Below are 112,251 nucleotides of genomic sequence, written 5' to 3'. Positions count from 1 at the left end.
CGTCGGCGGGTTCGTGGCCGGGCGGATGGCACGGTTCTCCGGGGTCAAGCAGGGTCTCGCCGTCTGGCTGTGGGGCGTCTTCATGACGGTCATCGCCGCGGTCGTGCTGATCGTCGTCGCCAGCCAGAGCACCACGGTCTCGACGCTGCAAGACCAGATGGATCCCGTCACCCTGCAGACCTTCACCTCGGTCGAGGCCCTCATCGCCGAAGGGCTGATCGTCGTCCTGTCGATCGGCGGTGCCCTGCTCGGTGGTCTCGCGGGCATGAGATTCCACAAGAAGGTCGATCGCTTCGCCGTCGAAGAGGCCTAGCTAGACCTGACGCTGCCGCCCCCGCCCGCGCCGAGAGTGCACAAATCGCCCTCTGCGTGGTCGGTAGGCGGCAGTTTCTGCACTCTCGGCGCGAGCGTCAGCTGAAGTAGACCACGTCGGCCGGCGCCTCGAGCCCGGCCAGCAGGTGCACGCACACCTGCCACACGTCGTCGAACAGCACCTCACGCACGATGTGCTCGTCGTACCAGTCAGCGAGGTCGTCTCTCGTGACGCCGTCGGCCAGCGGCTCGAATGCCGACTCGGCATCGTCGTGGGCGGTGAGGCGGCGCCCCAGCTCGGTGCCGGTTGCCCGGTCGACGAACCGGAGTTCACGAACCGAAGGATCCGACGGCGCACCGACAGGGCCCGTCACGTCGACGATCGGGTACCGCGCGCCTGGCGTCGGGCCCGCTGCCCTGGTGCCGACATGCGCCGACACCACGTGCCCAGTCGCGTCGCCGGCTCCGACCGTGCTCGGTTCGCTCCGGTCGAGGCCGCTCGACGCATCGCGGACGGCTCGCTCGGCCGTCGCGCGAACCCGATCGCGGTGAGCGTGGCAGACCGAGGCGACGTCGCGCATCCACGTCTCGAGGCGTGCGATCTCGGCGGTGGTGAACGTATCGGCTGGCCACGACGTCGCCGAGAAGATGCCGATCTCAGGCAGGGTCTCCCATTCGAGCACCAGGCGCGAGAACGTGCCGAGTCTCGGCATCAGCACGAGTCGGCTGGTGGGGGCGCCGGTGGCGAAGTGCAGGTCGGGTTCACTCAGCAGGTCGTCGACGTCGACGGCGGCCCCGAATGCGGCTGCGGGCAGCTCGACCGCGACGGTGAGGTCGCGCCACCGGGACGCTGAGCCCCCCGGAGACGCTGGGCCCCCCGGAGGCACTGGACTCTCGGGCGACGCACTCACTTCTTGAGCACGAGGGGCAGCACGAACACGGCGAACAGGAAGAAGGCGGCAGCGAGGCCGAAGACGATCCAGGTGCTGCGCGGCAGGGTGGTCTGGCCCGCTTCTTCGCGCCGAACGAGACGGCGGTGGCGGGAGACTCCCTGCACGACGAGCAGCAGTACGAGGGCTGCCCCGAGCACGGACACGATCAGGATGGTCACGCTCTCCACTATCGCAGGTGAGACCGGGTGGTCGCTCTCGACGTCGAGCGAGTTCGCCGGTCTGGCTATACGTGTTGCGCAACGGGCTCCCTCTTGCCGGAGGGATTCGCTACTGTATACGAGCGAGCCGGCTGGTTACCGGTCGCCCGTGTCGATGACGACAAGTTCCCGTTCTTCTCCTGATCCGAGTTGCGGGTGGCTTGGCGTTCCTCTCGACACCCGCATGCCCTCGGCTTCGGCCGGGGGCATGTCGCGTGTCGGCCTGTTTGCACTGTGTGCAATTTCGGCAGGAGGATCGTCCTGCTAACACGGATACTGCTAACGTGAGAGTGTCTCGCGTAGTCGGATCAGGTATGCGAGCCAGACGAGCGGGTCACTTGCTGGGGGTGAGCCGCTTTGTCATGTCGGCCTCCTCGTGCCGGGCCGCCGTGATCGCTGCCAGGCGGTGTCGATCGTCAATGCCACGAGAGCACCCACCGCGTAGCCCAGCAGGTCGGTCGCGACGAACGTGCTGCCGAGCACCCACCGAGACAGGGGCGCCACTCGCGCTACGGCGTCGGGCATGTCGGTGAGCTGCAGTACCTCGACGACTGCCGATACGACGAACGCGAAAACTGCGAGGCCGACGCCGGGTGATCGCGGCAGCACGAGTGCCGCCAACACGAAGAGGAGGGCGGTGTAACAGGCCGACCCGAGCAGATCCCCGGGCAGCCCCGGCACGATCAGCTTCGCGAAAACCCCGACAATCACGACGAGGATCCCTGCCGCCACCACCCCCAGCCGCGATCGAGATGTCATACCCCTATCGTCCCGTCCCGCCGCGCCGGTTCGCGTCGTGCGCCGGGTTGATAGATGACCGCCGTCAGTATCGATCGGCAATCGCTGCGATCGGCACCACGGCAGGTTTGCCCGCGGGATTGAAGACGATACCGGCCTGACCGTCCTCCCGCGCAGACCGGGCGATGTTTGCAAAACCGGTCGGTTGAGCGTCGAGGTCGGGCGCCCAAGCCCAGACCTCCGCGGGGGATGTGAACGCTGGGTGGTACATGCTGCCGTCAGGCCCCTTCAGGGCCGGGACCATGATGCTCTCGACCTCTCCCTTGTCATCTCTGCGTGCGGAGAGACCGACGAAGACCACCGGGGCGGCTTCAGCGCGGTCGATGATCTCTTCGACCGGGCTACCCGCCACAATGGCGGTCTTCAAGATCCCGTTGACGCCGGCCTCATCGGTGAGTCCGCGGCGGATCTCGTCGGCATACGCGATGAAGACCGTATCGGGCGAGCCTGGATCGATTGCGATCCCGTCGTACGTGGTCGCAGCCATCTGGAGTGTGGCCGATGCGGGCTGACCGAGCGAGAGCGGAGGGGTGGTTGCTCCTCCGTTCTGCCGGTACACCGCCAAGCGGTCGTTATCCGTGAACGCCACGAGGAGCCGCTTGCCCGCGTTGTCGACCTGCGTTCCGATGGCGAGGGTGTCGCCTTTCGCGAACGGGGCTGCCTTATCGGCGATCTCCGACCCCGAGGCGTCGAGGAGTAGATCGCCAGTGGCGCACTGACGCAACACGGCGTACATGGTCTGTGCATTTTGGCTGGAACTCCATGGCCGGAGCGCGTCTTGCACCAAGCGGTTGACGACCAAGGTGCTTCCCCCGGAAGTCACGCTCGGCTGCGTGCTGTCCGCCGCCCCCGCGTCGTTCAGTGTTACGTCGTCCTTCTTGCTTTTCCTCGAAAAGATCCCCATATTTTGACGCTACCAGCGGGTGTTCACTCTGACGCTCGACGTGCGTCTGTTTCGTGTGCCTGACCTGTGGCCCTTGACTGGGCGAACGCAGCGGCGTGGCTAAGTGCTCATTCCACGGCTGGTCGTCCGTGCCGAAACGCCGGTCACTGACGTTGCTGGGTAGGAGGGCTCCAGGCGGCGATCAGAGCAATCGCGGACGCGAAGGCGTCGAGGTGCGGTCGATTGAGAAACGCGTGGTGCGTGCCCGGAAGTACGTGGTGCTCGACGTCGACTCCGGTGCTGCTGAGTTCGCGAGCAAAGAGGTCGCCTGATGCGCGCATGTTGTCGTGTTCCGCGTTGATCGCGAGGGTTGGCGGAAAGCCGGTCAGGTCATGGCCACCCGCGAAAGCCAGTCGGTTCGCCAGCGCATCCCTCGAGCCGGCGTAGTTGCGGTTCATGAGGTCCAACGCCCACGGCGCATGTGTGATCCGGCGGTGCCCCTGAGATCGCGCCCGGTCATCTTGTGGGCGCTGATGGGTGGCGTGGAAGAAACCGTAGGCGAAGACGGCGCCTGCCGGACGAAACCCCTCATCGAGGGCCTGGAGGGTTGCAGCCGCCGCGAGGCAGGCGCCCGCACTAGCTCCACCGAGGATCACCCCCGACGGCGACGCAGAAGCCACTGCGCGGTAGGCGGTGACGACATCGTTGAGAGCGTCGGGGAATCGGCCGCGTGCCCGCCCAGCACCCGAACTCGCCCACGTCATCCCGGGAGGCGGCGAGAGGCGGTACCCCGTGGTGGCGACGGTCAGCCCGTGATTCGCGAGCGAGTTCGCGACGTCGTGGGCCTCCGGTTGCGCGGGGCTTCCTCGAAAGAATCCGCCGCCGTGCAGCCAGAGCAGGGTGGGTCCAGCTGAAGTGTCGCCGTCCGACGGCGTGTACCAGCGGAGCGAGGTGGCGTCAGGTCGCTTGGTCACACTAGACCGTGATGCATGGGGGCAGCGCCGCGCGTCCATCTAGAGGGTGAACCGTAAGGCGGTTCACGTAGGCATCCGGGCGGGGCTCTTGCTCGCGCCGACCCCGTCTAGAAGTTCAGACCCGTGTTCGCTCCGCGACCGCGCGCGACATCTGCGGACTCCTCCGTCTTGGCCGATTCATCCCCGGCGCGGCGCCCACGCCCGGGGTCTGCTGCGAGCTCGATCTGCGTCTGCCGGCGTCGGCGCATGCCGAGGAGGAGAACCGCGACGATGGCTGCGGCGAGGATCACGAGGACAGCCAGAACGATGAGTGCAGAGAGCATTCTCTGACAGTAGAACCGACCCGGTAGTTGCGAAAGATCGTGAGTGTCCGTTTGTCAGAAATTCACCCACGTCGCCACAAACTAGCTCAGAGAGCGTGGGCGACGGCCGGTCGCCACATTGCCATCGGCCGACCCGTGGGGAGCCCTCGAATGGTGCCGAACTCGACAAAGCCGAACCGGCGGTAGAGAGCACGGTTCCTCTCCGTCGATGACTCGAGGTACGCGCCCTCTCTGGCCGCATCGACGAGCCCGAGTCGGTGCGCGAGGAGAAGAGAGCCCACCCCGAGGCCTCGCGCCTCGGGGGAGACACCGATCTCGGCGAGGTACCAGTGCGGCAGTACCGGCCTCGGGCGCTGGAGTACTGCTCGGTATCGAAGAGCGGAGAAAGCCCCTCGGAGTCCCAACGCGTCGAGATAGGCCGGAATCTGCCCGAGAAACGGTCGCGAACGCTCCTGTCCCCGGCGAGGTTCCTCCCAGACCGCGGTTCCGAGGATCGATCCGTTCTCATCCACCGCGACGTCGACCGTTCGTGCCGCCAGGGGCCCCGATCGGAGCATTGCCCAGAACAGCTTCTCGAGGCGACCCCGCCGGTCACTGCCAGCGGAGACAAACGTGGCCATCACCGGATCCTTCGCGAATGCGTCGGCCAGCGGCTTCGTGGCGCCGCGCTCGCCGTTTCGAGCGGGACGAATGATGACGGACCGGGCCCTAGAGAGTTGAGTCATGCCCCGACTGTAAGACTCCAAATTGGCCAAGTGGCCAAATATTCCCCAGCTCCCGGTAACTCCTCGGCATTCGTCGGGCGAAAGCTCAGTTGGCCAACTGGCCACTACCTCCTATTCTCGATATATGACTGCTCCTCGCGAACACCGCCCGAGGAGCGAACGCCGCCAGCAGCTAATCGATGCCGCCGTGCTGGTCATGGCTGAGGAGGGTGTCGCAGCGGTCACTACGCGATCCGTCACGGGGCGCGCTGGTCTTCCTCATGGCTCGTTCGACTACTGCTTCGAGTCAAAGGCCGATCTGTTTTCGGCGATCCTTTCCCAAGAGATTCGCGTCACCATGACTGCGGCTTTCGATCCGCCAGCTGCAGCCGTGTCGGTCACCGAGCGAATCAGAGTCGGCCTCCAAGCACGTCTCGACCTCGTCACCGGCCGCCCCGACCATGCCCTCGCGTTGGCTGAGCTCTCCGCTTTCTCCTATCGCGACCCAGCCTTGAGCCACCTGATGCGATGGGAACAGGCGGAGTACTTACGCGAGGTGGCCCGCAATGTCGACGAATGGACGGCCGCGGCGAACATACGGTGGTCGGCTCCGACAGTGCAGGTCGCATCGCTGTTGATCGCCGTGGCTGACGGCATCGGTACCGCCTGGCTCGCCGATCGCAACGACCAGGCGGCTCGCGACGCCGTCACCCTCGGGGCTAGGGCAATCGCCTCTCTTGTTGATACTGCTGAGCAGTAAGGCAGTGCCTGGAGCAGGGGGCTTCGGTTTCGTCTACTCAAGGCCGAAGTGGTGCAAGTAGTCACTCGGGCTGCCAGCCCCACCGAAAAAGATGACCTGGCTGAGTGCGCCGATGTCTCTCTGAAGGGCCCCGGCCGCCCTGAGCCCGTCGGACCTTGTTTGAGCGTTGCCGAACGGCGAGCCAGCGCGCTCCGTCAAGGCGCGCCATCGAATGATGGCCCTGGCTGTTCTCTCCCGACCGCCGGCTGACGCTGTTGTGATGCTCCGTGCGCGGCCACCGGTGTACTGCTCAACCGATGTTCCACGAGAATCAGCGGCCACGACGAGCGAGTCGCTCAGGTTGGGGAACAGGTCGACGCCTTCTCCGGCACCGCACCAGACGTGGGTCTCGTCTCCCAGTTCGTCCTGGACTCGAGCCGCGAGGTCGAAAGCCTCTGCGCGATGGTGGTCGTGTATCTCGGGGGAGGGAAAGTGGAATCCCGATCCGGCGATGGCGTCGAAGACGTCGTTCCAGACTTCGAGGTCACGGCGAAGGCCCGCGCTGAGCCCCAGCTCCCCTGCGTCGGCTAGCCCGATTTTGTCGTTTGAGAGGCAAAACCACAGGGGCGAGTCTTCGACCGAGTACTCCGCCATTACGAGAATGACCTGGCTGACCATGGATCGACATTAGCGTCGCTGGCCCTTATCCAGGACAGAAGCGGAGTCTCCTCGGTTGGCGGGTGCAACCCGTCAGGCCGGGGCGCGGCGAAGACGTCGACCCAGCACGATAGCCCGTGCTGTGGCGAGGATGACGACGAAGGATCCGACGACCCCTACGACGAGGGCGGCAGTCGCCCCGATCGCCGGACCGGTCGTGCACGAGCTCTCGCCCTCACCCGGGGCGGCGTCGAGGCACGAGCCTCCCTGTAAGACGAACGCGAAGAAGACCGTGACGAGAGCGGCGAGGACCGCCGCGCTGATCCACCCGACGACCCTGGACATTCCCCCGGAAGTGTTCATGCCCGATCGTAGCTCTGGAGGGGAGTGAACGAGAGGAAGAGTGCGGTGCCCCGGATCCTGGGTTAGTTGCTGATTTGTTCCTGTGAAGCGCGACGAACGTGGCCGAGCGCCGCATCGATGAGGTTGCCGGCAGCTGTGGGGTCGACCCGGACGATGGCCATCGCGGCGAAGACGAGGCCGGTGCAAGTGGTGGCCAGAGTCTTCTGCTCGGCGGCGTCGAGATCGGCACGACGGGCGGCGACCCCGGTCGTGATCGCCGAGCGGAGACTGTCGCAGTAGGCAGCCACGACGGTCTGCAGGGCCTCCTCGCGGCCGAGGGGAGAGCCGGTCGCGTTGAGCAGCAGGCAGCCGTTGGCAGCGAGGGCTGTGTGCCCCTCCGTCATCGCGGCGCGGAGGCCGAGGAGGTAGGTCTCAAGAGCTCCAACCTCGACGAAGTCCGCACGCAATGGAGCGAGGCGAGGCCGAATGACCTCGTCGAGATAGCTCTCGACTGCCGCGTCGAACAGGCCGCGCTTGCTGCCGAACGAGTGGTAGATGCTCGACCGGTTGAGGCCGGTGGCGCGCTCGAGGTCGGGCAGGGCGGTGTCTTCGTAGCCGTGATCCCAGAAGACCTGGCGCGCCGAACGAGCGACCTCGGCTTCGGTGAAGGTTCGAGTGCGACCCATGCTCTGCTCCTCGGGGTTGATCTGGACTGACCGTTTCAGTATATAGTGAAACGGTCAGTTCAAATCAGGAGGCTCTCGTGCTCGTCGTATCCATCGTGTTCGCGGCCCTGGCCGCTGCCCTGCACGTCTACATCTTCTGGATGGAGTCGCTCGCGTGGCGAGGTCCCCGAGCTCGCGCGACCTTCGGCCCGGCCACAGAGGCCGAGGTTGAAACGACGGCACCGCTCGCCTTCAATCAGGGCTTCTACAACCTGTTCCTCGCCGCGACCACCGTGATCGGCATCGTGTTCGCCCCCGCATCGTCGTCGGCGATCGGCGAGGCGCTGATCCTGGTCGGCACCGGCTCGATGCTCGCGGCAGCGCTCGTCCTGTTCGTCTCGACACCCGGCAAGCGCCGGGCTGCCGTCACTCAGGGCGCGTTCCCGCTGATCGCCGTCGTCACGACCTTGATTGCCCTGAACGTCTAGAAGCCCGACCCACCGTCCCATGAACACCCCACAGAAAGTCGAGAACGCCATGCGCGCAGTCATGCACCCCACATTCGGAGAGCCCTCCGAGATCCTCACGGTCGAAGAGGTCCCGACGCCTCAGCCCGGCCCCGGAGAGGTGCGCGTCCGCACCCTCCTGTCGCCGATTCACAACCACGACCTCTGGACGATCCGCGGCACCTACGGCTTCAAGCCCGAGCTCCCGGCCCGCACCGGCACCGAGGCCGTCGGCGTGATCGACGCCCTCGGCGAGGGCGTCACCGGCGTCGAGATCGGTCAGCGCGTCGCGACCGGCGGCACCTTCGGCGTGTGGGCCGAGTACTTCGTCGCCAAGGCGGCAGCGCTCCTGCCCGTCTCGGACGACATGTCCGACGAGGTCGCGGCACAGCTCGTCTCCATGCCCTTCAGTGCGATCAGCCTGCTCGAGTCGCTCGACCTCGCCGAGGGTGACTGGCTGGTGCAGAACGCCGCCAACGGCGCAGTCGGCCGTCTCGTCGCCCAGCTCGGAGCTGCCCGCGGCATCAACGTGATCGGCCTCGTCCGCCGTGCCGAGGGCGTCGACGAGCTGAAGGCCCAGGGCATCGGCAACGTCGTGGCAACGGATTCGGCCGACTGGCGCGACCGCGTGAAGGCGATCGTCGGCGACGCCCGGATCCTTGCCGGTGTCGACTCGGTCGGTGGCCCCGCGAGTGGCGAGGTGCTGTCGCTGCTCAGCGAGAACGGCACCCTCGTCGTGTTCGGCGCAATGCAGTCGCCCGTCATGCAGATTTCGTCGGGCGACGTGATCTTCAAGCAGGCGACGGTCAAGGGCTTCTGGGGCAGCACGGTCAGCACGAGCATGCCGGCCGCCCAGCGCGGTGCGCTTCTCGCAGAGTTGGTGCGCAGGATCCAGGACTCCACGATCACCCTGCCCGTCGAGGCCACCTACTCGTTCGACGAGGCCCGCCAGGCCGCCGCCGCGAACTTCACTCCCGGTCGCGCCGGCAAGATCCTGCTGCGTCCGTAGTCTGCTGCGCCCCTGAGTCAGGGCGCCACGAAAGCCGAACGGCCCGGGTCGATGAGACCCGGGCCGTTTCGCTTTTGTGTGGTGTCAGTCGTCGGAGACGGTGATCGTCACGTCGATGTTGCCGCGGGTGGCGTTCGAGTACGGGCACACCTGGTGGGCTGCGTCGGCGAGAGCCTGTGCCTCGTCGTGCGGGAGCTCGGGAATGACGACCTCGAGGGTGACGGAGAGGACGAAGCCGCCCTCGCCGTTCGGGTGCACGCTGACCTGGCTGCCGACGGAGGTGTCGGAGATCGCGACCTTGCGCATGCGGGCGACGCTCTGCAGAGCGGAGTGGAAGCAGGCGGCGTAGCCGGCGGCGAAGAGCTCTTCGGGGTTGGCAGCACCACCGGCGCCGCCCATCTCTTTGGGGATCGCGAGATCGAGGTCGACGGTGCCGCTGACCGTGGCGACGTGGCCGTTGCGGCCGGCGCCGGTCGAGAGTGCTTCGGCGGTGTAGATGCTGTCCATCAGGAGAGCCTTTCTGTGGATGGTCGTGTTGCTCGAGTGGGTCGAACTCCGTTGTCCTCCACCCACCAGCGTGCCACGCGCACCACGGCACAGCGCACGGGTAGTTCGAAGCTAGAGGGAGACGAGACAACTCGAATCCCCGTGGTCGCCGCAATCAAGACAGGAGGAATGCTCGGGAATCATCCCTTTGGCTGATAGCCGAGCGCACCTTGCAGGTCTATCGTTTCGCAGCGGGGGATCTAATCCACCAGGGCGAGCATGACCGGCGACTCTGCAATACGGGATGCTGATGATCACTCTCCCGACGACAAGCCCACCGCCTCGATGACGAGGCGGCGGGCTTGTTCTGTTTCTGGGCGGCACCGACCGTGTTTCAGTCACCCGACCGCGTTTATTCGCGGTCCGGTGACGCTTTCACGGTCGGTTCTGTGAGTCGCGAAGGGTTACCGAGGCCGGTCGAAGCGCGCACCCTCGGGCTTCGAGGCGCCGGCGAGGTAGACGATGAGCAGAATCGGTCCGATCAGCGGGATGAGACCGAGGAAGAAATACGGCCCGGGGTAGTTCGCATCGTGGAGGCGCCGGCAGGTCAGGGCGAGATACGGCAGGAGCAGCCCGAGACTGAGCACGACGAAAATGATCTGGAAGAGAACCTTGACGGCCGTGAAACCGGGGGGAGCCATCACGTTCTCGGCCATCGCCTGGTTGCCGAGCGAGTTGGCGTTGATGACGCCGAAGATGATTCCGAGAATGCCGAAGATCGCGTACAGCACCACGACGACGAGCGAGTAGGCCAGAAAGAACCACCAGTATTCGCCCCGGCTGGCCCGCCCCGAGAAATCGGTGTACTTCGAGAACGGCCGCTTGACGGCGGCGAGAAGGCCGATTCCGTACCAGGGAGCCCAGAGCGGCGGCTCCTCGCCCGGCTTCGACGGCTGCGGCTGCGGCTGCTGACCTTGCCGTTCGGGCTTCCGGGAGCCGCGAGGCGGCAGGTGCGACGACATGGTGTTCCCCTCGAACGTGTCTGTCTTTCGGGCCCCTGGCGACGGTGTCGGCGCCCAGAGGTCAATCGGAGCCTAGCGATAAACCAAATGTCGGAGGCCCGGAGTACTCCTGGAGCATGACCGATGCGACCGATCCTCTCGCGAACCTCCACCTCGTGCCCCTGGCCGGCAGCGAGCGACCGCCTGCCCCGGGCGTGCGTCCGGCGGCACGGTCTGCGCGCACCGCCGACGAGATCGTCTGGGCAACACTCGTGCTGCGCCGTCGCACCGAGGTTCCCGGTGCGCTGCTCAGCGGTGATCCGGTCGACTCCGCCACATTCGCTGCCGAGCACGGCGCCGATCCGGCCGACGTCGACCTCGTCGTGGCGACCCTCCAGCCTCTCGGCGTGACCATCCTCGCGGCCGACGCGCCGAGCCGACGCGTACGCGTGTCAGGGTCGTCGCGTGTGCTCCAAGCGGTCTTCGGCACTTCGCTCGAGATCGTCACGAGCGAGTCGCCCCAGCTCGGCGGCGATCCGGCCGGCGCGGCGGCACCGCGGGTCGAACACCGCCAGCGGTTCGGCTCGCTCAGCATTCCGGCCGCCCTCGACGGGATCGTCACAGCGGTGCTGGGGCTCGACGACAGGCCACAGGCACGGGCGCAATTCCGGTTCGAGCCCGCGGCAGCTGCCGGATCCTCGTTCACGCCCCTCGAGCTCGGCGATCTCTACGGATTTCCCGAACAGACCGAAGGATCCCGCCAGACCATCGCCATCATCGAGCTCGGGGGCGGGTTCGCGCAGGCCGACCTCGACGCCTACTTTGCAGAGCTCGGCATCGAGGGGCCGAAGGTGACCGCGGTCGGAGTCGATGGCGCGACCAACGTGCCCGGCGGCGACCCGTCCGGCGCCGACGGCGAAGTGCTGCTCGACATCGAAGTCGCAGGGGCTCTCGCTCCGAAAGCCGACATCGTCGTCTACTTCGCGCCCAACACCGACGACGGCTTCGTCGACGCGGTGGCGACGGCCGCACACGCGACGCCGACTCCGACGGCCATGAGCATCAGCTGGGGCCAGAGCGAAGACCAGTGGACGGCGCAAGCGCGCGCAGCCTTCGACGACGCCCTCGTCGATGCGGCGGCACTCGGCGTGACCGTGACGGCCGCGGCGGGCGACAACGGCTCGAGCGACGGGGCGACCGATGGCGCCGACCACGTCGACTTCCCCGCCGCGAGCCCACACGTGCTGGCGTGCGGCGGCACCAGCCTTCGCGCGACCGGTTCGGCGATCGCCAGTGAGACCGTGTGGAACAACGGTGCTGGCCGCGGGGCCACCGGGGGCGGAGTCAGCCGAACGTTCGAGCGACCCGCCTGGCAGTCGGCGATCGTCGCGCCCGGGGGAGGGCGGGGCGTGCCCGACGTCGCCGGCAATGCCGACCCGGCGACCGGGTACGAGGTGCTGGTCGACGGCGTCCGCTCGGTGATCGGCGGTACCAGTGCGGTCGCTCCGCTCTACGCTGCGCTCGCGGCCCGACTCGCCGAGTCTCTCGGGGCGCCGCTCGGGCTCGTCCAGCCGAAGCTCTACGCGGCAGCCACGGCGTTCCGCGACATCACTGAGGGCGACAACGGCTCGTTCAGCGCCACACCGGGTTGGGACGCCTGCACCGGGCTCGGGTCGCCAAACGGACGGGCCCTCCTGCAGGCGCTCAGCGGGGGGCTCGGGGAGCGCGGGCACTCCGCCCGAGCGACGAATAGCATCGACGAATGACCGCCGCGAAGTCGTCTCTGCTCATCCTCGGTGCATCGGGCGACCTCGCCGCCCGGCTCCTCATGCCCGGTCTGGGGGAGCTGCTCACCCACGAGCCGTCACGCCGAGTGCAGCTGATCGGGTCGGGAGTCGAAGACCTGACCGACGCCGAGTGGAAGAAGCGCGTGGGCGACTCGTTCGCGAGTGCTGGCGCTTCCGGCCCCTCCGTCGAAGCGGCCCTCGCGGCGACGACCTACATTCAGGCTGACGTAACGAGCGCCGACGGCCTGAAAAAACTTCTCGCCGCCTGCGACCACACCACCGCGGTCTACTTCGCCCTCCCGCCGGCCATCACCGAGAAGGCCTGTCACCAGCTGGCCTCCCTCGAGCTGCCGAAGGGTCTCTCTCTGGCGCTCGAGAAGCCGTTCGGCACTGATGAGAAGAGCGCGATCGCGCTCAACGCGCTGTTGCTCACCCTCGTGCCCGAAGAGCGCATTCACCGCGTCGACCATTTCCTCGGTCGGGCCACCGTGCTCAACCTCCTCGGACTCCGGTTCGCCAACCGCCTCATCGAGCCGATGCTGACCAACCGCGACGTCGAGAGCATCGAGATCGTGTACGACGAGCAACTCGCCCTCGAGAACCGCGCCCGCTACTACGACCACGCTGGCGCTCTGGTCGACATGATCCAGAGCCACCTCCTGCAGGTCATGGCCGTGCTGGTCATGGAGGCACCGGCGACTCTCGGTGCCGCCGACCTCCGCGATCAGAAGCAGCTCGCGCTCCGAGCCACCCACCTCTGGCACGACGACCCAGCCACGAGCCGCCGCGCCCGCTACTCGGCCGGCACCATCGACGGTCGCAAGCTCCCCGCCTACAAAAACGAGGAGGGTGTCGACCCGTCGCTCGAGACCGAGACCCTCGCCGAGGTCGTCGTCGAGGTGCGCACCATGCGCTGGGCCGGTGTGCCGATCCGCCTCCGCTCCGGCAAGGCCCTCGCGTCTCACCGGCGGGAGATCCTGATCACGTTCAAGGCACCCGCCCACGTGCCGCCGGAGTTCCACACGCTCAAAACGGCCGACCGGCTCCGCATCTGCATCGCCCCCGACGTTATGAGCCTCGAGCTCAACGTGAACGGACCGGGCGACCCGTACGTCATCGACCGCGCCAGCCTCGAGGTCGACTTCAACCCCGGCGACCTGCCGGCCTACGGCGAAGTGCTCCAGGGGATCCTCGACGGCGATGCCTCGCTGTCGGTGCGGGGCGATGCGGCGGTCGAGGGCTGGCGGATCGTGGAGCCCGTGCTCGCGGCATGGCGCGACGGCTCGGTGCCTCTCGACGAGTACCGCGCCGGCAGCGACGGGCCGAAGGCGTGGCGCGCCTGACGGGTCGCCCCTCGGGCCCGCCTTGCAAATTTGAAGGAGAAGTTCGCCGCGAGGCCCGCCGATCCGCCTCAGTTTTCGGTTTCAGCCCCGCTTCTCCTTCAAATTCGAAGGAGCGCAGTCGCCGTTGCTTGGGCGACGAAGCAAGCACCACAATAGTCAGATGGTCTTCGACAGCACCCCCTCCGCGCACCAATCCGCCCCGCTTCCGATCGCGCTCGTCACCGGCGCGTCGCGGGGGATCGGCCGCGCGATCGCCTTCGACCTGGGGCGAACGCACCACGTGATCGTGCAGGGGCGTGATCCCCGGGTGCTCGAGGAGTTGGCGGCCGAGCTGCCGTCCGCCTCCGTCTGGGCAGCTGCCCTCGACGGCGACGAACCGCTCGACGGGTTTCTCGCCGCCGGGCCGACCGGCTCGCTCGAGTCGCTCGACGTGCTGGTTCACTCGGCCGGCGTCATCGGCGGCTCGACGGTCGAGCTCACGCCGCGCGACGAGTGGCGCCGCATCCTCGAGGTGAACGTGGTGGCCGTCGCCGAGATCACGCGCCTCGCTCTTCCCGCCCTCCGTGCTGTGCAGGGAACAGTGATCGTCATCAACTCCGGGGCCGGATTCCGGTCATCGGCGGCCGGCAGCCTCTACGCCGCGAGCAAATTCGCCGTCCGGGCCTTCGCCGACGGGCTTCGTGAGGAGGAGCGATCGAACGGTGTCCGTGTCAGTTCGGTGCATCCTGGGGCGGTCGACACCGATATGCAGCGCGAGATGCAGCAGTCCAAGGGCAACTCCTACGACGCAGAGAGCTACCTCGCTGTCAGCGACATCGCCGACGCGGTCCGTCTCGTGGTCGACCTGCCGCAGCGGGCCGTGGCCGAGACGGTCTCTGTCCGTCCGCTAGGACGAGGTTGACGCGTGGCGGAGACGTCGATGCCGAGCACGACCCCGACCCCCGTGCCAGCGCCGACCCCGGTGCCCGTGCCGTCGAGCTTCCTCCTCCTGCACGGCTACGAGAACCACCGCCCGCCGAGCCACTGGCAACGCTGGCTGTCGCTCGAGCTGACCGCGCGGGGCCACGACGTCCGCTACCCGCAGCTTCCTGACCCCGATGCCCCCGACTTCGAGCGCTGGCGAGACATGGCCCTCGCCAACCTCGCGACCCTCACCGAGGGCACGATCACGGTCATCACCCACAGCGCGTCGACGATGCTCTGGCTGCGCGAGCAGACATCCGGGACGGCCCCGCAGGTCGACCGGGTCGCCCTGGTGTCACCGGTGTCGGCGGACTTCTTGGAATCAGTACCCGAGCTCGCTGCCTTCGCCTGGCGCCCACCTGAAGGCGAGCACGAGGATCCTTCGGCTCGTCAGAGCGTCGGAGCCCCCGACGCGATCATCGTGGCGGGCGACGACGATCCGTACCGCCCCGAGGCGCTCGGCGCGGTTGCCGATGGGCTCGACGCACGGCAGATCGTGCTCGCGGGTGCGGGCCACGTCGTGCCGGCGACCGGATTCGGGCCCTGGCCGGAGATGCTGGCCTGGTGCCTCGGAGAGCCCGCTTTCGACTGAACCGTCGCCGACGAGGGGGTGCCGGGCCGAGAGTGCCCGAATCGGGCTCGGGCTCGACGCCAGGCGTCCATTCGAGCACGCTCGGCCTTCGACTCGCCCGCGTCAGATCGGCAGAACCGAAGGATCCGGCCGCCCCACCGCTCAGCTCACGTGCACGTCGGGCCGTCGACCCCGATCGGACTCGGCCCGCCGCAACACCTCGCGCGTGACCGGTGCAACCTCGCCCACCCCCGTGATGAGGTAGCGCACCAGGTTGCGGAGCGGCGGAGCCTCGGTCCATTCGAAGTAGATGTCGGGTACGACGCCGGTGACGTCGCGAATTTCGAGCAGGATCGTCGCGATCGTGTTCGGCACGTTGCCGCTCCGCACCTTGAGTACCCGGTAGCCGTGGAGGCTGTGCCCGTGCACCTCGAGGTCTTCTTCGAAGTTGGAGGAGTCGTCGGGGTAGACCTCGAGGAAGATGATGGGCGACCGCATCGGGATGCCGCTGGCCTTCCGCTCGTCGGCGAGTTTGGTCTTGTATTCGAGGCGACTTCCGTCGTCGGGTTCGTTGGCGACGATCCGGACGGCTCCGTATTCGTCAGCGTCTTCTTGCACGAACGACAGGGCGGCGTCGTCGAGCGACACGCTCGTGGCCCGCAGCTGGAACGAACGGCGCACCCGCGACAGCACGGATACGAGCAGCACGCCCACGATGAAGAGGGCGGCGATACGCACACCCTCGGGCCGTTCGATCACGTTGAGCACGGTCGTGTAGGCGAAGACGGCCACGACCACGCCGAACCCGATGGCGCGTTTGCGCTGCTTTTTATGACGAGCCGAAAGGAACACCGCCACCGAGGCGGAGGTGATCAGCACGAGCACTCCGGTCGCGTAGGCGCCACCCTGCGCGTCGACGTTCGCCTCGAAGACGATCGTGATGAGGAACGCGATCGCCGTGAACACGAGCACGAGGGGCCGCACGGCGGCCGCCCACTGCGGTGCCATGCCGTAGCGAGGGAGGTAGCGGGGCACGAGGTTAAGGAGGCCGGCCAGCGCCGAGGCCCCGGCGAACCACAGGATCGTGATCGTCGAGATGTCGTAGACCGTGCCGAAGCCGTTGCCGAGGTAGTCGTGGGCCAGGTAGGCGAGTGCGCGCCCGTTGGCGTCGCCTCCCGCCTGGAACTCTTTCTGCGGGATCAACAGCGTCGTGACGATGCTCGACGTGATGAGGAACGTGCTCATGATGATCGCCGCGGTCGTCAGGAGCCTCTTGGCACCCTTGATGCGGCCGAGGGGCCTCTCGGGGGTGTCGCCCGGCGCGCCCGAGATCTGCGGCATGACGGCGACGCCGGTCTCGAAACCGGAGAGGCCGAGCGCGAGCTTCGGGAACACGAGCAGCGAGATACCAATGATCGCCAGGGGATTGGCGTGCTGCGTGGTCAGCGCCTGCCACCAGTTGTCGACCACCTGTGGGTTCTCGCCGATGTGCACGAACGAGACGATCACCACGACCGCGTTCAAGAGCAGGTAGATGGCGACGAGCACGACCGCGATGCCGATGGCCTCTTTGAAGCCGCGCAGGAACACCGCCGCCAGCAGCACGATCAAGAACAGCGTCAGCGGCACCTCCGCGCCGTGGAACCACTGCGGCGCGTAGGGGTTCTCGACCGCGTGGGCGGTGGCATCGGCGGCCGAGAGCGTCACGGTGATCATGAAGTCGGTCGCCGCGAAGCCGAGGAGGACGAGCACGAACAGCTTGCCGCCCCACCAGGGCAGAAGTCGCTCGAGCATGGCGATCGACCCGGACCCCTTGAAGCTCTCGCGGGCGACCCGTCGATAGACGGGCAATGCGCCGAGCAGCGTCAGGAGCACCAGCACGATCGTCGCGAAGGGCGAGAGGAGACCCGCTGCGACGGCGGCGATGGCCGGTTGATAGCCGAGTGTCGAGAAGTAGTCGACGCCGGTCAGGCACATGACCCGCCACCACGAGTGCGTCTTCTCCGGCTTCTCGGCGTGCGGGCCCGGGTGGCTGCCGGACTGCTGCGTCAGCCCGTCGAGCAGCCACGCTCGAAAGGAGTGTCGGGGAGCGTTTTTCAGAGCGTCGGGCTCGAGCGCGGAGCTCTGCCCGGTGCTGTCGGTGGTGGTCACGGATCAGGTCTACTCGACGTTGGTGGATTCGGGTGGTGACACGACCGGGGAAGCCTCGGCCCAGACCCCCGACGACCCGCGCCGATGGCTGTCGAGCAGATGCGTGTCGACGATGCCGACGGCCTCCATCAGGGCGAACATCGTCGTTGGCCCGACGAAGCGGAACCCCTTCTTCTTCAACGCCTTCGACAGGGCCACCGACTCGGGCGAGGTCGTCGGCACGTCGGAGAACGTCGACGGCCTCGGAGTCTCGCTCGGGCTGAACGACCAGATGAACGCGCCGAGACCGCCCTCGTCTCGGAGGGCGAGCGTGGCCCGGGCGTTGTCGATGGTGGCGTCGATCTTCAGCCGGTTGCGCACGATGCCGGCATCGGCCATCAACCGGGCACGATCGTCGTCGTCGAACGTCGCGACGACCTCGGGGTCGAAGTCGCGAAAGGCGAGACGGAACGCGGGTCGCTTCTTGAGAATCGTCGCCCACGACAGCCCCGACTGGAAGGCTTCGAGGCTCAACCGCTCGAAGAGACCCTGCTCGTCGCGGATCGGCATGCCCCACTCGGTGTCGTAGTACGACTGCAGCAGCCCGTCGGTCGCTGCCCAGCGCGGCCGAGATAGCCCGTCGGCGCCCAGAATCACATCGGTCATGGCGCGAGTTTAGGGTCGACCACCGACGCTGCCCGATTTGCGCGGCCCTGCACTGCACGGTCTACTTGAGCCATGCGCGAATCGCCGCCCTCGGAGCCGTCTGCTCCGGTGGCGAACCCGGTCGTGCCGCGGCCCCTCAACCCGGTGGCGTCGAGGGTCGACCTGCACCAGCACCTGATGCCCCCGACGTTCGTCGAAGCGCTCCGGGCGCGTCAGACCCTGCCCCGCCTCGTCGACGACTGGACCCTCCTCACCGAGGGCGAGTCGCCGTACTCGATCAATCCGTCCTCCCACGACGTCGAGAACCGAAGGATCCGCGAGCTCGCCGAAGGAAAAGGCGACGTGCTCGTGTCCTTGCCCGGCAACCTCCGCATCGAAGAGCTGCCGCACGACGACGCTCGCGACCTCATCGCCATCTGGCACCGGTCGGCCATCGCCCTCGGCGATCCGTTTCGCGTGTGGGCGGCGACCCCGCTCCTCGAATTCGACCTCGCCGGGCTCGAAGCCGTTCTCGCCGAGCCGCGGGTCGTGGGCCTGCAGATTCCGGCGACCAGTCTCGGATCCTCGTCTGACCTCGCTCGGCTCGAGCCGGTCCTGCGGGTCGTGGAGGCGGCCGGAAAACCCGTTCTCGTGCACCCGCGGCACGTCGTGGCCGCGCCCGTGCAGGGCGTCCCCGCCGCGTCGACCGCCCCTCGGGCCGAGCAGCTCAAGACGGCGTGGCAGGTCTGGTCGGACGGCGGTCACGAGCAGCACCCCGCACTGCGGATCGGATTTATCGCTCTCGCCGGGCTGGCGCCGCTCGCGCAGGCGGCGGCAGCGACGCGCGGAGGCCGACCACCCAAGGCCGACCCCAACGTCTTCTACGAGACGAGCGCGTACGACGAGCGCGCGATCGACGCGATGGCCCGCATCGTCGGAGTGACGCCGCTCGTGCACGGGTCGGATCGGCCGTTCCGTCAGCCGCGCGATCCCGAGCTCGGACGCCGGTTCAACCACGCCGTCTTTTCGCGCAATCCGCGGGCGTTCTTGACGGGGCAGCCCGGCTGACGGGCGGTACTGCTGGCGGGCGGTTTTGCTGGTGGGAGCCCCTCAGCGGGTCTCGAAGTCGGACGCTCCCGTGGGATCCTGCTCGTCGATCTCGACGCTGTCGACCCGCGCGCTCGATGGTCCGCCGTCGCGGAGCCAGGTCAGCAGCTTCTCGATGTCGTGGGGCTCGCCTTCGACCTCCACCTCGACCCGGCCGTCGGGGAGGTTGCGGACGAACCCTGCGACGCCGATGCGATCGGCTTCTCCTTCGGTCGAGAAGCGGAATCCCACGCCCTGGACAACGCCCGAGACGAGAGCGCGGCGACGAATGACATCGATCATTTCTCGACGGTAACCGACAGCCCGGCCGTTTGCCCGGCGGGCCGTCCGACATCCGGCGAGTCGAATGACAGAGGGTCCGGTTAGGGTGGGTGTGTTGGCGGTTGCCCCGCCAGCGCCCTGTGAGTGCTCATCGAGCACCTAGACAATCCGGGGCTGTGATGAGGCGGCTCCACCTTCACCCGAAGGAGTCGACTCATGTCTGACACCGCATCCATCCGCCTTCCCCGCACCGGCTCGATCGGCATTCGGCCCGCAAAGGCCAAGGCCCGTCGCGCCGAGCGTGCGGCTCGAACCGTTCGCGAACCTCGCTCACCCCGGGCAGCCTTCGTCGCCGGCACCTACGTGGTCGTCGACGCCGAGTACGCGGCACGCCCCGCCGGCACCTTCACCGGCGTGGCAATCGACGCGCGAGCCGACGGCACGTTCGTGTCGGCCGACCAGGCTTTCGCGGGCCGTGTCGCCGGGTCGTACGTCGGCTAGCTGAGGCTCTGCCGGCAGCGCTTTCTGCTCGCTTGCGTCGCCCTCTCCTCGCGAGGTGGCCGAACCTACCGCGGACCCACCGTCGCGGCCGGAGTTCAGGCCATCTCGCGAGACAGCGTGGGTGCGGCAGTTTCGACGTGCGTCAAATTTGATGCGGCGCAAAACGCCCCAGCGGAGGTGCGAGCCCGCGCACGCGGCCCCCACGGGCGGCGACCTCGCGTGAATCGGCCAATCTCACAGCGCCGCGGCGGGCGAGGTTGGCCGATCCTCGTCGCCTCGCCCGCCCCAGGTGTGCCGGCAAGCCGGGCCGCAGCCGAAGCACCCCCGGTTGGCCAAAGAACCCCCGGCTGCCAGGCCCGAACTGGCCATCCGGGGGCGCGTCACCAGCAGATGGGTCCGGGCCAGGCCGGGCCGGCTAGGCCAGGCCCGAACCGGGCTGGGCGGGCCCAACAGGCGGCCCGGACAACCCGAGCGATCAGCCCCGGCGCGACCGGCGTCGGTTGTGAACCACGAGAGCCGCACCACCGAGCAGCAGCAGCGCCCCGATCCCGAGGGGAACAGCCGCGTTGCTTCCGGTCTCAGCGAGTTCGGGCGCAGCAACCCTAGGATCCGCCCCAGCCCCGACCACAACCGGCGCCGCAGTGGTGGTCGGTGTGGGCGACGGCTGGGCGGTCGCGGGCGGCGTCGGTTCGATCGGCGGTGCGAGCGGATCCTCGATGGCTCCGCTCCGGGTCGGCGAAGTGAAGTCGCGTGTGTTGGAGGCGTCGCCGTCGATCACGATGACGTACGGCTGGCCTGGGAGCAGGTCGGCCGTGAACGAACCGGTGTCGTCGGTGGTCGTCGTGGCCGTCGGCTCGTCGTCGCCCTCGCGAGTGATCTCGATCGGCGTGTTCGCGAGCGGTTCGCCGTCATCGGACACGATCGTTCCGGTTGCCTCGACCGTGGGAATGGTGAACGCGAAGTCGAGGCGCGGCGTATCGGCGTCGAGCGTGTCGAACGTGATCGGCTGGGCGGCGGCCGCACCCGGCGGCGTCTCGACCGAGACGGTGTAGCCGCTGGTCGATACGAGACCCGGAACGCTCCAGGATCCGTCGCCCCCGCTCGTCGTCGTCGCGACGATCGTGCCCGCGGCGTCGCGAATGGTCAGCGGTGCGTCGCCGTACGCAGCGCCGTTGACAGTGACTGTGCCGGAGGCCGCGAAAGTCTTCGTTGCAAACCAGGTCTGGTAGACGGGAAACCCGCTGCGCTGCTGGTAGCTGATCGTCAGCGTTTTCAGGGGCACGTTCGGGCTGAACCAGGCCGAGGCACCCTCGGTGTCGGTTGCCGTCGCGTTGCCGATGAGCACGCCGGTCGCGGGGTTCCAGAAAGGAACGTCGTTGAGGTTCGCGGAGTCGCACGACGGCCCCTGAGCGCGGTGGCAGCAGTTGTAGGTGCTCTGGAAACCGAGCCCGCTGAGGGGAACGGCGGCACCGGTCGCGTCGGTCGCCGTGATCGTCGCCTGGTCGGCATCGATGTCACCGAGCACGAACGACCAGCCCGAGGCGGGCGTCGGCGTGGCGAAGGTGTAGGTCGTCACCGCGGGGGAGGTGGCGTTGTCGGCGCTCGGGCGCTGGTTGAGGTACGTCTCGCCTCTGCTGGATCCGTAGACGGTGCCGGGAGGTGTGGACGGCGCCTGCCAGGTGGAAGCACCCGAGACGGTCGTGGCCTGCCGAGACGTCGACGTGAACGTGGTGTCGGGGAATCCGCCCGCAAGCGCCATCGTGCCCGTGTACGCGCGGGTCGAACCTGCGACGGTGAAGGTGCCCCAGGTGTTTTCTTCGGCGGCTGAGGCCGGAGCGGCCCCGACGAGAGCGAGCGTGAGAGCTGTCGCCGTCGCCGTCGCGAAGGCGAGTATCCGCCCCGTTGATCTGCCAGGTGTCGCTGTGATCATCGTATTTGCCTCACCGTTGAACCAGATTTATCGAGGCTAAATCACATCGGCCACTCGTGTTACGTGTTTTTCGCAGGGCAGACAAAGACGCCCGGTGCCAATAGGCTCCGGGCGTCGTCGAAATGGGTCGCTGTTGGGCGAGCCTCAGCGCTTCTTGACGTTCGAGACGGCGTCTTCGGAGTGCGACTTGCTCGAAGCCTTCTCCTTCTTGTCGAGACGCTTCTCTTTGAGGGAGCGAACGGCCGTCTTGGCCGTGCCTTTTTTCGCAGATTTCTCGGCCATGGTGGTGCCTCCTGTCGAAGCCGTGGCGGCTCCGTGGGCACCGAGGCTACGCGGTTTCCGGTCCGACCCCCGGTCGGCGCAGGCCAATTGGCAGGTTGGGGCCGACCGTGTCGCAGTCGCATCGCCGGGGGCTCAGGCGTGATGCCCCGAGCGATGCGGCTTCGACGGCCACCAGAACGCATCCCGCAGGAGGAACACCAGCGCCGGCACGAGCACCGTGCGCACCACGAGGGTGTCGAGCAGCACGCCGATGCAGACGATCACGCCGATCTGGGTGAGCGCGACGACGGGCAGGACGCCCAGCACGGCGAAGACTGCCGCCAGCAGAATGCCCGCGCTCGTGATCACCGCACCGGTCGAGGCGAGAGCCCGAATCATTCCCTCCCTCGTGCCATGCAGGCCGGCCTCTTCTCGCGCTCTGGTCGTGAGGAAGATGTTGTAGTCGACGCCGAGAGCCACCAGGAAGAGGAAGGCGAAGAGGGTCACGTTCGAGTCGAGAGCATCGAAACCGAACACGTGCGTGAACAGGAACATCGAGGCGCCGAGGCTCGCGAAGAACGTAGCCAACACGCTGGCGATGAGGATCACCGGCGCGACGAGCGAGCGGAGCAGGATCAGGAGCACCACGAAGACGATGGCCAGAATGATCGGAATCACGAGGTCTTGATCGTGCTTGGCCGCGTTGTTCGTGTCGAGCGCGGTCGCGTCGCTGCCGCCGACGAGGCTCCTCGCTACCTGCCCACCGGCATCGGCGTAGGCCGTGCGGAGGGCCTCGACGCTGCGGAAGGCGGCGTCGCTCTCGGGTTCGGAGCTCAACGAGACGCTGATGCGAGTGAGACCGTCGTGTGCCTCGCCGAGCGTGGCTGATTCGACCCCGCGAGTGCCTTGGGCGATTGTCTCGGCCCGATCGGCCACGGCAGTCGGCGCGAGCACGGTCGTGCTGCTCGTGAGCCCCGCCGAGAACGACCGGTCGATCACGGTCTGCGCAGTGACGCTGTCGGGCTTCCCCAAAAGCTGCGCGGTCTGCGGCAGTCCCACCGCATAGCCCGAGAGGCCGAGGCTGAGGACGCCGAGGCCCACCACCGCAGACACGGTCACGACGAGCGGGCGGCGCGACACCCGCCGCCCGAGGCCGGCCCAGAAGCCGTGGGCCTCTCGAGTTGTCAGGCCGCTAGCGCCAGCGCCAGCGCTAGCGCGGGCACTGGAGCCCTCGGCCGCGCCCGTCGTGCCTGCGCGGTCGTCGGCGTGCTCACCGGCACGCGGTACGAACGGCCAGAAGAGCCCGCGACCGCAGACCACGAGAGCGGCGGGTAGCGCGATGAGCGCAAAGAGGATCGCGACGACGACGCCGACCGCACAGGCAAAGCCCAAGGCCCGGTTGTTCGAGAGAGACGCGAGCAGCAGCGTGATCAAGCTGAGGGCGACGGTCCCGCCGGATGCCGCGATCGCGGGCCCGGCGCTCGTGTACGCGGTCCGCATCGCGCGGAAGCGGTCGGGCGTGCGCGTGAGCTCTTCGCGGTAGCGGGCCACGAGGAGGAGGGCGTAGTTGGTGCCCGCTCCGAAGACGAGCACCGACAGGATTCCCGAGATCGACGCGTCCACAGTAAGGCCGAGGGGCTCGGCAAGGGCCCGCACGACGACGCCGGCGAGCCCGTCGGCGGCACCCACGACGGCGAGCGGGATGATCCACAGCACGGGGCTTCGGTACGTCACTATGAGGAGAACGGCGACCACGATCACGGTGACGAGTAGGAGGCGGAAGTCGGCTCCCGCGAAGCTGTTCGCGATGTCGTCTTGGAAGCCCACAGGCCCGGTCAGCTGCGTCGTCAGGCCGTTCGGCAGCCCGCGGGCAGCAGTGTCTCGCAGCTCGGTTGCGGCCGCCGAGACGTCTTTTTCGACTGTCGCGCTCGAGAGGGGTACCGCGACGAGAGCGGCCGTCCCGTCGTCGCTGAATTGAGGCCGAACCGCGTCGGGCACGGTCGAGCCACTCGCGAGAGCTGTTGCGCTGTCGGCAATGGCGGCCCGCTCTTGGGCGGTCAGGGTGGCCGCGCCATGCGAGTAGACCAGGATGCCCACGGTGGTGTCGGCCGACGGGAAGCCCTTCAGCAACTCTGCGACCTGGGCCGATTCGGCGGAGTCGGGGAGCCCGGAGGCGGGGAAGGAGTCGCTGGTCGGCTTTGGCAGGAAGGCGAACAGCAGCGCGACGGCGACGGCGGTCAGCGCGAGGACCAGCCACGAGGATCGGCGCGAACGGAAGGCGGAGGAGAGGCGACGGATGATTGTTCCTTAGATAAATGAAGTCTTAGTTACTAAGAGTTATAGTCCAATCGGCTAGATTGTGCAACGACGACGAAGAGAGGCGGTGGCGGTGCAGGGCCCACGCGATCACAGCAGCACAGACCAGGGCAGCACAGACGAGGGCAGCACCGACCAGGGCAGCAGCCCGGCCGAGCGCGCGATGCGCCGCGAGATGGTGTCGCGGCTCCAGGCGCTCACGGCCGACTCCCGCACAGTCGCGACGAACTTCTCCTCCGAGCACGGCCTCTCGTCGAACGACTTCGACGCTCTCCTCTTCGTCATGCAGCAGGAGCAGTCGGGTACGCCCGCCACCCCGGGGCGGATTGCCGACAACCTCGGCCTCACCTCCGGGGCCGCGACCGGCGTCATTGACCGACTCGCCAAGCGGGGGCACGTCGAGCGTCGACGGGACGCGGAGGATCGACGCATCGTCCGGGTCCATTTCGCGCAGGCCGCTCGCGAGGTCGCCACCGAGTTCTTCGCCCCGCTGGGCGTGCTGACCGACGACGTCATGTCGCACTACTCGGCCGACGAACTGGCCCTGGTGAGTCGCTTCCTCGGCGAGATGTCGGCGGCGATGCGCACGCATGCCGGGCGCGACGCCTGACCCGCCCCCAACCCCCTCGCGTACCCTCGAAGCATGAGCTCCACGCGGTACGTCTCGGCCCTCGACCTCTTCTCCGTGGGGATCGGCCCGTCGTCGTCGCACACGGTCGGTCCGATGCGGGCCGCGAGCCGCTTCGTCGCCGAACTCCTCGGATCCTTCGCTTCGAACGGTCAGTCACCCGAGCAGATCGCGCGCGTCGAGGTCGTCCTCTACGGGTCGCTCGCCGCCACGGGCCTCGGCCACGGCACCCTCGACGCGGTCCTCGCGGGCCTGCAGGGGCTTGAGCCGGAGACCTGCGACCCCGAAGACGTGCGGGGGTTGCGAGACAGGATCGAGAGCGCAGGATCCCTCACCCTCGCCGGCCAGATCACCGTTCCTTTCGGTCGCGACGACCTCCGCCTCGCGCCCCTGACCCGCTTGCCCGAGCACCCGAATGCCCTCTCGTTCGAGGCGCGCGATGCGGCCGGTGCGAGCCTCGGGCGCGACGTGTACTTCTCGGTCGGCGGTGGATTCGTGGTCCGCGAAGGAGAAGCGGATCGCGCCCTGCCGACTCGTGAAGCGCCGCTCGGCTTCGCCACGGCGGCCGAGCTGCTGGGGGTCTGTGATCGCGCCGGCCTCGCGATCGCGGATGTCGCCTGGCAGAACGAGGTTGCACTCCACGGGGTCGACGCCCTCGAGGCGGGCCTCGAGGAGCGCTGGTCGGCAATGGAGGAGTGCATCGATGCCGGACTCACGACAACAGGCGTCATGCCCGGCTGGATGCAGGTGCCGCGTCGCGCTCATGACGTCGCCGCGCATCTCACCGCCGAGGAGGCCGGGGGAGCGGCTGTTCCGGACGCGCCGCACCGCTGGCTCCAGGCGTTTGCGCTCGCGGTCAATGAAGAGAACGCCGGGGGAGGCCGAGTCGTGACGGCGCCGACGAACGGCGCGGCCGGCATCATCCCGGCGGTCGGCAAGTACGCGCTGACCTTCCTCGGCATCTCGCGAGAGTCGATCGTGCGCGACTACCTGCTGACCGCGGCCGTCGTCGGATCCTTGTACAAGCGCAACGCGTCGATCTCGGGCGCGGAGGCCGGATGCCAGGGCGAGGTCGGAACAGCCGCGTCGATGGCGGCCGCCGGGTTGTGCGCGGTGCTCGGCGGAACAGTGCGCCAAATCGAGAACGCGGCCGAGATCGCGATGGAGCACCACCTCGGCCTGACCTGCGACCCGGTCGGCGGCTTCGTGCAGGTGCCCTGCATCGAACGCAACGCCATCGCGTCGGGAACCGCCGTGTCGGCCGCCCGCCTGGCGCTGCTCGGCGACGGCTCGCACTTCATCAGCCTCGACACCGTGATCGAGACGATGCGGCAGACCGGGCGCGACATGTCGGCCAACTACAAGGAGACAAGCGCCGCGGGCCTCGCGGTCAACGTCATCGAGTGCTGACCCGGCCCGGCCAACTGGTCGCCGGCGCCCCTGTGCAAATTCGAAGGAAAAACGCGCGCTCAGCCCGAAAGTGAGGCGGATCCGGGGCCCTCAGCCCAGAAATCTCCTTTAAATTTGCAGGGCAAGCACCGCCTGGATCAGCGCGCCAGCAACCGGCCGACCGCAGCAGACGTGAACGCCGGATCCTGCGCCACTGCCACGCCGTCGAGCGTCACCACCGGCGCGATCTGCCGACCCGACGATGCCAGCCACAGCGCCGACGCCGCCCGCAGCTCGTCGACCGTAATCGAGCGGTACTCCGTCGCCGCTCCTCGCCCCTCGGCATCCGCGAAGAACGCCGCCTGCGTCGTCCCCTCCAACACCCCGAGCGACGACGGCGTCGTCACGTAGACGCCATCGATGAGCGCGATGACCGTCGAGTTCGGGCCCTCGAGCACGATGCCGTCGGTCGAGACAAAGATGACGTCGTCGGCTCCGCGCCGGCCCGCCTCGCGAAGGGCGGCCTTGTTCACGGCGTACGAGAGGGTCTTCGCGCCCTGCAGCAGCCACGGCGACGTGGTCGCGACGTCGCTCCGGTAGCCGCGGTCGAGCGTCACCACCGAGATCCCGCCCTCGCGTTCGTGGTCGTAGGGGCCCGACGAGAACAGGTGGACCCACCCGGTCGCCGTGTCGTCCCCGCCCTCGATACCACGCGTGTAGATCAGTTTGACGAGGAGCTCCTCGCCGGCATCATCGGGCCCGGCCAGCTCGATGCTCTGAAACACGGCCGAGCGCCAGACGTCCAGCGGCGGCTCCGGCAGGTCGAGCATCGCCGCCGACTTCGCGAGTCGCTCGAGATGCGGTTCAAGGGCCTGCGGGCGTCCGCCGACCACTCCGATGCTCTCGAACACGCCGTCTCCGCGCGTCACCCCGAAGTCGAGCACCGACACCTGGGGAACATCAGGATCCGCCGCCCGCACTTCGATATCACCCGACGAATCGGTGCGGAGCATCAGCAGAATCGGCTTCACTGTCATACCCCGACGGTACCGTTCTGGCATGGCCACTGCGCGACGACCGACGAAGAAGACCACCGGCGACGAGGTCGAGGCGCCTCGCGTCGACGATCCCGACCTGGATGCCGAATCACTGGTCTCCGGGTCGGCCGAAGACCTGGGGTCGCGCGAATCACACGACGGAGTGCGCTTCGACGGCGGCGACCTCACCGACTACGACCTCGAGGGCTCGAGCTTCAGGGAGTGCGTCTTCGACGGCGTGAGCCTCGGGGGAGCGCGGCTCCGGGGAGGCCGGTTCGTCGAGTCGCGCTTCGTCGACTCGTTCGCGCCCGAGCTCAAGGCCGCTCGCACGACCTGGCGGGCCGTTCGACTCGATCGGCCGCGGTGGGGGTCCGCCGAGCTGTTCGACTCCGAGATCGAGTCGCTGCGCCTCTCGGGCGGCAAGATCGACTACCTGAATCTGCGCTCGTCGACGCTCACCGACGTGGTCATCGAGGGCTGCTCGATCGGTGAACTCGACCTGGGCGGGGCCGTCGCGACCCGGGTGTCGCTTGTCGACTGCCGCCTGGGCTCGCTCGATGTCACGGGCGCCCGGTTGGCGTCCGTCGACCTCCGCGGTGCGACCTTCGACCGGGTCGACGGGCTCGAGGGGGTGTCGGGGGCCGTGATCGACGAGTTCCAGCTCGGCCTGCTCGCACCGCTGCTGGCCGCGCGGATCGGGCTGATCGTCCGCTGAGAGGCACGTTCCTGCGGCGGAGGCGGCGGATCCTTGGTTTTCCGGGCTTTTTGGCCGTGCGCGGGCGGCGAAATGTCGACGGACGTAATGCGTAAGACGGCCGAAACAATCCGGTGCTAACTTGAGAATTAAGCAACGCGCTCCGGGGTCAGTGAGATTCTGAACCGGCGGTATAGTCCGCGACCCGCCTGTGAACCGCGATCATCATGATCGCGGCGCGCAGTCGGCTGAACTGGTGTGATTCCAGTACCGACGGTGAAAGTCCGGATGGGAGGCAGCGCGTGCCCGTGCACACCTGTATTTCCTGGTGCGCGGGTGGCGGCCATCGGTCGACCTTTCCCCGGAGTGCTCTGTCATCACCATCGACATCATTGACCGGAGGCCCCACGTGTTCACGGGAATCATCGAAGAGCTGGGCGAGATCGTCCAGGTCGACGCCGGAGACGACTCCGTCCGCCTGACCGTCCGAGGGCCGCTCGCCGTCGACGGCGTCCACCACGGCGACTCGATCGCCGTCAGCGGCGTGTGCCTCACCGTGGTCGCCTCGACCGACGAGACCTTCACGGCCGACGTGATGCGGCAGACCCTCGTCATGAGCACGATCGGAGACCTGACCGCAGGATCCCGCGTCAACCTCGAGCGGGCAGCACGCGTCGGCGATCGACTCGGCGGCCACATCGTGCAGGGTCACGTCGACGGCACCTCCGAGCTCCTCGAGATCCACCCGGGCGACGCCTGGCGCCGACTGCGCTTCAGCCTGTCGGAAGAGCTCGCCCCGCTTCTTGTCGACAAGGGCTCGGTCACCCTCGAGGGCGTGAGCCTGACCGTGAGTGACATCTCGGAGCCCGGAGCCGCGGATGGGTGGTTCGAGGTGTCGTTGATTCCCGAGACCCTCGCCGCGACGACGCTGGGGCAGAAGTCCATCGGCGATCGGGTCAATGTCGAGACCGACGTGCTGGCGCGTCACGTGCGTCGCATGCTGCGGATCGACGAGATCCAGACGGTGGGGACGGCTCTGTGACCGTGACCACCTCGCTCGACACCATCGACACCGCGCTGGAGCAGCTGCGCCTGGGGCGCCCGGTGATCGTCGCCGACGACGAGTCGCGCGAGAACGAGGGCGACATCATCCTCTCGGCCGAGCTCGCCTCGAAGGAGTGGCTGGCCTGGCTGGTCCGCTACTCATCGGGATTCGTGTGTGCGCCGATGACGGCCGAGATCGCCGACCGGCTCGACCTGCCGCCGATGGTCGCCCACAACGAAGACGTTCGGGGCACGGCCTACACGATCAGCGTCGACGCGGTGTCGGGCGTGACGACCGGCATCTCGGCGCACGACCGAGCCCGGACCCTGCGGGTGTTGGCCGACCCCGAGTCGGTCCGATCCGACCTGCACCGGCCCGGCCACATCCTGCCGCTCCGCGCGGTCGCGGGCGGTGTGCGGGTGCGCAACGGACACACCGAGGCGGCTGTCGACCTCATGATCGCCGCGGGGCTCCAGCCGGTCGGCGTGATCAGCGAGATCGTCGCCGACGACGGCGAGATGATGCGGTTGCCGGCCCTGCGCGAGTTCGGTGCTCGCGAGGGCGTGCCGGTCATCACGATCGCCCAGCTCGTCGACTGGCTCGACGCACCAGCCCAGACCACCACGTCCGACAGCACGTCAGAATTTGAAGGAGAAACCGCATGAGCGGCGAGGGAGCACCCACCACCAGCGACATCGACGGCACGGGAGTCCGTGTCACGGTCGTCTCAGGCACCTGGCACACGGTCATCGCCGAAGGCCTTCTCGCCGGAGCGCTCCGGTCGCTCGAGGCCATGAATGCCACGGTCTCGGTCGTGCGGGTGCCCGGCAGCTTCGAGCTTCCGGTCGTGGCGAAGGCCGCACTCGAGAACGGTGCCGACGCGGTCGTTGCCCTCGGAGTCATCATCCGCGGCGGTACGCCCCATTTCGAATACGTCTCGGACGCCGCGACCTCTGGGCTCACTCGAGTGGCGATCGACACGGGCAAGCCCGTCGGCTTCGGGCTGCTCACCCTCGACGACGAGCAGCAGGGCATCGACCGGGCCGGCTACCCCGACTCGAAAGAAGACAAGGGTGCGGAGGCCGCTTCGGCCGCGGTCGAGACGGTGCTGACGCTGCGTCAGCTTGCGGCGGCGTCGGTCAGCGTCGCCTGACCACTGTTCCAGGGGCACGGACCCGCGTAGCCGGCACAGACCCGCGCAACCGGCACAGACCCGCACCACCGGCCTAAACACCTGCCCTAGCCGGGCTGTTTATGCCGATCGTGCGGGTCTGTGCCGTTTAGGCCGGTGCACGCCCATCATGTGGGTGTAGATCGCACCCTCACGAGACGCCGGTCGCTCCGCTCGCCTACGCGAACACCTCACCGAAGAAGGTCTGCATCGCGGCCCACGACCGGCGATTGGCGGTGGCCTGGAAGGCGGCGCCGTGCTCGGGCGCGTCGGCGTCCGGAACGGCGAACGCGTGAAGGGCGCCGGAGTAGGTGACGACCTGCCAGTCATCGGATCCCGCGCTCTTCATCTCGTCTTCGAACGCGACCACGTCGCTCGGCGGAACAACCGGGTCGTCAGCGCCCGTCAGTACGAGCACCGGCGCGCTGACCGAGCCGGGCTCGGCAGGCGCGCCCGTCTTCAGGCCGCCGTGGAACGAGACCACACCCGCGACGTCCGCTCCGGCGCGCACCGCCTCGAGCGAGGCCGAGCCGCCGAAGCAGTAGCCCATGACGGCGATTCGCTCCGGGTCGACGCCCGGGGTCGCGCGGAGCACGTCGAGGTTTGCGAGGACGCGCTCGCGAAAGAGGTCGGTGTCGCCATAGAACTTGCCGGCGAGGGCAGCCGCTTCGTCGCCGTTGGCCGGACGATCGTCGGCACCGTAGATGTCGCCCGCGAGAGCGACGTAGCCGAGGCGGGCGAGCATCTCGGCGCGCACCTTCACGTGGTCGACGAGGCCGAACCAGTCGTGGATCACGAGTACGCCGGGGCGGAGGTCGTGGCCCTCGGGGCGGGCGACGTAGCCCTCGATGTCGGTGCCACCGGCGGTGTTCATCACGCTTTCGGTGACGACGCCGGAGGTGTCGGGGACGCTGTCGAGCACGTCGCGGAGGGCAGGGGTCAGGGAGTCTCGGTCGAGGGTCACGAGGGGAGGCTACTCCTTGGCGGACCGGTGCTGTCAGTCGGTGACGGGCAGGGGATTACCGGCGATGAGCCGGGTCACGGCCTGGTGGATGACAGCTGCGCGACGGTCGTCGTTGCGAAGGTGGAGGTTCGTCGTACCTGGCGTCACGAACCACGAGAGAACGAGTCCGAACACGAGGGTGAGCACCTCGTCGGGCCGCCAGTCCGGGCTGATGAGGCCCTCGTTCTGAGCGTCGAGCACGCTCTTTCGGCGTGCGTCTAGCTCTTCGTGGTCGATGACTCCGGGAGCGGCAAACGTCACGCCCTCGATCTGACCCCAGAGCAGAAGGCGCGCGTCGTCACGATGACCCGCGAAGTGCAGGTAGAGGCGCGAAGCCCACCCGGGCAGATCGCGAGCGTCCATCGGCACGGCTGCGACCCATCGGTCGAGCGAGTCGGCCAGAGCCGCGTCGAACAGGTCGCGCTTCGTCTTGAAGTGCGCGTACAGCCGCTCTTTGCTGGCCTCGGCCTGTCGGGCGATGGTGTCGATTCGCGCCCCGGCGAGCCCTCGCTCTGCGAATTCCGCGTGAGCGGCGAGAAGGAGTCGTTCGCGGGGTGGTGTGTCGCGGCGTGCCATTTTTCGAGTGTATTACCCGGGAGGCATCTGATTGACAGGTTTCCGAGAAGAATGGTTCGGTCGAGCGGCGGGGGCAGGATCCTGCGGTTCGTCTGCCAGGGGCAGCGTGCGGGGCGCACCTCCGGGTTCAGCGTGCCGGGCGCGCCATCGGGCTCAGCTTGCCGGCCGCGCCATCGGGCTCAGCTTGCTGGGCGCGCCATCGGCGCATGCACGATGTCGTCCTCGAGAAAGTCGGCGCCGTCGCGCACGAACCCGAAGCGGCCGTACCAGCCCTCCAGGCGTGCCTGCGCATCGAGCCGCATCGCTCGCCCGCCGCTGGCATCGACCGCCTGCTGCATCAGCACGCCCGCGTGCCCCTGCCCGCGCGCGGCGACCGCGGTGGCGACGCGTCCGATACGCCGGACGGAGTCGCCGTCGTCGAGAAGGCGCAGCGTCGCCGTTACCTCGCCGTCGACCTCGGCCCAGAATTGGACGGTGCCTTCTTCGAGGTCGCGCCCGTCGAGTTCCGGGTAGGCGCACTCCTGCTCGACCACGAAGACGTCGACCCGCAGCCGAAGGATCCGATACAGCACGACCGGATCGAGCTCAGCGGTGGGCGCGCGGTGATACGTGACGGTCATCCTCCGAGCGTACCGATCGCCCCTGCGCCCCGCTTTCGCCGCTGGGATTCGAGACTCCAGTAGGTGCGTGTCGCCGGGCACCGAACCCGCATCTACTGGACTCTCGCTGACGGCCGACGATCAGGCGTGCTCGGGGCGCACGGTCAGTGTTTGGACGCGCGGGGTTCCCTCGGGAGTGAGGCGGATCTCGACGCGAAGGGCGCCCCGGTCGCCGACGATCCGCCAGCGGAGGTGCGATGGGGCCTGGGATGATTCACCCGCGTCGGCGTCGACCGTGAGGCGGTCGGGCAGCGAGGCCGGTTCGAGCTCTCCGACCGCGGCGATCGCCTCGGCCCAGACGCGCCGCCGATGGGTGAAGGGGATGTCGAGCTCGACGTTGGGTGAGACGAGGGCCGGATCGAATAGGGAGCCCCCGCGCACAGCGGCATCGACGGCAGCCTGCGCGACACGGGTTTCGGGCCACACCTCGGCCGCGGGCACGGCGCCCACCTCGCTGAGGAGGGCGTGCAGAGTCGCCGCCGCGGGCACCGACACCTGCGCGTAGGTGGCGTTCTCGAAGGCCACGATACCTATGCCGGATCCGGCGTGCCAGCGCATGTGCGCCGAAAAGCCCGGATACCCGCCCGAGTGCGACACGACCGGCCCGAGCCCGGGCACCTCCTCGACGAACAGCCCGAACCCGTAGCCGGCGGGGCTGCCGGTGGAGGCCGACACCGACGGTACGAATCGCTGGAACTGCTGCATCTCGCGTCGCGACGATCTCGAAAGGATGCCGTCGTGGTCTGCCGAGCTGACAGATCGTGCGGCGTCGTCGGCACCGGCATCGCGAGCCGCACCGTCGAAGGCCGACGCCAGCCAGCGCGCCCACCGCGCAAGATCGGTCACTGTGCTGAAGAGGCCGCCGATCGATGAGAAGCCGCCCGGCCCGGAGAACGGCAGCGGTTGCCACTCGTCGTCGAGCCGCCGGTGGCCGATCGCGAGCCGGGAGTCGTCGTCCGGTCGAACGAAACCGGTCGATGTGAGGCCGAGGGGTCGGAGGATCGTGTCGGTGACGACATCGCGGTAGGGGCGCCCGGCGACGACGCTGATGATGCGTCCGAGAAGCGCATAGCCGAGATTGGAGTACGCGAAGGTCGTGCCGGGAACGCTGTCGAACCGGAGGCCCGTGCCGAGGAGCGCGTCGAGTTCGTCGTCGGTGATCGACTCCTGCCGGTCGCCCCAGGGGTCGTCGGTCGGGAAGCCCGCCGACATCGTCAGCAGCATCCGGATCGTCGGCACGGGGGAGTCGGCGGTCGGCAGACGAACCGCCTCGAACGCCGGGATGTAGCGCGTGATCGGGTTGTCGAGGCCCAGCTGCCCGGCGTCGCGAAGGGCGAGGACGACGGTCGCCGTAAAGCTCTTCGTGCACGAGGCGATTCGGTAGATCGTGTCGGCGGTGGGCGAGGATCCCGCCACGGCCCCGGTCGACCCGGTGTGCACAAGGCCGCCCGGCGTGAAGACCCCGTACGACGCGCTCGGGGCCCGCGTCTCGGTGGACCGCTGCTCGAACAGCCGGTCGACGCCGCGGAGTGCTTCGTCGAATGGGGTCACTTCAGCCCTGCCTTGGTTCGCATGTCGGCGTAGGCCGCGAGGGCCTGAGCTCGGCTGGCCTTGAGGTCGACCATCGGCTCGGGGTAGTCGTCGGTGCCGTATTCGGGCACCCACTGGCGGATGTACTCGCCATGCTTGTCGAACTTGTCGGCCTGCAGCACGGGGTTAAACACGCGGAAGTACGGCGCAGCATCGGCACCGGAGCCGGCGACCCACTGCCAGTTGCCGGGGTTGCTGGCCTCGTCGGCGTCGACCAGGCAATCCCAGAACCACTGCTCGCCGACCCGCCAGTCGATCAGGAGGTTCTTGATCAAGAAGCTCGCGGTCACCATGCGCACGCGGTTGTGCATGACTCCCGACGACCACAGCTCGCGCATACCGGCGTCGACCAGGGGGATGCCCGTTTTGCCCTGCTGCCACGCCTCGACCTCGCCGGGCTCGGGTGTCGCCCACTCGAACGCATCGAACTCGGGCCGGTAATTCGAGGTCGCGAGGTCGGGGTTCGCAAAGAGCACGGTGTAGTTGAACTCACGCCAGACGACCTCGCGGAGGAACCCGGCGGCCTGCGCACGCTGGGGGGCCGAGAGGTCGCCCCGCACCCGATGCCACACCTGGAACGGGCTGATCTCACCGAATCGCAGATACGGCGAAAGATGGCTGGTGGTGTCGTCGGCGGGGAAGTCGCGATCGTTGTACTGCGCGAGATCGTCGCCGATGAAGCGCTCGAGAGTGGCATGCGCCTCGTGCTCTCCGGGCACCCAGCGGTCACGCAGCCCGGACGCCCAGTCGGGCTTCGTGGGGAGAAGACCCCAGGATCCGAGGTCGTCACTCTTCGGCTCCGGCTTCAGGCCGTCGAGCTGCTTCGGCGCCGGGTAGGGGTGCCGCGGCTCCGGTTGCTCCAGGCACGCGCGATAGAAGGGAGTGAAGACCTTGAACGGTGTGCCGGAACCCGTCTGGATCGTCCATGGTTCGAACATCAGGCTGCCCTGAAAGCTGTGGGCTTCGATGTCTTGCTCGTGAAGACCGCTCTTGATCGCGGTGTCGATCTCGCGAGCGGCTTTGCCGTACCGGCGGTTCCAGTAGACCGCGCCCGCTCCGATCTCGTCGACCAGATCGGGGATGACGGTGACGGCATCACCCGTGCGCAACGTCAGTGCCGCGCCGCGTTTCTCCAGGTCGTCGCCGAGGGCGGTGAGGCTCTGGTGCAGCCACCATCTCGAAGCGGCGCCGAGGGGACGAAGCCCGCGCGAGTCGTCTTCGAGCACGTAGACGACGACGATCGGCTCGCCGCGCTCGACTGCCTTGTGCAGTGCGGGGTTGTCGCCGATTCGTAGGTCGTCGCGCAACCAGACCAGGGTGGGGGAGCCCATTCAGAGGCCCACCGTCGTCGTCGCGGCCGTGCCGGGATCGGAGGGCTCGTCGAGCACATCTGCCGCGTCGCCGGGGAGGCAGACCCGATCTTCGTCGGGAGTCTCGGCGATCTTCGGCCCCTGGCGGAGCTTCGTGCAGAGCGCCTGGAGCTGCATCAGTTCGTCGTGGTCGAGGGTGCCCCCGACGCGTCGCGAAATAGCGTCGGCATGCCGCACTGCCGTCGAACGGAACACGTCGGCGCCGATAGTCGTCAGGGCCACGATGATGCCGCGACCGTCGCCTGGATCGCTCTGCTTCTCGACGATGCCCTTGGCCGCTAGACGGTCGACCAGTCGACTGATGCTCGGCTGAGTAAGAAGCAGGTGCTGCGTGAGGTCTTTGATTCGCGCCCTGCGATCGGTTTGGTTCGACAGGTTGAAGAGCACGTCGTACTCATTGAACGAGATCTCGCCGGTCGGAAAGCAGGCGGTCAGTTCGCGCATGATCGTGACCTGGGCTCGGAACAGGGCCTCCCAGGCGCCGACAGCGAGGGCTTTGTCTCCCTTTGAGGCTGCAATGCCTTTGGCAGGCACAATGCCCTTCGTGGGCGCAGTGCCCTTTGCGGGCGTGCTGCCGTCCGCGGGCACCGTGTCTGTCGGGGACGCCGTTGTCATGTACTGCTCCTTGCTGGCGAGAGCCACCAGTCTAGGGAGGAGTCGCTGACAGCGACCGGATCTTTCCACAGGCCACAGGCGACCACGGTTAACGGACTGAGGGTCGGTCTCAGAGGCTTGAGACCGACCCTCTCCCTTGCACCAAGAGTGTCCTGCAATCACATTCCACTGGAGCCGCCACAGCAAACGACTTCAGTGACATCAATCTATAACGGCTTGGTAACGGGGTCTAGTTACCGAATCGTTATTTTTCTGGGAATGGGCTTACAGGAGTGTTGCCGGGAGATGAACCGGGGTACGCACGGTGGGTCGATCGGGGGACGCCCGGATCCTGCGCTCTGCCCCCTCTGCAAATTCGAAGGAGATCCCGGCGCAGACCGGCCCCGATCGGCATGACTTCGGCGGCGGCCGCGGGTTTTTCCTTCGAATTTGCGGCCGAGCCGACGCAAGAGGGGTCAGAACACGTCGGGCGACGGAGTCGACGCCTGACGAATCGAGACGTCGGCGTGACGGTCGAAGCGGTAGCCGACTCCGCGGACGGTGCGCACGATGTCTTCGAACGCCCCGAGCTTGGAGCGCAGGCGGCGCACGTGCACATCGATGGTGCGCTCGTTCGGCACCTCGTCGTCGGCGGCCGACCACAGGCTCGAGATGAGCTCGGCGCGGTCGATGGTGCGGCCCTCCCGCAGCACGAGGTACTGCAGCAGCTCGAACTCCTTGTAGGTCAGGGGAGCGGCGTCACCGTCGAGAAGAAGGCGCTTGCGTGAGATGTCGACGACCACGCCGCCTCGGGCACCGGGCTCCTCGTCGATCTCGGTTCCACGGTGCTTCGCGAGTGCTGCGGGGTCGTGCAGGGCGAGACGGACGACGTCGACATCGCGCCCGCCGGCACCCTCGGGGGCCAGGGCGACGGCCGCGTGAGTTTCGGCGCTGGGCGCGAGCTGCTGGGTGAGGGCCTTCAGCTGCGAGACGATCTCGCCGAGGCTGGTACCGGCCTCGAGGGCCTTGAGCTCGTCGATGCCGACGTAGAGCACGAAGCCGCGGGCCTCGGTCCCGTCCGGGACGGCCCGAAGGCGAGGAGCCGAAGCCGGAGCCGAAGCCGAAGCCGGAGCCGAAGCCGAAGCCGAAGCCGAAGCCGAAGCCGAACCCGAGGCCGAGGCCGGGGCCGCGGGTGCCGCTTCCGGAACAGCGCTGAGGTGGCGGGTGGGGGTGGTGTCGAGTGCGAGAGACATGGTGGGGGCGTCCTTGGACTGGAGAAGGATCCGTTCGTCCGCTGATGCAGCCCCGTGAAGTGCAGGGACGTGCGGAGAAGGAACGTGATGCCTTCGTGTGTGTGCCGCGAGGCGTCCACGTCGAGCGGAATGAGGCTCAAGATCGTGGAGCGGGAGGGGATGCGCCGCCGGGTGGGCGGGTGTGCATCCGGAGTCAACCTCGCGAGCGGATGTGCTCGCATTGAGGGTGCGGGTCGTGAGGCAGCTGTATCAGGCCTACGAACCCACGGAGACTCGGCGGGTCGACTGTCTTGTGAGACTTACAGGCGATTAAGCGTGCATTCGACAACACATAACTGCGGTCGGCATCATCATGCCGAGGTGCGCCAGGTGACCTCGGGAGGTCTGCGACTTCGAGAAGGCGCCTGCCTCTCGGGTGATCGGGGCGTACGCGTGTGCAGTCATAGGGCGATTGTTTCGCAGTGCGACGGCGCGTGTCAACCGCGCCGCGCTACGAAGGGGCCATGGATCCGGGCGAACCGCCGCTCAGGCGAGGCCGTAGAGCCGATCGCCCGCGTCGCCGAGCCCCGGCACGATGTATCCGTTCTCGTTCAGCTTTTCGTCGACCGCGCCGAGCACGATCGTCACTTCGCGGCCGTGCATGGCCTTCTCGACGGCGGCCAGGCCTTCCGGCGACGCCAGGATGCACACGGCGGTCACGTCGACGGCCCCGCGGTCGAGCAGGAAGTCGATGGCCGCGATGAGGGATCCGCCGGTGGCGAGCATCGGGTCGAGCACGAAGCACTGGCGGTTCGACAGATCGTCGGGCAGACGCTCGGCGTAGGTGGCCGGCTGCAGGGTCTCCTCGTCACGCACCATGCCGAGGAACCCGACCTCCGCCGAGGGGATCAGCTTCATCATGCCCTCGAGCATGCCGAGCCCGGCGCGCAGGATCGGCACGATGAGCGGACGCGGCTTCGAAATGGCCAGCCCCTTGGCGGGGCCGACCGGGGTCGTGATGTCGATCGTCTCGGTGCGGACGTTCCGCGTGGCCTCGTAGGCCAGCAGGGTGACGAGCTCTTCGGTGAGGGCTCGGAACGTCGGCGACTTGGTCTCCCGGTCGCGCAGCACGGTCAGTTTGTGGGTGATGAGGGGGTGGTCTGCCACGTGCACTCGCATAGGCTCGAGGCTAGCGGAGTCGACGAGCGGAGGTGTCCATGACCGCTCTTCCCGAGCAGTTCGGCGCCTGGATGGCCGGAGCCCTCGACGAAGCCGCCCGCTGTGCCGAGTCAGGCGACGTGCCGGTGGGCGCGATCGTCGTCGACGCGCACGGTCGTGTGATCGGGCGAGGTCACAACGAGCGAGAAAAACTGCAGGATCCGACGGCCCACGCCGAGGTCACCGCCCTTCGTGCCGCCTCGGCCGTCACCGGCGACTGGCACCTCACCGGGTGCACCCTCGTGGTGACCCTGGAGCCGTGCCCGATGTGCGCCGGGGCGATCCTCGCCGCGCGCGTGCCGCGCGTGGTCTTCGGGGCGTGGGACGACAAGGCCGGTGCCGCGGGCAGCCTCTACGACGTGCTCCGAGACCGGCGGCTGCCGTTCCGCTCCGAGGTCTACGCCGGTGTGCGCGAGCACGAGTGCGCCGCTCTGCTGCTCGACTTCTTCGCGACCCGTCGCTGACCTGCTCCGAGACACCGCTTTTCGGTCGCGACACCGTCGATGAGCGGTGTTCGCCCCGAAAGGTGGTGTCGATCGCGACCCGTCGAGCTCAGTCGGCGGCGCGGATCACGATCGCGTCGGTCGGCGGAGCGACGGCGTTGGGCTCGGCCCACACGTCGGGCTCGATGTAGATGACGCGGGCCACCGGGACGGCGGCGCGGATCCTGGTCTCGATCGCATTGATCGCCGCTGCCACGTCAGAGAGCAGCATTCGCCCGCCGAGGGCTACCTTCACGCCGACGAGCAGCTCGTCCGGGCCGAGGTAGAGGGTCTTCATGTGGATGATGTTCTCGACTTCGGGGCCGGTCGTGATCGCCGAACGGATCGATGCGACGTCGGTCGCCGACGCGCCCTCGCCGACGAGCAGGCTCTTCGTCTCGATGCCGAGGATGATCGCCACGAGGATGAGCAGCGCGCCGATGAGCACGGTGCCAAGGGCGTCGAACAGGCTGTTGCCGGTTGCCGCCGTCAGGCTGACGCCGAGCGCAGCGAAGATGAGACCGGTGAGGGCCGCGGTGTCTTCGAGAAGGAGAACGGGAAGCTCGGGAGCCTTGGCCCGACGGATGAACTGGAACCAGCCCTGGTTGCCCTTATGCGGGCGGGCCTCACGAAGGGCTGTGCGCAGCGAGAAGCTCTCGAGGAGGATCGCGATGCCGAGCACGACGAGCGGCAGCCACACGTTCTCGAGCTCGTGCGGGTGCTGCAGCTTCTCGATGCCTTCGTAGAGCGAGAAGACACCGCCGACCGAGAACAGGATGATCGACACGACGAAGGCGTAGACGTAGCGCTCGCGGCCGTAGCCGAAGGGGTGCTCCTCGTCGGCGGCGCGCTTCGAGCGACGTCCGCCCAGCAGGAGGAGGAGCTGGTTGGCGGAGTCGGCGATCGAGTGGATGCCCTCGGCGAGCATCGAGGCCGATCCGGAGAAGGCCCACGCGATCAGCTTGACGACGGCGATGCCGAGGTTGGCGCCGAGTGCGGCGAAGATCGCCTTCGTGCCGTGGCCGCCACCGTGGCCGGCCCCGGATTCGGTGGTCGCGGATCCTGATTCGCTCGCCATGGCTGTCTCGTTCCTTGTGCGCCCCGGGCCGCTGTCGCCCCTGTCGGTCTCGCCAATCCTAGGATGGGTCGCATGACGACGACCCTCCCCGCCACAGCGATTCTCGGAGCCGGTTCGATGGGTGGCGCGATCCTCGCCGGGCTCGTGCGGCCGGAGGTGACCGTCGAGGGCGGGCTCCGCGTCACCAACCGCACGGAGGCGAAGGCGGCGCCACTCCGACACGGGGGAGTGCTGTCGCTCGCTACCGAGACCGATCCGTCGGCCAACGCCTCGGCGGTGACCGGGGCGAAGCTCGTTCTCATCGGCGTGAAGCCCTACATGGTGCTCGACCTGTTGCGCGAGATGGCGCCGATCCTCGAGCGGGGCACGATTGTCGTGAGCCTCGCCGCCGGCATCACCATTGCCGCGATGGAGGCCGTCCTCCCCGACCACGTCGTCGTGCTCCGCTCGATGCCCAACACTCCCGCGGTCGTCGGACTGGGCGTGACCGGCCTCGCGGGCGGCAGCCGGTCGAGCGACGCCGACGTCGCACTCGCTCGAAGCCTCTTCGCCTGTGTCGGCGAGGTCGTCACCATCCCCGAAGACAAGATCGACGCCCTGTCGACGATCTCGGGATCAGGGCCCGCCTACGTCTTCTACCTCATCGAAGAGCTGACCCGCGCAGCTGTCGACCTCGGCTTCACCGACCATCAGGCATCGGTGATGGTGCAGGGCACCTTCCGGGGGGCGTCCGAGTTGCTCGCTCACGACGTCACGCCGCCCGAGGAGCTCCGCCGCCGCGTCACCAGCCCGAACGGCACGACCGAGAAGGCGGTCGAGGTGCTCCAGTCGGGCGGCCTCAAAGACCTTTTCGACCGGGCGACGGCGGCGGCGCTCACCCGCGCTAAGGAGATCGCGGCCGAATAGGCGCGCGACCGCCACCTGATACCGGGTCGGCGAATCAGAGGAAGCGAAGGATCCGCGGAGCCCCGCTCACCTCAGCTCTCGAGCGCGCTGAACCGCTCGAGATCGGACTCGGTGCCGCTGACGATGATGAGGTCGTGATCGCCGACCACTGTCTCGGGGCGTGCCTCCATGAAGGCACCGCCGGGGCCCTTGACCCCGACGATCGTCACGCCGAACTTCGGCAGCACCTTGCACGAACCCAGGGTCTGCCCGCGCACCGATTTCGGCGGGTACATCTTCACGATCGCGAACTCGTCATCGAACTCGATGTAATCGAGCATTCGGCCCGAGACGAGGTGCGCGACGCGCTCGCCGGCCTCCGCCTCGGGGTAGATGACGTGGGTGGCCCCGATGCGGGTCAGGATCTTGCCGTGCGAGGTCGAGATGGCCTTCGCCCAGATCTGCGGGATGCCGAGATCGACGAGGTTCGCCGTGATAAGCACGCTGGCCTCGATCGACGAGCCGACGCCCACCACCGCGATCGAGAAGTCGGTCGCACCGATCTGACGCAGGGCGTCGATGTCGCGGGCGTCCGCCTGCACAGCGTGCGTGACCCGGTCAGCCCACTTCTGCACGAGCGAGATGCTCGTGTCGACGACCAGCACGTCGCGATCCTGGCGCTCCAGCTGGCCCGCGGTCGCGGCGCCGAAGCGTCCGAGTCCGATCACGAGGACGGGTGCGTCGTGCGAGATCCGCTCAACCAACGATGGGCCTTTCTTCGGGGCGGGTGAAGAGCTGTCGACGCTGACTGTTGGCCAGGGCGACGGCGAGCGTCACTGTACCAACGCGTCCCATCCACATCGTGACCGCGAGCACGTACTTAGCGGCGTCCGGCAGGTTGTCGGTGAGACCGACCGAGAGTCCGCAAGTCGCGAACGCCGAGATCACCTCGAAGAGCACTTCGGAGAGGCTCGCCTTGGTGATCTGCAGGATCACGACGGTCGCGACGGCGACGATGGTCGCACCCCAGAGCGCAACGCTGACGGAGAGCCGGAGGACGTCGGAGGGGATCCTGCGCCCGAAGACCTCGATGCTCCGATTGCCGCGAGCCTCGGCGACTGCGGCGAGGAACAGCACGGCGAGCGTCGTCACCTTGAGGCCGCCGGCCGTCGAGGCGGAGCCTCCGCCGATGAACATGAGCATGTCGGTGACGATCAGGCTCGAGTCGTGCAGGTCGGAGATGTCGATGGTCGAGAACCCGCCCGACCTGGTCATCGTGCTCAAGAACAGCGACTGGAAGATCGTCGTACCGGCGTCTTTGCTGCCGAAGGTCTGCGGGTTGTCGAACTCGAGCACGATGTAGACGATCGTGCCGAGCACGAGCAGGATCAGCGTCGTGACGAGCGTCAGCTTGACGTGCAGCGACCAGCGCCTCGGATGCAGCGGGTTGCGGGTGATCGCGTAGATGACAGGAAACCCGATGCTGCCGAGGAAGACGGCCACCATCAGCAGCCCGAGAAAGTAGAAGTCGTCTTGGAAAGCCGACAGGCCTGCCTCGTTCGGCACGAATCCGGTGTTCGTGAATGCCATTGCCGCGTAGTAAAAGCTGTCGAGTATCGCCGTGCCGATGGGGATCCCGTCCACCAGCATGCGCGGAATGAGCAGCAGGCCGATCACGAACTCGATCGCGAGAGCGCTGATGGCGACCGTGGTGAGCAGCCCGCCGACTTCGCCGAGCCGAACCGCCTGCCCCTCGGGCACCGGGCCCGCGTGACCGCGGAGGGGATTCGAGTCGCTCGCCGCGAGAAGCTTCGAGCGGAGCCCGAGTCGACGCGAGACGACGAGGCCGAGGATCGAGGCCACCGTCAGCACGCCGATCGCACCGATCTGCACGCCGACGAAGATCACGACGTGCCCAAAGGGCGACCAGTGCGTCGCCATGTCGACCGTGGCCAGTCCGGTGACGCAGATGACCGACACCGCGGTGAAGAGCGAGTCGGCGATCGGCGTCACCTCACCCGACGTCGAGGTGATCGGCAGCATGAAGATCGCCGTGAACAACAGGATGAGCGTGGTGAAGATGAGGATCGCGAACCGAGCGGGCGACTTTCGGCTGACGTCGTCGACGCCCTCGCGGAACGCCTCCCAGGGGGTGCGCGACGGGCGGAGAGCCTTGGCCGAACCTCGCGAGAACGCGCCTCCGGCGGGCTGCGTCGACTCCGGATTCGTCGACGGCGGTGCTGTCGCCACCTGGCCTCCCACCCCGCCGAATTCACCCGAAAACCGTCATGGTACTCCCGGCCCCGCATCGATAGCCTGAGCAGCATGGCCGACATCTTCGCTGTGATCGCCGACCCGACTCGTCGTGAGCTGCTCCGCGTTCTCCGAGGGGAGCCACTCGCGGCAGACCCTCTTCGTGAGCTTTCTCTGCGAGGCGACCCGAAGGATCCTGCGTTCCGCCCCCTCCCCGGCGCCGCGGGGCAACCCGGCCCCGCGACCGAACCCGGCCCCGCTGTCGAGCACAGCGTCGGCGAGCTCGTCGTCGCGCTCGGCCTCAGCCAGCCCACCGTGTCGAAGCATTTGCGCGTGCTCCGCCTCGCCGGCCTCGTGCACGTGCGCGAAGACGGTCAGCACCGCTACTACAGCCTCGACAGCAGGCCGCTCGAACGGGTCGACGCCTGGCTCGCGCCGTTCCTGCCCGAGGTCGACTTCGCCGCGGTCGTGCCGTTGCGCTCGGGCGTGGTCGGCGTGCCGGCGCCCCTCCGTCGGGCTGCCCAGAACCTCCCGGATGTGGGTGACGTAGGTGCGACCCTGGGGCGCGCTGTCGCCGGGGCGCGGAGCCGGATCCTCGACCCCGCCAAGAAGCGTCTCGGGCACCGCGAATAGGGGTGACGCTGCGGCTGGACAGCGAGTCACATGCGCCTCTAAGGTAGCCACGGGGCACACGAGAAACACTCAGGCGGCCCCGAGTCGCCGATCGCTCCCGCCGGGGGCGAGCCTCTCCGGGGCAGTCGGCCCGAAACCTTAGGCAGGAACATGTCGGACGACCTGACGGACGTGCGTTTTCTCACGGTGGCCGAAGTGGCTGACATGATGCGCGTGTCGAAAATGACCGTCTATCGGATGGTCCATTCCGGCGAGCTGCCCGCCATTCGCTTCGGTCGCTCGTTCCGAGTGCCCGAGACGGCTGTCGCTGCCGTGCTTCGCGGTGGCATTCGCGACGTCGGCTGATCGGCCGTCTGTTCGCTCCGATGGCTCGGTTCGTTTTTCGCTGGCCTGGCGAGTAGACTGACGCGAAGTATTTTTCCGCGGTTCTTGCAAATGGGGCCCGGTACTGCACGGTCTTTGAATCCCAAAGGTCCCGTTTCAAGAAATCTGTGAGGTCCCCTATGGGTTCTGTTATCAAGAAACGCCGCAAGCGCATGGCGAAGAAGAAGCACCGCAAACTGCTTCGTAAGACTCGTCACCAGCGTCGCAACAAGAAGTAGAGCGCTGAGCACGTCTTAGAGCTTCGCTATTCGGTCGTCACCCTCGGGTGGCGGCCGTTTTGCGTGCCGGGCTCGGGTGCGTGCCATCTCCGCCCCGAGGTCGCTTGGGCCGCGAGCCCCTTGCCGAGTGCCGCCTATTGCCGCCGGTGCCGGGCTCCCACGTGCAATGGGCGGCACTCGGGAAGGGGCTCGGTTCTCGTCACTCGGCGCTGGGCGCTGGGTGCTGGGTGCTCGGGGCACGTGCCGGGCTCGGCGGTACGCTGGGGGAGTGCCCGTTCCCCACGTCACTCTGCTCACGAAGCCCGGCTGCCATCTCTGCGATGACGCCCGGCAGGCCCTTGAGGCCGTTCTCGACGAGGTCGAGTTCCGTGGGGCCCGCGACTACGACGAACTGTCGATCCTCGACGATCCGTCACTGGCCGAGGAGTACGCCGAAGAAATTCCCGTCGTGCTGATCGATGGCCGCGTCCACACCATCTGGCGGGTCGACCCCGAGCGGCTCCGTACCGCTCTTCGTGCCGCCGCACCTTCTGCCTCTTCTGACCCGAACCGAAAGGCCGATTCATGAGTGTCAAGCACATCGTCATCTGGAGCATCGCCGCAACCGACGAGACGGAGAAGGCCGAAGCGATCGCGCGCATCACGTCGGCGCTTACCGGCCTCGTCGGTCGCATCGGGTCGATCCGGTCGCTGACCGTCGGGCTCAACGGCGCCTATCCCGACAAGAACGGTGACCTCGCCGTCGTCGCCGATTTCGACGACTTCGAGGGGCTCGACGAGTACCAGAACCACCCCGACCACCTCGAGGTGGCTGCGCTCGTGCGCTCCCTCGTGTCGGGTCGGGCTGCGATCGACTACGAGTACTGAGCGGCACCGGCCGCTGAGGGTGCTGACCGCTGAGGGCGCCGGCCGCTGTCGGCGCCGGCCGCCGACGGCGCCAGCGCCGTGCCGAGATCGCACTTGGCGTCGGGTGCAGGCGACTTCTTCTGCGATCTCGGCGCAGGTTCAGCTCGGCGCGACCCGCAAGGTGGCCTGAACTACCGGCCGCGGGCCGTTTTCGCGGAGATCCGGCCATCTCGCGGCCCTGCGCCGCCGCGCGCGCCGCGGCACGCCAACCGAGAGGACGCAAAACGCCCTCCGCGCCGAAGCGGGAGGGCGTTTTGTGCACTCTCGGCGTACGAGCCGCCGGCGTACGAGCCGCCAGCGAACGAGCCGCCAGCGAACGAGCCGCCAGCGAACGAGCCGCCAGCGAACGAGCCGCCAGCGACCTACGGCTCGAGCCGCGTCGGCCCGCGGAACAGGAACGTCGTCTCTCGCAGGTTCGGCAGGTGCAGCATCAGCATCAGCACGCGCGCGAGGCCCATGCCGAAGCCACCGTGCGAGGGCACGCCATAGCGGAAGAAGTCGAGGTAGCCCGACAGCTCTTCGGGCTCAAGGCCCTTCGAGCGTGCCTGCTCTTCGAGCACGTCGATGCGGTGCTCGCGCTGGGCCCCCGTCGAGATTTCGGTGCCGTTGAAGATGAGGTCGTAGCTGTTGGTGAGCGACGCATCGCCCTCGTGCCGCATGTGATAGAACGGCCGGATGCTCGAGGCGTAGTCGGTGAGGAAGACGAACTCGTGCCCGTACGTCTCTTTCACGTAGGCCGCGATCTGACGTTCGCCCTCGGGGTCCATATCGTCGTCGGCGCGGGGCACCTCGTAGCCGCGGGAGGCCACGATTTCTTTGGCCTCGGCCAGCGGGATGCGCGGGAACGGCACGGTCGGCACGACCAGGTCGATGTCGAACAGCTCCTTGATCGCGGCGCCGTGCTTGTCGGCGACAGCCTGGAAGCCAGCGACCATGAGCTCTTCGTGCAGCTTCATGACGTCTTCGTGCGACTCGATCCAGCTGACCTCGGCGTCGATGGAGGTGAACTCGGTCGCGTGGCGGCTGGTGAACGACGGGTCGGCGCGGAACGCGGGCCCGACCTCGAAGATCTTGCCGAAACCGGCCGACTGCGCCATCTGCTTGAAGAACTGGGGGCTCTGCGAGAGGAACGCGCTGCCCTCGAAGTACTCGACGCGGAACAGCTCAGCCTTCGACTCGCTCGCCGAGGCCATGAGCTTGGGGGTCTGCACCTCGACGAAGTCGTGCTCGACCCAGTAGGTGCGGAGCGCGTGGAGGAAGGTTGTCTGGATCTTGAAGATCAGGGCGTTCTTCGGCACGCGAAGGTCGAGAAAGCGCCAGTCCATGCGCTTGTCGATGCCCGAGTCGTCGGCAATCGGGGTCTCGGGGATCGCGAGGGCGGCCACATCGAGACCGTCGAGCTTGACCTCGACCCCGCCGAGCTTGACGCGCTCGTCGTGCTTCAGCTCGCCGGTGGCCGTGAGGAAGGTGCCCTGCGAGAGCGAGGAGATGGTCTCGGAGACGGCGGTGGCGATGGCCGCGCCCTCGTCGTCGAACGAGCGGGGCGACACCAGCTGAACGGCGCCGGACTCATCGCGAAGGACGACGAACTGCACCTTCTTCTGATCGCGGACCGTCTCGACCCATCCGGACACCGACACGGGCCCGTCGGAGGAGGCAGCAAGGTCTTTGATAAGGGTGCGTTCAGTCACGAGCCCTGAGTTTACGGTAGGGCTGACTCTCTCGACGCCGAGCAAGGTCCTCCCTGTGGAAAACCCTGGTGGGAGGTGTGACGAGTCGCGCAATCTACACTGGATGCCGTGCCCGCGAACCAGATCCACCTCGTCCGTCATGGCGAGGTGTTCAACCCCGACGGCGTCCTCTACGGGCGTATCGAGGGGTTCGGGCTCTCCGAGCTCGGTCATCGAATGGCCGAGACGAGCGCCGAGGCGCTGAAGGCGGAGGGCGCCCCGGTCGCGGCGATCATCGCCAGCCCCCTGCAGCGCACGCAAGAGTCAGCGGCACCGTGGGCTCGGCTTTTCGACCGTGAGATCCAGACCGACGAGCGCCTTATCGAGCCGACCAACAAATTCGAGGGGCGGGCGGGCGGCTTCACGAAGGCCCTCACGCGTCCGAGCGAGTGGCCCTGGATCGCGAATCCGCTCAAGCCCAGCTGGGGTGAGGCCTATGTGAGCATCGCCGCTCGCATGCTGGCGGCCGTCGACACTGCCTGGCGCAGTGTCGACTCTGGCGACATCGTTCTCGTCAGCCACCAGCTGCCCATCTGGATGGTCCACCGAACCCTTGCCGGCCAGAGGCTCTTCCACGACCCTCGCCATCGCCGGTGCACCCTGTCGAGCATCACGACGCTCGAGCACCGCGACGACGCGTTCGTCGAGGTGGGCTACCGCGAGCCGGCCGCCGCCCTGCAGACTTCCGCCCTCGATTCTGGAGCCGTGTGATTCCGAAACGCCCCTCGACCCTCGTCCGTCTCTCCGTGGTGGCTGCGGCTCTCGCCCTCGGCCTGACCGGCTGCTCCTCGAGCAACCTGCTCTCTCAGTACCAGAGCGGCTCGAACAAGAACTACATCTCGGGCGACGGCACGATCACCGAGATCGAGCCCGCCGACCGCAAGCAGCCCGTCGAGTTCACTGCCACGACCGACGAAGACGCCTCGATCTCGCGCTCGACCTACGAGGGCAAGGTCGTCGTGCTCAACTTCTGGTACGCCTCGTGCCCGCCGTGCCGGGTCGAGGCCCCCGACCTCGAGTCGCTCAGCAAGAAGTACGCCGATCAGGGCGTGCAGTTCATCGGCGTCAACGTGCGCGACGAGAAAGACACCGCTCGCGCCTTCGCCCGATCCTTCAAGATGACCTACCCGTCCGTCGTCGACTCGGGCAACGCCACGGTGCAGCTCGCGCTGGCCGGAGCCCGGGGCAGCGCCAACGCGACGCCCACGACGATCGTCCTCGACAAGAAGGGGCGTGTCGCGTCGAGCATCCTCGGCGAGGCCGACAAGGGCGTCTTGAACACCCTGATCAGCGACACGCTCGCAGAGAAGAACTAGGTGTATCAGGGCAACCCCTTCTTCGAGGCGGTCACGAGCGGCCAGCTGCTGGTAGCGCTTCCCGTGGCCGTGCTCGCGGGCATCATCTCGTTCGTGTCGCCGTGCGTGCTCCCGCTCGTGCCCGGTTACCTCGGCTACATCGGGGGTCTGCAGAGCGGAGCGCAGGATCCCACGGGTCGCCGAAAAGACCGTGGCCGTCTCGTGCTCGGGGTCGTCCTTTTCGTGCTGGGTTTCACGCTGGTGTTCGTGGCGTTCAATACCGCGGCGGGTGTGCTCGGATTCTGGTTTCTCGAGTGGCGAAACGTGATCACCCGGATCCTCGGTGTCGTCGTGATCCTCATGGGGCTCGTCTTCATCGGCAACTTCCCGTTCTTCCAGCGCACCGCGAAGCTCCAGATCAGCCCGAAGGTGGGCCTGGCGGGCGCGCCGTTGCTCGGTGTCGTCTTCGGCCTCGGCTGGAGCCCCTGCCTCGGCCCGACGCTCACGGCCATCACGGCCCTGTCGCTCAATTCCGGGTCGGCCGGGCAAGGGTTTCTGCTGGGGCTCTTCTACTGCCTGGGCCTCGGGCTCCCGTTCCTTTTCGTGGCGCTCGGCCTTGGCTGGATGACGCGCACGATCGCATTCGTCAAAAGGCACGTTCGTGCCGTCAACCTTGTGGGAGGCACCCTTCTCGTGGTCATCGGAGTTCTCATGGTCGCCGGGGTCTGGAGTGACCTCATGTCGCGCCTCGGGGTGGTGATCTCCAGCTATGGCACGGTCGTCTGATTCGAACGGGCCCGTCGAGCCCGCGGAGCCCCAGGTCGACGGCACCTCCGACCGCACCGACGAGCGGGCCGACCCGCTTCGGCCGAGCGACCACATCGACTCCGTCGAGCAGGTCGACTCCGACTCCGGCATCACGCAGCCGAAGCTCGGGTTCGTCGGCTATCTCCGCTTTTTCTGGCGACAGCTCACGAGCATGCGCACGGCGCTGCTCCTGCTTATGCTGCTCGCCCTGGCGGCCGTGCCGGGTTCGCTGGTGCCGCAGACGTCGTCCGACCCCAACGGCGTCGTTCAGTACAAGACCGACCATCCGCAGCTGTACCCGATCCTCGACAAGCTCGGGCTGTTCTCGACGTTCACGACGCCGTGGTTCTCGGCCGTCTACCTGCTGCTGTTCATCTCGCTCGTCGGCTGCATCATCCCGCGCGTGAAGCACCACCTCGAGGCGCTCCGCTCCGCGCCGCCCAAGACTCCGGCGCGGTTGTCGCGCCTGGCCGGATTCCAGACGCACCAGGCTCCGACTGTCACCGGCGACACGGCACCCGTCTCGGCCGAGATCGCTGTCGCCACGGCCCGCCAGCACCTTCGCCGCGCCGGCTACCGCACCCGCGTCTACGGCGACTCGGTCAGCGCCGAGCGCGGTTACCTGCGCGAAACCGGAAACCTGGTGTTCCACACGGCCCTGCTCGGAGTGCTCGTCACGGTCGGTATCGGCGGCGGCTTCGGCTACACCGGTCAACGTGTCGTCGTCGAGGGGCAGACGTTCTCGAACGTGCTGGGCTCGTACGACTCGTTCAACCCGGGCCGTTTCTTCTCCGACTCTCAGCTCAAGCCGTTCAACATCGCGATCGACAAGTTCACCGTCAAGTACGAAGACAAGATCATCGACGCGATCGGTACGCCGACCGACTACACGACCTACGTCACGACCTCGCAGCCCGGCCAGGCGAGCAAGAAGACGACGATCAAGGTGAACGACCCCCTTTCGATCGGCGGATCGAACGTCTACCTGCTCGGCAACGGCTATGCGGTCGACGTGACGGTGCGCGATGGCGAGGGCAATATCGCCCTGAAAGACACGATCCCGTTCCTTCCGCAGGATTCCAACCTGACCTCGCTCGGTGTCATCAAAGTGCCGGACGCCAAACCGACTCAGCTCGGAATGATCGGGTTCTTCTACCCGAGCGCCACCAAGCTCTCGAGTGGGGCACTGGCCTCGAACTACCCGGACGACATCAACCCCAAGCTCACGCTCAGCGTCTATGCGGGCGACCTCGGCCTTGACGACGGGGTTCCGCGCTCGGTCTACGAACTCGACACGGTCGGGCTCAAGCCAATTGCCGCGACGGGCAGCAATGCAGTCGAGAAACCGCTCACCCTCGAGCCCGGCCAGACGGTCAAGCTCCCGAACGGCCTCGGCTCGGTGCAGTTCAACGACGTCAAGCGGTTCGTGTCTCTCGACATCCACCACGACCCCACGCAGATCTATGTGCTCGTCTTCGCGATACTCATCGTCCTCGGCCTGCTGACCGGGCTGTTCGTGCCGCGTCGGCGCGTCTGGGTCAAGGCCGTGCAGGGTGACGACGGGCTCCGAATCGAATACGCGGGTCTCGCCCGCGGAGAAGACCCGACTCTCGAGAGAGCAGTCGACGATCTCGCCAAGAAACATCTGGCCGCACTCACCCCGAAGACGGCCTCGGATCGACGTAAGGTGTCATCGTGACGTCAGCAGAATTCTCGACCCTGTGCCTCTACGCGGCCTACTCGGCGATCGCGATCTACGTGATCGCGTTCATCGCGTTCGCGCTCGACCTCGCCAAGCGCTCGGGCGACGCGCAGATCGCCGCGACGGCGGCACTCAAGGCACAGTCGCGTCAGTCGGCACTGGCCGGCGCTAGCGCGAGCGCAGGATCCACCGGCAGCGCCGGGGGCACCCTCCTCCTCGAGCGCACCGACGTCACTGAGCCCGGCGAGACGGCCCGCCGCTCGTCGAAGTTCGAGCGCATCGGCATCTCGATGATGGTGCTCGGGCTCGCCGTTCACATCGCCTCCGTCGTCTTCCGTGGTCTCGCCGCGGGGCGTGTGCCGTGGGCCAACATGTTCGAGTTCGGACTCACCGGTACCGCTCTCATCGTCGGTGTCTTCCTGCTGGTCAACCTCGTCGTCGACCTTCGCTACCTGGGCGCCTACGTGATGGGCCTCAACCTGATCCTGCTGGGCGTCGCGGTCGTCAACTTCTACGTGACGGTCAGCCCGCTCGTGCCGGCCCTGCAGTCGTACTGGCTCGTCATCCACGTGTTCGTCGCGTGTCTCGGCACGGCTTTCTTCGCCATCGCCGGTGGGCTCTCTGCGGCGCAGATCATCCAGGAGCGTCGCGAGGCCTCGAAGAACGCCGGCATCAAGCTGTTCGACACCCTCCCCGGGGCCGAGCGCCTCGAAGACCTGGCCTACCGCATCGCCCTCGTCGGCTTCGTGCTCTGGACCTTCACCCTCATCGCCGGCGCCGTCTGGGCCGAGAAGGCGTGGGGTCGCTACTGGGGCTGGGACACCAAAGAGGTCTGGACCTTCATCATCTGGGTCATCTATGCCGGATACATCCACGCCCGGGCCACTCGTGGCTGGCGCGGCGCCCGGTCGTCGTGGCTGTCGCTGGTCGGCTTCGCCGCGGTGATGTTCAACTTCTCGATCGTGAACCTGTTCTTCAAGGGTCTGCACGCCTACTCCGGGCTGTAGACCGAAGCCCTAGCGATCGGCAGAGGCCCACTCGGTCGGCACAGACCCGCTCGATCGGCACAGACCCGCACAGTCGGCAGAAACACCGCTCCTAGGGCAGGTGTTTAGGCCGACTGAGCGGGTTTAGCGCGCTTCGAGCACCTCGTACGCCGCCCGCACCCGGTCGAGCCACCACGCTCGGCGCCCGACCGGAGCGGCGGAGGCCCGCAGGAGGTCGACATCGACGTCGACCCGTCGCACGTCGATGCCGCCGCTCTCCGGCAGCAGCGGCTCGCGCGAGACGTCGGCGGTGAGCATGGCCGCCGTGCCGAGCCCGCAGTCGTGGTCGAGGGTCGGCACGGCAGCGGCGAGGTGGGCCCCCATCGACAGCCCGACCGACGTGTCGATCGCACTCGAGACGACGACGGGCAACCCGGCTTCCTCGACGATGTGCGACGCTGCGGTCACCCCGCCCAGCGGTTGAGCCTTGATCACGAGCAGGTCGGCGGCGCCGGCGCGAGCGACTGCGAGCGGGTCGGCAGCTTTGCGCACGCTCTCGTCGGCGGCAACCGGGACGCCCGTTTCCGCGGCACGCACGGCGGCCAACTCGGCGACGGTTCGGCACGGCTGCTCCACGTACTCCAGGTCGAACGGCGCGAGCGCCTCCAATGCGCGGAGCGTCTCGTCGACCGTCCAGTGCATGTTGGCGTCGACGCGCACGCGCCCACCGGGCCCGACGAACTCGCGGGCTGCTGCAACCCGTGCGACGTCGTCGGCGAGGGTCTGGCCAGGTTCGGCCACTTTGACCTTGACGGTGCGGCAGCCGGCATAGCGGGCGAGGATCGAGGGCACCAGGTCGGCCGCGACGGCGGGGAGAGTGGCGTTGACCGGGATCCTCGTCCGCAGCGTTTCAGACGGGTGGCCCCAGCCGAAGTCGACGGTCGCGGCGAGCCACGACGAGGCCTCGGCGGCGTCGTACTCGACGAACGGGCTGAACTCGGACCAGCCGTTCGGCCCCTCGACGAGAAGCGCCTCGCGCACGTCGACCCCGCGAAAGCGATTGCGGAGCGGCAGGGCGACCACGAACGCGTCGCGGGTGAGGTCGCCGAGCGGGGGCAGCGGCGGAGGGGAGGGGAGCATGCCCCGAGTCTTCCACTCGGCCCCGGTCGATAGGCTGGCGGCATGAGCGACACCGTCTCCGACCTGTTCGATCCGACCGAGTGGCGAGAGGCGCCGGGAGCGGGTGAGCTCACCGACATCACGTACCACCACGACGTGAACGGCCAGGTCGCGCGCATCGCGTTCGACCGCCCCGAGGTGCGCAATGCCTTCCGGCCGCACACGGTCGACGAGCTCTACCGCGCTCTCGACGACGCGCGCATGAACCCGAAGATCGGCGTCGTGCTGCTCACCGGCAACGGCCCCAGCGCGAAAGACGGCGGCTGGGCATTCTGCTCGGGCGGAGACCAGAGGATCCGGGGGCGAGACGGTTACAAATACGAAGGTGACGAGGCCCTGAAGCCCGACCCCGCCCGCAACGGCCGCCTGCACATCCTCGAGGTGCAGCGGCTCATGCGCACCATGCCGAAGGTCGTCATCGCCGTCGTTCCCGGCTGGGCCGCGGGCGGTGGCCACTCGCTTCACGCCGTCGCCGACCTGACGATCGCCAGTCGCGAGCACGGTCGGTTCAAGCAGACCGACGCCGACGTCGGCTCGTTCGACGGCGGCTACGGCAGCGCCTACTACGCCCGGCAGATCGGCCAGAAGCTGGCTCGCGAGGTGTTCTTCCTCGCCCAGGAGTACTCCGCCCAGCGTGCCTACGAGATGGGCGCCGTCAACGCCGTCGTCGATCACAAAGACCTCGAAGTCGAGGCTCTCCGCTGGGCCCGGATCATCATGGGCAAGTCGCCGACGGCGATCCGCATGCTGAAGTTCTCCTTCAACGCCGTCGACGACGGCATGGTCGGCCAGCAGGTGTTCGCCGGCGAGGCGACGCGGTTGGCGTACGGCACCGACGAGGCGGTCGAAGGCCGCGACGCGTTCCTCGAGAAGCGCTCGCCCGACTGGTCGCCCTACCCCTGGCAGTTCTGACGTGAGCGCGGTCTCGCTGTGACGCACGAGCTCCGGGCGATCGACGCGCGCTCACCACAGGCAGTGATGGTCGCGCTGCGTGCCGCGCTGTCTGGCGGACCGGCGATCAACCCCCGCACCGACAACTCGGTGCCGGTCGACCTTCCGGCGGAGGTCGAGAAACGCGTCGCGGTCGTCATCGAGACGAGCGGCTCCACTGGGCAGACGAAGCGTGTCGCCCTGTCGGCCGGTGCCCTGCTCTCCGGCGCCGCGGCGGCCGATGCTGCCCTGAGCGGCCCGGGGCAGTGGGTCCTGGCTCTGCCGGGGCACTACGTCGCGGGGCTCAACGTGCTGGTCCGGTCGATCGCCGCCGACACCGAGCCGGCGCTGCTGCCGGTGGGGCACTTCGATCCGCAGGCGTTCCTCGACGCGGCGGCAAGTCTCACTCACGCGGTCCGGTACACGTCGCTGGTGCCCGCTCAGCTCGGCCGTGTGCTCGATCTCGCCGAGGTCGATCGGGCGGGCCAGCGGATCCTCGGCCGCTTCGACGCGGTCCTCGTCGGTGGGCAGGCCACGCCCGCGGCGCTTTTGGCCCGTGCCGAGAAGGCCGGTGTGCGGGTCGTGCGCACCTACGGGTCGAGCGAGACCAGTGGCGGTTGTGTCTACGACGGCGTTCCGGTCGGCCAGACGCTGGCCGCAGTGGTCGACGGCCAGCTCGAGCTCTCCGGGCCGACTCTCGCCGAGTACTACCTGCGCGATCCCGCTCGCACCGAGGCCGCCTTCGTCGAGCGCGAGGGGCGGCGGTGGTACCGCACCGGAGACGCAGGATCCGTCGGCCCCGACGCCAGGGTCACTGTGATCGGCCGACTCGACGACGTGATCATCTCGGGCGGCGAGAAGGTCTCCCTCGGCGTGGTCGAGCGCGCGGTCCGCGAGTTGCCGGGGTTCGCCGACGCAGTCGTGGTCAGGGCGCCGTCGGAGCGTTGGGGCGAGGTGCCCGTCGTGGTCGCGGTCGCGCCGCCGATCGACCTCACTGCTCTTCGCGCAGCCGTGACCTCGGTCGTGGGCCGATCGGCTGCACCCGACCGTCTCGTCGTCGTCGATTCCATTCCGCTGCTGCCGAGCGGCAAACCCGACCGTGCACAGCTGGCGCGCCTCGCATGAGATAGGTGACATAATGCATACCCACTGAGCTGATCGAGCGCGAGGGGGATGGCATGCAACAGAGAGCGATGCGGCACGACATCACCGGCCTCCGCGCGCTCGCCATCGTCCCGGTCGTCGCCTTCCACGCCGGAGTGCCCGGGTTTTCCGGCGGCTTCGTCGGAGTCGACGTCTTCTTCGTCATCTCGGGCTTTCTCATCACGGGGCAGCTCCTCCGCGAGCTCGAGACGACCGGCCGCCTCCACCTCGGCCGCTTCTGGGCCAAGCGCCTCCGCCGCCTCGTGCCCGCGGCTGCACTGATGATCGTCTTGACCTTGCCCCTGGCACTGCTCTTTCTCCCGCCGGTCAACTGGCTGTCGATCGGTAAGCAGGCGGGTGCGGCGCTGCTCTTCGTGTCGAACTTTTTCTTCGCCCGGCAGTCAGACGACTACTTCACCCACGACCTGATGGTGCCGCAGCCCTACCTCCACACCTGGTCGCTGAGCGTCGAAGAGCAGTTCTACCTCGTGTGGCCCGTGCTGCTCGTCGCCGTGGTGAGCGTGGCCGTGCGGGCCGGATGCCGGCCACGAGTGGCTCTCGCGGCGGTGTTCGGGGTCGTCGGGGCCGGATCCTTGGCCCTGTCGGCTTTTGCGACGCCGTCCCACCCGCAAGCGGCTTTCTATCTGCTACCTACCCGCGCCTGGGAGTTCGCACTCGCCGGCCTGCTCGCGCTCGTTCCCGTCGGCCTGATCGGGTCGGGCGTGGTTCGCGCGCTCTGCGGCGGTATCGGAGTGTTCGGCCTCGTGGCGATCGTTGTCGGGCTGCCGTCTGATGCTCCCTACCCGGGTAAGGCCGCGATGCTTCCCGTCGCGGCCACGCTGCTGGTGATCGTCGGTGGTCTCGGTCCGCCCTCGCGCTCGACGGCACTGCCCACGCGGGTGCTCGAGGCGCGACCGCTCCGTTTTCTCGGCACGGTGTCGTACTCCTGGTATCTCTGGCATTGGCCGCTCATCGTTCTCCTGCCCGTGGCCCTGCGCTCCGAATCGCCCTGGATTCGCATCGCCGCGGGCCTTCTCGCTCTCGTCGTCGGCGCTTCGGCCTATGCCTTCTTCGAGAACCCGGTCCGGTTCGCTCCACCTCTCGCCCGATCGGCACGGGTCTCGTTCGTCGCAGCCGGCGCCTTCGTGCTGGTGGCCGGCGTCTTCTCGGGCGCCACCTGGTTTCAAGGGCGATCGGCCGCTGAGGCGGCAGAGCAACTCGCCGCGACTTCGTCGGACGAGCTGCCGTCCGACGCGTGCCTCTCGACAGAGAAATCGGCGTCGGGGGTTCCTCTCTGCATCCTGGGCGATGTGACGAGCTCGACCGTGGTGGTCGTCGTCGGCGACTCCCACGCCGGCCATTTCGAGGCGGCTCTCGGCGAGGCGGCCCGGCGCGAGAAGATCCGCCTCGTCTACCGCTGGCGGAGCGCCTGTCCGGCGATCGACGTGACGACGGTCATGACGACCGGCAAGGCTCCCGCGGGGTGTCAGGCGTTTCGCGACGAGACGGCGCGCGTGGTCGCTGACCTGCACCCGACGGCGGTCGTGATCTCGCAGGCCGAGGCCTACCTCGGTCGGATTCGCTCGACGAAGGGCGCGGTGCTCGCCGAATCCGCGCAGAAAAAGGTCTGGGTAGACGCCTACGAGAAGTGGATCGACCAGACGTCGAGGTCGACCGGCGAGATCGCGGCGATCCGAGACAATCCCCGATTTCACTACGACCCCGGCGCCTGCCTGGCGGCGCCGGGCGGCACGGCGCGCTCCTGCGCCTCGCCCCGCGGCGAGGCACTCGACCAGATCGCACCCCTGCAGGCGCTCTCGGCGCGAGTTCAGGCGCAGCGCGGCGTCGCGCCGATCTTTACCACGACCGACCGCCTCTGCGACTACGACGAGTGCAAGGTCGAGGTCGAGGGCGTCAAGGTCTACCGCGACTACAACCACCTCGCGCCGCAGTACACCGCGACGCTCGGGCCCGCGCTCGGCCTCTTTCTGCGCGAGGCGGTCGACCGGGCCGAGGCTCGGGCGGCGTCGGGCGGCTGACTCGTGTCGGGCCGCCCCCGAGCCTGAATTCAGTGGTACCCGTAACGTCTGCGGCGCTTACCTGCTACCCCGCGACGGTAAACTTCCGGCGTGTCCCAGTCGAAGTCGAAGAGCAAGTCCACGCGCAAACCCGCCGGTCGTCCGGGCGGGCGACCCGGTCGCGTTCCTGCGCGGAAGGCGACGGCAAGCGATTGGATCGCGGGAGCCCGCCCCCGCACCCTCACGCTCGCCATTGCGCCGGTCGCGCTCGGCAGTGCGGCCGCCAACCAGTCCAATGCGTTCGACTGGCCGCTCGCCGTCCTCTGCCTCGTGGTCGCGCTGTTCCTGCAGATCGGCGTCAACTACGCCAACGACTACTCCGACGGCATCCGCGGCACCGACAAGTACCGCGTGGGCCCGGCCCGTCTGACCGGGGGTGGCGTCGCCAATCCCAAGCGTGTTCGCAACGTCGCGTTCGTCTCGTTCGGCGTCGCCGCTCTCGCGGGCATCGCCATCGTGGTCGTCACCCAGTTCTGGTGGCTGCTCCTCGTGGGCGCCGTCTGTGTGATCGCCGCGTGGTTCTACACCGGGGGCAAGCGCCCCTACGGTTACAACGCGATGGGCGAGATCTTCGTCTTCGTCTTCTTCGGCCTGGTCGCGACTCTCGGCACCGAGTTCGTGCAAGAGCACGTCCTTCAGTCGTGGGGCTGGGTCATGGCCGTGATGATCGGCCTCTTCTCGTGCGCCGTGCTGATGATCAACAACATTCGCGACATCCCGCAAGACGCCCAGGCCGGCAAGCGAACTCTCGCCGTTCTCCTCGGCGCCCGCTGGTCGCGGGCGGCCTATGCCCTCTTCCTGTTGCTGCCGTATGTGCTGATGATCTTCTTCCTGATCTTCTTCGTCAACGCGGGCTATGTCTACTTCACGTTGATCCTGACGCTTCCCGCGCTCATCATCGGCGTGACGGCGAAAACGCCGAAAGAGATGATCCTCGCTCTGAAGCTGTCGTCGTTCTCAGCGCTGGCCTTCTCGCTCGCGCTGGCGGCCGTGATCTTCTTCTTGCAGCTCGGCTGACCCAGAGCTCGACGCCGCTGCACTAACCGTTTGACGCAGTGCTTACTGAATTTTCGGTAAGCCGTGCGTGAAACGGTTAGCAATGCCACACGGGCAAAACCCGCGGCCGTTAGTCGTCTTCGGACGGCGCAGCGCGGCGAGCGGGCTTGCGGTCGAGCCCGGCGTCTTCGGCGTCGGCGTCGTCATCGCGGGCGGGAGCCTCACGGCGCTTGGCGAGGTTCTCGGCGACGCCCGCGCGCAGCCGGCCGAAGAAGATGTACGAGATCAACAGCGCGAGCACTGCGGCGACACCCGCGGCGACGTAGACGGTGAACACCGGCACGAGGCTCAGAACGGCGAAGAGGACCGCGAACAGCCCGATGCGGGCACCCGTGTAGAGAAGAGCAGCTTTCACGTGGGGCAGTCTAGGTCAGGCGATTCGGCGCCCCCTTCGAGCGACTCTCTCAGGTGCCCCGCCTAGGCTCACGGCATGGTCAAAGGGCTGATCGTTCTTCTGGTGGCTGCGGTCGCCTTCATCGTCTATGCCCTGGTCGACTGCGCTTTCACCGAGCGGCACCGTGTGCGTTCGCTGACCAAACCGATCTGGGCACTTCTCATCGTGGTTCTTCCGGTGATCGGCGCCGTCCTGTGGTTGTTGCTCGGCAAGGCGGGGCGCGCCGACGGCCCGCGCTTGATCGCTCCCGACGACGACCCCGACTTTCTCGGTCGGGCTGCGGCACCGGTGAGCGACCGTGAGCGGGAGTCGCTCGACGAACGCATCCGCAAGCTCGAAGAGGAGCTGGCCGAGCGCGATGACGACGGCCCGGGCAAGCCCACGCGCTGACCGTCCCTCCACCACCGGGTGGCACACTGAAGACGTGCCCACCCTCCCTGCTCCGAGCGGCAGCCCCGCGACCGATTTCGCCGTCCTCCTTCTGGCTGAGCTCGAATCCGCTGGCGTCCGCGACGTCGTGCTTAGCCCCGGATCCCGCTCTCAGTCCCTCGCTCTCGCGGCCGCAGAATTCGAGGCGGCGGGGCGTCTCCGCCTGCACGTGCGCATCGACGAGCGGTCGGCCGGTTTTCTCGCGCTGGGTCTCGCCATCGAGAGTGGAATCCCCACGGCCGTGGTGACGACGTCCGGCACCGCGGTGGCGAACCTGCATCCGGCCGTCCTCGAAGCTCACCACTCGGGCGTCCCCCTCCTGCTGCTGACGGCCGATCGCCCCACCGAGATGCGCGGAATCGGCTCGAACCAGACAACCCACCAGCCGGCCCTGTTCGGCGAGGCGCTGCGGTTGCTCCGTGACGTCGAGGCCCCGTCCGACACCGGTGTCGACGCCGTCGCCGTCCGCCAGCTGGTGAGCGAGTCGATGTCGGCGTCCCTCGGGCGCTCGAGTTCGCCCGGTCACCCTGCAGCCCCCGGCCCCGTCCAGCTCAACATCGCCTTCCGCGAGCCGCTCTCCGCCCCGGTCACGACGCTTCCCGAGGCGCGAGAGCAGAGCCGGGCAAGCGACCAGACCCAGAAACACGGCCAGAACGCAGGATCCGCGCCCACCCTCCCCACCCTCCCCGCATCCCACGCACCCTTCGCGCTCGAGGTCGATGCTGACCCGGCCACCGTCGTGGTGGCCGGCCACGCGGCCGGGCCCGTCGCCGAAGAGACCGCCCGCCTGCTCGGCGCCCCGCTCGTCGCCGAGGTCTCGAGCGGCGCACGATTCGGCCCGAACCTCGTGCCCGCCTACCGACTGCTGCTCGACGACGTGGGCTTCGGCGGCGCCGTCCGGCGCGTAGTCGTCTTCGGGCATCCGACGCTGACGCGACAGATCCCGGCGCTGCTGAAGCGCGAGGGCGTCGAGGTGATCGTGGTGCGCGGCGGGGTGCCGGAGGCGTACGACCCGAGCAGGAGCGCGACGGTGATCGACGCCGTCGAGGTCACGAGCGGCGCGCACGACCCGGACGACCGTGCCCATCGCGGGTGGGTCGGATCCTGGGTTCACACCGGCCGGGCCCAGCTCGACGACGACGAGACCGCCCCCGACCTCGAGGCGGCTGTCGCCGACGACAGCGCCTCGCGGGCGGAGTTCCTTCGGGGTGAGGTGGAGGCGATCCGGCGGCCGGTCACGCGGCGTGCACTCGTCGAGGCGCTGTGGCGGCTCACCTGGCCGCACGACCGGCTCGTCCTCGGGGCGTCGCGACTGATCCGCGAGGCCGACCTGCACGTTACCGGCAAGAGGATCGCCGTCCACGCGAACCGCGGCCTCGCAGGGATCGACGGCACCATCGCGACAGCCACCGGCATCGGTCTCGCGGCGCAGGCCGGCGGCACGAGTGGAGCTCCCGCGCAGGAGTGGGCGGATGGCGCGGGCGGGATCACGCGAGTGCTCGTCGGAGACCTGACGCTGCTGCACGATGCGGGGTCGCTCCTGTTCGGTGTCGGCGAGGCGAAGCCGAGGATCCAGGTGATCGTCGGCAACGACTCCGGCGGCACCATCTTCGACGGGCTCGAGGTCGCCGGCGTTGCCCCGGAAGCTCTCATGACCAGGGTGCAGCTGACGCCTCAGGTCGCCTCGTTCGACAAACTCGCCGAGGCCTACGGCTGGGAGTACGTGCGGGCATCCACCCGCGGCGAGCTGGAGCAGGCGCTGGCCGGGTCGCGCGGACCGGTGCTGATCGAGGTACCGCTCGCTCGGTGACGCTCATCGGATCCTGGTCTCTTCGTCGGTGGGGTTCGGCTCGCGTCGGGGCGCGGGCGGGTGCCGGGCATAGAGTCGCCGCATGGCAAAGACATGGAAGACCGAGCCGGCCGAGTCCCTTCGAGTGGGCGCCGACGTGCGCCTCGCCGATATCGATCCGGGCTCGACCCCGGGATTCGACGGCGACAAGAAGTACGGAGTGCAGGCTCTCGAATCAGGGGCCGAGCAGCTGTCCGAGCTCCAGGAGAAGCTGTTCGCGGACTCGCGCGCGGGCGGTCGGAAGAGCGTGCTGCTCGTACTGCAGGCAATGGATACCGCCGGCAAGGGCGGGATCGTCCGCCACGTGGTCGGAGCGGTCGACCCGCAGGGCGTCGCGCACCACGCATTCAAGCGTCCGACCGAGGAGGAGCTCGCGCACGACTTCCTCTGGCGCGTGCGCAACCAGCTCCCCGATGCCGGAATGATCGGCGTCTTCGACCGCTCGCACTACGAAGACGTGCTCATCGGGCGGGTTCGCTCGCTCGTGGCCCCGGAGGTCATCGAGAGCCGCTACGACGAGATCAATGCCTTCGAGGCGGAAGTGGCGGCGTCCGGCACGACGATCGTGAAGGTCATGCTGCACATCTCGTCCGATGAGCAGAAGGCTCGACTGGGGGAGCGGCTCGAGCGCCCCGACAAGTTCTGGAAGTACAACCCGGGCGACGTCGACGAGCGGCTCGTCTGGAATGACTATCAGGAGGCGTACGAGATCGCCCTGCGGAAGACGTCGACCGAGGTGGCACCCTGGTTCGTCGTGCCGGCCGATAAGAAGTGGTTCGCTCGGGTGGCCGTTCAGCGGCTGCTGATCGGGGCTCTTCGCGGGCTCGACCTCGACTGGCCGGCCGCCGACTTCGATATCGAGACCGAGAAGGTGCGGCTCGCGACGAGCTGAGGACGTGGCGCGTCGTCGATGACGTGTGACCGCTCCACAGTGGCGGACCGAACGACCACTAACCGAGGGCGTCGGCGATCGGCATGAACTTCATCGTCGTCTCGGCGACCTCGCGGCCGGCCTCCGACTCGGCGACGATGCCCGCACCGGCGAAGGCGCGAATCGTCGCCGTCTCGCCAGCGGGGGCGCGGACCACCTGGGCGCACCGCAGCGCGATCGCCCACTCGCCGTCGCCGTCGGCACCGACCCACCCGACGGGGCCGGCGTAGCGGCCGCGGTCGAAGGGCTCGAGAGCGGCGATCAGGCGCAGAGCATCGGCCGTCGGCGTACCGGCAACGGCGGCGGTCGGGTGCAGCGCGTCGATCAGGTCGAGGCTGCTCGAGTCGCCCGTCAACTGGCCGGTGACATCGCTCGCCAGGTGCCAGAGGTTCGGCAGCTTGAGGGTGAACGGCGATTCTCCGGTGAGGATCCGAGACGCGTACCCGTCGAGCGACATCAGCAGGCTGCGGAGCGCGAACGCGTGCTCGTCGAGGTCTTTCTGCGAGGTCGCGAGGGCGAGGGCGGCGGCGGCGTCGGAGGCGGCGTCCGTTCCGCGGCCGGCGCTCCCGGCGAGAACTCGGGCGCTGAGCTCGCCCTTCTCGGAGCGGATGAGGGTCTCGGGGCTCGAACCGATGAGCCCGTCGACGGCGAACGTGTAGGTGTCGGGGTAGGCGAAGGCCAGATCGCGGGCGATGCGACGCAGGTCGGCGCCCTCGGGTAGCTCGGCGTCGAGCGGTCGCGCGAGAACGACCTTGCTCACCTCGCCGCGCCCGATCGCCTCGACCGCCCTCTCGACGGACGCGGCGTATTCGTCGGCCGAGAACGACGGCTCGTCGAGCTGCAGGTGCACCTCGTCGCCGAGCGAGAAGCGCTCGCCGAAGTCGGCGCCGTCGACCCGGGTCAGCCAGTCGACGCCGTCGCGCCGCCCGAGGACGATCTTCGGCACGATGAGCACGCTCACCGCCTCCGAGTCGTCGGAGAAGGCGAAGGATCCGAACCCCACGAGGCCCGATCCCGCCAGTGCTACCTCGTCGTCGACACTCGCCTCGGCGGCGAGCCGCCTCCACGCCTCGGCCGCGTCACGCATTCGTTCCGGCCCGGAGAACTCGAGCCGGACGGCCTCGCCGATTCCGGCGATCCCGTCGCCTCGCCGGATGAACAGCAGGGGGTCGCGGGGGTCGATGTGGGCCAGGAAAGGGGCGATGTCGTCGATGCGGGTTGTCGACACGTGGAGCTTCACTCCCTCATCGTAACGACGCTCCCTCGGGCCGCTCGCGGAGTTCCGTCCGGTCGACCTGGGCGTTCGTCGTGCATCGGCCGTACGCCACCTGCACTCGGCCCGGGTGCAGGCCCTGCCGGTAAGATCGCAGCCGTGACCAAGGCCGATATGAACAAGCAACCGCAGCAGGTTGCCTCCATGTTCGATGGGGTGGCTGCGCATTACGACGTGACCAACGACATCCTCTCCGCGGGCAACGCCGTGCTCTGGCGTATTGCCACCGTAAAGGCGATCGGTGCGGGTGCGGGCGAGAAGGTGCTCGACATCGCCGCCGGCACCGGCACGAGCTCTGCCGCGATCGCCAAATCCGGGGCCGAGGTCGTCGCTCTCGACTTCTCCGCGGGCATGGTCGAGGTCGGGCGCAAGCGTCAGCCGCACCTCGAGTTCATCGTCGGCGACGCTGAAGAGCTCCCCTTCGCCGACGAGACGTTCGATGCCGTGACGATCTCGTTCGGTCTTCGCAACGTCAACCGCCCCAAGACGGCGCTGGCCGAGATGTACCGCGTGCTCAAGCCGGGTGGCCGCCTGGTCATCTGCGAGTTCTCGACTCCGCCCCTCGCCGGTCTCCGTTTCGGCTACCAGGCGTACCTGCGGCATGTGCTGCCCGGCATCGCCAAAGTGACCTCCAGCAACTCGCCGGCCTACAGCTACCTCGCCGAGTCCATCGAGAAGTGGCCCGAGCAGCAGGTGCTGAGCCAGTGGCTTCGCGGCGCTGGCTTCACCCGGGTGGCGTACCGCAACCTCACGGCCGGCATCGTCGCCCTGCATCGCGGCCGCAAGCCTGCCTCCTCGACCCGTCGCCCGTCGTCGGCTCCCCAAGCCTGATCGACCGAAGGTGAATCCGTGAAACCCAGTGCACCGGCGGCCCGCCGCACCGCCGGCTTGAGCTCGTCGTTGGGCCTCGCCGAAAAACTCTTCTCTTCCGCGTCGGAGCGCCGTTTCGTCGCGGCGATCGACGCCGGTCTCGAGCGAGTCGAAGAGGGCCTCCTCGTCGAGATGGCCTTCGGCGACGATCTCGCCGACGTGACCAGCCGGTACCTGCTCGCTGCCGGCGGCAAACGTATTCGCCCGACGCTCGCCCTTCTCATCTCGCAGCTCGGCGACGGCGCCACCGACTCGGTCGTGTCGGCCGCGCAGGCCGTCGAGATCACCCACCTCGCGTCGCTGTACCACGACGACGTCATGGACGAGGCGACAATGCGCCGCGGAGTTCCGAGCGCTCAGTCTCGCTGGGGCAACAACGTGGCGATCCTCACCGGAGACCTGCTGTTCGCTCGCGCATCGACCATCGTCGCCGACCTCGGTGAAGAGGCCATACGGCTTCAGGCCCAGACCTTCGAACGCCTCTGTCTCGGTCAGCTCCACGAGACGATCGGCCCGCGCGTCGACGACGATCCCGTGGCCCACTACCTCGACGTACTCTCCGACAAGACCGGCTCGCTCATCTCGATGGCGGCGAAGGTCGGCGTCCTGTTCTCGAATGCTCCCCGCGAGTATCTCGGTCCGGTCTCCGACTTCGGCGAGAAGATCGGCGTCGCCTTCCAGCTCATCGACGACGTGATCGACCTGTCGCCGCAGGCGGAGACGACCGGCAAGCGCGCCGGCACAGACCTGCTCGCCGGCGTCGAGACACTGCCGCTCATGTACCTCCGCGTCGAGGCGCAGACCGACATCGACTCGTCGGCACTCCTCAGCGAGATCGAGGCGAACGTCAAGGCCACAACGGCCGGGGGCGCGGTCAGCGAAGCCGATCTCGCCGACACGGTCCGCCAGCTTCGCGAGCATGACGTCACCCGTCGCACGCACGACGAGGCGAAGCGCTGGGCCGACGAGGCGGTCGCCGCACTCGCTCCGCTGCCGGAGGGGCCCGTCAAAAAGGCCCTGACCCGGTTCGCCCAGCGCGTCGTGGAGCGGACCGCCTAAGCCGAGCCGTCGGATCCTCGTCTCCGAACGATCAGCGCCAGCGCTCACGCGCTTCAGCACGCACACCTTTTCACCACCACCGAAGGACTCAATTCGTGACGACCCTCCGTCTTGCCATCGTCGGAGCCGGCCCCGCCGGTATCTACGCCGCTGACATCATCCTGAAGGCCGAACGCCAGTTCGACGTGCAGATCGACCTGTTCGAGCAGCTGCCGGCCCCCTACGGTCTGGTGCGCTACGGCGTCGCCCCCGATCACCCGCGCATCAAGGGCATCATCAACGCGCTGCGCGACGTGCTGGACCGCGGCGACATCCGCATCTTCGGCAATGTGCGCTACGGCGTCGACATCAGCCTCGACGACCTCAAGAAGCACTACAACGCGGTGATCTTCTCCACCGGTGCGATCGCCGACGCCGACCTCGACATCCCCGGCATCGAGCTCGAGGGCAGCTACGGCGCCGCCGACTTCGTCTCGTGGTTCGACGGCCACCCCGACGTGCCGCGCACCTGGCCCCTCGACGCGCACTCCATCGGCGTCGTCGGCGTCGGCAACGTGGCCCTCGACGTCTCGCGCATGCTGGCAAAGCACGCCGACGACCTGCTGCCGACCGAGATCCCCGAGAACGTCTACGACGTGCTCAAGGCGTCTCCCGTCACCGACGTGCACATCTTCGGGCGTCGCGGCCCCGCGCAGGTGAAGTTCTCACCGCTCGAGCTCCGCGAGCTCGGTGAGCTGCGCGACGTCGACATGATCGTCTACGACGAAGACTTCGACTACGACGAGGCGTCCAAGACGGCGATCAAGACCAACAAACAGGTCTTCGTGATCGACAAGGTGCTGAACCAGTGGCGCCAGCGCGAGACCGGCAGTGCCTCGCGTCGCCTGCACCTGCACTTCTACGCCAAGCCCGTACGGGTCGAGGGCGCCGACGGCCGCGTGACCGGCTTCACCTACGAGCGCACCCGCCCCGACGGCGCCGGTGGCGTCGAGGGCACCGGAGAGATGCGCACCATTCCCATGCAGGCGATCTACCGTGCCGTCGGCTACTTCGGCTCACCACTCGACGGCATCCCGTTCGACGAGAAGCGCGGCGTGATCCCGAACCACGAGGGCCAGGTGCTCGACGACAACGACCAGCTCGTGCCCGGCGTCTACGCGACCGGCTGGATCAAGCGCGGCCCCATCGGGCTCATCGGCCACACCAAGAGCGATGCGATGGAGACCGTCGGCCACGTTCTCACCGACCAGGCGTCGTGGTGGACCCCGGCCGAGCCGTCGCTTGAGTCCGTCAACGAGCTGCTCGACTCCCGCGGAGTGAAGTACACCGACCTCGACGGATGGCACCGTCTCGACGAGCACGAGATGGCGCTGGGCGAACCCCAGGGCCGTGCGCGCGTCAAGGTCGTGCCCCGCGACGACATGATCCAGGTGTCGCGCGGCGAGTAGCCGTCGTGACGGGGCACGGACGATGACAGCGCAGGATCCGAACGCTCGCCCCGCGGTCATGCCCGCCGCCACTCGACCGACGTCCCGGCTCGTGGGCATCGACGCCGCTCGCGGCATCGCGCTCTTCGGCATGTTCGCCGCGCACCTCGTCTTCGTCGAGGAGCCCGTCGACTGGACAGAACCCACGACCTGGTGGTCGATCGTCGCCGGTCGGTCGTCGGTGCTGTTCGCCACGCTCGCCGGAGTCTCCCTGGCACTCGTGACCGGCCGGAGCCATCGCTTCACGGGTGCGGCGCTGTCGACGGCCCGGAAGCGGGTCGCGGTCCGCGGGATCCTGATCTTCGTGCTCGGGATCCTGCTGATGCTTTTCGAGACTCCGGTCGCGGTGATCCTCTCCACGTACGGGCTGCTCTTCGTCGTGCTGTTGCCGGCGCTCTCGTGGCCGCGTCGGGCGCTGCTGCTCGTCGCTGCCGGCCTGGCGCTGGTGGCGATGCCGATCTCGTTCGCTTCGCTCACTCCGCTCTATGAGACGGGGCCGATTCGGCAGCAGATCCTGCTGTACTACCCGCTCGCGACCTTCGCCGCCTACCTGCTCGTCGGCCTTGCCGTCGGGCGCTCCGATCTCTCGTCACCTCGCGTGCTCCGGCGACTGCTCGGCCTCGGCTCCGCCATGGCGCTGATCGCCTACAGCGTCGGTGAGGCGGTTCTGCCCGGCGGACGGCTGTACGAATCCGGCGGCGAGCTGCGACTTCGCGACTTCGTGTTTGCCAGTGAACCGCACTCGTCGACGCTCGTCGACATGGTCGGATCGGCCGGGGTCGCGCTCGCGGTGATCGGCGTGTGCGGTCTGCTCGCCCGGCTCCGGCTCGCATCGCCGGGGATGCTGCCGTTCCGGCTGCTCGCCCGGGTCGGAGCCCTGCCGCTCACGATCTACTCGGTGCACCTCGTGGTGATCGCGTTCCTCTTTCACAGCGGTTTTCTCGACACGCTCACACGCACCGGAGACACCGTGGTCTGGGTGGGCTTCGTCGGCGGCAGCGCCCTCGTGGCCACGCTGTGGGGCGGTCGCACCGGCCCGTTCGAGCGTGCCATCGGGGGCGTCGCTAAGCGCGTCGCGCCTGCTCCGCGTGAGGTGGCGGCCCGACAGTGGGCGCCTCCGGCGGGGCCGCCGGTGGTGTGAGCGGGGCCTAGTTCGCCTCAAGTGCCGCAGGGGAACTCGGCTGGGCCGGATCCTGGGGTTCGGCTTTTCGGTTGCTACCCGCGGACGCGCTCAGCGGAAGTTGACGAACTGCAGCGAGACGTCGAGGTCGGCCCCCTTGAGCAGAGCCATCGTCGCCTGAAGGTCGTCGCGGCTCTTGGAGGAGACGCGCAACTCGTCGCCCTGGATCTGGCTCTTGACGCCCTTCGGGGCCTCATCGCGAATGAGCTTGTTGATCTTCTTGGCGGCCTCCTGGTCGATGCCGTCTTTCATGGAGACCTCGATGCGGTACTCCTTGCCGCTCGCATAGGGATCGCCGGCGTCGATGCTCTTCAGCGAGATGCCGCGCTTGATCAGCTTGGACTCGTAGACCTCGAGGACGGCTTTGGCGCGCTCCTCGGTGTTGGCCTTGATGAGCACCTTCTCGCCGCTCGTCTCGATCGAGGCGCCGACGTTCTTGAAGTCGTAGCGCTGCTCGACCTCTTTGCGGGCCTGATTGAGGGCGTTGTCGGCCTCCATCGAGTCGACCTTGCTGACCACGTCGAAAGTACTGTCTGCCATGCCTGCCAGCCTAGCGAACCTCCGGTCGGCGGGTTCGGGGCCGGCTGGGCCTGCTGGGCCTGCCGGGTGCCGCCCTCGCTGCCAATTTGCGAGCGATCCGGCCCGACGCGCCGGGTCGGGCGTGGCTGACGGGCGCGATCACTCTCGGATTTGCAGTGGAGCCTGCACATGGGGGATCGCCGAGTGTCGCAGCAGCAGCCCCTGCACGAGTGCCTGCCACACTCGAGGCAAGTCGAAGAAGACCTGCTGGTAGGTGAACTCCATCACCACATAGCCGAGTCCGATGATGGTCGTGATTCGGGCTCTGTCTTTGTTGTACTGCTCCGTGCTGCCGTGGTGCTCTTTGCTGGTGCATTCCACGACAAGAAATCCCTCGACGACGAAGTCGACCCTGATCGTGCTCGTCAACCACACCTGACATTCGAAGCGAAGGCCCGCTTTTCTGAGTTCGTATCGGAGCGCCGATTCAGTGCCCGATTCCGCACGAGGATCCGCCCAGCCCACGAGGTACCGCAGTCGTCGGGGGAGCCTGGCCGCGATCTCGGCGAGCTGCGGCCGCTCTCCCGGGGGCAGTCGCAGCGCAGAGTCGATCGTCGCGAGGGCTGTTCGAGGGTCGCTGTGTCGAACGGCTTGAACGGCGACCGTTGCCGGCGAGGCGACCAGTCTTTCGTCCGTGGTGAGGTGGTGAGCGTCACGGAGAACGACGACAGCCGCATCGGCAAGGGGACGGTTGGCATCGTTGGGGTCTCGCAGTCGCTGCGCGTTCGGCATCACGCTGACCGTCAGGTCGAACTCGTGCGGAGTCCACAGGCCGTGGAGCGCTGCGGCAGAGGCGCCGGCCAGGACGCCCCCGACCCGAGACGCACGAACTACCTCGCGTGGGGCGAGTGCATCGGCGTATGTGCCGTTGCGAACCCGGATGAGCGCGCCCGATTCAACGGCGCGCCTCAGATCCTTCTGGCGCAGCCCGGCGCGGAGGAGTTCGGCACGGCGGGCGACATGATCGAGCCGCGACATGATCGCCGCGAGGTGTTCGTGCATGGGCCCAGACTGCTGAGTCGGCCAGCAGTGACGGGAGGCTCGGCGGCCTTCTGGGGAGAAAGCCGTCGTCCTCCGGGGTGTGAAGACGGGGATCACCGCGAATTTGCGAGCGATCCGCCGCGACGCGTCGGGTGCAGCAACGCCGAGGGCCGGGATCACTCTCAAATTGGCGACGACGGGGACAAGACCTCAGGCGACGAGGATCCCAGTGGTCGAGACCACCCCGAACGCCATGTATTGTAGGTGCGCGCCTTCGGTTGCCCGAGTGGCACGAGAAGCGCATCTGGCAAGTTACCCAAGCGGCCAAAGGGATCTGACTGTAAATCAGCCGGCGTAGCCTTCGGGGGTTCGAATCCCTCACTTGCCACGATCAGAACGACCACACCCCGCGAGCCCCCGTGCCGCGGGGTGTCGTCTTGTGGAGGACGCCATGACCAACGCCACCAGCCCGACCAACGCCGATCTGCTGAAGACGGCCCGGTCGATCGCACGGGAGGCCGGGGCGCTCGCCGCTCGGCGCCGTGCCGAGGGCGTCGAGGTGGCGGACAGCAAGTCGAGCGCCGTCGACATCGTCACCTACGCCGATCGCGAGGTCGAGGCGCTCATCAGGCGGCGTCTGGCGGCGGAGCGTCCGGGCGACGGTTTTCTGGGCGAAGAGAGCGGCGCCGAGCCGTCGAGCACCGGCCTCACCTGGATCGTCGACCCGATCGACGGCACCGTCAATTTTCTCTACGGCATTCCGATGTACGCGGTGAGCATCGCTGTGGTGTCGGGGGAGCCGGATCCTCGGCACTGGACCGCCCTGGCGGCGTGCGTCGTCAACCCGGTGCTCGACGAGGAGTACAGCGCCACCCGTGGCGGCGGTGCGGCGCTGAACGGCGTCCCGTTGCAGGTCGCGGGCCCGACCGATCTGTCGCAGTCGCTCGTTGGCACGGGCTTCTCGTACGATCCCGCCCGGCGCATCGAGCAGGCGACTCGCCTCGTTCCTCTGCTCGGGCGTGTGCGCGACATCCGACGAATCGGGGCGGCGTCGCTCGATCTCTGCGCGGTCGCCGTCGGGCGGCTCGACGCCTACATCGAGCGCGGACTCCAGCCCTGGGATCACGCTGCCGGAATCCTCATCGCCAAGGAGGCCGGTGCCTCGGTGCTGACCCCGGCCGGGGCTCCAGCGAGCCGCGACCTCACGGTCGTGTCGGCTCCGGGCATTCGGGCCGAGTTGGCGAGCGCTCTGGCCGACTGCGGTTTCTAGGGCGTGAGAGTCGAGCGGACGACCCCCAAGGATCCGCACCTCACTCGTGCACGCGCCAGCAGCCCCTCGGCGTGCCCAACCTGACAAATCACAGAATGTGAATATCAGCGCCTCGCCAAACCGTCGATCTCTCTGTATGGTGGTGAAGTCGTCGTCGAAGTGAGTGTGTCCGTTCCCGCTCAATCCGGTCGATTTGGTTTTACCTTGCCGGAGTCGACGTCACCGAACACCCGAAAACTACGCCGCCAATCGCCGCGCCAAGTTCGATGGTTTTTCCCCCCGAAATCCGTCTGAGTGAGACAGCGAGCGATGAAGGCACCGATCGAGTACGAGGAGAATCCACGCTGTGACGTCTCAGGGCCACGAAGCCAGTTCCTCGGCGACGCGACCCGTGACGGTCGACAACGAGGGTGGTGCTCTCACTCGACGCGAGCTGCGTGCCCGCGAGCGTGCCACCGGCTCGATGCCGGCCGTGACGCCTCTTCGCTCCGGCGCGGCCTCCGTCGAGTCTTCCGACGTCGTCACGGCCAGTGCACCTGCCGCTGCCGCAGCACCCGGCTCGCGCCGCGCGCTCCGAGAGGCACGTGAAGGGGCATCGTTCGTGCGGCCCTCGGCCGCCCAGCCCGTTCAGGCTCCGCTCGCAGAGGCACCCGTTCTCACGGTGTCGCCCGCCGCGGCCGATGAGGTGCCCGTCGTCCCCACCGTGATGCCGACGGCCCCCCAGCCCTCCGCTCCCACCCGCACGGCCCCCCGGGCTGCAGAGCCCCGTCTCGCGGCCCCACGCGCCTCTGTTCGTGCGACCGCTCGGGCTCGTCGTGCGGCAGCCGTGGCCGCGCCTGTCGTGGCACCCCGTCGCTCGCCGGCGCAGCTCCGAGGCCAGCGCACACGTCGCTTCGGAGTGCTCGGCGCGATGGTCTTCGTCGGCGCGACGATCGTCGCGACCTCGGTGCCGGCCAACGCCTACTTCGTCGATACCCCCGAGAACGTCGCTCTCAAGCTGACCGCGGCCGCTCAGTCGGGAACAACCGTCGGCGGAGTCGCTGCGACCGGCGGCCAGCAGTACGTCGCATCAGGAGCCGTCTCCGACGCTTCCGTCGGCCGCGACGGGTACTCGGTGACCAACCTCAACACGACCGTCTCGTCGGCAAACGCGGGTGCGTTCACCAACGACTCCACGGCTGCAGTCCAATGGCCGTTCGCGACCGGAGTGCCGATCTCGAGTGGCTTCGGCGCCCGTCAGGTCGCGAACTGCGGTTTCTGCTCCACATTCCACCAGGGTCTCGATTTCATCCCCGGCGAAGGAACCCCCATTCAGATCGTCGCCGACGGCGTTGTGTCGAAGGTCGAGCAGGGTGGCGGCGCCCTTGGCTACAACGTGTGGATCGAGCACACGATCAACGGCCAGCAGGTCACGAGCGTGTACGCGCACATGGTCGCCGGGTCGATCAAGGTGACGCAGGGCGAGACGGTCAAGGTCGGCCAGCAGGTCGGAAACGTGGGCTCGACCGGTAACAGCACCGGGGCCCACCTGCACTTCGAGATCCACCTCAACGGCGTTCCCGTCGACCCGTACCCGTGGCTCATGGCCAACGCCGGCGCCGCCTGAGCCGCTCTTGCCGGTGTGCCTGCGAGGCACTACCTACGTCTTACGGACAAAGCCACCTGCCGCGGCAGGTGGCTTTGTCCGTAAGGCGTCTCGCGGACCAACGCCGGCGACGCCGGCCCGCGTCGACTACGACACGCGCAACCACACCGTCGCGTCGGCCGGCAGCGCCGCACCCTCGAGCTCGACAGTCGCGAGGAGCTCGTCGGCGACGGGGAGCTCGACCGGTACCGTGCCGGTGTTCGCAATCACGGTGATCTGACCGTTGCGGAACGCGACCACGTCGGGGCCGTAACCCGACAACCACTCGACCGTGCCGGATCCTAAAGCGAATTCGTGACGCAGCGCCAGAGCCAGGCGGTAGAGCTCGAGGGTGGAGCCGGTGTCGCCCTCCTGAGCGTCTCGCGCGTAGGGCGCCCACGCCTCGGGCTGCGGCAGCCACGACTCGCCGGTGGTGTTGAACCCGAAGGCGGGCGATGCGGCCTCCCAGGGCAGCGGCACACGGCAGCCGTCGCGACCGTAGCGCTCGCCCGCAGTGCGGAACCACGTGGGATCCTGGCGGGCTTCGTCGGGCAGGTCGATCGCCTCGGGCAGCCCGAGCTCTTCGCCCTGGTAGATGTAGGCCGAGCCGGGGAGGGCGAGCATCACGGCAGTGGCGGCGCGAGCCCGTGCCAGGCCGACGGCGGTGTCGGGCAGGCCCGAACTCTTCGGCCCGATGCCTGCACCCTGGGCGTTGTCGGCGGTGAGCGCGAGCCGGGAGGCGTGGCGCACGACGTCATGGTTGGAGAGCACCCAGGTGCTGGGGGCGTCGACGCTGTCGAACACCTCGAGCGACGAGTCGATGACGCCCTTGATCGACGGTGCTGACCAGCCGCTCTCGAGGTACGAGAAGTTGAACGCCTGGTGCATCTCGTCGGGGCGAACCCAGTTGCTGAGCTTCGAGAGCGGCTCCACCCAAGCCTCGGCCACCAGGATCCGGTCGCCCGGGTAGGTCTCGAGAAGGGCGCGCCACGAGCGGTAGATGTCGTGCACTCCGTCTTGAGCCCAATACGGAGGCGTCTGGTCTTCGGCGAGGCCGCCGCCCATGCTGCCGGCGTCTTTCGGGGGCGTGTAGTCGGGAAGCCCGTCTTTCTTGATGAGACCGTGGGCGACGTCGATGCGGAACCCGTCGACACCGCGGTCGAGCCAGAACCGGAGCACGTCGAGGAACTGGTCGCGGACTTCGGGGTTCTCCCAGTCGAAGTCGGGCTGCGACGAGTCGAAGAGGTGGAGATACCACTGGCCGGGCGTGCCGTCTTTTTCGGTGACGCGGCTCCACGCGGCGCCGCCGAAGACCGACTGCCAGTTGTTCGGGGGAAGCTCGCCGTTCTCGCCCTGCCCGTCGCGGAACAGATAGCGGGCGCGCTCGGGGGAGCCGGGACCTGCCGCCAGCGCGCGCTGGAACCACTCGTGCGCGTCGGAGGAGTGGTTGGGGACGAGGTCGACGATCACTCGCAGGCCGAGCTCGGTAGCCCGGCGCCGGAGCGCGTCGAAGTCGTCGAGGGTGCCGAAGAGAGGGTCGACGTCGCAGTAGTCGGCGACGTCGTAACCGGCGTCTTTCTGCGGGGAGGTGAAGAACGGCGAGAGCCACACGGCATCGACGCCGAGGTCGGCCAACGCCGAGAGGCGCGAGGTGATGCCGGGGAGGTCGCCGATGCCGTCGCCGTTGCTATCGGCGAAGGAGCGCGGATAGACCTGGTAGATCACGGCCGTGCGCCACCACGCGGCCCCATCGAGTCGGGGGCCGTCGGTCTGGATGGTCTCGTCGAGAGGCATGACAGCCACGATACGACAGGTGCGCCGCTCTCAGCCGCACGAGTCCACAGGGGAGTACCGGGTCCGTTATGGTGGTGCGAACCGACCGGATTGGCTACCTCCTGGACTCCTTGCCCGACCTCTTCCCGCCCGACGCGACTCCCTTCCCGCTCGCGCTCGGAACAAACGTGTTCGGCTGGACGGTGGGTGCACCGACCGCCCTCGAGATCCTCGACGTCTATGCCGACGCCGGCGGACGGGTGCTCGATACGGCCGACGTCTATTCGGCCTGGCTCCCGGGCAACACGGGCGGCGAGTCGGAGGCGATCATCGGCCGGTGGCTCGCGCGCCCCGGAAACCGCGATCGCGTCATCGTCAGTACGAAGGTGGGTCAGCACCCCGACGCCCCGGGCCTCACTCGCACCAGCATTCGCAAGGCCGTCGAGGCCTCGCTGGGTCGGCTGCGCACCGACCGTATCGATCTCTACTTCGCGCACTACGACGATGACGAGACTCCGCTCGACGAGACGGTCGCCGCCTTCAGCGAGCTGGTCGACGAGGGCAAGATCCGCTACCCGGCCGTGTCGAACTACACCGGCGCGAGGCTCCGGCAGGCGCTCGCGATTGCCGACCGTGACGGCCTCCACCCCTTCGCGGCGGTCCAGCCGGCCTGGAATCTCGTTCGTCGCAACGAGTACGAGTCCGACATGTCGCCGCTCGTCGACCACTTCGGGCTCGCCGTGCTGCCCCATTCGACGCTCGCAAGCGGGTTCCTCACGGGCAAGTACCGCAGCCGCGACAACATCGGCGACTCGCCCCGCGGCAGTCGAGCGATGGGTCACCTCACGCCCGGTAACTTGCGGACCCTCGACGTCGTCACCGATATCGCATCGAGGCACGGGGTGACACCGGCCGCCGTGGCGATCCGCTGGGTGGTCCAGCAGCAGAACGTAGTCGGCGCCCTCGCCAGCGCTCGCTCGGTGATCCAGCTCGAGAACCTCCTGGGGGTGGCCCAGCTGACCCTCGACGACGCCGAGATGACCGAGCTGACGACCATCTCGCAGCACGCCGACGACTGAGAACGGCCTTGTCGGCTGCTTCGTCGAGGAGGAGCTCGACGCTGTGTACGTCTCGATCCGGGACGACCGGGATCCTCGGCTCTCGGAATTCCCGAGGCGAACGGGTGTTGCGTTAGAGAACATCCGATCAGAAGGAGTCACATGACCGACGCACCCCGCACCACTCTCGGGTCGAGCGACCTCAGCGTCTTCCCGCTCAATCTCGGCGGCAACGTCTTCGGCTGGACGGCCGACGAGGCGACGTCGTTCGAGATCCTCGACGCCTACGTCGCCGCCGGGGGCAACTTCATCGACACGGCCGACGTCTACTCGGCCTGGAAGCCGGGCAACTCGGGGGGCGAATCCGAGGTCATCATCGGCAAGTGGATGAAGGCGCGTGGCAACCGCGACGACATCGTCGTGGCCACCAAGGTGGGCATGCTCACTGGCCTCGAGGGCACCTCGCGCGAGATCGTCCGTCGCGCCGTCGATGACTCGCTCGAGCGCTTGGGCACCGACTACATCGACCTCTACTACGCCCACCGCGACTTCACCGACCGTCCCGTCGAAGAGGCCGTCGAGGCCCTCTCCGAGCAGGTCGAGCTCGGCAAGGTCCGCGCGATCGGCGCGTCGAACTTCTCGGGTCAGCGCCTCGAGCAGGCCCTGCGTTTCTCGGAGTCGGAGAACCTGCCGAAATACGCGGCGATCCAGAACCAGTACAGCCTCGTCGAACGCGACAAAGTCGAAGGATCCGACGGCGGCCCGACGGTCGCGGGCGTCGCGGCAGCGGAGAACGTCTCCGTGCTGCCCTATTCGTCGCTGGCCAGCGGGTTCCTCACCGGCAAGTACCGCGACGGAGTCGACGTCGACAGCCCCCGCGCCGGAGGCGCCAGCGCCTACCTCGACGAGCGGGGTCGGCGTGTGCTCGCCGAGCTCGATCGCATCTCGGAGTCGACCGGCGCATCGGTCGCCACCATCTCGCTGGCCTGGCTGATCGCGCAGCCTGCGGTGGCCGGCCCGATCGCATCGGCGCGCACCGTGGAGCAGCTGCCCGACCTCATCGCGGCGACGACGCTCGACCTCTCGGCCGACGATGTGGCCGCCCTCTCGGCCGCATCGGCCTAGGTCGCACCGCGTTCTGCCGAGATCGCAGTAGTGGTCGACTTCACCCGACCACTCCTGCGATCTCGGCGGCGCGTCACGTGTCACGAGGCGGCTCGAACTCCTGCTATTCTCGTGTGGTGCCATTCGCGGGCCGGTAACCGGGTCGAATCAGAGTGGTCACGCCCCCTTAGCTCATTGGTAGAGCACTTCCTTGGTAAGGAAGAGGTAGTGGGTCCGATTCCCACAGGGGGCTCCACCGAACGCGAGTCCGGTGACGGCCCTCAGGTCGGCAGTGCGGCGGGGTAGCTCAGGTGGTTAGAGCACACGGCTCATAATCGTGGTGTCGCGGGTTCGAGTCCCGCCCTCGCTACAAGCAACAAAGGTCTTGCCCTCTAGGGCGAGGCCTTTTTTGCATGTTGGGGGTTGAGGTCGTGAGACCTCGAAATCGACGCCTCGAGTGCCCGCAGAGTCGTCGAAGTTGAGGTCTCGGCCCGGCTCGGCGGGCCGAAAGCCTGGCGCGGTCGTACCATGACGCATGGCCGTCATCCGCTCGATCGAGACCGCGGCGCCCGCCGCGACAGTGCATCAGCCCGACTTGCGCGACCTCCTGCGAGAGCAACCCGGCTATGGGCGACTCGGCAGGCGCCTCGTCACCGCCGCCTTCAATGCGTCGGCCATCGACACGCGGCACTCCGTTCTCGCCGAGTTCGATCAACGAAAGTCGACGTCGGATCCTTCGGTTGCCGCCGACCCTGGTCTCTTCGACATCGCCTCGGGCATCGTCTCCAACCCTGGAACGGCAGCCCGCAACGACGCGTACACCCTCTACTCGAAGCCGTTGCTCGTGGAGGCGGCAAGGAAGGCGATCGCCGCGGTACCCGACCTCACGGTCTCCGAGATCACGCACGTCGTGACGGTCTCGTGCACGGGTTTCTACGCGCCGGGGCCCGATTACGTGCTCGTCCGCGAGCTCGGCCTCTCTCCGTCGGTGCAGCGCTTCCACCTGGGCTTCATGGGCTGCTACGCCGCGTTCCCCGCCCTCAAGATGGCCGCACAGTTCTGCGACCTCGACCCCGACGCCGTCGTGCTCGTGGTTTCGGTCGAGCTGTGCTCCCTCCACCTGCACGTCGACGACGACCCCGACGCCATCGTCGCGGCGTCGGTCTTTGGCGACGGGGCTGCCGCAGCGGTCGTCGTCGGGTCGGCGCACGCCGGGCCTGACGAGTCACCGCGCCTCGATCTCGACGCGTTCGAGACCACGATCATCGCCGACGGCGCCGCCGACATGGCCTGGACGATCGGCGACCACGGTTTCGACATGGTGCTCTCGAGCTACGTGCCGCGCATCGTGGAGCAGAACATCGGCGCGGCGGTCGCGTCTCTTCTGGCGAGGTCGCCGGGGCTCGAGGTGGCCGACGTGCCCTTCTGGGCGATTCACCCCGGTGGGCGCAGCATTCTCGACCGTGTCGAGACGGCGCTTGCCCTCGACGAGCCGCAGGTCGCCGCCTCACGGAAGGTGCTGCGCGAACACGGCAACATGTCGAGCGCGACCGTACTGTTCGTGCTGCGCGAGCTGCTGGTGGGCGCCGAAACGTCGGTGACATGCGAGCTCGTGGCGGTCGGGGCCGAGGCCGGAGCGCGAGCGGCTGAATCGGGCGATCGGGGCAGTGCATCCGGCAGCCCGGCCCGTCGGGTCTGTGCCATGGCGTTCGGGCCGGGTCTCACCGTCGAGACGGCTCTGCTGACCCTGCGGGGCGGCGAGTGAGCTCCTCTCCCTCCCTTCGCGCCCGCGAGACGAGTGCGCTCGAGCTCATGGACGATCCCGACTGCGACGTGGTCGCCCTCGACCGCACCTATCGGCACTTCGCCCTCGTCAACCGTGTCGTGTCGGGCTGGCGACGCATCTACGAGCGCAGGATCCGACCGCTCGCCACCGCGAGCCCCTCACCCCTGACCGTCCTCGACATCGGTTCGGGTGGCGGCGACGTCGCTCGGGCTCTCGCGGCGTGGTCGCGTCGCGACGGCCACCCGATCTCGGTGACGGCCATCGACCCGGATCCTCGTGCCCACGCCTTCGCGCTGTCCCTGCCGCCTGACGACGGCGTCCGGTACGAGCGCACGGCGAGTCGTGCCCTCGTCGAGGAAAGCCGCGTATTCGATGTCGTCGTCTCGAACCATGTGCTGCACCACCTCGCCGGCGACGAGCTGACCGCGCTCCTCGACGACAGCCGAGTCCTGGCCCGTCGGCTGGCGATCCACAACGACATCGCGAGGAGCCGCACCGCCTATGCCGCCTACTCCGCGGTTACCCGGGTGGGCTTTGCCGGATCGTTCATCCGTCCGGACGGCCTGCTCTCCATCCGCCGCAGCTACACGCCCGCCGAGTTGCGGTCGCGCGTCAGCGGCGGTTGGCGTGTGGAGCGACTCCAGCCCGCTCGACTGTTGCTCACGCTGAGCCCGGGAGACGCCGATGCGTGACGTCGTGGTCGTCGGGGGAGGCCCGGTCGGGGTGTTCCTGGCCGCTCTGCTGGCCGAGGCCGGTCTCGACGTCGCCGTGTGGGAGAAGCGCACGCGGCCCGCACCGCTCTCCCGCGCCATCGGGATCCACCCGCCGTCGATGGAGGCGTTCGGCCGGATCGGGGTGGCCGACGCCATCGCCGCGAAGGCCGTGCACATCCACCGCGGGATCGCTCGGAGTGGCGGCCGCACCCTCGGCACGGTGTCGTTCGACGCCGTCCACGCCGAGTTCGACTACATCGCCTCCCTGCCCCAGCACGAGACTGAGGCGATCGTCGCAGATCGCCTAGCCGAGCTCGCCCCGAACTGCCTGCAGCGGGGGATGGAGCTCGTGGCCATCGACGACGTCGACCCGCATCACGTGCGGCTTCACGCGCGCCACGAGGGCCGTGATGTCTTTGAGGTGGCCCGATTCGTCGTCGGGGCCGACGGAGCCCGAAGCGCCGTTCGAAAGCTCCTCGGCATTCCCGCGGCTCTCCGGGCGTACTCCGACGCGTTCGTCATGGGCGACTTCCGTGACGACACCGGCGAGGGTGACGACGCGGTCATCCACCTCGAGCGCGACGGGGTCGTCGAGTCGTTCCCCCTTCCCGGCGGACGACGACGGTTCGTCGCCCACACCGGAAAACCCCTCGAGCGGCCGACGGTAGGCGACGTGGCCGCGCTCATCAGCGATCGGGTCGGCACGCGAGTCGACCCGGCGACGAACTCGATGCTGAGCGCATTCGTCACTCGCCGTCGACTCGCCGAGCGCCTCGTGCGGGGCAGGGTCGTCTTGATCGGCGACGCCGCCCACGAGATCAGCCCCATCGGCGGGCAGGGCATGAACCTCGGGTGGCTCGACGCCGCCGAGCTCGCACCGCTCCTCGTGAGGGGAGCCCGCCGCGAACTCGTCGACACCTCGTTGTTCGAGGCTCTGGAGGCGTTCGAGCAGAACCGGCTCCGCAGCGCACGTCGAGCAGCGAGGCAGGCCGAGGTGAACATGGCCATGGGCCGGCCGTCAGCGGGAGTGCGGCGCACCGCCCGCGACGTCGGCCTCGGGATCCTGCTGGGCAGCCCCGCGAACCGGGTCTTGGCACGCACCTACGCGATGGCCTGGGCCTGAATTGCCCTTGAGCCACCGACGCGAGTCAGGCTGTCCCGCGACTCAGGCTGTCCGGCGCGTCAGGCCGTGAGGCGACCGCCGCTCAGCACGAGCGAGACCGCGACGACGAGCGACATGACGATCACGAGCTGAAAGAGCAGACGGTCGGGCGGGATCGTCAGCACGCGCCGAATTCCGATGGCGGCGATCGCCAGCGAGATCACGAGGCCGAATACGGCCGGGAAGGTGACACCCCGGTCGTTGTCGCCCGCGACCGGGCCGATCAGAACCAGGACGGACGCGACCACGAGCACCGCGAACGCCACGACGCCCGAAACCCGAGCTCCGAGCCGGTGCGGGAGGCCGCGGACGTCCGTCTCGGCATCGTCCGCGAGGTCGGGCAGCACGTTGGTGAAATGGATAGCGACGCCGAAGAGCGCTCCGACCGCGGTCGCCCACCCCGCGGCGGGCACCCCCTCCTGACCGGAGAGCGTGACGACATCGGGGAGGATCCCGAAGGCGATGACGAACGGCACGACTGAGAAGGGGGTGCGTTTGAGGCCGGCGTTGTAAGCCCAGCCGGAGGCGATCAGCACGAGATGACAGAGAGCTGCGGCGGGCCCGAGGGCGATCGAGACGGCAAGGGCGGCGACCAGGGTGACAATCGCGGCGCGGCGCACCATCGGCACACTGATGCGGCCCTGCGCGACCGGCTTGTCGTGCCGTCCGGTCGCCCGGTCGCGACCGGAGTCGATCCAGTCGTTCGAGAAACCGATCGAGAGCTGCCCGAGCAGGACCGCCACGGCGAGGACGAGGATCCGGGCGGTCGGGTAACCGAGCGAGGCCGCCAGCAGCGCCGACAGCACTGTCACGGCCGCGGTCGGCCCCGGGTGCGAGGAGAGCGCGAGATCCCTCGCCCTGGAAAGCATGGGGATAACACTAGGAGGCCCCATCGTCTCGGAAGGGACGCCCTGCCGCACGGGGAGGATCCGGTCCGAACCAGGGTGCGCCCCGCCGGGGTATACGGCGGTGCGCACCCTGTCGCATCCGGACGGTGTCGCAGCCCTGGTGGCTCAAGGTCGAGCCCACGGTGGATCAGCACCGAGGGAAACGCTGCGGCACCCTCTGAAACGGGTGCTTGCGTCGAGTTACCATCCCAGACGTGACGTCACTGTACGCCTGACCCGCCGTGGAAACCAGGGGTCCGACGATCGAATCCTCGTGCTTCGCGGGCGTCCATCCAGGCCGCCTAGAATTGACGTCGTGTCTGTTAACCCCGATCTCCAAGGGCGGAGTTTTCCGCCGGTGGCTCCGTACCTCGTCGGTCGCGAGAAGGTGCGAGAGTTCGCCCGCGCCACCGCCTCGACGAGCCGCCTCTCTCTCGACCCCGAGGCTGCCCGCGCGGCCGGCTACAGCGACGTCGTCGCTCCGCCGACCTTCGCCGTGGTCGTGCAAGAGCACACCCTGCAGCAGCTGCTCAGCGCGCCCGATGCTGGCATCGACTTCTCGCGGGTCGTGCACGGCGACCAGCGTTTCAGCTACACGAGGCCGATCGTCGCTGGCGACGAGCTGACGGCGACGCTGACGGTCGCGAGTGTCAAGTCGCTCGGGGGCCACTCGATGGTCACCGCCGAATCGGTCATGCTCGATACGGCGGGCGAGCACGTCGTCACCGCTATCTCCACCCTCGTCGTCCGGGGCGACGAGTGAGCGCCGCGCTCGAGGTGGGCCAGGTCGTCGCCGAACGCACCTACACGCTCACCCGCGACTCGCTCGTCCGGTACGCCGGTGCATCAGGCGACTTCAACCCCATCCACTACCGCGACGACTTCGCCCAGTCGGTCGGGCTGCCCGGGGCCATCGCCCACGGCATGCTCACGATGGCCACCGCCATTCAGCCGGTCGTCGACTGGCTCGAGGGCGACAGCGGCCCCGGTGCGGGAGCCTGGGTGAGCGACTACCAGGTCCGCTTCACCCGCCCCATCGCCGTCGATGCCGAGACGGGCGCCGAGCTCGTTGTGTCAGCGAAGATCGGCCAGCTCGACGCCGAGGCGAAGAGCGCTCGCGTCGACCTGACCGTGACATTCGCGGGGCAGACCGTCCTCGGCAAGGCGCAGGTGCGCGTGGCCTGGGCGTGACCGCCTTCGCCGACCTCACCACGATGCAGGTCGGGGGAAGCCCCGACCGCCTCATCGTGGCGACCACCCACGACGAGCTGCTGGCGGCTGCCCGCGAGGCGTTCTCCTCTCTCGAGCCCTGGTTCGTGCTCGGCGGCGGCTCGAACCTCGTCGTCTCTGACGAGGGCTTCCCCGGAACGGTCATCCAGGTTGCCACCCGCGGCGTCGAGGTCGTCTCCGAGACCTCCGACACCGTCACGATCCGGGTCGCGGCAGGCGAGCCATGGGACTCCCTGGTCGAGCAGACCGTCTCGAACGGCTGGGCGGGCTTTGAAGCGCTGAGCGGAGTGCCCGGCTCGACCGGAGCCGCCCCGGTGCAGAACATCGGCGCCTACGGCCAAGAGATATCCGAGACGGTCGTCAGCGTCGACTTCCTCGACGCCGACAGCCTCGAATTCGTCAGGATCCCACGCGCCAACCTCGGTCTCGACTACCGCACGAGTGTCTTCAAGGCGTCCGGGCCGGATCCTCGTGCCGGTGTCGTCACCTCGGTCGAGTTCCAGCTGTCGCGGGGCGGCGGGCTCTCCGAGCCGATCGCCTTCCCGCAGCTCGCCCAGGCCCTCGGAGTCGAGCTGGGGGAGCGGGTTCCGCTCGCCGACGTCCGGGCGCGAGTGCTCGAACTGCGGGCCTCGAAGGGGATGGTCCTCGACCCGACGGATCGTGACACGGCGTCGAGCGGATCCTTCTTCACGAATCCGATCGTGTCGCGCCGCGCCCTCGAAGCGATCCCGGCCGACGCACCGCGCTGGGAGACCGTGCCGGAGGCACGCGACGTCGCTGTGCCCCTCGGTGAGCAGCCCGCGCCACCGCCGCCGATCGTCGAGGGCGGTATCAAGCTCAGCGCGGCCTGGCTGATCGAGCACGCGGGAGTGCCTCGCGGGTTCCGTCTGCCGGGCTCCGGTGCGGCGATCTCGTCGAAGCACACCCTGGCTATCACGAATCTCGGAGGCGCGACCGCTGCCGAGGTGGGTGAGCTGGCCCGGTACGTGCAGAGTCGGGTCTCGGCTGAGTTCGGGGTCGAATTGCAGCCGGAGCCGATTCTGCTGGGTGTGTCCCTGTAGGTAGGCCGCAGCTCACCCTTCGGGGCGGGTCACCCCCTCTGGGCTAGGCGAACAGCCGCTGGAGCCGCCGCACACCCTCGAGGAGGTCGTCGTCGCCGAGGGCGTACGACAGTCGCAGATAGCCGCTCGGACCAAATGCCTCGCCGGGCACCGTCGCCACCTCGGCCTGGTCGAGGATCAGGTCGGCGAGCTCGAGGGAGGTCGTCGGGGTGACACCGCCCCAGGTGCGGCCGAGAAGACCCGACACATCGGGGTAGACGTAGAACGCCCCCTCGGGGGTGGGCGTCACGACGCCGTCGATCTTGTTGAGCTCGGCGACGATCGTCTTGCGGCGCACGTCGAACGCCTGACGCATGGTCTCGACGGACTCCTGCGAACCGGTCAGCGCCGCGAGTGCGGCACGCTGCGAGACGTTCGACACGTTCGACGACAGGTGCGACTGCAGGTTGGACGCCGCCTTGGTGACGTCGGCGGGAGCGATCATCCAGCCCACGCGCCAGCCGGTCATGGCGTAGGTCTTGGCGACCCCGTTCACGAGGATCGTGGTGTCGGCCAGCTCGGGGACGGCCTCGGTGATCGACACGGCCTTGACCCCGTCGTAGACGAGGTTCTGGTAGATCTCGTCGGTGATGACCCAGATGCCGTGCTCGAGCGCCCACTCGCCGATGGCTCGGGTCTGCTCGCGCGAGTAGACGGCGCCCGTCGGGTTGGAAGGAGAGACGAAGAGCAGCGCCTTAGTGCGGTCGGTGCGGGCGGCCTCGAGCTGCTCGACGGTGACCAGGTAGCCCTGCTCGGCACCCGCGAACACCTCGATCGGCACACCGCCGGCGAGCTTGATCGCCTCGGGGTAGGTGGTCCAGTACGGGGCGGGGAGAAGCACCTCGTCGCCGTCGTCGACGATCGCTGCGAACGACTGGTAGACGGCCTGCTTGCCGCCGTTCGTGACGATGACCTGCGACGCCGTGACGTGGGTGCCGCTGTCGCGCAGCGTCTTCTCGGCGATCGCCTGACGGAGCTCGGGAAGACCCGCCGCGGGCGTGTAGCGGTGGTTCTTGGGATCGCGCGCCGCCACGACGGCCGCCTCGACGATGTGCTCGGGCGTGGCGAAGTTCGGCTCGCCGGCCGCGTAGCTGATGACGTGCTTGCCCTCGGCCTGAAGGCCCTTCGCCTTGGCATCGACCTTGAGAGTGGCCGATTCGGCGATCGCGGCGATGCGCGCAGAGAGACGGGGGAGGCGGGCGCTCTGGTCGGTGCTGTTCACGGCGTCCAGCCTACCGGGCGCCCCTTCGTCCATCGAGGGGGACATGCGCTGCCACGAGACCGCGAGGCGGCTCAACTTTACTTGCCCAGGGTGGGTCGCCTACACTTGTCTGCGGTGGTGGAATCCTCCAAGCTCTTTCGTGCCCACGGCAAGCAGATCCCGCAGCAATCAGGTGGAGTTCTGTTTCAGAGGGTCGAAGGAGCGGCGTCGGGTTCCGTTATCCAAAGGGCGGTGGCTCAATTGGTAGAGCAGCGGTCTCCAAAACCGCAGGTTGCAGGTTCAAGTCCTGTCCGCCCTGCAGCCCTACTCGTGCAGACGCACGGGTCGGACGAACGATCCGGGTCGTGACAACCCGGGCGATGCTTGAAAGGCAAGTACGACACGTGGCGAGAAAAGACGTAGACGTCCCCGATGAGGACGTAGTCGCGATCGCGAAGGCAGACAGCTCCGTGAGCCGTGGCCGTTTCGCGCGCATCGCGCTGTTCCTTCGCCAGGTCATCAGCGAGCTCAAGAAGGTCGTCACCCCGACCCGCAAAGAGCTGGTCAACTTCACCCTGGTCGTTCTGGCCTTCGTCGTCATCATGATGGCGCTCGTGTTCGGCCTCGACACGCTGTTCGGCTTCGCCGTCCAGTACGTGTTCGGCAACGGAGTCAATCCCACGTAGCCGGCTCAGGTGGCAGTGCGTCTGTGCACACCGTCCTCAGCGACATCCTCGCCAACCGACCTCATTTCACGATCCGGGCGTCTGTGCAATCCGAAGACAGCCCGCACCATTCCAACGGAAGAAGAACCCTTGCCGAAGAACGAGCGCGACGACATCGACCTCGCCACCGCTGCTGAGCAGTCCTCCGAGGTCGAAGAGACCCAAGAGGGCTCGACCCAGACGGCTGACGAAGCGAGCGTCGACTCGGCCGAGCACGAGGCACTCTCGATCGACGACGAGTCCGGTTCGTCCGACGTGACCGAGCTCGACGAGCTGCTCGACACCCTCGACGAGGCGAAAGACGAGCAGGCAGACGCCATCGTCGAAGACGCCCTCCACATCGATTCACTCGACGAGGCCGAGGCCGCCGTCGAGGCGACCGACGACGAGGCCGAGCTCGACGCAGAAGAGCTGCAGGCCGAGGGCGACGCCGCGGGCACGTTCAACGCCGTGACCGAGTCCGAGCAGACCGTGCAAGACGCCGACGTCGAGGCCGCTTTCGGCGCCGACGAGAGCGACGTCGTTACCGAAGAGGTCGAAGACGAGGCCGAGGTCGACCCGTACGAGGCCTTCCGATACGACCTGCGCGGCAAGCCGGGCAAGTGGTACGTCATCCACTCCTACGCCGGCTTCGAGCGTCGCGTGAAGCAGAACATCGAGAACCGCATGGTCTCGCTGACGATGGAAGACTTCATCTACCAGATCGAAGTTCCCATGGAAGACGTCGTCGAGATCAAGAACGGTCAGCGCAAGCTGGTCACCCGCGTTCGCATTCCCGGCTACGTGCTCGTCCGCATGGATCTGAACGAAGACTCCTGGTCGGTCGTCCGCCACACGCCGGGCGTCACCGGCTTCGTGGGCAACGCCCACAACCCCACCCCCCTTCGTTTCGAAGAGGCCTTCAACATGCTGAAGAGCCTCGTCCAGGTGCAGGAGGCAGTTCCGGCCGCCAAGGGCTCCGGCAAGGCCGGCAAGGCGGCTCAGCGCGTCATCCCCGCCGAGGTCGACTTCGAGATCGGCGAGACGATCACGATCAAAGAGGGCTCGTTCGCGGGCCTCCCCGGAACGATCAACGAGATCAAGCCCGAATCGGGTAAGCTCACGGTGCTTGTTTCGCTCTTCGAGCGCGAGACGCCGGTCGAGCTCAGCTTCGACCAGGTGACCAAGCTCTAGAGCCGGTCACTCCCCAGATTTCTCAGCCACCGGATCCTGCACTCGCAATTCCGGGAGAGCCCGATGCAACCGCACCGAGTTCGACACCCACAAGAAGGAAAAGAACATGGCACCGAAAAAGAAGGTCACAGGTCTGATCAAGCTTCAGATCAACGCCGGCGCCGCGAACCCCGCCCCGCCCATCGGCCCGGCTCTGGGTCAGCACGGCGTGAACATCATGGAGTTCTGCAAGGCGTACAACGCTCAGACCGAGTCGCAGCGCGGCAACGTCGTCCCCGTCGAGATCACCGTGTACGAAGACCGTTCGTTCACGTTCATCCTCAAGACGCCGCCGGCCGCCGAGCTCATCAAAAAGGCCGCTGGCCTCGCCAAGGGCTCCGCTACGCCGCACACCGTCAAGGTGGGCAAGCTCACGATGGAGCAGGTCCGCGAGATCGCGACGACCAAGCAGTCCGACCTCAACGCCAACGACATCGACGCCGCGGCGAAGATCATCGCCGGCACCGCCCGCTCCATGGGCATCACCGTCGACGCGTAGGCGTTCGACCACCCCCAAGACATTCAGTGGGAGAGCCCGCCAGGCTCGTTACCACGCTCTCGAAATCAGGAGATTTCACAATGGCTCAGAAGTCCAAGGCGTACCGCGCCGCTGCCGAGAAGATCGAGGCAGGCAAGTTCTATTCCACGACCGAGGCTGTCGCAGTCGCTCGCGAGACCGGCTCGAAGAAGTTCGACTCGACCGTCGAGGTCGCCCTCAAGCTCGGTGTCGACCCGCGCAAGGCCGACCAGATGGTTCGTGGCACCGTCATCCTCCCCCACGGCACGGGCAAGACCGCCCGCGTCATCGTCTTCGCGACGGGTGCTGCTGCTGAGGCCGCTATCGCCGCCGGCGCCGACGAGGTCGGTGGCGACGAGCTCATCGCCAAGGTCGCCGAGGGCTACACGGCTTTCGACTCCGCCGTCTCCACCCCGGAGCTCATGGGCAAGGTCGGTCGTCTCGGTAAGGTCCTCGGGCCCCGCGGCCTCATGCCGAACCCCAAGACCGGCACCGTCACCCCGAACGTCGCTCAGGCCGTGAACGACATCAAGGGCGGAAAGATCGAGTTCCGTGTCGACAAGCACTCCAACGTGCACTTCGTCATTGGCAAGGCCGGTTTCACCGAGGAGCAGCTCAACGCCAACCTCGACACCGCCCTCGACGAGGTCGTTCGTCTCAAGCCGTCCTCTTCGAAGGGCCGCTACATCACCAAGGGCACCGTCTCGACCACTTTCGGTCCTGGCATCCCCCTCGACATCAACGCCTTCTAAGCGCTGAATCTCAGAAGGGCCCTCGCCGTATGGCGGGGGCCTTTCGTCGTGCCTGGTGCGCGCCGCATAGTGAGCTCCATCCCGTCATCCGCGAGAGTGCCCATCTCGGGCTTCGGATGCCTGCCGGGCCCCGACCTGGACACGTTCGGCGCGAGTGGATTGGTGTCGCGCGTCGATCAGGAATGTGAGCGTGGGCAGGCGCTGGATCCTTGTGTCTCTGGTTTTGCGCGGACTGGATTCCTGATTTGCGAACGCAGGATCCGCGCCTGACGGTTGGTCCGGGGCCATCGGGATAGCGCGTCCTTCAGGAATGTGAGCGTGGGCGGGCGCCGGATCCTTGTGTTCTGGTTGTCATGGGGCTGGAAGCCTGATTCGCGAACGCAGGATCCGCAGCTCCGCACCCGGCCCACCCGCGAGAGTGCCCATCTCGGGCTTGCGCCGCCTGCCGGGCCCCAACCTGGACACGTTCGGTGCGAGCGGGTTGGTGTCGCACGTTGATCAGGAATGTGAGCGTGGGCAGGCGCTGGATCCTTGTGTCTCTGGTTTTGCGCGGACTAAATGCCTGATTCGCGAGCGCAGGATCCGCGCCCGACGGTTGGTCCGGGGCCATCGGGATAGCGCGTGCTTCAGGAGTGTGAGCGTGGGTGGGCGCCGGATCCTTGTGTTTTGGTTTCACGAAGCTGAAAGCCTGTTTCGCGAACACAGGATCCGCAGATCCGCACCCGGCCTACCCGCGAGAGTGCCCATCTCGGGCTTCGGCTGCTTGCCTGGCCCCAATCTGAACACGTTCGGAGAGAGCGCGTTGGTGTCGCGCGTCGATCAGGAATGGTGGCGCGGATGCGCGCCGGATCCTTGTGTTGTCGTCGTAGCGGGGCTGGGTGCCTGATGCGCGAACGCAGGATCCGCAGCTCCGTGCCCGGGCCACCCGCGAGAGTGCGCATCTCGGGCTCCGGCTGCCTGCCGGGCCCCGCTTTGCGCACGCTCGCGACCCAAGACGCCACGGGCCTGAGAACTCGCCCTCGCCCAACCGCTCAGTCGTCCTGCACCTTGAGCACGAGCTTGCCGCGCGTGTGGCCGCGCTCGAGCAGGCGGTGGGCGTCGGCGACTTCCTCCAGGTCGTAGACGTCGTCGACGTAGACCGAGACGTCACCCGAGTCGAGGAGGCGGGCGATGATCGCGAGACAGGTCGCGTCGGGGGCCATCGAGTAGTCGGAGAAGCGCACTCCGGCGGCCGTTGCGCGACCGGCAAGGGCATCGCGCTTCGCTGTCGCACCGACGGGAACGTGCACGAGCAGGCCACCGGGCCGGACCACTCCAACCGTGCGGGCCGCGATCGCATCGTCGTCGACCAGATTGATCGCGACATCGACGAGGGACACGTGATCTTCGAAGTCGCCGGTCGTGTAGTCGTTCGTCTGGGCGGCGCCGAGTTCGGTGAGCCAGGCGGTGTTGCGGGCGGAACTCGTCGTCACGACGTGGGCGCCGAAGTACGCCGCGAACTGCACGGCGAAGTGTCCGACCCCGCCGGCGGCGGCGTGGATGAGAATGCGCTGCCCCTCGTGGGCTTTGGCCACGTCGACCACGAGTCCCCAGGCTGTCAGGGCCGCAAGCGGTACAGCAGACGCCTCGGTGTGCGAGAGCGACTTTGGCTTGCGAGCCACTTGGAGCGACGGCACGCTGACGTACTCGGCATAGGTTCCGGCCGACCGTGGCACGGAGGCGACGCCGTAGACCTCCACGCCCGGTTGGAGTGCATGCCCGAGGTACGGGCTCTCGACGACGACGCCACTGAAGTCGCAGCCGAGTACGGCGGGGAGTTCGGGGGAGCCGCAGTGTCCGGCCAACCCCCGCCGGGCCTCGGCGTCGAACGGATTCACCCCCGCCGCGATGACACGGACGAGCACCTCGGATCCTTGTCGCCCGGGTACCGGAATCTCCCTCGGCACGAGGACGTCTGGCCCCCCGTTCTCGGTGATCACCACCGCGCGCATCGTGCTCGTCACCACGGCCTCTTCCGTTGTCGTCGTCGTCATCGATGGCCTTTCTCGTCGGGGTCGTGCGGCGTCCCTGATGAGGCACCCCCTGTTCCTTCAGTAAAGAGGCACGATGATTCCGCCGTGTTTCGAGAGTGTCACTGATGCGGAAACTATCGATACGCTCGGATGATGAAGGCTCTTTTCATCGTGCTGCGGCTCGCGGCAGCTCTCGCCGTCGTCATCGCGGTGGTCGCTCAGCTGATCTCGTCGATGGCGGCACCCGATTTCTTCTTCTTCAACTTCTTCGGCTACTTCACGATCCAGAGCAACCTGCTGATCGCGGTGACATTCGTCCTCGGAGCCGGGTTCGTCGCGCGAGGCGGGACACAGCCGCACTGGCTCGTCGTCTCTCGTGGGGCTACTGCGACGTATCTCGCGACCACCGGAGTCGTCTACAACCTGTTGCTCGCGAATGGCCCGGTCAGCGACTACAACGTGCCGTGGTCGAACGACATCCTGCACAAGTGGATCCCGCTGTTCGCCGTTCTCGAGTGGATCCTCTTCGGCGATCGCACCCGCATCGCCTGGGGGCGCCTCGGTCTGTTTCTCGTCTACCCGGTGATCTGGCTGGTCGCGACGCTCCTGCGCGGTCAGGGCTTCGTGCCCTACCCGTTCTTGAACGTCGAAGAACTGGGCTGGGGTGTAGTGCTGCTCTACTGCCTGGGCATCGCCGCGTTCATCGCCGGCATGTCGGCGCTGGTGATCTGGCTGAGTCGATTCAGAGTCATCGAGCCCACGGGGGCGGATACGACGCGTCTCGATCGGGTCGGCGTAGCTCGCTGACGACCTGATCGGCGAGCGAGACGAGGCCGTGGATCTGGTCGTCGTCACGTTCGACCCACTGACACTCGGGCGGCCCCGGCACCGGTACGAAGTCGACGTGGCGCTCCCAGACGACGAGCGTGCGCTCGGCGCCCAGCACGTACTGCTGCCACCACACCTGGCGGAGGTACGAGCGGGGGATGCTTCGCCAGGTCTTGCCGGTGGTCTTGATCTCGGCCAGGACGATCTCGCCGGACGACCGCTCGCCGACGCCGTCGGGAGTCGCGAGGTGGAGCGTCTCACCCCGCGCGTGGAAGAGCTTGCTCGACGGTTCGATGCCGTGGTTTCGAGAGACCCAGCGGGCGATCACGGGTTCGCGCGCTCGGCCGTGATCGGTGAAGGCGTTGCCTGAGAAGCTGTTGCCGTAGAGCTTGTCGAGCACGACGGCCCGCACGGCGGCGGCACTCGAGAGCCTCGCGACGTCGGTGGCGGTGATGCCGCGGGAGCGGGCGCGGAGCCAGCCGACGCGATCCGACGAGTCGGCGAGGATGCGGGCGGAGTGGTGGCGCGTGGGATCCTCGTCGTCCCAAAGGGAGAGGGGAGTCTGCACGAACGTCACCCCACTATTCTCCCTCGAATTCGAAGGAGAAAGGGCCGACGCGCGACGAAGGCATCAGGATCCGACGCGGTCACCCGGGCAGATCTCCTTCGAATTCGAAGGGGGTGGGCGGCGCGATCAGTTAGCGGCCGCGAGCGTGTCGAGTGCCTCGGGGGAGAGCGCGTAGTGGATCGCGAGCATGCTCGCTCCCAGGATCGCCGCGCTGTCGGCGGCGCGCGACTGCACGATGGTGAGGTGCTCGGTGGCCAGCGGCATCGAGCGCGAATAGACGACCTCGCGGACCCCGGCCAGCAGGTGCTCGCCGGCGTCGGCCATCGAGCCGCCCAGCGCGATCACGGACGGGTTGATGAGGCTCACGCAGGTGGTGAGCACTTCGCCGATGTCGCGCCCGGCTTGCCGCACCGCTCGCACCGCGTCGAGGTCGCCGCTGCGGACGAGGTCGAGCACGTCGGATCCTGATGCCGTGTCGTGTCCGTCCCGTCGCATCGCCGCAGCGATCGCAGGGCCTGAGGCTATGGCTTCGAGGCATCCCTCGTTGCCGCAGCGGCAGAAGATGCCCGCGCCGCGGGCGACGGGGATGTGACCGATGTCTCCGGCGATGCCCTGGGCACCCCGCTGCAGCTGACCTGCCGAGATGATGCCGGAGCCGATGCCGGTGGCGACCTTGAGGAAGAAGAGGTGGTCGACGTCGGGCCAGGAATGCGTCCGCTCCCCGAGCGCCATGATGTTGACGTCGTTGTCGACGTAGACGGGAAGGGGCGACCGACCCGGGCTCTCGGTGTGGCGTTTGACCCAGCGGGGAACGTCGAAGGCATCCCACCCCGGCATGATCGGCGGATTGACCGGTCGGCCGGTGCTGAACTCGACAGGGCCGGGCAGCCCGATGCCCGCGGCGATGAGATCGGCCCGGGTCTTGCCGAGTCGTTCGAGGAGGGCGTCGGTGTGCTCGACCATCCAGCCGAGCACCGCCTCCGGGCCGAGGCTGATCTCGAGGTGCTCGGTGTGGCTGGCGAGCTCGGCACCCATAAGGTCGGTGATGGCGACGTGGGCGTGGCTCGCGCCGAGGTCGGCGGCGAGGACGACGCGGGCGCTCGGCAGGAGTGCCACGCGTGACGGGGGACGCCCGCCGGTCGAGATCGCATCGGCGACGGGGCCGACGAGGCCGAGACTGGTGAGGGCGTCGAGGCGCAGGCCGATGGTGGAGCGGGCCAGCCCGGTGATGGCAGCGAGCTCGGCACGAGTGCGCGGGCGACCGTCGCGGAGGAGCTGGAAGAGGTCGCCTGCCCCGGTCGAACCGAGGACGGACGTCCGCGCGGCGTCTGACATAACAGGAGTAAACCACAGGTTTCGAGCGGTCACGAGCAAAGATGTCGAATGGAAGACACCTTTTGCTTGACGCTCGACAAAAGTGACCCTAGTGTGAGTTCCGGTCGAGGGAACGCCGGTTCAACCGGGCCCTCGAGATCAACTCCGCAGCGACAGATGCGGCGGAATTCGCCTCAAACCAGGCGAACACGTTTCGACGAGGAGACTCTTACGGTGACCAACGCACCCCTTTCGGTCCAGCTCTACACCGTCCGCTCGGCCATCGCCGACGACCTACCCGGCACTCTGGCCCGCGTCGCCGAGATCGGCTATACGCAGGTCGAGCCCTACTCGTTCGTCGAACGCGTCGACGAGTACGCCGAGCACCTTCCGGCCAACGGCCTGACCGCGCCGAGCGCCCACGTCAAGCTGATCGGCAGCGACCTCGAGCCGATCTTCGCCGCAGCCAAGCGGCTCGGAGTGACGACGATCATCGACCCGCACATCGACGAGACCCGCTGGATCACCCGCGAAGACGTCGAGGGCATCGCGAAAGAGCTCGGCGAGATCGCCGATAAAGCGGCCGCGCACGACCTCCGGGTCGGCTACCACAACCACGCGTTCGAGCTCGAGAACAAGATCGACGGCGTCCCGGCGCTCGAGGTCTTCGCCGCGGCCCTGCCGGCGAACGTCGTGCTCGAGGTCGACACCTACTGGGTCGAGGTCGGCGGCGTCGACGCGGCCGAGCTGCTCGCTCGCCTGGGCGACAAGGTGCAGTTCCTCCACATCAAAGACGGCCCGAAGAACTTCGACGACAAGAAGCAGGTCGCCGTCGGCCGGGGCGACATGCCCGTCCGCGACATCCTGCGCGCGGCTCGTCAGGCCCTGCCCGTCGTCGAGCTCGACGACCACGAGGGCGACATCTTCACCGCCCTCGCCGACAGCCTCGACTACCTCGAAGGGGTCCGCGCATGAGCGACGCCACGACCACCACGCAGAAGCCGGTCGCCTCTGAGGGAAAGACCGGCCCCGTGGGCGTCGGCGTGATCGGCGCCGGCGTCATCAGCGACCAGTACCTCGAGAACCTCACGAGGTTCCCCGATCTCAAGGTGCTTTTCATCGCCGACCTCGACGAGCCCCGCGCGGCCGCCCAGGCCGCTAAGTGGGGCGTCGAGGGCTCCGGCTCCGTCGACGACCTGCTCGCCCACGATGACGTCGAGATCGTCGTCAACCTCACCATCCCCAAGGCGCACGTCGAGGTGGCTCTCCGCGCCGTCGAGGCGGGCAAGCACGTTTGGGGCGAGAAGCCCTACGCCCTCGACCGCGAGAGCGGAGCGCAGCTGATCAAGGCGGCGAAAGACCGCGGCGTGCGTGTCGCCGTCGCCCCCGACACGTTCCTCGGATCCGGAATCCAAACCGGTCTGCGGGTCGTCAAGCGCGGCGACATCGGCACGCCGCTCACCGGCCTCACCCTCTTCCAGGTCGCCGGCCCCGAGTCGTGGCACCCGAGCCCCGAGTTCCTTTTCGCCATCGGCGGCGGCCCGATGTTCGACGTGGGCCCTTACTACCTGACGACGCTGGTGCAGGTGTTCGGCCCCGTGGCCAAGGTCACCGCCACGGCGTCCAAGGCACGCGAGACCCGCGTGATCGGCTCGGGCCCCAAGGCCGGAACCGAGTTCCCGGTCGAGGTGCCGACGCACGTGTCGGCCTTGATCCAGTTCGAGTCGGGCGCCAGCGCCCAGAGCATCTTCTCGTTCGACTCGAAGCTGCCTCGCGCCGGCTTCGTCGAGATCGCAGGATCCGAGGGCACGGCCGTGTTCCCCGACCCGAACAACTTCGAGGGTGAGACGGTCGTCTACACCGGCGCCGACGAGCCCACGGTGGTCCCCTCCGAGGGCTCGACCTTTACCCGTGGTACCGGGGTGGCCGAGCTCGCCCAGGCGATCCGCGAGGGTCGCCGAGAGCGCGTTCCCGGAGAGCTCGCCTTCCACGTTCTCGACATCATGGTCTCGCTCGCCGAGTCCGCCGAGAAGGGAGAGAGCGTCGTCGTCGAGTCGACGCTTGAGCCCACCGACGAGCTCCCGGCTGACTGGGATCCCTCTGTCGCGACACTGACCTGATCCTTTCGGGCCGACCCGCCTCGAGCGGGTCGGCCCGAGATTCTCTCGACCCCCTTACTGCACTGCCGAACTACCGTCCCTCAGCTGCACGGCACCACCGGAACGACAGGAACCATCCCACACAGCTCCAAGCTCCATCCCTCCCTCAACGAAGAGACACCAGGAGAAAAAATGCGCACCACAACGAAGTGGCTGGCGGCAGTTGCCGTCGGCGCCATGACTATCGGAGGCATGACGGCGTGCTCGTCGTCCTCCGGCGGCGATGCCAACTCGACCAAGACGCTGACCTACTGGGCCAGCAACCAAGCTCCGACGATCCAGGGCGATCAGAAGGTCCTCAAGGCCGAGCTGGCGAAGTTCACCGACGAGACCGGCATCAAGGTCAACATCGAGGTCATCCCGTGGACCAACCTCTACAACAAGATTCTCACCGCGGTCTCGTCGGGTGACGGGCCAGACGTGCTGTCGATCGGCAACACCTGGGCGACCTCGCTCCAGTCGAGCGGCGCGTTCGTGCCGTTCGAGGGCGATGCGCTGAAGGCCATCGGCGGCAAAGACAAGTTCGTCGCGTCGAGCTACGCCACCGGTGGTGCCGAGGGCAAGGCGCCCACGTCGGTGCCGCTCTACGGGTTGTCGTACTCGATGTACTACAACACGAAGATGTTCAAGGCCGCCGGCATCGACACACCGCCCGCGACCTGGGACGAGTTCGTGGCCGACGCTAAGAAGCTCACCAAAGACACCGACGGCGACGGGCAGATCGACCAGTGGGGTGTGACGATGGCCGGCTCGAGCGTCTCGAACAACGCGCACCAGGCGTTCGTCCGGGGTCTGCAGAACGGTGGAGCGCTCTACGACGCCGACGGCAAGCCGACCTTCGCCTCCGACGGCGAGGTCAAGGGCATCAAGCAGTGGGTCGATCTGATCGGCGCCGACAAGGTGGTCAACCCCTCCGACGCCGAGAGCGTGAACGGCTCCGACATGGCCGCCACCTTCGCCGACGGCAAGGCCGCGATGTTCTTCGACCAGGCGCCGGGGGCTTCGCTTGCAGCGCGTAACTTCACGGACTACGCCGCGGCGCCCGTCCCGATGGAGACCGCAGACGCAACCGGGCTGCTGGGTACCCAGAGCCACGTCGCAGGCATCAACCTGTCGATCTTCAAGAACACGGGCAACCTGTCCGGGTCCGAGAAGCTCGTCAAGTTCATGACCAGCGTTCCCGCGCAGCAGTCCCTCAACAAGTCGTTCGCGTCCATCCCCGTCGTCACCGACGCCTATGACGACCCGGCGTTCAAGACCGACGCGATCAAGCTCAAGCAGGAGATCCTCAAGGATCACGCCCAGCCCATGCCGCTGCAGGTCAGTGAGGGCCAGATGGAGACGCTCGTCGGAACGGCCATCAAGAACCTGCTCGCGCAGGCCGCGCAGGGCAAGGACGTCAGCGAATCCGACGTCAAGTCGGCTCTCGAAGACGCCAACAGCCAGATGACGGCCAGCCAGTGATCTCGATCCGACTGACAGACAAGCACTAGAAGGGAACCGTCATGACCCTCAACGTCCTGCCTCCCGCGTCGACCGAGAGTGGTCTGCCGGAAGAGCCGCAGCGGAGCGAATCCGCTCCGCTGCGGCCCGCCCGCAAGAAGAAGCGCCCCTCGCTCCTGCCCTACGGGCTCATCGCTCCGGCAGCCCTGGCCGAGCTCCTAATCCACCTTCTGCCGATGGTGCTGGGCATCTGGATCGCGTTCATCACGCTCAACCAGCTCAGCATCGCCAACTGGGTCGATGCCCCGTTCGTCGGTTTCCAGAACTTCGTCAACGGGCTCAACCCGAATTCCTCAATCGGGGCCGAGTTCTACTCGGCTCTGGGGCGCACCATCGGGTTCACCATCATCGTGCTGGCGATCGCGTGGAGCATGGGAATGCTCGGCGCGGTACTCCTCACCACCTCGTTCCGAGGCCGGGGGATCCTGCGCACGCTGTTCCTCGTGCCCTACGCCCTGCCCTCGTACGTCGGCACCATTGCCTGGGCGTTCATGTTCAACCGCTCCGACGGCGCGATCAACCACTTCCTGGTCGATCAGCTCCACCTGTTCGGCGGCGACCGGCCGTTCTGGTTGCTCGGCGGCAACTCCTTCTGGGCGATCGTCATCGTGACCGCCTGGCAGATGTGGCCGTTCGCCTTCCTGATGCTTCTGGCAGCGCTCCAGAACATCCCCGGCGACGTCTACGAGGCGGCCGCTCTCGACGGTGCGAGCCTTTGGAAGCAGTTCACCCGCATCACGCTTCCGATGATCAAGCCGGCCAACGCCGTCCTGATGCTCATCATGGGCCTCTGGATCTTCAACCAGTTCAACGTGCCCTTCGTGCTGTTCGGCGCTGCGTCGCCGAAGGAGGCGACTCTCATCTCGCCCCTCATCTACCAGCAGTCGTTCTCGAACTGGAACTTCGGTCTCGGCGGTGCAATGAGCGTGCTGCTGCTGATCGTGCTCCTGATCGCCTCCGCTTTCTACATCCGCATGGTGCTTCCGAAGCCGAAGCCCGGAGAAGAGGACTAAGCCATGATCGTCACTCCCGGATTCAAGGTCTTCCGATTCTTCGGACTCGCCTTCCTTTCCATCGTCGTCCTGGTGCCGCTCTACGTAGTGGTCACGACGTCGCTCAAGCCCCTCGCCGACGTGCAGGGCGCCTTCACCTGGATCCCCTCGAACTTCACCATCAAGCCGTACTTCGACATCTGGGAGACGGTCCCGCTGGCGCAGTACTTCAAGAACAGCCTGATCGTGACCTGCTCGGCGACGATCCTCAGCGTGATCATGGCCGTTCTCGCGGCCTACGCTCTGGCTCGCCTGCGGTTCAAGGGTCAGCGACCTTTCAGCCTGGTGGTGCTGTCGACGCAGATGTTCCCCGGCATCCTCTTCCTGCTGCCGCTGTTCCTGATCTTCGTCCAGATCCGCAACGCCTCCGGTCTTCAGCTGACGGGCTCGTATGCGGGCCTCATCATCACGTACATGACGTTCTCGCTCCCGTTCTCGATCTGGATGCTGACCGGCTATTTCGCCAGCATCCCGAAGGAGCTCGAGGAGGCGTCGATGATCGATGGCACCGGCCGAATGGGTGCGCTCTTCCGCGTCATCATCCCGGTCGCGAAGCCCGGCATCATCGCCGTTGCGGTCTACGCGTTCATCACGGCGTGGGGAGAGGTGCTCTTCGCCTCGGTGCTCACGTCGAACGACACCCGCACCCTGGCGATCGGCCTGCAGGCCTATTCGTCCCAGCAAGACGTCTACTGGAACCAGCTCATGGCCGCTTCGGTCGTCGTCTCGCTGCCCGTCCTGATCGGCTTCATGTTCGTGCAGAAGCACCTGATCACCGGCCTCTCCTCGGGTGCCGTCAAGTAGTACCCGGAACGCCTGGCCGACGAGCACCAGACCGAAGGATCCCGCACAGCGCCGATCCACCCGGCCCAGAAGGGCAGACTGACACCATGCCACGCACACTCCTCCCGGGTCAGGTCTGCCAGATCCTGATCGTCGATGCCGTCACCGGTGAGACCGAGGTCGTCTTCGAGAGCGGCGAGGTGCTCGTCGAGGCTCCCAACTGGAGCCCCGACGGGCGGTGGCTCGTCGTCAACGGCGACGGGCTCCTCTGGCGGCTCCGGGTGGACGGGGGCGCGGCACAAAACGGGGGCGAGGCCGGCGACCGTGTGCTCGAGCCGGTCGAAATTGCCGGTGTGCCCGAGATCAATAACGACCACTGCATTGCGCCCGACGGATCGTCGATCGTGGTCAGCGCCAAAGACGGCCATCTCTACGAGGTGCCGTTCGACGGTGGCTCGGGCCGCCGGATCACCCGTGAGCACCCGGACGGCCGCGGCTACAAGAACTACCTGCACGGCGTCTCACCCGACGGCTCGACGCTCACCGTGATCGTCGGCGCGCGCCCGACGACGACGTCGCGGACGACGGACTGGCGCACCAACGTCGCCCTGGTGGCGGTGGCCGACGGAGCGACGACGTTCGTCACCGACGACGCCCACCCCGACGACGGCGCCGAGTTTTCGCCCGACGGCGCGTGGGTCTGGTTCAACACCGAACGGTTCACGACCGAGGCGGGGCACGCGCAGCTCGCGCGGATTCGGCCGGACGGATCGGACGTGTCGCGGATCCTCGTCTCTGACACGGTCGACTGGTTTCCGCACCCGTCGCCCGACCAGTCGCGGCTGGTTTACGTCGCCTACGGCGCCGGCACGCTCGGCCACCCGGAGAACCGTGACGTCGTGCTGCGCGTGATGAAACTCGACCGGGGCGAACCGCTGCCCGAGACGGCACGTGATCTGCTGCCGCTCTTCGGCGGCCAGGGCACGATCAACGTGGCCGGATGGGCGCCCGATTCGCGGCGGTTCGCTGCTGCCGCGTACCCCCTCGCTACGCGTCCCTGACCTGGCCGCCCTTGAGATAGAGCCGACGCTCGGCGCGACGGGCCACCGACGAGTCGTGGGTGACCATGATGAAGGTCAATCCCCGGTCGCGCCAGACGCCCTCGAGGAGCTCCATGATCTCGTCGCGGGTGGTCTCATCGAGCGATCCGGTCGGCTCGTCGGCGAGGAGCACTTGCGGCTCTTTGACCAGCGCGCGAGCGATCGCCACGCGCTGCTGCTGACCGCCCGAGAGCTCGGCCGGGAGGTGGTCGCCGCGCTCGCCGAGTCCGACGGATTCGAGGGCCGCCGCCGATTTCGCCTTCTGCTCGTCGCGCGACATCGACGACCTCGCGAAGGCGGTCTCGACGTTCTCGAGCGCCGTCAGCGTCGGAATCAGATTGAAGCTCTGAAACACGAAGCCGATCTCCTGCGCGCGGACGTCGGCGAGCTTCGACTCCGCGAGGCCCGACACCTTTTTGTCGCCCAGCAGCACTTCGCCCGAGGTGGGCTTGTCGAGGGCTCCGAGCATCTGCAGCAGCGTCGACTTGCCGCCGCCGGTGGGGCCCTGGATCGCGACCATCTGACCGGTCGGGATCTCGAGGGTGACCTTGTTCAAGGCCGTGATGGTGCGCTTCTTCTGCACGTACGTCTTGGTGACGTCTTTTAGCGTGTACATGGGGTTCCGTTCGGTTGAAGAGAGATCAGGATCCGCGGCCTACGCCACACTGCGAAGCGCCTCGGCCGGTCGCAGGCGCGATGCCCGCCACCCGCCGATCGCGCCGGCCAGGAGTCCGCCGATCACCGCGAGGGCGACCGCCACGACGATGATCGTCACTGCGATCGGGGCGTGCAGGCTGACCTCGGTGGTCGTCGTCGCGACCTGGGCGCCGAAGGATCCCGCGCCGCGCGTGGTTCCGCCTTCGGTGCCCGTGCCGGTGCCGCCCGCGGCGCCGCCCGGGGGAGTGCCGCCGCCCATGCCGCCGGCGGTGGTCGAAGCCGCGCCGCCCGAGAGCGTCGGGGCGATGATGTTGATGATCACGACGCCGAGGATTCCGACGACGACGCCGACCACTCCGCCGATGAGGCCCTGCACGAGCGACTCGCCGGCCACCTGGCGCACGATGCGCCCGTTTGACCAGCCGATCGCCTTCAGAGTGCCGAACTCGCGAGTGCGGCGAGTGACGCCCGAGACGGTGAACAGGATCGCGATCAAGAAGGCCGCGGCCAGCACGATGATCGAGAGCCAGGTGCCGAGGCTCGAGACGAGGCTCGACGCGGTCGAGAGCGAGCCGGAGACGCTCGAGGCCAGGTCGGACTCGGTCGAGACGGTGGCCTTGGGAAGCGCCTTCTCGAGTGCCGTCTTGACGGCGGAGACGTCGGTCGACGACTCGGCGCTCACGTAGACGGTGCTGATCTTGCCGTCGAGGTCGGCGACCTTCTGGGCGGTGTCGAGCGGCATGTACATGTCGGAGCCGGTGGTCGACGACGATGACGTCGAGGTGACGATGCCGACGACCTTGAAGGTCGTGTCGCCGATCTTCTTGGTGTCACCGACGGCGAGGCTCTCGGTCTTGGCGTAGGCGCTGTCGACGACGAGCACGTTCTTGCCAGCGTCGGAGGCGGCGAATGTCCGGCCCTTGGTCAGCTCGACGCTCGTGAGGGGGCCGACCGCGTCGGCGGTCACGCTGACGCCCGAGACGGTGGTCTGGTCGAACGAGAACGACCCTCCGCCGAAACCTCCGCCAGTGCCGCCACCGGGAGCACCGGTGGCCGTGCCCGTGGGCTCCTGCTGTGCGGCGCCGGTGCCGGATCCTTGGGTTCCGGTCGTTCCCGAATCCTGTTGCGTGGTGGTCCCCGAGAAGTCGTTGAGCTGCAGAGACAGCGTGGCGGCGGCGTTCTTGACGCCGGTCGTTTTCTCGACGGTGGCGAGGGCGGTGTCGGCAAACGTCACCGTGCCGCGGGCGGCAGTCAAACTCGACTGCGAGAGCGACGTGCTGTTGCCCGAGGTCGTGCCCCCGCCCGAGCCGAAGGTGAAGGTGGGGCGCCCGCCGGTCGACGACGGGGTCTGGGTCTGGCTGATGGTGATGTCGGTGCCGACGCCGTAGACGGATTCGAGAACGGTCGACTGCGCGGCCTTCACACCGCCCGCCACCGAGTTGACGATGATCACGAGCGCGATGGCGAGTGCCATGCCGGTCGCGATGATGGCCGTCTGCTTACGCCGGTTGCTCAGCTCCCGGAACAGATAGGTCAAGAACATGGGTCTCCTCTGGAGTGGTGCGGGGTCGTGGTGATCGTGCGAAGGGGGCGCACTCGCTCGCTGTGCGAACGTCAGAACCGTAGGGAGACGCGTTATGCCCGGACTATCGCGGGCCTATCAATCCCTGATGAGGCAGGTCCATTGCCCGTGTGGGAATTCCAGGGCTGGCTCATCAGGTCGTCACAGACGGCTCATAGAAAACCCCAGATACTTGAAAACGTGACCACTTCAGCCCCCATCACCGCACCCGCCGCTCCGCGCCTGACTCGCGCCGACGGCTCGCCCCTCCGCGTGCTCGTCGTCGACGACGAGAACAGCCTCACCGACCTGCTCTCCATGGCCCTCCGCTACGAGGGCTGGGAGGTCAAGGCCGCACCCGACGGGCAGACCGCCCTGAATCTCGCTCGCGAGTTCAAGCCCGACGCGATCGTGCTCGACGTCATGCTCCCCGACATCGACGGCCTCCAGGTGCTGGGCCGCCTCCGCAACGGCGGAGACGACACCCCGATCCTGTTCCTCACCGCGAAAGACGCCGTCGAGGATCGCGTCACGGGCCTGACCGCCGGCGGCGACGACTACGTCACGAAGCCGTTCAGCCTCGAAGAGGTCGTCGCCCGCCTCCGCGGCCTCATTCGCCGCTCCGCCGCCATGGTGTCGGAGGGTGGCGACTCGCGCATCGTCGTCGGCGACCTCGTGCTCGACGAGGAGAGCTACGAGGTGTCGCGCGCCGGTCGCGAGATCGAGCTCACCGCCACCGAGTTCGAGCTGCTCCGCTTTCTCATGCGCAACCCCCGCCGCGTGCTCTCGAAGGCGCAGATCCTCGACCGCGTCTGGAGCTACGACTTCGGCGGCAAATCCAGCGTCGTCGAGATCTACATCTCGTACCTGCGCAAGAAGATCGACGCCGGCGAAGAAGCCATGATCCACACCGTCCGCGGCGTGGGTTACGTGATCAAGCCCCTCTCGTGAGCTCGTTCCACCCCGCCAGTGCCGTCCGCGGGTGGGCTCGCTCGTGGCGCGGCCCGCTGACGCTGCGGCGTCGGCTGGTGCTGAGCATTGTCGCGATCTCGGCGTTGCTGGCGATTCTGATCGGCACCGTCAGCGTCATCGTGCTCCAATCCGTGTTGACGAACCAACTCGACTCGCAAGTGAGGTCCAGTCTCGGGCGGGCGACGGCTCAGCTCGGCATTCCCACTGCCGAAGCCGGAGTTGGCGGCGACGGTGGTCGTGGTCAGATCCCTGGGACGATCGAGGCCGTCGACAACGGGACCATGCAGGCACAAGTGCAGGTCGGCGAGACCGGCAAGCTGTCGACCATCTCAACTGCGGTGGGCGACAAGCTCCTGGCGATTCCGGCCACTGATGCAGAGGGCAAACCCTCCACGATCAATCTCGGAAGCTCGCTTGGCGATTACCGTGTGAAAGCGACGTCTTACACCGGCACCGCAGCCTCCGGGCAATCGGTTACGGTGACAGTGGCCATCGGGCTCCCGACCGACAGCGTCACCGGCCCCGTCTCCAAGCTGATCGCCGGCATCGCCATCATCGCCGCCGTCGGTATCGCCGTCGCCGTGTTCTTCGCACTCGTCACCGTCCGCTACGCCCTTGCACCCCTCGAGCGCATCGCCAACACTGCGTCGCGCGTCTCTGAGATGCCGCTCGACCGAGGCGAGGTCGCCCTCGACGACCGCGTTCCCGACGAAGACACCGACACCCGCACCGAGGTCGGCCGCGTCGGCGCCGCCATGAACCGCATGCTCGGTCACGTCTCGCATGCGCTCACGGCCCGGCAGGAGTCCGAGAACAAGGTGCGGCAGTTCGTCGCCGATGCCTCGCACGAGCTCCGCACTCCGTTGGCTTCGGTCCGCGGGTATGCCGAGCTGACCCGTCGCATGGGCAAAGACCTGCCCGAAGACGTCGTCTACGCGATGAGTCGTATCGAATCGGAGTCGGTCCGTATGACGTCGCTGGTCGAAGAGCTGCTGCTGCTCGCCCGACTCGACGAGGGCACCGACCTGGTGAAAAAGGAGGCCGACCTCACCCGGATCGTCCTCGACGCCGTCCACGACACACACGTCTCGTCGACCGGCCACACCTTCGACGTCTCGGTCGACGAGAAGCCGATCACCCTCCTCGGCGATCCGATGCGCCTCCACCAGGTGGTCGCCAACCTCCTGACTAACGCCCGAACCCACACGCCCGAGGGAACCGAGATCTGGGTGAACCTGGAGCGCGACGACGAGACGCACGAGGCGGTCATCACGGTGACCGACAACGGACCGGGCATCGACCCCGCCGTCATGCCGGTGCTGTTCGAGCGGTTCGCGAGGGCCGACAGCTCGCGTTCGCGCAAGGCCGGCTCGACCGGGCTCGGGCTCGCGATTGTTCAAGCCGTCGTTCAGTCGCACGGCGGCACGGTCACGGCGTCCAACGCCGACCCCGGAGCCGTCTTCACGGTGCGCCTGCCCTTGGAGCGCGCCCCTCAGGGCGCTTCGGCCCCGCTCCCCGCGCCGACCTCAGCTCCCGCTGTCTCGTAGCTGCTCGTCCCTTGTCAGTTCGGCGAGACTCCGCAAATGGCCCATCCCGCTCACGGTGATGGGCCATTTGTGGAGTCTCACCGCCTCACCCCGCCGGGGCGCAGGATCCTGCGGGGTGCGTCGAGCGCGAGACTCCAGTAGGTGCGGGTGCGGCAGGCCTGCACCCACGACTACTGGAGTCTCGGCGCCCGGGCGGCCCGGGCGGCCCGGGCGCCGCGGTGCAGGGGAGCGGGTGGCGTGAGCACGAGTTGCAGGATCCTGAACGGGCACCTATGCTTATCGAAGCCCAAGACCGCTGGTTGTCGGTGCCCGCTGCAAAGCAGGCGTCGGCCGAAGGTTCTCTTACAAGAGACGTCCCGCGCAGGTGTGTGAAGCTTTCAAGCTCCGTGCGTCTGCGCGGAGCTTTTTTTGTGCGATAACCGGGATTCGTAAGAGTCCACAGGGGCTGCCAGCATTCACACGTTAGGAGCGACATGGCGAACAAGGAAGCTTCGGTCGCCGAGCTCACGGAACTCTTCCGTAGCTCGACCGCCGTCCTGCTCACCGAGTACCGCGGCCTCTCCGTTGCTCAGCTCAAAACGCTGCGCACCGGTATCCGTGAGGACGCCACCTACGCCGTCGTGAAGAACACGCTCACCAAGATTGCGGCGAACGCTGCGGGGATTTCGTCGTTCGACGACGAACTCGCCGGCCCGTCGGCTATCGCTTTCGTTCACGGAGACCCTGTCGCCGTGGCCAAGAGCATGCGTGAATTCGCGAAGGCGAACCCCGAGCTGATCGTGAAGGGCGGTTACTTCGACGGTAACGCTCTGACCGCAGCCGAGGTCAACCAGCTCGCCGACCTCGAGTCGCGGGAGGTGCTGCTGGGCAAACTGGCTGGCGCCTTCAAGGCTTCGCTGTTCGGTGCGGCGTACCTGTTCCAGGCCCCGCTCTCCAAGACCGTTCGCACGGTCGAGGCGCTGCGTGCCAAGCAGGACACCGCTGCGTAAGCAGCTCGGTACTCGTTACAAGCACCACCACCCCACTTTTTAGAAACGCAATAAGGAGAAAACAATGGCAAAGCTCAGCCAGGACGAACTGATCGAGGCTTTCAAGGAGCTCACGCTCATCGAGCTCAGCGACTTCGTCAAGAAGTTCGAAGAGGTCTTCGAGGTCACCGCTGCTGCCCCCGTCGCCGCTGCCGGTGCCGCTGGCCCCGCCGCCCCCGCTGAAGAGGTCGAGGAGAAGGACTCCTTCGACGTCGTCCTCGAGGCCGCTGGCGACAAGAAGATCCAGGTCATCAAGGAGGTCCGTGCGCTCACGAGCCTCGGACTCGGCGAGGCCAAGGCTGTCGTCGACGGTGCCCCCAGCACCGTCCTCGAGGGTGCCAACAAGGAGACCGCCGAGAAGGCCAAGGCTGCTCTCGAGGCCGCCGGCGCCACGATCACCCTCAAGTAACTCAGCTTCACCAGCACCATCGGGAAAGCCCCGGGCCGAGAGGTCCGGGGCTTTCTCGCGTCCTGCTGTCGACCGCGGGCTCTAGCCGTCGGCCAGCCCCAGCTGCACAGCGAGGGCGATCGCCTCGCGCCGGTTCGTCGCCCCGAGCTTGCGGTAGATGCTGCGCACGTGGCTCTTGACGGTGTTGACCGAGATGAACAGCTCGTTGCCGATCTGGTTCAGGGTCGCTCCGGTCGCCAGGTGGCGCACGATCACGAGTTCGCGCTCACTGAGCGGGTCGGCCAGCACCACGGTCTCGGCAGGGGTCGTGCCCTGCAGACGTTCGAGCAGGGCTGCCACGCGAGCGGGTTGCTCACGGTCTGCCGCGCGCGTGAGCAGGCTGTCGAGCACCTCGTGAGGAAGCGGGCGATACGCCCAGGTCGTTCCGTTCGTCGCTGACATCAGCAGCGAGCGGTCGAAGGCGATGTTCGAGGCGACGCGATTGCCGAGGTCGTCTTGTGCGGCGGCGACGATGGCGAAGATCTGCGCTCGTACGCGGTCGGAGTGGAGGTCGCCGAGGGCGATGCAGTCGGCGAGGGTGTCGAGGGCCGCCTGCGGATCGCCCAGCAGGAACGAGGCGAGCGCCCCCACCCGTGCCGGGCATGTCACGTGGTGCTGCCCCGGCTCGAGATCTGCCATCGCCTGCCGTGCTTCGACGACTTCGCCGAGCGTGCGGAGCACTTCGGAGCGAAGGATCCGAGACGCCGAGTCGAGCACCTGATCCCCCGTGAAGGAGGCGAGAAGCCGCGTCACCCGGCCGAGCAGATCGAGCGCCTCGATCTCACTGCCGGCCGCGTGGCGCGCGAGCGCCTCGGCGAACGCCGCGTGGGCTTCCCACTCGGTTCCGCGACTGGCGACGCGGACATCACGGAGCTGCGTCTCGAGGTCGTGGGGAACAGCGTCGCGCTCGATCAGCAGGTGGAACCGCGTGATCTGGGCGAGCGCGCCGAACCCGCTGCGGAGCAGCTCGGTGCCGTCGGCCTGCTGTGCGGCGAGTTCGATCTGCCTCTCGGCGCGGGCGAAGTCGCCGAACTGGAAGGCGACGTAGGCGAGTGCCGAGTGGCATTCGACGCGTTCGGCGGTCGGGAGGTGCTCGCTCGCCAGCCCCTCGGCGAGCGACAGGGCGAAAAGGGCTTCGTCGTAGGCGCCGAGGTGCACGCGCACGAGACCGAGTTGCAACGAGAACGAGGCGCTCAGGTCGATCCGTCGGCTGATCTCGAGCGAGGTGTCCTGCTCGATCATCGCCCGCGCGGTCTCGAGGTGCGTGCGGGCGGCATTCACGTCGCCGAGGGTGCGGAGCGTCGCTGCGAAGTGGACGAGGTAGCCCGCCCGCACGTCGATGGGACTCTCCGGGTCGGCCTTGATGTTCTTGTCGACGGCGCGGAACCAGGGGAGCGCGGCACTTCGGCTCGTCGACCCGATCGACCGGTGGCTGACCGCGAGCGCGAGCAGGATCCGGGCGCGACCGCGCCATTCGGATTCGGGCACGCTGCGCACGGCCTCGCGAAGCCTCGCCCCCTGGATCGGCGCGATCTGCGGCCACATCCTCTCGACGGTGTCGAGCATGGTGCGATTGTCGAGCTGGAGTGCCGTCGAGGTTTCGGGTTCGACGGTCGTGTCGTTTCGGGAATTCACGGGATTACCTCTGCCACATCGGGTAGTTCCCCGCTCGGGACGGGGAATGCGGCGGTCGGGAGGAGAGCGGAAGGTCGATCATCGGGCGGACCGGGTGTCGGGAGGTCTTCCGTGAGTCCCCCCTGGCTTCCGTGCCCCTACCCGATCAACATCATAAACTGAGATTTCTTTTTCAACCGGGGAATTCGCAAGTCCACCCCAACTGGGGTCAGCCCTCTGCCGCCGCCTCGCCTCGTTCGACAGGCCTACAGTGACGGAATGAGCAAGGGCACGCCGTGAGCAAGATGGATTCAGTCGCTTCGGGCGGAGGCATGCGGGGCGCTCGTGGGGGCGGCGGTCGGCCGGGCGGGCCCGGCCGGGTATCCGGAGCCGATGCCAAGGCGCAGCGGGCCGCGAATGCCGAGGCCCCTCGGATCCCGGATCTCTTCGGGCGGATCCGGAGCCTGTTCTCGCCGTACCGTCGGGCGATCGTCGTCACCGTCGTTCTCGTGCTGATCTCGGCGGGCATCAGCGTGATCCCGCCACTGCTGACCCAGCAGGCGTTCGACCGCGGGCTCTTCCCCGCGGGCGGGCCCGACATCCCCGTGTTGACCAGGCTCGTCGGCGCGATGGTGGGGCTGTGGGTGCTGTCCGCCGGTATCGGCGTGTGGCAGACCTATCTCACGGCGACCGTCGGAAACAAGGTCATGGGAGCCCTCCGCATCCGCCTCTTCGGGCACCTGCAGCGTATGGAGCTCGCGTTCTTCACCCGGACGAAGACGGGCGTGATCCAGTCGCGGCTGCAGAACGACGTCGGCGGTGTGGCCAACGTGCTGAGCAACACGATCTCGAGCGTGCTCGGCAACACCGTCACGGTCATCGCGGCGTTCGTCGCCATGCTGCTGCTCTCGTGGCAGATGACCGTGGTCGCGGTCATCCTGCTTCCCCTTCTCGTCATCGCCCAGCGCCGGGTCGGTCAGGTGCGGGCGCGAATCGCGACGCAGACGCAGGAGTCGCTGTCGGACATGACCGCCATCACGCAGGAGACCCTCAGCGTCTCGGGGATCCTTCTCGCCAAGAGCTTCAACCAGCAGCGCACCGAGGTGGAGCGGTACTCGGCCGAGAACCGCACCCAGATCGGTCTGCAGGTCCGGCAGACGATGAGCGGGCAGGGCTTCTTCGCCGTGGTGAGCATCTTCCTCACGATCATCCCGGCAGTGATCTACGTGGTCGCCGCGTATCTGATCCAGGGCGGCGTCGACGTGACAGCGGGCACGATCGTGGCCTTCACGACCGTGCAGTCGCGGCTGACGTTCCCGCTCATGGCCCTGCTCCGGGTCGCCCTCGACATCCAGACCTCGGGGGCCCTGTTCGCGCGCATCTTCGAGTACCTCGACCTGACCCCCGCCATTCGCGAGCCGGCCGAGGCCAAGCCGGTCGATGAGGCGGGCCTCGGGCGAGTGGCGTTCGACGACGTCTCGTTCTCGTACCCCGACGCCGAGCCGGGGCAGAAGACGCTCGACGGTCTCACTTTCGACATCGAGCCGGGGCAGTTCGCGGCCTTCGTCGGGCCGTCCGGGGCGGGCAAGACCACGATCTCGTATTTGATCCCGCGGTTCTACGAGGCTTCGGGCGGAGCGGTCCGTTTCGCCGGGTCGGACGTCCGCGACCTCGACCAGGAGTCACTCGTCGGCAACATCGGCATCGTGAGCCAGGAGACCTACCTGTTCCACGCCACGATCGCCGAGAACCTGCGGTACGCGCGGCCCGAGGCCTCCGACGAGCAGCTGATCGAGGCGGCGCGCCAGGCCAACATCCACGAGACGATCGCCTCGTTCCCCGACGGGTACGACACGGTGGTGGGGGAGCGGGGGTATCGGCTCTCCGGTGGCGAGAAGCAGCGGATCGCCATCGCCCGGGTCCTCCTGAAGGATCCGGCGGTCCTCGTGCTCGACGAGGCCACGTCGGCGCTCGATTCCGTCTCGGAGCGCATCGTCCAGACCGCGCTCGACACGGCGACTCGGGGGCGGACGACGATTGCGATCGCCCACCGCCTCTCGACCGTGCGCAGCGCCGACGTGATCTTCGTCGTGCGGGCGGGTCGGATCGTCGAGCGGGGAACCCACGACGAGCTCGTCGCAGTCGGCGGCCTCTACTCCGAACTGTACGAGCAGCAGAGCAGCGCTGTCGCCTGATCGGTCGCTCGTGCCGCTCGGAGCGTGCCCGCCCTACCGGCGTCATGCTCCGGTGACGCGGAGGTGCGATCTATAGACTCGATGAGTGAAGTACGCGGAAACCGTCATCGACCTCATCGGCAACACGCCTCTCGTCAAGTTGAACCGGGTCACGGAGGGAATCGCCGCGACCGTTCTGGTCAAGGTGGAATACCTCAACCCGGGCGGCTCGTCGAAGGATCGCATCGCGACCCGCATCCTCGATGCCGCAGAGCGCGACGGGCACCTCAAACCCGGTGGCACCATCGTCGAGCCGACGAGCGGCAACACCGGTGTTGGGCTCGCTCTCGTCGCCCAGCAGCGCGGCTATCGCTGCATCTTCGTGCTGCCTGACAAGGTCGGCGAAGACAAGCGCAACGTGCTGACGGCCTACGGCGCCGAGATCGTCGTGACTCCGACGGCGGTCGCCCCCGACAGCCCCGAGTCGTACTACAGCGTCTCCGACCGCCTGGTGCGCGAGACGCCCGGTGCGTTCAAGCCGAACCAGTACGAGAACCAGAACGGCCCGCTCAGCCACTACGAGACCACCGGCCCCGAGATCTGGCGCGACACCGACGGAGCCCTCACCCACTTCGTCGCCGGTGTCGGCACCGGAGGCACCATCAGTGGCACTGGCCGATACCTCAAGGAGGTGTCGGAGGGACGCGTCACGATCGTCGGCGCCGACCCGGAGGGCAGCGTCTACTCGGGCGGCACCGGCCGCCCCTATCTCGTCGAGGGCGTCGGCGAAGACTTCTGGCCGGGTGCCTACGACGGGTCGGTCGTCGACCGGATCATCGCCGTCTCCGACGCCCAGTCGTTCGACATGACTCGCCGCCTCGCCCGCGAGGAGGGGCTGCTCGTCGGCGGATCGAGCGGCATGGCGGTCGTCGCTGCGCTGGAGGCCGCGCGCGACCTCGGCCCGGACGACACCGTGGTGGTGCTGCTGCCCGACAGCGGGCGCGGCTACCTGGGCAAGATCTTCAACGACCGATGGATGCGCTCGTACGGCTTCAGCGACGAAGGAGCCGAGAAGACCGTCGGCGACCTGATCGCGTCGAAGAGCGGCGCCCTGCCCGACCTGGTGCACGCCCACCCCTCCGACACCGTGCGCGACGTCGTGCAGATAATGGCCAAGTACGGCGTCTCTCAGATGCCCGTCCTCTCAGCCGAGCCCCCTGTCGTCATCGGCGAGGTCGTCGGAGCCGTCGACGAGCGGGCGCTCCTCGAGCAGGTGTTCTCCGGCGCCGCGCAGATGACGGATCCCGTGGCGAAGTTCATCGGCGCGCCCCTCGCCCTCGTCGGACTCAACGAGCCCGTGACGACGGCGCGACGCGCCCTGGAGAAGAACGACGCCCTCCTGGTCACCTCCGACGGCAAGCCCGCCGCCGTCGTGACCCGCCACGACCTGCTCGCCTACCTGTCGGAATGACCGAGAAAGCTCCCATGACCCACGACGAATCAGCCCACGCCTTCGAGACCCGCGCGATTCACGCCGGGCAGGAGTTCGACCCGACCACCGGCGCGATCATCCCGCCGATCTACCAGACTTCGACGTTCGTCCAAGACGGCATCGGTGGCTTTCGAGGGGGCTACGAGTACGGGAGGTCGGCGAACCCGACCCGCGACTCGCTTCAGACGCTCCTCGCGAGTCTGGAACAGGGATCCTCGGCTTTCAGCTTCGCTTCCGGTCTCGCGGCCGAAGACGCCCTGCTGAGGTCGGTGCTCACGCCGGGCTCGCGCGTGCTGATGGGGAACGACGTGTATGGCGGTACCCACCGTCTCGTCAATCGAGTCTGGGCCCCGTGGGGCGTCACTCTCGAGACGGTCGACATGAGCGACCTCGACGCGGTGCGCGCCGCCGCCCGACCGGGCGAGACAACAGTGCTCTGGGTCGAGACCCCGTCGAACCCGCTGATGAAGATCACCGACATAGCCGGCCTCTCCGAGATCGGCCGGGCAGCTGGCGCGCTTGTCGTCGTCGACAACACGTTCGCGTCTCCGTACGTCCAGCAGCCGATCACGCTCGGCGCCGACGCGGTGGTGCATTCCACGACGAAGTACCTCGGCGGCCACTCCGACACCCTCGGCGGCGCCGTGGTCGTGAACGATGACGAGCTCGCCTCGAAGGTCGGGTTCATGCAGTTCGGCGCGGGCGCCATCTCGGCGCCCATGGAGGCGTGGCTCACCGTTCGAGGCATCAAGACCCTCGGCGTGCGCGTCGACCGCCACTCCGACAACGCACAGCTCATCGCAGACGCTCTGGTCTCGCACCCGGCCGTCGAGACCGTCTACTACCCGGGTCTCGAGTCGCACCCCGGGCACGCTCTCGCAGCGCGCCAGATGAAGCGGTTCGGCGGCATGCTGTCGGTCGGGCTCGCGGGCGGGCCTGCCGCAGCCAAGACGTTCGCCGAGTCGACGGAGCTCTTCCAGCTCGCCGAGTCTCTCGGAGGCGTGGAGTCGCTCATCGGCTACCCCTCCGAGATGACACACGCGTCGGTCAAGGGCACCGAGCTCGAGGTGCCGGAGAACGTGATCCGGCTCTCGGTCGGCATCGAGTCGGGCAACGACCTCCTGGCCGACGTGCTGCAGGCGCTCGACCGTATCTGACCCACCGCCGTCCGGCCCGAGGCCCCGGTTCTTTCCCTTCGCGCAGAGCGAAGCGGAAGGATCCCGGGGCCTTCGTCGTTCCCGCACCTCCAGCACCCGACATATCAAGTATTGATTCACGCGCAACCCCAAGGTACTATTGACATCTAGAATGTCAGCACCCTGGAGGCTGTTCCATGACCGTCATCACCCGCTCAGAGAGCCGACCCGCCCCCGGGCAAAACCTGGGTTGGGCCATCGGCGAGGCGACCAGTGGCGACGGGCTTCCGAGGTCGTCCGAATCGGTCGTGAAAAGGGGTGTCGACGTCGTCGGCGCGGCAATCGGGCTCGTCGTCCTCTTCCCGTTCCTGTTGCTCGTGGCCCTCGCCATCCGCCTTTCGACCCCGGGAGCAGCGCTTTACCGTCAAGAACGCGTCGGTCTCGACGGGCGTCCGTTCTCCATCGTCAAGTTCCGCACCATGTACACCGACGCCGACCAGCGACTGGCCGCTCTCAAAGCCCAGGGCTCGTTCGCCGGCCCGCTCTTCAAGCTCGAAAACGACCCGCGCGTCACCCGCGTCGGCCGGTTTCTCCGCAAATTCTCGATTGACGAGCTGCCGCAGCTCTGGAACGTCCTGCTGGGTGACATGAGCCTCGTCGGCCCGCGCCCCGCTCTGCGATGTGAGGTCGACGCGTATTGCCCGCGAGCGCTCCGCCGTCTCGAGGCCGTTCCCGGGATGACGGGCGCATGGCAGGTCGGAGGGCGAAGCGATCTCACCTGGGAGCAGAGTCTCGATCTCGACGTCGGCTACGTCGATGGCTGGTCGCACCGGGTCGACGCC

112 protein-coding genes, 4 tRNA genes, 1 pseudogene and 1 riboswitch (1 of these 118 running past the window's edge) are annotated in these 112,251 nt (G+C 67.7%); of the genes and pseudogenes, 72 read left to right on the top strand and 45 right to left on the bottom strand.

Annotation, left to right across the window (positions count from 1 at the left end; genetic code table 11):
• A protein-coding gene (locus ASF54_RS06000; RefSeq protein ID WP_055959800.1) for a hypothetical protein crosses the window boundary here: on the top strand, positions 1–313 show its 3' portion. 1,076 nt of this gene lie to the left of the window's left edge; only the last 313 of its 1,389 coding nucleotides appear in the window; its start codon lies beyond the left edge, outside the window; the stop codon is at positions 311–313.
• 97 nt (positions 314–410) lie between these two features.
• On the opposite strand, the gene ASF54_RS05995 is transcribed toward ASF54_RS06000, so the two are convergent.
• The 7 genes from ASF54_RS05995 to ASF54_RS05965 form a co-directional block, all read right to left on the bottom strand.
• On the bottom strand, positions 411–1,199 hold the full coding sequence (locus ASF54_RS05995) for a hypothetical protein (RefSeq protein WP_055959798.1): 789 nt from the start codon (positions 1,197–1,199) through the stop codon (positions 411–413).
• Positions 1,200–1,219: 20 nt separating this feature from the next.
• A complete protein-coding gene (locus ASF54_RS05990) occupies positions 1,220–1,423 on the bottom strand; it encodes a hypothetical protein (RefSeq protein ID WP_123941754.1) in 204 nt (67 codons plus the stop codon).
• 399 nt (positions 1,424–1,822) lie between these two features.
• A complete protein-coding gene (locus ASF54_RS05985) occupies positions 1,823–2,221 on the bottom strand; it encodes a DUF2809 domain-containing protein (protein ID WP_084815986.1) in 399 nt (132 codons plus the stop codon).
• 64 nt (positions 2,222–2,285) lie between these two features.
• Positions 2,286–3,164 carry an SseB family protein gene (locus ASF54_RS05980; protein ID WP_084815985.1) on the bottom strand — a complete coding sequence of 293 codons (879 nt, stop codon included), beginning with the start codon at positions 3,162–3,164 and terminating at the stop codon, positions 2,286–2,288.
• Positions 3,165–3,307: 143 nt separating this feature from the next.
• Complete coding sequence (locus tag ASF54_RS05975; protein WP_055959788.1) at positions 3,308–4,117, bottom strand: alpha/beta hydrolase; 810 nt, start codon at positions 4,115–4,117, stop codon at positions 3,308–3,310.
• A 107-nt stretch (positions 4,118–4,224) separates the two neighbouring features.
• Positions 4,225–4,440, bottom strand: coding sequence for a hypothetical protein (locus ASF54_RS05970; protein ID WP_055959785.1), 216 nt, complete (start codon positions 4,438–4,440; stop codon positions 4,225–4,227).
• Between the two features lie 86 nt (positions 4,441–4,526).
• The gene (locus tag ASF54_RS05965; protein ID WP_055959782.1) at positions 4,527–5,165 is read right to left on the bottom strand and encodes a GNAT family N-acetyltransferase; all 639 of its coding nucleotides are present in this window, start codon (positions 5,163–5,165) and stop codon (positions 4,527–4,529) included.
• 124 nt (positions 5,166–5,289) lie between these two features.
• Here ASF54_RS05965 and ASF54_RS05960 point away from each other — a divergent pair, with 124 nt between their 5' ends.
• Entirely contained in the window at positions 5,290–5,904 is a 615-nt protein-coding gene (locus ASF54_RS05960) for a TetR/AcrR family transcriptional regulator (protein WP_084815983.1), read from the top strand.
• 33 nt (positions 5,905–5,937) lie between these two features.
• Here ASF54_RS05960 and ASF54_RS05955 read toward each other — a convergent pair whose 3' ends face one another.
• The 3 genes from ASF54_RS05955 to ASF54_RS05945 all read right to left on the bottom strand — a co-directional run bounded on the left by ASF54_RS05955 (position 5,938) and on the right by ASF54_RS05945 (position 7,568).
• Positions 5,938–6,561 (bottom strand): hypothetical protein, encoded by a 624-nt coding sequence (locus ASF54_RS05955; protein ID WP_055959776.1) that lies wholly within the window; start codon positions 6,559–6,561, stop codon positions 5,938–5,940.
• Between the two features lie 72 nt (positions 6,562–6,633).
• A complete protein-coding gene (locus ASF54_RS05950; RefSeq protein WP_157510038.1) occupies positions 6,634–6,903 on the bottom strand; it encodes a hypothetical protein in 270 nt (89 codons plus the stop codon).
• Between the two features lie 62 nt (positions 6,904–6,965).
• Positions 6,966–7,568, bottom strand: coding sequence for a TetR/AcrR family transcriptional regulator (locus ASF54_RS05945; protein ID WP_055959770.1), 603 nt, complete (start codon positions 7,566–7,568; stop codon positions 6,966–6,968).
• Positions 7,569–7,645: 77 nt separating this feature from the next.
• Between ASF54_RS05945 and ASF54_RS05940 the strand changes: the two genes are divergently transcribed.
• Positions 7,646–8,035: a DUF1304 domain-containing protein gene (locus ASF54_RS05940; protein ID WP_055959767.1), complete on the top strand. Its 390-nt coding sequence runs from the start codon at positions 7,646–7,648 to the stop codon at positions 8,033–8,035.
• A 49-nt stretch (positions 8,036–8,084) separates the two neighbouring features.
• Entirely contained in the window at positions 8,085–9,062 is a 978-nt protein-coding gene (locus ASF54_RS05935; protein ID WP_055962178.1) for a zinc-binding dehydrogenase, read from the top strand.
• Between the two features lie 84 nt (positions 9,063–9,146).
• On the opposite strand, the gene ASF54_RS05930 is transcribed toward ASF54_RS05935, so the two are convergent.
• Both ASF54_RS05930 and ASF54_RS05925 read right to left on the bottom strand, forming a co-directional pair.
• Positions 9,147–9,569: an organic hydroperoxide resistance protein gene (locus ASF54_RS05930; protein ID WP_055959764.1), complete on the bottom strand. Its 423-nt coding sequence runs from the start codon at positions 9,567–9,569 to the stop codon at positions 9,147–9,149.
• A 443-nt stretch (positions 9,570–10,012) separates the two neighbouring features.
• A complete protein-coding gene (locus ASF54_RS05925) occupies positions 10,013–10,570 on the bottom strand; it encodes a DUF805 domain-containing protein (protein ID WP_055959761.1) in 558 nt (185 codons plus the stop codon).
• A 116-nt stretch (positions 10,571–10,686) separates the two neighbouring features.
• On the opposite strand from ASF54_RS05925, the gene ASF54_RS05920 reads away from it, so the two are divergent.
• From ASF54_RS05920 to ASF54_RS05905, 4 genes are all read left to right on the top strand, one after another.
• On the top strand, positions 10,687–12,315 hold the full coding sequence (locus tag ASF54_RS05920; RefSeq protein WP_055959758.1) for a S53 family peptidase: 1,629 nt from the start codon (positions 10,687–10,689) through the stop codon (positions 12,313–12,315).
• Complete coding sequence (locus tag ASF54_RS05915) at positions 12,312–13,679, top strand: glucose-6-phosphate dehydrogenase (RefSeq protein WP_055959756.1); 1,368 nt, start codon at positions 12,312–12,314, stop codon at positions 13,677–13,679. Before ASF54_RS05920 ends, ASF54_RS05915 begins: the two co-directional genes overlap by 4 nt.
• A 160-nt stretch (positions 13,680–13,839) precedes the next feature.
• Positions 13,840–14,580 (top strand): SDR family oxidoreductase, encoded by a 741-nt coding sequence (locus ASF54_RS05910; protein ID WP_055959753.1) that lies wholly within the window; start codon positions 13,840–13,842, stop codon positions 14,578–14,580.
• A gap of 18 nt (positions 14,581–14,598) precedes the next feature.
• A complete protein-coding gene (locus ASF54_RS05905; RefSeq protein ID WP_162237099.1) occupies positions 14,599–15,234 on the top strand; it encodes an RBBP9/YdeN family alpha/beta hydrolase in 636 nt (211 codons plus the stop codon).
• A gap of 141 nt (positions 15,235–15,375) precedes the next feature.
• Here the strand turns inward: ASF54_RS05905 and ASF54_RS05900 are convergent, their stop codons facing one another.
• Entirely contained in the window at positions 15,376–17,364 is a 1,989-nt protein-coding gene (locus tag ASF54_RS05900; protein ID WP_370544417.1) for an amino acid transporter, read from the bottom strand.
• A gap of 9 nt (positions 17,365–17,373) precedes the next feature.
• Complete coding sequence (locus ASF54_RS05895; RefSeq protein WP_055959747.1) at positions 17,374–18,009, bottom strand: DNA-3-methyladenine glycosylase I; 636 nt, start codon at positions 18,007–18,009, stop codon at positions 17,374–17,376.
• 72 nt (positions 18,010–18,081) lie between these two features.
• Here ASF54_RS05895 and ASF54_RS05890 point away from each other — a divergent pair, with 72 nt between their 5' ends.
• Entirely contained in the window at positions 18,082–19,056 is a 975-nt protein-coding gene (locus tag ASF54_RS05890; RefSeq protein WP_235480948.1) for an amidohydrolase, read from the top strand.
• A 42-nt stretch (positions 19,057–19,098) separates the two neighbouring features.
• Here the strand turns inward: ASF54_RS05890 and yccX are convergent, their stop codons facing one another.
• Complete coding sequence (yccX, locus tag ASF54_RS05885) at positions 19,099–19,377, bottom strand: acylphosphatase (protein WP_055959744.1); 279 nt, start codon at positions 19,375–19,377, stop codon at positions 19,099–19,101.
• A gap of 195 nt (positions 19,378–19,572) precedes the next feature.
• Here yccX and ASF54_RS05880 point away from each other — a divergent pair, with 195 nt between their 5' ends.
• Entirely contained in the window at positions 19,573–19,857 is a 285-nt protein-coding gene (locus ASF54_RS05880) for a hypothetical protein (protein WP_055959742.1), read from the top strand.
• 475 nt (positions 19,858–20,332) lie between these two features.
• On the opposite strand, the gene ASF54_RS05875 is transcribed toward ASF54_RS05880, so the two are convergent.
• The 3 genes from ASF54_RS05875 to ASF54_RS05870 all read right to left on the bottom strand — a co-directional run bounded on the left by ASF54_RS05875 (position 20,333) and on the right by ASF54_RS05870 (position 24,289).
• Complete coding sequence (locus ASF54_RS05875) at positions 20,333–21,787, bottom strand: carboxypeptidase regulatory-like domain-containing protein (RefSeq protein WP_055959740.1); 1,455 nt, start codon at positions 21,785–21,787, stop codon at positions 20,333–20,335.
• A 144-nt stretch (positions 21,788–21,931) separates the two neighbouring features.
• Positions 21,932–22,069, bottom strand: a complete 138-nt coding sequence (locus tag ASF54_RS16750) for a hypothetical protein (RefSeq protein WP_158613185.1) — start codon at positions 22,067–22,069, stop codon at positions 21,932–21,934.
• Positions 22,070–22,201: 132 nt separating this feature from the next.
• Positions 22,202–24,289: an MMPL family transporter gene (locus tag ASF54_RS05870; RefSeq protein ID WP_268760993.1), complete on the bottom strand. Its 2,088-nt coding sequence runs from the start codon at positions 24,287–24,289 to the stop codon at positions 22,202–22,204.
• Positions 24,290–24,437: 148 nt separating this feature from the next.
• Here ASF54_RS05870 and ASF54_RS05865 point away from each other — a divergent pair, with 148 nt between their 5' ends.
• Together ASF54_RS05865 and ASF54_RS05860 are read left to right on the top strand one after the other, a co-directional pair.
• Positions 24,438–24,974, top strand: coding sequence for a MarR family winged helix-turn-helix transcriptional regulator (locus ASF54_RS05865; RefSeq protein ID WP_157510037.1), 537 nt, complete (start codon positions 24,438–24,440; stop codon positions 24,972–24,974).
• Between the two features lie 33 nt (positions 24,975–25,007).
• Entirely contained in the window at positions 25,008–26,402 is a 1,395-nt protein-coding gene (locus tag ASF54_RS05860) for an L-serine ammonia-lyase (RefSeq protein WP_055959725.1), read from the top strand.
• A gap of 137 nt (positions 26,403–26,539) precedes the next feature.
• Here ASF54_RS05860 and ASF54_RS05855 read toward each other — a convergent pair whose 3' ends face one another.
• Positions 26,540–27,418: an aminodeoxychorismate lyase gene (locus ASF54_RS05855; protein ID WP_055959724.1), complete on the bottom strand. Its 879-nt coding sequence runs from the start codon at positions 27,416–27,418 to the stop codon at positions 26,540–26,542.
• A gap of 22 nt (positions 27,419–27,440) precedes the next feature.
• Between ASF54_RS05855 and ASF54_RS05850 the strand changes: the two genes are divergently transcribed.
• The 4 genes and pseudogenes from ASF54_RS05850 to ribH all read left to right on the top strand — a co-directional run bounded on the left by ASF54_RS05850 (position 27,441) and on the right by ribH (position 30,310).
• On the top strand, positions 27,441–28,133 hold the full coding sequence (locus tag ASF54_RS05850; protein ID WP_055959722.1) for a pentapeptide repeat-containing protein: 693 nt from the start codon (positions 27,441–27,443) through the stop codon (positions 28,131–28,133).
• Positions 28,134–28,266: 133 nt separating this feature from the next.
• Positions 28,267–28,418, top strand: a riboswitch (FMN riboswitch).
• Positions 28,419–28,521: 103 nt separating this feature from the next.
• Positions 28,522–29,154 (top strand): riboflavin synthase, encoded by a 633-nt coding sequence (locus ASF54_RS05845; protein ID WP_055959720.1) that lies wholly within the window; start codon positions 28,522–28,524, stop codon positions 29,152–29,154.
• Between the two features lie 2 nt (positions 29,155–29,156).
• Positions 29,157–29,762, top strand: a pseudogene (gene ribB, locus ASF54_RS05840) (3,4-dihydroxy-2-butanone-4-phosphate synthase); the annotation flags it as partial.
• Between the two features lie 56 nt (positions 29,763–29,818).
• Positions 29,819–30,310, top strand: a complete 492-nt coding sequence (gene ribH, locus ASF54_RS05835; protein ID WP_055959718.1) for a 6,7-dimethyl-8-ribityllumazine synthase — start codon at positions 29,819–29,821, stop codon at positions 30,308–30,310.
• A gap of 196 nt (positions 30,311–30,506) precedes the next feature.
• Here the strand turns inward: ribH and ASF54_RS05830 are convergent, their stop codons facing one another.
• From ASF54_RS05830 to upp, 8 genes are all read right to left on the bottom strand, one after another.
• Positions 30,507–31,292, bottom strand: coding sequence for a dienelactone hydrolase family protein (locus tag ASF54_RS05830; RefSeq protein ID WP_055959717.1), 786 nt, complete (start codon positions 31,290–31,292; stop codon positions 30,507–30,509).
• 33 nt (positions 31,293–31,325) lie between these two features.
• Positions 31,326–31,907, bottom strand: a complete 582-nt coding sequence (locus tag ASF54_RS05825) for a TetR family transcriptional regulator (protein ID WP_055959715.1) — start codon at positions 31,905–31,907, stop codon at positions 31,326–31,328.
• 179 nt (positions 31,908–32,086) lie between these two features.
• Positions 32,087–32,527, bottom strand: a complete 441-nt coding sequence (locus tag ASF54_RS05820) for a GNAT family N-acetyltransferase (RefSeq protein ID WP_055959712.1) — start codon at positions 32,525–32,527, stop codon at positions 32,087–32,089.
• Between the two features lie 120 nt (positions 32,528–32,647).
• On the bottom strand, positions 32,648–34,117 hold the full coding sequence (locus ASF54_RS05815) for a serine hydrolase domain-containing protein (protein WP_055959710.1): 1,470 nt from the start codon (positions 34,115–34,117) through the stop codon (positions 32,648–32,650).
• Complete coding sequence (locus tag ASF54_RS05810; protein ID WP_055959708.1) at positions 34,114–35,487, bottom strand: cryptochrome/photolyase family protein; 1,374 nt, start codon at positions 35,485–35,487, stop codon at positions 34,114–34,116. Before ASF54_RS05810 ends, ASF54_RS05815 begins: the two co-directional genes overlap by 4 nt.
• A complete protein-coding gene (locus ASF54_RS05805; RefSeq protein WP_084816148.1) occupies positions 35,488–36,141 on the bottom strand; it encodes a MarR family winged helix-turn-helix transcriptional regulator in 654 nt (217 codons plus the stop codon). It abuts the gene before it with no gap.
• A gap of 455 nt (positions 36,142–36,596) precedes the next feature.
• Positions 36,597–37,373 (bottom strand): winged helix-turn-helix domain-containing protein, encoded by a 777-nt coding sequence (locus tag ASF54_RS05800; RefSeq protein WP_055959706.1) that lies wholly within the window; start codon positions 37,371–37,373, stop codon positions 36,597–36,599.
• A 525-nt stretch (positions 37,374–37,898) separates the two neighbouring features.
• Positions 37,899–38,531: a uracil phosphoribosyltransferase gene (gene upp, locus ASF54_RS05795; protein WP_055959705.1), complete on the bottom strand. Its 633-nt coding sequence runs from the start codon at positions 38,529–38,531 to the stop codon at positions 37,899–37,901.
• Between the two features lie 71 nt (positions 38,532–38,602).
• On the opposite strand from upp, the gene ASF54_RS05790 reads away from it, so the two are divergent.
• Complete coding sequence (locus ASF54_RS05790) at positions 38,603–39,034, top strand: nucleoside deaminase (RefSeq protein ID WP_084816147.1); 432 nt, start codon at positions 38,603–38,605, stop codon at positions 39,032–39,034.
• Positions 39,035–39,122: 88 nt separating this feature from the next.
• Here the strand turns inward: ASF54_RS05790 and ASF54_RS05785 are convergent, their stop codons facing one another.
• Positions 39,123–40,130: a cation diffusion facilitator family transporter gene (locus ASF54_RS05785; RefSeq protein WP_055959703.1), complete on the bottom strand. Its 1,008-nt coding sequence runs from the start codon at positions 40,128–40,130 to the stop codon at positions 39,123–39,125.
• Between the two features lie 72 nt (positions 40,131–40,202).
• Between ASF54_RS05785 and proC the strand changes: the two genes are divergently transcribed.
• A complete protein-coding gene (gene proC, locus ASF54_RS05780) occupies positions 40,203–41,036 on the top strand; it encodes a pyrroline-5-carboxylate reductase (protein WP_055959701.1) in 834 nt (277 codons plus the stop codon).
• 71 nt (positions 41,037–41,107) lie between these two features.
• Here proC and ASF54_RS05775 read toward each other — a convergent pair whose 3' ends face one another.
• Both ASF54_RS05775 and ASF54_RS05770 read right to left on the bottom strand, forming a co-directional pair.
• Positions 41,108–41,779, bottom strand: a complete 672-nt coding sequence (locus tag ASF54_RS05775; RefSeq protein WP_055959699.1) for a potassium channel family protein — start codon at positions 41,777–41,779, stop codon at positions 41,108–41,110.
• Entirely contained in the window at positions 41,772–43,265 is a 1,494-nt protein-coding gene (locus ASF54_RS05770) for a TrkH family potassium uptake protein (protein WP_084816146.1), read from the bottom strand. The genes ASF54_RS05775 and ASF54_RS05770 overlap by 8 nt, the downstream gene beginning before the upstream one ends.
• Before the next feature lie 75 nt (positions 43,266–43,340).
• Between ASF54_RS05770 and ASF54_RS05765 the strand changes: the two genes are divergently transcribed.
• The 5 genes from ASF54_RS05765 (at position 43,341) to ASF54_RS05750 (ending at position 45,370) form a co-directional block, all read left to right on the top strand.
• On the top strand, positions 43,341–43,901 hold the full coding sequence (locus ASF54_RS05765) for an ArsR/SmtB family transcription factor (RefSeq protein WP_055959697.1): 561 nt from the start codon (positions 43,341–43,343) through the stop codon (positions 43,899–43,901).
• Between the two features lie 150 nt (positions 43,902–44,051).
• Complete coding sequence (locus ASF54_RS05760) at positions 44,052–44,246, top strand: helix-turn-helix domain-containing protein (protein WP_055959696.1); 195 nt, start codon at positions 44,052–44,054, stop codon at positions 44,244–44,246.
• A gap of 158 nt (positions 44,247–44,404) precedes the next feature.
• The gene (locus tag ASF54_RS16040; RefSeq protein WP_003792170.1) at positions 44,405–44,503 is read left to right on the top strand and encodes a 30S ribosomal protein bS22; all 99 of its coding nucleotides are present in this window, start codon (positions 44,405–44,407) and stop codon (positions 44,501–44,503) included.
• A gap of 268 nt (positions 44,504–44,771) precedes the next feature.
• Entirely contained in the window at positions 44,772–45,071 is a 300-nt protein-coding gene (locus tag ASF54_RS05755) for a glutaredoxin family protein (RefSeq protein ID WP_055959694.1), read from the top strand.
• The gene (locus tag ASF54_RS05750) at positions 45,068–45,370 is read left to right on the top strand and encodes a Dabb family protein (protein ID WP_055959692.1); all 303 of its coding nucleotides are present in this window, start codon (positions 45,068–45,070) and stop codon (positions 45,368–45,370) included. Before ASF54_RS05755 ends, ASF54_RS05750 begins: the two co-directional genes overlap by 4 nt.
• A 401-nt stretch (positions 45,371–45,771) precedes the next feature.
• Here the strand turns inward: ASF54_RS05750 and aspS are convergent, their stop codons facing one another.
• Positions 45,772–47,100: an aspartate--tRNA(Asn) ligase gene (gene aspS, locus ASF54_RS05745; protein WP_055959690.1), complete on the bottom strand. Its 1,329-nt coding sequence runs from the start codon at positions 47,098–47,100 to the stop codon at positions 45,772–45,774.
• Positions 47,101–47,208: 108 nt separating this feature from the next.
• Between aspS and ASF54_RS05740 the strand changes: the two genes are divergently transcribed.
• From ASF54_RS05740 to ccsB, 5 genes are read left to right on the top strand one after another with little or no spacing between them, the layout of a single operon-like run.
• Positions 47,209–47,850 carry a histidine phosphatase family protein gene (locus ASF54_RS05740; RefSeq protein ID WP_055959688.1) on the top strand — a complete coding sequence of 214 codons (642 nt, stop codon included), beginning with the start codon at positions 47,209–47,211 and terminating at the stop codon, positions 47,848–47,850.
• Positions 47,847–48,455 carry a TlpA family protein disulfide reductase gene (locus tag ASF54_RS05735; RefSeq protein ID WP_326934268.1) on the top strand — a complete coding sequence of 203 codons (609 nt, stop codon included), beginning with the start codon at positions 47,847–47,849 and terminating at the stop codon, positions 48,453–48,455. The genes ASF54_RS05740 and ASF54_RS05735 overlap by 4 nt, the downstream gene beginning before the upstream one ends.
• A complete protein-coding gene (locus tag ASF54_RS05730; RefSeq protein WP_055959687.1) occupies positions 48,456–49,220 on the top strand; it encodes a cytochrome c biogenesis CcdA family protein in 765 nt (254 codons plus the stop codon).
• Positions 49,204–50,940 carry a cytochrome c biogenesis protein ResB gene (resB, locus tag ASF54_RS05725; protein ID WP_084815980.1) on the top strand — a complete coding sequence of 579 codons (1,737 nt, stop codon included), beginning with the start codon at positions 49,204–49,206 and terminating at the stop codon, positions 50,938–50,940. The genes ASF54_RS05730 and resB overlap by 17 nt, the downstream gene beginning before the upstream one ends.
• Complete coding sequence (gene ccsB / locus ASF54_RS05720) at positions 50,937–51,950, top strand: c-type cytochrome biogenesis protein CcsB (protein WP_055959685.1); 1,014 nt, start codon at positions 50,937–50,939, stop codon at positions 51,948–51,950. Before resB ends, ccsB begins: the two co-directional genes overlap by 4 nt.
• A gap of 123 nt (positions 51,951–52,073) precedes the next feature.
• Here ccsB and ASF54_RS05715 read toward each other — a convergent pair whose 3' ends face one another.
• Positions 52,074–53,069 (bottom strand): o-succinylbenzoate synthase, encoded by a 996-nt coding sequence (locus tag ASF54_RS05715; protein ID WP_055959683.1) that lies wholly within the window; start codon positions 53,067–53,069, stop codon positions 52,074–52,076.
• A gap of 42 nt (positions 53,070–53,111) precedes the next feature.
• Here ASF54_RS05715 and ASF54_RS05710 point away from each other — a divergent pair, with 42 nt between their 5' ends.
• From ASF54_RS05710 to ASF54_RS05695, 4 genes are all read left to right on the top strand, one after another.
• Entirely contained in the window at positions 53,112–54,020 is a 909-nt protein-coding gene (locus ASF54_RS05710) for a 1,4-dihydroxy-2-naphthoyl-CoA synthase (protein ID WP_055959681.1), read from the top strand.
• An 18-nt stretch (positions 54,021–54,038) separates the two neighbouring features.
• The gene (locus ASF54_RS05705; protein ID WP_055959679.1) at positions 54,039–55,163 is read left to right on the top strand and encodes an AMP-binding protein; all 1,125 of its coding nucleotides are present in this window, start codon (positions 54,039–54,041) and stop codon (positions 55,161–55,163) included.
• Positions 55,164–55,216: 53 nt separating this feature from the next.
• Entirely contained in the window at positions 55,217–57,220 is a 2,004-nt protein-coding gene (locus ASF54_RS05700) for an acyltransferase family protein (protein ID WP_084815978.1), read from the top strand.
• A gap of 90 nt (positions 57,221–57,310) precedes the next feature.
• Positions 57,311–58,276, top strand: a complete 966-nt coding sequence (locus tag ASF54_RS05695) for a 1,4-dihydroxy-2-naphthoate polyprenyltransferase (protein WP_055959675.1) — start codon at positions 57,311–57,313, stop codon at positions 58,274–58,276.
• Between the two features lie 109 nt (positions 58,277–58,385).
• Here ASF54_RS05695 and ASF54_RS05690 read toward each other — a convergent pair whose 3' ends face one another.
• Entirely contained in the window at positions 58,386–58,670 is a 285-nt protein-coding gene (locus ASF54_RS05690; RefSeq protein WP_055959673.1) for a DUF4229 domain-containing protein, read from the bottom strand.
• A gap of 75 nt (positions 58,671–58,745) precedes the next feature.
• Between ASF54_RS05690 and ASF54_RS05685 the strand changes: the two genes are divergently transcribed.
• From ASF54_RS05685 to ASF54_RS05675, 3 genes are all read left to right on the top strand, one after another.
• Positions 58,746–59,099, top strand: a complete 354-nt coding sequence (locus ASF54_RS05685; protein ID WP_055959671.1) for a PLD nuclease N-terminal domain-containing protein — start codon at positions 58,746–58,748, stop codon at positions 59,097–59,099.
• The gene (menD, locus tag ASF54_RS05680; protein WP_055959669.1) at positions 59,068–60,948 is read left to right on the top strand and encodes a 2-succinyl-5-enolpyruvyl-6-hydroxy-3-cyclohexene-1-carboxylic-acid synthase; all 1,881 of its coding nucleotides are present in this window, start codon (positions 59,068–59,070) and stop codon (positions 60,946–60,948) included. The genes ASF54_RS05685 and menD overlap by 32 nt, the downstream gene beginning before the upstream one ends.
• 82 nt (positions 60,949–61,030) lie before the next feature.
• Positions 61,031–61,879: a PPK2 family polyphosphate kinase gene (locus ASF54_RS05675; RefSeq protein ID WP_055959666.1), complete on the top strand. Its 849-nt coding sequence runs from the start codon at positions 61,031–61,033 to the stop codon at positions 61,877–61,879.
• A 58-nt stretch (positions 61,880–61,937) separates the two neighbouring features.
• On the opposite strand, the gene ASF54_RS05670 is transcribed toward ASF54_RS05675, so the two are convergent.
• Positions 61,938–63,158, bottom strand: coding sequence for an isochorismate synthase (locus ASF54_RS05670; protein WP_055959665.1), 1,221 nt, complete (start codon positions 63,156–63,158; stop codon positions 61,938–61,940).
• Between the two features lie 132 nt (positions 63,159–63,290).
• On the opposite strand from ASF54_RS05670, the gene ASF54_RS05665 reads away from it, so the two are divergent.
• From ASF54_RS05665 to ASF54_RS05650, 4 genes are all read left to right on the top strand, one after another.
• Positions 63,291–64,022, top strand: a complete 732-nt coding sequence (locus tag ASF54_RS05665) for a demethylmenaquinone methyltransferase (protein WP_055959662.1) — start codon at positions 63,291–63,293, stop codon at positions 64,020–64,022.
• An 18-nt stretch (positions 64,023–64,040) separates the two neighbouring features.
• Complete coding sequence (locus tag ASF54_RS05660; RefSeq protein WP_055959660.1) at positions 64,041–65,120, top strand: polyprenyl synthetase family protein; 1,080 nt, start codon at positions 64,041–64,043, stop codon at positions 65,118–65,120.
• Positions 65,121–65,215: 95 nt separating this feature from the next.
• A complete protein-coding gene (locus ASF54_RS05655) occupies positions 65,216–66,568 on the top strand; it encodes a hypothetical protein (RefSeq protein WP_055959658.1) in 1,353 nt (450 codons plus the stop codon).
• 22 nt (positions 66,569–66,590) lie between these two features.
• A complete protein-coding gene (locus ASF54_RS05650; protein ID WP_084815974.1) occupies positions 66,591–67,748 on the top strand; it encodes a heparan-alpha-glucosaminide N-acetyltransferase domain-containing protein in 1,158 nt (385 codons plus the stop codon).
• 90 nt (positions 67,749–67,838) lie between these two features.
• On the opposite strand, the gene ASF54_RS05645 is transcribed toward ASF54_RS05650, so the two are convergent.
• Positions 67,839–68,327, bottom strand: coding sequence for a YajQ family cyclic di-GMP-binding protein (locus tag ASF54_RS05645; protein ID WP_055959655.1), 489 nt, complete (start codon positions 68,325–68,327; stop codon positions 67,839–67,841).
• Between the two features lie 138 nt (positions 68,328–68,465).
• Positions 68,466–69,368, bottom strand: coding sequence for a type IV toxin-antitoxin system AbiEi family antitoxin domain-containing protein (locus tag ASF54_RS05640; RefSeq protein ID WP_055959653.1), 903 nt, complete (start codon positions 69,366–69,368; stop codon positions 68,466–68,468).
• 285 nt (positions 69,369–69,653) lie between these two features.
• Here ASF54_RS05640 and ASF54_RS05635 point away from each other — a divergent pair.
• From ASF54_RS05635 to ASF54_RS05625, 3 genes are all read left to right on the top strand, one after another.
• Positions 69,654–69,735: transfer RNA gene (locus tag ASF54_RS05635), tRNA-Tyr, on the top strand.
• Between the two features lie 63 nt (positions 69,736–69,798).
• Positions 69,799–70,617 carry an inositol monophosphatase family protein gene (locus tag ASF54_RS05630; RefSeq protein WP_055959651.1) on the top strand — a complete coding sequence of 273 codons (819 nt, stop codon included), beginning with the start codon at positions 69,799–69,801 and terminating at the stop codon, positions 70,615–70,617.
• Between the two features lie 346 nt (positions 70,618–70,963).
• On the top strand, positions 70,964–72,223 hold the full coding sequence (locus ASF54_RS05625; protein WP_157510036.1) for a M23 family metallopeptidase: 1,260 nt from the start codon (positions 70,964–70,966) through the stop codon (positions 72,221–72,223).
• Positions 72,224–72,349: 126 nt separating this feature from the next.
• Here ASF54_RS05625 and ASF54_RS05620 read toward each other — a convergent pair whose 3' ends face one another.
• Positions 72,350–74,035 carry a glycoside hydrolase family 13 protein gene (locus tag ASF54_RS05620; protein ID WP_055959646.1) on the bottom strand — a complete coding sequence of 562 codons (1,686 nt, stop codon included), beginning with the start codon at positions 74,033–74,035 and terminating at the stop codon, positions 72,350–72,352.
• Positions 74,036–74,103: 68 nt separating this feature from the next.
• On the opposite strand from ASF54_RS05620, the gene ASF54_RS05615 reads away from it, so the two are divergent.
• The 7 genes from ASF54_RS05615 to ASF54_RS05585 all read left to right on the top strand — a co-directional run bounded on the left by ASF54_RS05615 (position 74,104) and on the right by ASF54_RS05585 (position 79,798).
• Positions 74,104–75,093 (top strand): aldo/keto reductase, encoded by a 990-nt coding sequence (locus ASF54_RS05615; RefSeq protein WP_084815973.1) that lies wholly within the window; start codon positions 74,104–74,106, stop codon positions 75,091–75,093.
• 141 nt (positions 75,094–75,234) lie between these two features.
• Positions 75,235–76,197 (top strand): aldo/keto reductase, encoded by a 963-nt coding sequence (locus ASF54_RS05610; RefSeq protein WP_055959644.1) that lies wholly within the window; start codon positions 75,235–75,237, stop codon positions 76,195–76,197.
• 160 nt (positions 76,198–76,357) lie between these two features.
• Positions 76,358–76,432, top strand: a tRNA-Thr gene (locus ASF54_RS05605).
• Between the two features lie 40 nt (positions 76,433–76,472).
• A tRNA-Met gene (locus ASF54_RS05600) sits at positions 76,473–76,546 on the top strand.
• A 165-nt stretch (positions 76,547–76,711) separates the two neighbouring features.
• A complete protein-coding gene (locus tag ASF54_RS05595; protein ID WP_055959642.1) occupies positions 76,712–77,941 on the top strand; it encodes a type III polyketide synthase in 1,230 nt (409 codons plus the stop codon).
• Positions 77,938–78,654 carry a class I SAM-dependent methyltransferase gene (locus tag ASF54_RS05590; RefSeq protein WP_235480946.1) on the top strand — a complete coding sequence of 239 codons (717 nt, stop codon included), beginning with the start codon at positions 77,938–77,940 and terminating at the stop codon, positions 78,652–78,654. Before ASF54_RS05595 ends, ASF54_RS05590 begins: the two co-directional genes overlap by 4 nt.
• A complete protein-coding gene (locus tag ASF54_RS05585; protein ID WP_055959640.1) occupies positions 78,647–79,798 on the top strand; it encodes an FAD-dependent oxidoreductase in 1,152 nt (383 codons plus the stop codon). Before ASF54_RS05590 ends, ASF54_RS05585 begins: the two co-directional genes overlap by 8 nt.
• Positions 79,799–79,857: 59 nt before the next feature.
• Here ASF54_RS05585 and ASF54_RS05580 read toward each other — a convergent pair whose 3' ends face one another.
• Complete coding sequence (locus ASF54_RS05580; RefSeq protein ID WP_055959639.1) at positions 79,858–80,706, bottom strand: UbiA family prenyltransferase; 849 nt, start codon at positions 80,704–80,706, stop codon at positions 79,858–79,860.
• Between the two features lie 334 nt (positions 80,707–81,040).
• Between ASF54_RS05580 and ASF54_RS05575 the strand changes: the two genes are divergently transcribed.
• From ASF54_RS05575 to ASF54_RS05565, 3 genes are read left to right on the top strand one after another with little or no spacing between them, the layout of a single operon-like run.
• Complete coding sequence (locus tag ASF54_RS05575) at positions 81,041–81,487, top strand: MaoC family dehydratase N-terminal domain-containing protein (protein WP_084815972.1); 447 nt, start codon at positions 81,041–81,043, stop codon at positions 81,485–81,487.
• On the top strand, positions 81,484–81,915 hold the full coding sequence (locus ASF54_RS05570) for a MaoC family dehydratase (RefSeq protein ID WP_055959637.1): 432 nt from the start codon (positions 81,484–81,486) through the stop codon (positions 81,913–81,915). Before ASF54_RS05575 ends, ASF54_RS05570 begins: the two co-directional genes overlap by 4 nt.
• The gene (locus ASF54_RS05565; RefSeq protein ID WP_442855783.1) at positions 81,906–83,015 is read left to right on the top strand and encodes a UDP-N-acetylmuramate dehydrogenase; all 1,110 of its coding nucleotides are present in this window, start codon (positions 81,906–81,908) and stop codon (positions 83,013–83,015) included. The genes ASF54_RS05570 and ASF54_RS05565 overlap by 10 nt, the downstream gene beginning before the upstream one ends.
• Positions 83,016–83,058: 43 nt before the next feature.
• On the opposite strand, the gene ASF54_RS05560 is transcribed toward ASF54_RS05565, so the two are convergent.
• Positions 83,059–84,276, bottom strand: a complete 1,218-nt coding sequence (locus ASF54_RS05560) for a pyridoxal phosphate-dependent aminotransferase (RefSeq protein WP_055959635.1) — start codon at positions 84,274–84,276, stop codon at positions 83,059–83,061.
• Positions 84,277–84,501: 225 nt separating this feature from the next.
• On the opposite strand from ASF54_RS05560, the gene ASF54_RS05555 reads away from it, so the two are divergent.
• From ASF54_RS05555 to rplA, 5 genes are all read left to right on the top strand, one after another.
• Positions 84,502–84,574, top strand: a tRNA-Trp gene (locus ASF54_RS05555).
• Between the two features lie 85 nt (positions 84,575–84,659).
• The gene (secE, locus tag ASF54_RS05550) at positions 84,660–84,941 is read left to right on the top strand and encodes a preprotein translocase subunit SecE (RefSeq protein WP_055959634.1); all 282 of its coding nucleotides are present in this window, start codon (positions 84,660–84,662) and stop codon (positions 84,939–84,941) included.
• Between the two features lie 129 nt (positions 84,942–85,070).
• Positions 85,071–86,153 (top strand): transcription termination/antitermination protein NusG, encoded by a 1,083-nt coding sequence (gene nusG, locus ASF54_RS05545; RefSeq protein ID WP_055959631.1) that lies wholly within the window; start codon positions 85,071–85,073, stop codon positions 86,151–86,153.
• Positions 86,154–86,259: 106 nt separating this feature from the next.
• The gene (gene rplK / locus ASF54_RS05540) at positions 86,260–86,691 is read left to right on the top strand and encodes a 50S ribosomal protein L11 (RefSeq protein WP_055959629.1); all 432 of its coding nucleotides are present in this window, start codon (positions 86,260–86,262) and stop codon (positions 86,689–86,691) included.
• 80 nt (positions 86,692–86,771) lie between these two features.
• The gene (gene rplA, locus ASF54_RS05535) at positions 86,772–87,461 is read left to right on the top strand and encodes a 50S ribosomal protein L1 (protein ID WP_055959628.1); all 690 of its coding nucleotides are present in this window, start codon (positions 86,772–86,774) and stop codon (positions 87,459–87,461) included.
• A 1,031-nt stretch (positions 87,462–88,492) separates the two neighbouring features.
• Here the strand turns inward: rplA and ASF54_RS05530 are convergent.
• The gene (locus ASF54_RS05530; protein WP_055959626.1) at positions 88,493–89,494 is read right to left on the bottom strand and encodes an NADP-dependent oxidoreductase; all 1,002 of its coding nucleotides are present in this window, start codon (positions 89,492–89,494) and stop codon (positions 88,493–88,495) included.
• Between the two features lie 132 nt (positions 89,495–89,626).
• Between ASF54_RS05530 and ASF54_RS05525 the strand changes: the two genes are divergently transcribed.
• Positions 89,627–90,280, top strand: a complete 654-nt coding sequence (locus tag ASF54_RS05525; RefSeq protein WP_157510035.1) for a Pr6Pr family membrane protein — start codon at positions 89,627–89,629, stop codon at positions 90,278–90,280.
• Here the strand turns inward: ASF54_RS05525 and ASF54_RS05520 are convergent.
• Both ASF54_RS05520 and ASF54_RS05515 read right to left on the bottom strand, forming a co-directional pair.
• Positions 90,222–90,869 carry a YqaJ viral recombinase family protein gene (locus tag ASF54_RS05520; RefSeq protein WP_055962148.1) on the bottom strand — a complete coding sequence of 216 codons (648 nt, stop codon included), beginning with the start codon at positions 90,867–90,869 and terminating at the stop codon, positions 90,222–90,224. The two genes, ASF54_RS05525 and ASF54_RS05520, sit on opposite strands and share 59 nt — an antisense overlap.
• 126 nt (positions 90,870–90,995) lie before the next feature.
• Positions 90,996–92,204 (bottom strand): ROK family transcriptional regulator, encoded by a 1,209-nt coding sequence (locus tag ASF54_RS05515; RefSeq protein WP_055959623.1) that lies wholly within the window; start codon positions 92,202–92,204, stop codon positions 90,996–90,998.
• Between the two features lie 213 nt (positions 92,205–92,417).
• On the opposite strand from ASF54_RS05515, the gene ASF54_RS05510 reads away from it, so the two are divergent.
• From ASF54_RS05510 to ASF54_RS05485, 6 genes are all read left to right on the top strand, one after another.
• Positions 92,418–93,158, top strand: a complete 741-nt coding sequence (locus tag ASF54_RS05510; RefSeq protein ID WP_055959620.1) for a sugar phosphate isomerase/epimerase family protein — start codon at positions 92,418–92,420, stop codon at positions 93,156–93,158.
• Positions 93,155–94,303: a Gfo/Idh/MocA family protein gene (locus tag ASF54_RS05505; protein WP_055959618.1), complete on the top strand. Its 1,149-nt coding sequence runs from the start codon at positions 93,155–93,157 to the stop codon at positions 94,301–94,303. Before ASF54_RS05510 ends, ASF54_RS05505 begins: the two co-directional genes overlap by 4 nt.
• Before the next feature lie 171 nt (positions 94,304–94,474).
• A complete protein-coding gene (locus ASF54_RS05500) occupies positions 94,475–95,806 on the top strand; it encodes an extracellular solute-binding protein (RefSeq protein WP_055959616.1) in 1,332 nt (443 codons plus the stop codon).
• Between the two features lie 41 nt (positions 95,807–95,847).
• Positions 95,848–96,858, top strand: a complete 1,011-nt coding sequence (locus ASF54_RS05495; protein ID WP_055959614.1) for a carbohydrate ABC transporter permease — start codon at positions 95,848–95,850, stop codon at positions 96,856–96,858.
• Positions 96,859–96,861: 3 nt separating this feature from the next.
• Positions 96,862–97,701 (top strand): carbohydrate ABC transporter permease, encoded by an 840-nt coding sequence (locus tag ASF54_RS05490; protein WP_055959613.1) that lies wholly within the window; start codon positions 96,862–96,864, stop codon positions 97,699–97,701.
• Between the two features lie 86 nt (positions 97,702–97,787).
• Positions 97,788–98,741, top strand: coding sequence for a TolB family protein (locus ASF54_RS05485; RefSeq protein ID WP_055959611.1), 954 nt, complete (start codon positions 97,788–97,790; stop codon positions 98,739–98,741).
• On the opposite strand, the gene ASF54_RS05480 is transcribed toward ASF54_RS05485, so the two are convergent.
• Together ASF54_RS05480 and ASF54_RS05475 are read right to left on the bottom strand one after the other, a co-directional pair.
• On the bottom strand, positions 98,728–99,396 hold the full coding sequence (locus tag ASF54_RS05480) for an ABC transporter ATP-binding protein (RefSeq protein ID WP_055959609.1): 669 nt from the start codon (positions 99,394–99,396) through the stop codon (positions 98,728–98,730). The two genes, ASF54_RS05485 and ASF54_RS05480, sit on opposite strands and share 14 nt — an antisense overlap.
• Positions 99,397–99,435: 39 nt before the next feature.
• A complete protein-coding gene (locus tag ASF54_RS05475) occupies positions 99,436–100,980 on the bottom strand; it encodes an ABC transporter permease (RefSeq protein ID WP_055959608.1) in 1,545 nt (514 codons plus the stop codon).
• A gap of 207 nt (positions 100,981–101,187) precedes the next feature.
• Here ASF54_RS05475 and ASF54_RS05470 point away from each other — a divergent pair, with 207 nt between their 5' ends.
• From ASF54_RS05470 to rplL, 4 genes are all read left to right on the top strand, one after another.
• Complete coding sequence (locus ASF54_RS05470; protein ID WP_055962145.1) at positions 101,188–101,949, top strand: response regulator transcription factor; 762 nt, start codon at positions 101,188–101,190, stop codon at positions 101,947–101,949.
• Positions 101,946–103,517 (top strand): sensor histidine kinase, encoded by a 1,572-nt coding sequence (locus ASF54_RS05465; protein WP_055959605.1) that lies wholly within the window; start codon positions 101,946–101,948, stop codon positions 103,515–103,517. Before ASF54_RS05470 ends, ASF54_RS05465 begins: the two co-directional genes overlap by 4 nt.
• 473 nt (positions 103,518–103,990) lie before the next feature.
• Positions 103,991–104,506 (top strand): 50S ribosomal protein L10, encoded by a 516-nt coding sequence (gene rplJ, locus ASF54_RS05460; RefSeq protein WP_055959603.1) that lies wholly within the window; start codon positions 103,991–103,993, stop codon positions 104,504–104,506.
• A gap of 64 nt (positions 104,507–104,570) precedes the next feature.
• Positions 104,571–104,954, top strand: coding sequence for a 50S ribosomal protein L7/L12 (gene rplL, locus ASF54_RS05455; RefSeq protein ID WP_055959601.1), 384 nt, complete (start codon positions 104,571–104,573; stop codon positions 104,952–104,954).
• 81 nt (positions 104,955–105,035) lie between these two features.
• Here the strand turns inward: rplL and ASF54_RS05450 are convergent, their stop codons facing one another.
• Complete coding sequence (locus tag ASF54_RS05450; RefSeq protein ID WP_055959599.1) at positions 105,036–106,628, bottom strand: helix-turn-helix transcriptional regulator; 1,593 nt, start codon at positions 106,626–106,628, stop codon at positions 105,036–105,038.
• A gap of 284 nt (positions 106,629–106,912) precedes the next feature.
• Between ASF54_RS05450 and ASF54_RS05445 the strand changes: the two genes are divergently transcribed.
• The 4 genes from ASF54_RS05445 to ASF54_RS16635 form a co-directional block, all read left to right on the top strand.
• Positions 106,913–108,802: an ABC transporter ATP-binding protein gene (locus tag ASF54_RS05445; protein WP_084815968.1), complete on the top strand. Its 1,890-nt coding sequence runs from the start codon at positions 106,913–106,915 to the stop codon at positions 108,800–108,802.
• An 85-nt stretch (positions 108,803–108,887) separates the two neighbouring features.
• Positions 108,888–110,252, top strand: coding sequence for a cystathionine beta-synthase (locus ASF54_RS05440; RefSeq protein ID WP_055959595.1), 1,365 nt, complete (start codon positions 108,888–108,890; stop codon positions 110,250–110,252).
• A 14-nt stretch (positions 110,253–110,266) separates the two neighbouring features.
• Positions 110,267–111,430, top strand: a complete 1,164-nt coding sequence (locus ASF54_RS05435; protein ID WP_055962142.1) for a cystathionine gamma-synthase — start codon at positions 110,267–110,269, stop codon at positions 111,428–111,430.
• Between the two features lie 176 nt (positions 111,431–111,606).
• Positions 111,607–112,251 (top strand): sugar transferase (locus ASF54_RS16635; protein ID WP_162237098.1); only part of this gene is annotated, 645 nt, incomplete at its 3' end.

Origin of the sequence: Frondihabitans sp. Leaf304, from assembly GCF_001423105.1 — a bacterium.
Classification (GTDB): Bacteria; Actinomycetota; Actinomycetes; order Actinomycetales; family Microbacteriaceae; genus Frondihabitans.
The sequence above is the reverse complement of the archived record's forward strand: the minus strand, read 5'-3'. Positions and strand labels throughout refer to the sequence as shown.

Coding starts and splice junctions, on each gene's coding strand:
- ASF54_RS05985 (WP_084815986.1), bottom strand. CDS start 2,221: ATGACATCTCGATCGCGGCTGGGGGTGGTGGCGGCAGGGATCCTCGTC.
- ASF54_RS05980 (WP_084815985.1), bottom strand. CDS start 3,164: ATGGGGATCTTTTCGAGGAAAAGCAAGAAGGACGACGTAACACTGAAC.
- ASF54_RS05970 (WP_055959785.1), bottom strand. CDS start 4,440: ATGCTCTCTGCACTCATCGTTCTGGCTGTCCTCGTGATCCTCGCCGCA.
- ASF54_RS05965 (WP_055959782.1), bottom strand. CDS start 5,165: ATGACTCAACTCTCTAGGGCCCGGTCCGTCATCATTCGTCCCGCTCGA.
- ASF54_RS05960 (WP_084815983.1), top strand. CDS start 5,290: ATGACTGCTCCTCGCGAACACCGCCCGAGGAGCGAACGCCGCCAGCAG.
- ASF54_RS05955 (WP_055959776.1), bottom strand. CDS start 6,561: ATGGTCAGCCAGGTCATTCTCGTAATGGCGGAGTACTCGGTCGAAGAC.
- ASF54_RS05950 (WP_157510038.1), bottom strand. CDS start 6,903: ATGAACACTTCCGGGGGAATGTCCAGGGTCGTCGGGTGGATCAGCGCG.
- ASF54_RS05945 (WP_055959770.1), bottom strand. CDS start 7,568: ATGGGTCGCACTCGAACCTTCACCGAAGCCGAGGTCGCTCGTTCGGCG.
- ASF54_RS05935 (WP_055962178.1), top strand. CDS start 8,085: ATGCGCGCAGTCATGCACCCCACATTCGGAGAGCCCTCCGAGATCCTC.
- ASF54_RS05930 (WP_055959764.1), bottom strand. CDS start 9,569: ATGGACAGCATCTACACCGCCGAAGCACTCTCGACCGGCGCCGGCCGC.
- ASF54_RS05925 (WP_055959761.1), bottom strand. CDS start 10,570: ATGTCGTCGCACCTGCCGCCTCGCGGCTCCCGGAAGCCCGAACGGCAA.
- ASF54_RS05920 (WP_055959758.1), top strand. CDS start 10,687: ATGACCGATGCGACCGATCCTCTCGCGAACCTCCACCTCGTGCCCCTG.
- ASF54_RS05915 (WP_055959756.1), top strand. CDS start 12,312: ATGACCGCCGCGAAGTCGTCTCTGCTCATCCTCGGTGCATCGGGCGAC.
- ASF54_RS05910 (WP_055959753.1), top strand. CDS start 13,840: ATGGTCTTCGACAGCACCCCCTCCGCGCACCAATCCGCCCCGCTTCCG.
- ASF54_RS05905 (WP_162237099.1), top strand. CDS start 14,599: ATGCCGAGCACGACCCCGACCCCCGTGCCAGCGCCGACCCCGGTGCCC.
- ASF54_RS05895 (WP_055959747.1), bottom strand. CDS start 18,009: ATGACCGATGTGATTCTGGGCGCCGACGGGCTATCTCGGCCGCGCTGG.
- ASF54_RS05890 (WP_235480948.1), top strand. CDS start 18,082: ATGCGCGAATCGCCGCCCTCGGAGCCGTCTGCTCCGGTGGCGAACCCG.
- yccX (WP_055959744.1), bottom strand. CDS start 19,377: ATGATCGATGTCATTCGTCGCCGCGCTCTCGTCTCGGGCGTTGTCCAG.
- ASF54_RS05880 (WP_055959742.1), top strand. CDS start 19,573: ATGTCTGACACCGCATCCATCCGCCTTCCCCGCACCGGCTCGATCGGC.
- ASF54_RS05875 (WP_055959740.1), bottom strand. CDS start 21,787: ATGATCACAGCGACACCTGGCAGATCAACGGGGCGGATACTCGCCTTC.
- ASF54_RS16750 (WP_158613185.1), bottom strand. CDS start 22,069: ATGGCCGAGAAATCTGCGAAAAAAGGCACGGCCAAGACGGCCGTTCGC.
- ASF54_RS05860 (WP_055959725.1), top strand. CDS start 25,008: ATGAGCTCCACGCGGTACGTCTCGGCCCTCGACCTCTTCTCCGTGGGG.
- ASF54_RS05855 (WP_055959724.1), bottom strand. CDS start 27,418: ATGACAGTGAAGCCGATTCTGCTGATGCTCCGCACCGATTCGTCGGGT.
- ASF54_RS05850 (WP_055959722.1), top strand. CDS start 27,441: ATGGCCACTGCGCGACGACCGACGAAGAAGACCACCGGCGACGAGGTC.
- ribH (WP_055959718.1), top strand. CDS start 29,819: ATGAGCGGCGAGGGAGCACCCACCACCAGCGACATCGACGGCACGGGA.
- ASF54_RS05825 (WP_055959715.1), bottom strand. CDS start 31,907: ATGGCACGCCGCGACACACCACCCCGCGAACGACTCCTTCTCGCCGCT.
- ASF54_RS05820 (WP_055959712.1), bottom strand. CDS start 32,527: ATGACCGTCACGTATCACCGCGCGCCCACCGCTGAGCTCGATCCGGTC.
- ASF54_RS05810 (WP_055959708.1), bottom strand. CDS start 35,487: ATGGGCTCCCCCACCCTGGTCTGGTTGCGCGACGACCTACGAATCGGC.
- ASF54_RS05805 (WP_084816148.1), bottom strand. CDS start 36,141: ATGACAACGGCGTCCCCGACAGACACGGTGCCCGCGGACGGCAGCACG.
- ASF54_RS05800 (WP_055959706.1), bottom strand. CDS start 37,373: ATGTCTCTCGCACTCGACACCACCCCCACCCGCCACCTCAGCGCTGTT.
- upp (WP_055959705.1), bottom strand. CDS start 38,531: ATGCGAGTGCACGTGGCAGACCACCCCCTCATCACCCACAAACTGACC.
- ASF54_RS05790 (WP_084816147.1), top strand. CDS start 38,603: ATGGCCGGAGCCCTCGACGAAGCCGCCCGCTGTGCCGAGTCAGGCGAC.
- ASF54_RS05785 (WP_055959703.1), bottom strand. CDS start 40,130: ATGGCGAGCGAATCAGGATCCGCGACCACCGAATCCGGGGCCGGCCAC.
- proC (WP_055959701.1), top strand. CDS start 40,203: ATGACGACGACCCTCCCCGCCACAGCGATTCTCGGAGCCGGTTCGATG.
- ASF54_RS05765 (WP_055959697.1), top strand. CDS start 43,341: ATGGCCGACATCTTCGCTGTGATCGCCGACCCGACTCGTCGTGAGCTG.
- ASF54_RS05760 (WP_055959696.1), top strand. CDS start 44,052: ATGTCGGACGACCTGACGGACGTGCGTTTTCTCACGGTGGCCGAAGTG.
- ASF54_RS16040 (WP_003792170.1), top strand. CDS start 44,405: ATGGGTTCTGTTATCAAGAAACGCCGCAAGCGCATGGCGAAGAAGAAG.
- ASF54_RS05750 (WP_055959692.1), top strand. CDS start 45,068: ATGAGTGTCAAGCACATCGTCATCTGGAGCATCGCCGCAACCGACGAG.
- resB (WP_084815980.1), top strand. CDS start 49,204: ATGGCACGGTCGTCTGATTCGAACGGGCCCGTCGAGCCCGCGGAGCCC.
- ASF54_RS05715 (WP_055959683.1), bottom strand. CDS start 53,069: ATGCTCCCCTCCCCTCCGCCGCTGCCCCCGCTCGGCGACCTCACCCGC.
- ASF54_RS05710 (WP_055959681.1), top strand. CDS start 53,112: ATGAGCGACACCGTCTCCGACCTGTTCGATCCGACCGAGTGGCGAGAG.
- ASF54_RS05700 (WP_084815978.1), top strand. CDS start 55,217: ATGCAACAGAGAGCGATGCGGCACGACATCACCGGCCTCCGCGCGCTC.
- ASF54_RS05685 (WP_055959671.1), top strand. CDS start 58,746: ATGGTCAAAGGGCTGATCGTTCTTCTGGTGGCTGCGGTCGCCTTCATC.
- menD (WP_055959669.1), top strand. CDS start 59,068: ATGACGACGGCCCGGGCAAGCCCACGCGCTGACCGTCCCTCCACCACC.
- ASF54_RS05675 (WP_055959666.1), top strand. CDS start 61,031: ATGGCAAAGACATGGAAGACCGAGCCGGCCGAGTCCCTTCGAGTGGGC.
- ASF54_RS05650 (WP_084815974.1), top strand. CDS start 66,591: ATGACAGCGCAGGATCCGAACGCTCGCCCCGCGGTCATGCCCGCCGCC.
- ASF54_RS05645 (WP_055959655.1), bottom strand. CDS start 68,327: ATGGCAGACAGTACTTTCGACGTGGTCAGCAAGGTCGACTCGATGGAG.
- ASF54_RS05640 (WP_055959653.1), bottom strand. CDS start 69,368: ATGCACGAACACCTCGCGGCGATCATGTCGCGGCTCGATCATGTCGCC.
- ASF54_RS05630 (WP_055959651.1), top strand. CDS start 69,799: ATGACCAACGCCACCAGCCCGACCAACGCCGATCTGCTGAAGACGGCC.
- ASF54_RS05620 (WP_055959646.1), bottom strand. CDS start 74,035: ATGCCTCTCGACGAGACCATCCAGACCGACGGCCCCCGACTCGATGGG.
- ASF54_RS05615 (WP_084815973.1), top strand. CDS start 74,104: ATGGTGGTGCGAACCGACCGGATTGGCTACCTCCTGGACTCCTTGCCC.
- ASF54_RS05610 (WP_055959644.1), top strand. CDS start 75,235: ATGACCGACGCACCCCGCACCACTCTCGGGTCGAGCGACCTCAGCGTC.
- ASF54_RS05595 (WP_055959642.1), top strand. CDS start 76,712: ATGGCCGTCATCCGCTCGATCGAGACCGCGGCGCCCGCCGCGACAGTG.
- ASF54_RS05585 (WP_055959640.1), top strand. CDS start 78,647: ATGCGTGACGTCGTGGTCGTCGGGGGAGGCCCGGTCGGGGTGTTCCTG.
- ASF54_RS05580 (WP_055959639.1), bottom strand. CDS start 80,706: ATGCTTTCCAGGGCGAGGGATCTCGCGCTCTCCTCGCACCCGGGGCCG.
- rplK (WP_055959629.1), top strand. CDS start 86,260: ATGGCACCGAAAAAGAAGGTCACAGGTCTGATCAAGCTTCAGATCAAC.
- rplA (WP_055959628.1), top strand. CDS start 86,772: ATGGCTCAGAAGTCCAAGGCGTACCGCGCCGCTGCCGAGAAGATCGAG.
- ASF54_RS05530 (WP_055959626.1), bottom strand. CDS start 89,494: ATGACGACGACGACAACGGAAGAGGCCGTGGTGACGAGCACGATGCGC.
- ASF54_RS05525 (WP_157510035.1), top strand. CDS start 89,627: ATGAAGGCTCTTTTCATCGTGCTGCGGCTCGCGGCAGCTCTCGCCGTC.
- ASF54_RS05515 (WP_055959623.1), bottom strand. CDS start 92,204: ATGTCAGACGCCGCGCGGACGTCCGTCCTCGGTTCGACCGGGGCAGGC.
- ASF54_RS05505 (WP_055959618.1), top strand. CDS start 93,155: ATGAGCGACGCCACGACCACCACGCAGAAGCCGGTCGCCTCTGAGGGA.
- ASF54_RS05500 (WP_055959616.1), top strand. CDS start 94,475: ATGCGCACCACAACGAAGTGGCTGGCGGCAGTTGCCGTCGGCGCCATG.
- ASF54_RS05495 (WP_055959614.1), top strand. CDS start 95,848: ATGACCCTCAACGTCCTGCCTCCCGCGTCGACCGAGAGTGGTCTGCCG.
- ASF54_RS05490 (WP_055959613.1), top strand. CDS start 96,862: ATGATCGTCACTCCCGGATTCAAGGTCTTCCGATTCTTCGGACTCGCC.
- ASF54_RS05485 (WP_055959611.1), top strand. CDS start 97,788: ATGCCACGCACACTCCTCCCGGGTCAGGTCTGCCAGATCCTGATCGTC.
- ASF54_RS05480 (WP_055959609.1), bottom strand. CDS start 99,396: ATGTACACGCTAAAAGACGTCACCAAGACGTACGTGCAGAAGAAGCGC.
- ASF54_RS05475 (WP_055959608.1), bottom strand. CDS start 100,980: ATGTTCTTGACCTATCTGTTCCGGGAGCTGAGCAACCGGCGTAAGCAG.
- rplJ (WP_055959603.1), top strand. CDS start 103,991: ATGGCGAACAAGGAAGCTTCGGTCGCCGAGCTCACGGAACTCTTCCGT.
- rplL (WP_055959601.1), top strand. CDS start 104,571: ATGGCAAAGCTCAGCCAGGACGAACTGATCGAGGCTTTCAAGGAGCTC.
- ASF54_RS05445 (WP_084815968.1), top strand. CDS start 106,913: ATGGATTCAGTCGCTTCGGGCGGAGGCATGCGGGGCGCTCGTGGGGGC.
- ASF54_RS05435 (WP_055962142.1), top strand. CDS start 110,267: ATGACCCACGACGAATCAGCCCACGCCTTCGAGACCCGCGCGATTCAC.